Origin of the sequence: Spirochaeta thermophila DSM 6192, from assembly GCF_000147075.1 — a bacterium.
Classification (GTDB): Bacteria; Spirochaetota; Spirochaetia; order Winmispirales; family Winmispiraceae; genus Winmispira; species Winmispira thermophila_A.
This window is the reverse complement of the sequence record NC_014484.1, coordinates 1493852-1609194: the sequence shown is the minus strand read 5'-3', so window position 1 is coordinate 1609194 and position 115343 is coordinate 1493852. Positions and strand designations below refer to the sequence as shown.

General features: G+C 61.4%; 95 protein-coding genes and 1 pseudogene (2 of these 96 running past the window's edge). 56 read left to right on the top strand and 40 right to left on the bottom strand.

Features of this window, described 5'->3' with window-relative positions; translation table 11 throughout:
• Positions 1-250, top strand: partial view of a sn-glycerol-1-phosphate dehydrogenase gene (locus STHERM_RS07340; RefSeq protein WP_237223210.1) — the end only. It extends 815 nt beyond the left edge of the window; only the last 250 of its 1065 coding nucleotides appear in the window; its start codon lies off the left edge, out of view; its stop codon occupies positions 248-250.
• 119 nt (positions 251-369) lie between these two features.
• Here the strand turns inward: STHERM_RS07340 and STHERM_RS07335 are convergent, their stop codons facing one another.
• The 5 genes from STHERM_RS07335 to STHERM_RS07315 form a co-directional block, all read right to left on the bottom strand.
• The gene (locus tag STHERM_RS07335; RefSeq protein ID WP_237223208.1) at positions 370-1338 is read right to left on the bottom strand and encodes a glycoside hydrolase family 43 protein; all 969 of its coding nucleotides are present in this window, start codon (positions 1336-1338) and stop codon (positions 370-372) included.
• 40 nt (positions 1339-1378) lie between these two features.
• Positions 1379-2932 carry an arabinan endo-1,5-alpha-L-arabinosidase gene (locus tag STHERM_RS07330; protein ID WP_237223206.1) on the bottom strand — a complete coding sequence of 518 codons (1554 nt, stop codon included), beginning with the start codon at positions 2930-2932 and terminating at the stop codon, positions 1379-1381.
• A gap of 165 nt (positions 2933-3097) precedes the next feature.
• On the bottom strand, positions 3098-3835 hold the full coding sequence (locus STHERM_RS07325) for a LamG domain-containing protein (RefSeq protein WP_013314252.1): 738 nt from the start codon (positions 3833-3835) through the stop codon (positions 3098-3100).
• 80 nt (positions 3836-3915) lie between these two features.
• Positions 3916-5202 (bottom strand): hypothetical protein, encoded by a 1287-nt coding sequence (locus tag STHERM_RS07320; RefSeq protein ID WP_148223888.1) that lies wholly within the window; start codon positions 5200-5202, stop codon positions 3916-3918.
• A 30-nt stretch (positions 5203-5232) separates the two neighbouring features.
• The gene (locus STHERM_RS07315; protein WP_013314250.1) at positions 5233-6021 is read right to left on the bottom strand and encodes a LamG domain-containing protein; all 789 of its coding nucleotides are present in this window, start codon (positions 6019-6021) and stop codon (positions 5233-5235) included.
• A 313-nt stretch (positions 6022-6334) separates the two neighbouring features.
• Between STHERM_RS07315 and STHERM_RS07310 the strand changes: the two genes are divergently transcribed.
• A complete protein-coding gene (locus tag STHERM_RS07310) occupies positions 6335-7870 on the top strand; it encodes a glycoside hydrolase family 43 protein (protein WP_013314249.1) in 1536 nt (511 codons plus the stop codon).
• An 86-nt stretch (positions 7871-7956) separates the two neighbouring features.
• Here the strand turns inward: STHERM_RS07310 and STHERM_RS07305 are convergent, their stop codons facing one another.
• Together STHERM_RS07305 and STHERM_RS07300 are read right to left on the bottom strand one after the other, a co-directional pair.
• On the bottom strand, positions 7957-9879 hold the full coding sequence (locus STHERM_RS07305; protein WP_081439514.1) for a glycoside hydrolase family 127 protein: 1923 nt from the start codon (positions 9877-9879) through the stop codon (positions 7957-7959).
• Between the two features lie 57 nt (positions 9880-9936).
• Positions 9937-10878, bottom strand: coding sequence for an ArsR/SmtB family transcription factor (locus STHERM_RS07300; RefSeq protein WP_013314247.1), 942 nt, complete (start codon positions 10876-10878; stop codon positions 9937-9939).
• Positions 10879-11073: 195 nt separating this feature from the next.
• Here STHERM_RS07300 and STHERM_RS07295 point away from each other — a divergent pair, with 195 nt between their 5' ends.
• Both STHERM_RS07295 and STHERM_RS07290 read left to right on the top strand, forming a co-directional pair.
• Complete coding sequence (locus STHERM_RS07295) at positions 11074-11547, top strand: oligopeptide/dipeptide ABC transporter ATP-binding protein (protein ID WP_013314246.1); 474 nt, start codon at positions 11074-11076, stop codon at positions 11545-11547.
• Positions 11537-12334, top strand: a complete 798-nt coding sequence (locus STHERM_RS07290) for an ABC transporter ATP-binding protein (protein ID WP_041623765.1) — start codon at positions 11537-11539, stop codon at positions 12332-12334. Before STHERM_RS07295 ends, STHERM_RS07290 begins: the two co-directional genes overlap by 11 nt.
• 3 nt (positions 12335-12337) lie before the next feature.
• On the opposite strand, the gene STHERM_RS07285 is transcribed toward STHERM_RS07290, so the two are convergent.
• Complete coding sequence (locus STHERM_RS07285; protein ID WP_013314244.1) at positions 12338-13531, bottom strand: MFS transporter; 1194 nt, start codon at positions 13529-13531, stop codon at positions 12338-12340.
• A 305-nt stretch (positions 13532-13836) separates the two neighbouring features.
• Between STHERM_RS07285 and STHERM_RS07280 the strand changes: the two genes are divergently transcribed.
• From STHERM_RS07280 to STHERM_RS07245, 8 genes and pseudogenes are all read left to right on the top strand, one after another.
• Positions 13837-14799 (top strand): AraC family transcriptional regulator, encoded by a 963-nt coding sequence (locus STHERM_RS07280; RefSeq protein WP_013314243.1) that lies wholly within the window; start codon positions 13837-13839, stop codon positions 14797-14799.
• 22 nt (positions 14800-14821) lie between these two features.
• Positions 14822-16501 (top strand): glycoside hydrolase family 3 protein, encoded by a 1680-nt coding sequence (locus STHERM_RS07275; RefSeq protein WP_237223204.1) that lies wholly within the window; start codon positions 14822-14824, stop codon positions 16499-16501.
• Between the two features lie 93 nt (positions 16502-16594).
• Complete coding sequence (locus STHERM_RS07270) at positions 16595-17536, top strand: alpha/beta hydrolase-fold protein (RefSeq protein ID WP_013314241.1); 942 nt, start codon at positions 16595-16597, stop codon at positions 17534-17536.
• 63 nt (positions 17537-17599) lie between these two features.
• Positions 17600-19870, top strand: a complete 2271-nt coding sequence (locus STHERM_RS07265) for a glycoside hydrolase family 3 C-terminal domain-containing protein (RefSeq protein WP_041623764.1) — start codon at positions 17600-17602, stop codon at positions 19868-19870.
• A gap of 105 nt (positions 19871-19975) precedes the next feature.
• Positions 19976-20185, top strand: a complete 210-nt coding sequence (locus STHERM_RS07260) for a hypothetical protein (protein WP_041623422.1) — start codon at positions 19976-19978, stop codon at positions 20183-20185.
• 196 nt (positions 20186-20381) lie between these two features.
• A pseudogene (locus STHERM_RS12745) lies at positions 20382-20974 on the top strand (DUF1576 domain-containing protein); the annotation flags it as partial.
• Between the two features lie 117 nt (positions 20975-21091).
• On the top strand, positions 21092-21337 hold the full coding sequence (locus STHERM_RS12740) for a DUF1576 domain-containing protein (protein WP_420480340.1): 246 nt from the start codon (positions 21092-21094) through the stop codon (positions 21335-21337).
• A 141-nt stretch (positions 21338-21478) separates the two neighbouring features.
• Positions 21479-21862, top strand: a complete 384-nt coding sequence (locus STHERM_RS07245) for a cytidine deaminase family protein (RefSeq protein ID WP_013314237.1) — start codon at positions 21479-21481, stop codon at positions 21860-21862.
• Positions 21863-21942: 80 nt separating this feature from the next.
• Here the strand turns inward: STHERM_RS07245 and ilvD are convergent, their stop codons facing one another.
• From ilvD to trkA, 3 genes are all read right to left on the bottom strand, one after another.
• Positions 21943-23793 carry a dihydroxy-acid dehydratase gene (ilvD, locus tag STHERM_RS07240; protein WP_013314236.1) on the bottom strand — a complete coding sequence of 617 codons (1851 nt, stop codon included), beginning with the start codon at positions 23791-23793 and terminating at the stop codon, positions 21943-21945.
• A gap of 65 nt (positions 23794-23858) precedes the next feature.
• Positions 23859-25304, bottom strand: coding sequence for a TrkH family potassium uptake protein (locus tag STHERM_RS07235; RefSeq protein ID WP_013314235.1), 1446 nt, complete (start codon positions 25302-25304; stop codon positions 23859-23861).
• Positions 25301-26695, bottom strand: a complete 1395-nt coding sequence (trkA, locus tag STHERM_RS07230) for a Trk system potassium transporter TrkA (protein WP_013314234.1) — start codon at positions 26693-26695, stop codon at positions 25301-25303. The genes STHERM_RS07235 and trkA overlap by 4 nt, the downstream gene beginning before the upstream one ends.
• Before the next feature lie 155 nt (positions 26696-26850).
• Between trkA and STHERM_RS07225 the strand changes: the two genes are divergently transcribed.
• The 4 genes from STHERM_RS07225 (at position 26851) to STHERM_RS07210 (ending at position 31856) form a co-directional block, all read left to right on the top strand.
• Positions 26851-28389 carry a sialate O-acetylesterase gene (locus STHERM_RS07225; protein WP_013314233.1) on the top strand — a complete coding sequence of 513 codons (1539 nt, stop codon included), beginning with the start codon at positions 26851-26853 and terminating at the stop codon, positions 28387-28389.
• A gap of 60 nt (positions 28390-28449) precedes the next feature.
• A complete protein-coding gene (locus tag STHERM_RS07220; protein WP_013314232.1) occupies positions 28450-29445 on the top strand; it encodes a glycoside hydrolase family 5 protein in 996 nt (331 codons plus the stop codon).
• Between the two features lie 109 nt (positions 29446-29554).
• Entirely contained in the window at positions 29555-29857 is a 303-nt protein-coding gene (locus tag STHERM_RS07215; protein WP_013314231.1) for an ArsR/SmtB family transcription factor, read from the top strand.
• A 10-nt stretch (positions 29858-29867) separates the two neighbouring features.
• A complete protein-coding gene (locus STHERM_RS07210; protein ID WP_013314230.1) occupies positions 29868-31856 on the top strand; it encodes a heavy metal translocating P-type ATPase in 1989 nt (662 codons plus the stop codon).
• Here STHERM_RS07210 and STHERM_RS07205 read toward each other — a convergent pair.
• The 4 genes from STHERM_RS07205 to STHERM_RS07190 form a co-directional block, all read right to left on the bottom strand.
• Complete coding sequence (locus STHERM_RS07205; RefSeq protein ID WP_237223198.1) at positions 31825-32589, bottom strand: energy-coupling factor transporter transmembrane component T family protein; 765 nt, start codon at positions 32587-32589, stop codon at positions 31825-31827. The two genes, STHERM_RS07210 and STHERM_RS07205, sit on opposite strands and share 32 nt — an antisense overlap.
• Positions 32586-33299, bottom strand: a complete 714-nt coding sequence (locus STHERM_RS07200) for an energy-coupling factor ABC transporter ATP-binding protein (protein ID WP_013314228.1) — start codon at positions 33297-33299, stop codon at positions 32586-32588. Before STHERM_RS07200 ends, STHERM_RS07205 begins: the two co-directional genes overlap by 4 nt.
• Positions 33296-33841 (bottom strand): biotin transporter BioY, encoded by a 546-nt coding sequence (locus tag STHERM_RS07195; RefSeq protein WP_013314227.1) that lies wholly within the window; start codon positions 33839-33841, stop codon positions 33296-33298. The genes STHERM_RS07200 and STHERM_RS07195 overlap by 4 nt, the downstream gene beginning before the upstream one ends.
• A gap of 72 nt (positions 33842-33913) precedes the next feature.
• On the bottom strand, positions 33914-34828 hold the full coding sequence (locus STHERM_RS07190) for a biotin--[acetyl-CoA-carboxylase] ligase (RefSeq protein ID WP_041623415.1): 915 nt from the start codon (positions 34826-34828) through the stop codon (positions 33914-33916).
• A 491-nt stretch (positions 34829-35319) separates the two neighbouring features.
• On the opposite strand from STHERM_RS07190, the gene STHERM_RS11865 reads away from it, so the two are divergent.
• Positions 35320-35580, top strand: a complete 261-nt coding sequence (locus STHERM_RS11865; RefSeq protein WP_158304547.1) for a hypothetical protein — start codon at positions 35320-35322, stop codon at positions 35578-35580.
• The gene (locus STHERM_RS07180; RefSeq protein WP_041623411.1) at positions 35577-35885 is read left to right on the top strand and encodes a hypothetical protein; all 309 of its coding nucleotides are present in this window, start codon (positions 35577-35579) and stop codon (positions 35883-35885) included. The genes STHERM_RS11865 and STHERM_RS07180 overlap by 4 nt, the downstream gene beginning before the upstream one ends.
• A gap of 184 nt (positions 35886-36069) precedes the next feature.
• Here STHERM_RS07180 and glgP read toward each other — a convergent pair whose 3' ends face one another.
• From glgP to STHERM_RS07165, 3 genes are all read right to left on the bottom strand, one after another.
• Complete coding sequence (gene glgP / locus STHERM_RS07175; protein ID WP_013314224.1) at positions 36070-37686, bottom strand: alpha-glucan family phosphorylase; 1617 nt, start codon at positions 37684-37686, stop codon at positions 36070-36072.
• A gap of 213 nt (positions 37687-37899) precedes the next feature.
• The gene (locus tag STHERM_RS07170) at positions 37900-38643 is read right to left on the bottom strand and encodes a transporter (RefSeq protein WP_013314223.1); all 744 of its coding nucleotides are present in this window, start codon (positions 38641-38643) and stop codon (positions 37900-37902) included.
• A 77-nt stretch (positions 38644-38720) separates the two neighbouring features.
• Entirely contained in the window at positions 38721-39932 is a 1212-nt protein-coding gene (locus tag STHERM_RS07165) for an HD-GYP domain-containing protein (RefSeq protein ID WP_013314222.1), read from the bottom strand.
• Between the two features lie 16 nt (positions 39933-39948).
• Here STHERM_RS07165 and STHERM_RS07160 point away from each other — a divergent pair, with 16 nt between their 5' ends.
• The 7 genes from STHERM_RS07160 to STHERM_RS07130 all read left to right on the top strand — a co-directional run bounded on the left by STHERM_RS07160 (position 39949) and on the right by STHERM_RS07130 (position 47649).
• Positions 39949-40749 carry a hypothetical protein gene (locus STHERM_RS07160; protein ID WP_013314221.1) on the top strand — a complete coding sequence of 267 codons (801 nt, stop codon included), beginning with the start codon at positions 39949-39951 and terminating at the stop codon, positions 40747-40749.
• Complete coding sequence (locus tag STHERM_RS07155) at positions 40746-41993, top strand: pyridoxal phosphate-dependent aminotransferase (RefSeq protein ID WP_013314220.1); 1248 nt, start codon at positions 40746-40748, stop codon at positions 41991-41993. Before STHERM_RS07160 ends, STHERM_RS07155 begins: the two co-directional genes overlap by 4 nt.
• Before the next feature lie 119 nt (positions 41994-42112).
• Complete coding sequence (gene gltX, locus STHERM_RS07150) at positions 42113-43591, top strand: glutamate--tRNA ligase (RefSeq protein ID WP_013314219.1); 1479 nt, start codon at positions 42113-42115, stop codon at positions 43589-43591.
• Between the two features lie 2 nt (positions 43592-43593).
• Entirely contained in the window at positions 43594-44925 is a 1332-nt protein-coding gene (locus tag STHERM_RS07145; protein WP_013314218.1) for a glycine--tRNA ligase, read from the top strand.
• Positions 44922-46154 carry a tyrosine--tRNA ligase gene (tyrS, locus tag STHERM_RS07140; RefSeq protein ID WP_013314217.1) on the top strand — a complete coding sequence of 411 codons (1233 nt, stop codon included), beginning with the start codon at positions 44922-44924 and terminating at the stop codon, positions 46152-46154. Before STHERM_RS07145 ends, tyrS begins: the two co-directional genes overlap by 4 nt.
• A 32-nt stretch (positions 46155-46186) precedes the next feature.
• On the top strand, positions 46187-46909 hold the full coding sequence (locus STHERM_RS07135; RefSeq protein ID WP_237223196.1) for an ABC transporter permease: 723 nt from the start codon (positions 46187-46189) through the stop codon (positions 46907-46909).
• Entirely contained in the window at positions 46906-47649 is a 744-nt protein-coding gene (locus STHERM_RS07130) for an ABC transporter ATP-binding protein (RefSeq protein ID WP_041623407.1), read from the top strand. The genes STHERM_RS07135 and STHERM_RS07130 overlap by 4 nt, the downstream gene beginning before the upstream one ends.
• On the opposite strand, the gene STHERM_RS07125 is transcribed toward STHERM_RS07130, so the two are convergent.
• Positions 47624-48259 (bottom strand): redox-sensing transcriptional repressor Rex, encoded by a 636-nt coding sequence (locus STHERM_RS07125; RefSeq protein ID WP_013314214.1) that lies wholly within the window; start codon positions 48257-48259, stop codon positions 47624-47626. The genes STHERM_RS07130 and STHERM_RS07125 overlap by 26 nt on opposite strands.
• 145 nt (positions 48260-48404) lie before the next feature.
• Positions 48405-49025 (bottom strand): superoxide dismutase, encoded by a 621-nt coding sequence (locus tag STHERM_RS07120; RefSeq protein WP_013314213.1) that lies wholly within the window; start codon positions 49023-49025, stop codon positions 48405-48407.
• A 144-nt stretch (positions 49026-49169) separates the two neighbouring features.
• On the opposite strand from STHERM_RS07120, the gene STHERM_RS07115 reads away from it, so the two are divergent.
• Positions 49170-49985, top strand: coding sequence for a hypothetical protein (locus STHERM_RS07115; RefSeq protein ID WP_013314212.1), 816 nt, complete (start codon positions 49170-49172; stop codon positions 49983-49985).
• Positions 49986-50010: 25 nt separating this feature from the next.
• Entirely contained in the window at positions 50011-51057 is a 1047-nt protein-coding gene (locus STHERM_RS07110) for an AI-2E family transporter (RefSeq protein WP_013314211.1), read from the top strand.
• Here STHERM_RS07110 and STHERM_RS07105 read toward each other — a convergent pair.
• The 3 genes from STHERM_RS07105 to STHERM_RS07095 form a co-directional block, all read right to left on the bottom strand.
• The gene (locus STHERM_RS07105) at positions 51008-51703 is read right to left on the bottom strand and encodes an aminotransferase class IV (RefSeq protein WP_013314210.1); all 696 of its coding nucleotides are present in this window, start codon (positions 51701-51703) and stop codon (positions 51008-51010) included. The two genes, STHERM_RS07110 and STHERM_RS07105, sit on opposite strands and share 50 nt — an antisense overlap.
• Before the next feature lie 161 nt (positions 51704-51864).
• Positions 51865-52998, bottom strand: coding sequence for a chorismate-binding protein (locus STHERM_RS07100; protein ID WP_013314209.1), 1134 nt, complete (start codon positions 52996-52998; stop codon positions 51865-51867).
• 1 nt (position 52999) lies between these two features.
• A complete protein-coding gene (locus tag STHERM_RS07095; protein WP_052295668.1) occupies positions 53000-53689 on the bottom strand; it encodes a hypothetical protein in 690 nt (229 codons plus the stop codon).
• A gap of 103 nt (positions 53690-53792) precedes the next feature.
• Between STHERM_RS07095 and trpS the strand changes: the two genes are divergently transcribed.
• From trpS to STHERM_RS07075, 4 genes are all read left to right on the top strand, one after another.
• Positions 53793-54860, top strand: coding sequence for a tryptophan--tRNA ligase (trpS, locus tag STHERM_RS07090; RefSeq protein WP_013314207.1), 1068 nt, complete (start codon positions 53793-53795; stop codon positions 54858-54860).
• On the top strand, positions 54853-55566 hold the full coding sequence (locus tag STHERM_RS07085) for an HAD family hydrolase (protein ID WP_013314206.1): 714 nt from the start codon (positions 54853-54855) through the stop codon (positions 55564-55566). The genes trpS and STHERM_RS07085 overlap by 8 nt, the downstream gene beginning before the upstream one ends.
• Position 55567: 1 nt before the next feature.
• Positions 55568-56386, top strand: coding sequence for a DNA repair protein (locus STHERM_RS12555; RefSeq protein WP_013314205.1), 819 nt, complete (start codon positions 55568-55570; stop codon positions 56384-56386).
• 62 nt (positions 56387-56448) lie between these two features.
• Positions 56449-56931, top strand: coding sequence for a TspO/MBR family protein (locus STHERM_RS07075; protein WP_013314204.1), 483 nt, complete (start codon positions 56449-56451; stop codon positions 56929-56931).
• On the opposite strand, the gene STHERM_RS07070 is transcribed toward STHERM_RS07075, so the two are convergent.
• The 5 genes from STHERM_RS07070 to STHERM_RS07050 form a co-directional block, all read right to left on the bottom strand.
• On the bottom strand, positions 56897-58738 hold the full coding sequence (locus STHERM_RS07070) for a phosphoglucomutase (RefSeq protein ID WP_013314203.1): 1842 nt from the start codon (positions 58736-58738) through the stop codon (positions 56897-56899). The genes STHERM_RS07075 and STHERM_RS07070 overlap by 35 nt on opposite strands.
• A gap of 149 nt (positions 58739-58887) precedes the next feature.
• Positions 58888-60321 (bottom strand): DUF1302 family protein, encoded by a 1434-nt coding sequence (locus STHERM_RS07065; protein ID WP_013314202.1) that lies wholly within the window; start codon positions 60319-60321, stop codon positions 58888-58890.
• Between the two features lie 12 nt (positions 60322-60333).
• A complete protein-coding gene (locus STHERM_RS07060; RefSeq protein ID WP_013314201.1) occupies positions 60334-61104 on the bottom strand; it encodes an outer membrane lipoprotein-sorting protein in 771 nt (256 codons plus the stop codon).
• Complete coding sequence (locus STHERM_RS07055; RefSeq protein ID WP_013314200.1) at positions 61101-63803, bottom strand: efflux RND transporter permease subunit; 2703 nt, start codon at positions 63801-63803, stop codon at positions 61101-61103. The genes STHERM_RS07060 and STHERM_RS07055 overlap by 4 nt, the downstream gene beginning before the upstream one ends.
• Positions 63800-64450 carry a TetR/AcrR family transcriptional regulator gene (locus tag STHERM_RS07050; protein WP_013314199.1) on the bottom strand — a complete coding sequence of 217 codons (651 nt, stop codon included), beginning with the start codon at positions 64448-64450 and terminating at the stop codon, positions 63800-63802. Before STHERM_RS07050 ends, STHERM_RS07055 begins: the two co-directional genes overlap by 4 nt.
• A gap of 226 nt (positions 64451-64676) precedes the next feature.
• Here STHERM_RS07050 and STHERM_RS07045 point away from each other — a divergent pair, with 226 nt between their 5' ends.
• The 5 genes from STHERM_RS07045 to STHERM_RS07025 all read left to right on the top strand — a co-directional run bounded on the left by STHERM_RS07045 (position 64677) and on the right by STHERM_RS07025 (position 72364).
• A complete protein-coding gene (locus STHERM_RS07045) occupies positions 64677-65945 on the top strand; it encodes a response regulator (RefSeq protein WP_013314198.1) in 1269 nt (422 codons plus the stop codon).
• 10 nt (positions 65946-65955) lie between these two features.
• Positions 65956-68316, top strand: coding sequence for a response regulator (locus STHERM_RS07040; RefSeq protein WP_148223887.1), 2361 nt, complete (start codon positions 65956-65958; stop codon positions 68314-68316).
• A gap of 107 nt (positions 68317-68423) precedes the next feature.
• Positions 68424-69743 (top strand): DEAD/DEAH box helicase, encoded by a 1320-nt coding sequence (locus tag STHERM_RS07035; protein ID WP_013314196.1) that lies wholly within the window; start codon positions 68424-68426, stop codon positions 69741-69743.
• A 69-nt stretch (positions 69744-69812) separates the two neighbouring features.
• Positions 69813-70250, top strand: a complete 438-nt coding sequence (locus STHERM_RS07030; protein ID WP_013314195.1) for a response regulator — start codon at positions 69813-69815, stop codon at positions 70248-70250.
• 95 nt (positions 70251-70345) lie between these two features.
• Positions 70346-72364 carry a putative bifunctional diguanylate cyclase/phosphodiesterase gene (locus tag STHERM_RS07025; protein WP_237223193.1) on the top strand — a complete coding sequence of 673 codons (2019 nt, stop codon included), beginning with the start codon at positions 70346-70348 and terminating at the stop codon, positions 72362-72364.
• On the opposite strand, the gene STHERM_RS07020 is transcribed toward STHERM_RS07025, so the two are convergent.
• The 3 genes from STHERM_RS07020 to STHERM_RS07010 form a co-directional block, all read right to left on the bottom strand.
• Positions 72321-73382 (bottom strand): hypothetical protein, encoded by a 1062-nt coding sequence (locus STHERM_RS07020; RefSeq protein ID WP_013314193.1) that lies wholly within the window; start codon positions 73380-73382, stop codon positions 72321-72323. The two genes, STHERM_RS07025 and STHERM_RS07020, sit on opposite strands and share 44 nt — an antisense overlap.
• Before the next feature lie 42 nt (positions 73383-73424).
• Positions 73425-75317, bottom strand: coding sequence for an AMP-dependent synthetase/ligase (locus STHERM_RS07015; RefSeq protein ID WP_013314192.1), 1893 nt, complete (start codon positions 75315-75317; stop codon positions 73425-73427).
• 64 nt (positions 75318-75381) lie between these two features.
• Positions 75382-76968 (bottom strand): sensor domain-containing diguanylate cyclase, encoded by a 1587-nt coding sequence (locus tag STHERM_RS07010; RefSeq protein WP_013314191.1) that lies wholly within the window; start codon positions 76966-76968, stop codon positions 75382-75384.
• Positions 76969-77163: 195 nt separating this feature from the next.
• On the opposite strand from STHERM_RS07010, the gene STHERM_RS07005 reads away from it, so the two are divergent.
• Both STHERM_RS07005 and STHERM_RS12675 read left to right on the top strand, forming a co-directional pair.
• The gene (locus tag STHERM_RS07005; RefSeq protein WP_013314190.1) at positions 77164-78309 is read left to right on the top strand and encodes a deoxyguanosinetriphosphate triphosphohydrolase family protein; all 1146 of its coding nucleotides are present in this window, start codon (positions 77164-77166) and stop codon (positions 78307-78309) included.
• The gene (locus STHERM_RS12675) at positions 78306-81332 is read left to right on the top strand and encodes a UvrD-helicase domain-containing protein (RefSeq protein WP_013314189.1); all 3027 of its coding nucleotides are present in this window, start codon (positions 78306-78308) and stop codon (positions 81330-81332) included. The genes STHERM_RS07005 and STHERM_RS12675 overlap by 4 nt, the downstream gene beginning before the upstream one ends.
• Here STHERM_RS12675 and STHERM_RS06995 read toward each other — a convergent pair.
• Positions 81329-82924 (bottom strand): aldehyde dehydrogenase family protein, encoded by a 1596-nt coding sequence (locus tag STHERM_RS06995; RefSeq protein ID WP_013314188.1) that lies wholly within the window; start codon positions 82922-82924, stop codon positions 81329-81331. The two genes, STHERM_RS12675 and STHERM_RS06995, sit on opposite strands and share 4 nt — an antisense overlap.
• Positions 82921-83736, bottom strand: a complete 816-nt coding sequence (locus STHERM_RS06990) for an SDR family oxidoreductase (protein WP_013314187.1) — start codon at positions 83734-83736, stop codon at positions 82921-82923. Before STHERM_RS06990 ends, STHERM_RS06995 begins: the two co-directional genes overlap by 4 nt.
• Before the next feature lie 156 nt (positions 83737-83892).
• Here STHERM_RS06990 and STHERM_RS06985 point away from each other — a divergent pair, with 156 nt between their 5' ends.
• Positions 83893-85602 (top strand): glutamine--tRNA ligase/YqeY domain fusion protein, encoded by a 1710-nt coding sequence (locus tag STHERM_RS06985; RefSeq protein WP_013314186.1) that lies wholly within the window; start codon positions 83893-83895, stop codon positions 85600-85602.
• 33 nt (positions 85603-85635) lie between these two features.
• Here the strand turns inward: STHERM_RS06985 and STHERM_RS06980 are convergent, their stop codons facing one another.
• Complete coding sequence (locus STHERM_RS06980; RefSeq protein WP_013314185.1) at positions 85636-85905, bottom strand: cupin domain-containing protein; 270 nt, start codon at positions 85903-85905, stop codon at positions 85636-85638.
• 110 nt (positions 85906-86015) lie between these two features.
• Between STHERM_RS06980 and STHERM_RS06975 the strand changes: the two genes are divergently transcribed.
• Positions 86016-86873 carry a zinc metalloprotease HtpX gene (locus tag STHERM_RS06975; protein ID WP_041623404.1) on the top strand — a complete coding sequence of 286 codons (858 nt, stop codon included), beginning with the start codon at positions 86016-86018 and terminating at the stop codon, positions 86871-86873.
• Here STHERM_RS06975 and STHERM_RS06970 read toward each other — a convergent pair whose 3' ends face one another.
• Positions 86874-87203 (bottom strand): DUF1820 family protein, encoded by a 330-nt coding sequence (locus tag STHERM_RS06970; RefSeq protein WP_041623403.1) that lies wholly within the window; start codon positions 87201-87203, stop codon positions 86874-86876.
• A gap of 130 nt (positions 87204-87333) precedes the next feature.
• Here STHERM_RS06970 and STHERM_RS06965 point away from each other — a divergent pair, with 130 nt between their 5' ends.
• The gene (locus STHERM_RS06965) at positions 87334-89574 is read left to right on the top strand and encodes an MFS transporter (RefSeq protein ID WP_013314182.1); all 2241 of its coding nucleotides are present in this window, start codon (positions 87334-87336) and stop codon (positions 89572-89574) included.
• Here the strand turns inward: STHERM_RS06965 and STHERM_RS06960 are convergent.
• Both STHERM_RS06960 and STHERM_RS06955 read right to left on the bottom strand, forming a co-directional pair.
• Positions 89505-90254 carry a TrmH family RNA methyltransferase gene (locus tag STHERM_RS06960; RefSeq protein WP_013314181.1) on the bottom strand — a complete coding sequence of 250 codons (750 nt, stop codon included), beginning with the start codon at positions 90252-90254 and terminating at the stop codon, positions 89505-89507. The genes STHERM_RS06965 and STHERM_RS06960 overlap by 70 nt on opposite strands.
• A 50-nt stretch (positions 90255-90304) precedes the next feature.
• Complete coding sequence (locus STHERM_RS06955; RefSeq protein ID WP_013314180.1) at positions 90305-90928, bottom strand: protein-L-isoaspartate(D-aspartate) O-methyltransferase; 624 nt, start codon at positions 90926-90928, stop codon at positions 90305-90307.
• A gap of 210 nt (positions 90929-91138) precedes the next feature.
• Between STHERM_RS06955 and aglA the strand changes: the two genes are divergently transcribed.
• Together aglA and STHERM_RS11335 are read left to right on the top strand one after the other, a co-directional pair.
• A complete protein-coding gene (aglA, locus tag STHERM_RS06950; protein WP_013314179.1) occupies positions 91139-92560 on the top strand; it encodes an alpha-glucosidase AglA in 1422 nt (473 codons plus the stop codon).
• Complete coding sequence (locus STHERM_RS11335; RefSeq protein WP_013314178.1) at positions 92557-93138, top strand: carbohydrate binding domain-containing protein; 582 nt, start codon at positions 92557-92559, stop codon at positions 93136-93138. The genes aglA and STHERM_RS11335 overlap by 4 nt, the downstream gene beginning before the upstream one ends.
• 86 nt (positions 93139-93224) lie before the next feature.
• On the opposite strand, the gene STHERM_RS06940 is transcribed toward STHERM_RS11335, so the two are convergent.
• On the bottom strand, positions 93225-94415 hold the full coding sequence (locus tag STHERM_RS06940; protein ID WP_013314177.1) for a hypothetical protein: 1191 nt from the start codon (positions 94413-94415) through the stop codon (positions 93225-93227).
• A 256-nt stretch (positions 94416-94671) separates the two neighbouring features.
• On the opposite strand from STHERM_RS06940, the gene STHERM_RS06935 reads away from it, so the two are divergent.
• The 13 genes from STHERM_RS06935 to STHERM_RS06875 all read left to right on the top strand — a co-directional run bounded on the left by STHERM_RS06935 (position 94672) and on the right by STHERM_RS06875 (position 114428).
• On the top strand, positions 94672-95226 hold the full coding sequence (locus STHERM_RS06935; RefSeq protein ID WP_013314176.1) for a carbohydrate binding domain-containing protein: 555 nt from the start codon (positions 94672-94674) through the stop codon (positions 95224-95226).
• Between the two features lie 313 nt (positions 95227-95539).
• Positions 95540-97579 (top strand): alpha-glucuronidase family glycosyl hydrolase, encoded by a 2040-nt coding sequence (locus tag STHERM_RS06930; RefSeq protein ID WP_013314175.1) that lies wholly within the window; start codon positions 95540-95542, stop codon positions 97577-97579.
• A 59-nt stretch (positions 97580-97638) separates the two neighbouring features.
• Positions 97639-99720: a glycoside hydrolase family 3 N-terminal domain-containing protein gene (locus tag STHERM_RS06925; RefSeq protein WP_013314174.1), complete on the top strand. Its 2082-nt coding sequence runs from the start codon at positions 97639-97641 to the stop codon at positions 99718-99720.
• Positions 99721-100068: 348 nt separating this feature from the next.
• On the top strand, positions 100069-101433 hold the full coding sequence (locus STHERM_RS06920) for an ABC transporter substrate-binding protein (RefSeq protein ID WP_013314173.1): 1365 nt from the start codon (positions 100069-100071) through the stop codon (positions 101431-101433).
• Positions 101434-101524: 91 nt separating this feature from the next.
• Positions 101525-102445 carry a carbohydrate ABC transporter permease gene (locus tag STHERM_RS06915; protein ID WP_237223192.1) on the top strand — a complete coding sequence of 307 codons (921 nt, stop codon included), beginning with the start codon at positions 101525-101527 and terminating at the stop codon, positions 102443-102445.
• A complete protein-coding gene (locus STHERM_RS06910) occupies positions 102442-103467 on the top strand; it encodes a carbohydrate ABC transporter permease (RefSeq protein ID WP_013314171.1) in 1026 nt (341 codons plus the stop codon). Before STHERM_RS06915 ends, STHERM_RS06910 begins: the two co-directional genes overlap by 4 nt.
• 40 nt (positions 103468-103507) lie before the next feature.
• Positions 103508-104911 carry a glycoside hydrolase family 30 protein gene (locus tag STHERM_RS06905; protein ID WP_013314170.1) on the top strand — a complete coding sequence of 468 codons (1404 nt, stop codon included), beginning with the start codon at positions 103508-103510 and terminating at the stop codon, positions 104909-104911.
• Positions 104912-104921: 10 nt separating this feature from the next.
• Entirely contained in the window at positions 104922-105956 is a 1035-nt protein-coding gene (locus STHERM_RS06900; RefSeq protein ID WP_013314169.1) for a LacI family DNA-binding transcriptional regulator, read from the top strand.
• Between the two features lie 205 nt (positions 105957-106161).
• Positions 106162-106632 carry a hypothetical protein gene (locus STHERM_RS12295; RefSeq protein WP_013314168.1) on the top strand — a complete coding sequence of 157 codons (471 nt, stop codon included), beginning with the start codon at positions 106162-106164 and terminating at the stop codon, positions 106630-106632.
• Positions 106574-107686 carry a carbohydrate-binding protein gene (locus tag STHERM_RS12290; RefSeq protein ID WP_237223189.1) on the top strand — a complete coding sequence of 371 codons (1113 nt, stop codon included), beginning with the start codon at positions 106574-106576 and terminating at the stop codon, positions 107684-107686. The genes STHERM_RS12295 and STHERM_RS12290 overlap by 59 nt, the downstream gene beginning before the upstream one ends.
• A 124-nt stretch (positions 107687-107810) precedes the next feature.
• Positions 107811-108833: a LacI family DNA-binding transcriptional regulator gene (locus STHERM_RS06885; protein WP_041623398.1), complete on the top strand. Its 1023-nt coding sequence runs from the start codon at positions 107811-107813 to the stop codon at positions 108831-108833.
• Positions 108834-108909: 76 nt separating this feature from the next.
• Positions 108910-112323 carry a hypothetical protein gene (locus STHERM_RS06880; protein WP_013314165.1) on the top strand — a complete coding sequence of 1138 codons (3414 nt, stop codon included), beginning with the start codon at positions 108910-108912 and terminating at the stop codon, positions 112321-112323.
• A gap of 92 nt (positions 112324-112415) precedes the next feature.
• Complete coding sequence (locus tag STHERM_RS06875) at positions 112416-114428, top strand: family 16 glycosylhydrolase (RefSeq protein ID WP_013314164.1); 2013 nt, start codon at positions 112416-112418, stop codon at positions 114426-114428.
• A gap of 62 nt (positions 114429-114490) precedes the next feature.
• Here STHERM_RS06875 and STHERM_RS06870 read toward each other — a convergent pair whose 3' ends face one another.
• Together STHERM_RS06870 and STHERM_RS06865 are read right to left on the bottom strand one after the other, a co-directional pair.
• The gene (locus tag STHERM_RS06870; RefSeq protein WP_041623396.1) at positions 114491-115204 is read right to left on the bottom strand and encodes a PHP domain-containing protein; all 714 of its coding nucleotides are present in this window, start codon (positions 115202-115204) and stop codon (positions 114491-114493) included.
• Positions 115201-115343: the final stretch of a hypothetical protein gene (locus STHERM_RS06865; RefSeq protein ID WP_013314162.1), read on the bottom strand. The gene runs 199 nt beyond the window's last position; the window shows 143 of its 342 coding nt (coding positions 200-342); its start codon lies beyond the right edge, outside the window — the gene reads right to left on this strand; its stop codon occupies positions 115201-115203. Before STHERM_RS06865 ends, STHERM_RS06870 begins: the two co-directional genes overlap by 4 nt.

The following is a 115343-nucleotide window of genomic DNA, read 5'->3' as shown; positions in this document are numbered from 1 at the left end:
CCTTCCAGATCTGGTCTCGGATCTGGGCCTTGTTCCGCCTTCCCCTTCGGAGGTGCATACCTTGCTCGTCTCCTCGGGATTGAAGATAAGGCCGGGCCGATTGGGCATCGATGGAAACCTCCTCCATGACAGTATCCGTCATGCGAGTGAGTTGCGGCCTCATAGGTACACCATATTGCAGATGGCACGAGAGATGGACCTCATCGATGACATGGCCGACTATGTGGTATCCCACCTGGGGGAAAAGTAGGAAAGAGCACTTGTGATGCATAGGACGACCTCACGCGAAAATCAGAAGGACGTCCCCCCTGGGACGTCCTTCTTTAAGGTTATGAGACTACTCTTTCCTTAAATTTATGAGAGACTTCTTCAAGGTGAGGGGGAGATAAGAGGTATGTTCCCCTCCTCGTCGTAGGTGAGATATTCGGCGCACACTGATCTCCGATAGGATCCTCCGCCTGGAAGCGTACCGTTGTGATAGAAGATGTATCCCTTCCCCTTGAACTCGACGATCGCATGATGACTCGTATTGCAATTTTCCGCATGGGTCATCAGTTTTCCTCCGGGTTTCCATGGGCCGGTCGGATAGTCACTCGTGGCGTACACCAGCTGTTCCTCCCATCCGGCAGCCCACGAGAGGTAGTACGTTCCTTTGTATTTGTGAATCCACAGGGCTTCTGTAAAGGGAAGTCCCGCTACGAAGGGAAGGAGGAGAGGCTGGATACCGGTCTCTTCGTCGAAGCTGATCATGTCTTCATTGAGTTTTACATACTTGGGGTAGGTGTTGCCGAAGTACAGATACGCCTGACCGTCGTCATCGATGAGCACAGTGGGGTCGATATCGTCCCAGCTCCATCTCGGTTGCCCGGAAAACTTCGTCATGTTGGAGGTAATGAGTGCCCTTCCCAGGGCGTCCTTGAAGGGACCGGTCGGACTGTCCGAAACCGCTACCCCTATCGCCATACCCCCTGTGGAACTCTGGGACACACTCACATAGTAGTAGAACGTGCCGTTCCGATATACCACCTGTCCCGCCCAGACGTTACCATCTGCCCACGAGAAATCCCTAACGGAGAGCACCGGCCCGTGGTTGGTCCAGTGGATCATGTCTTTCGTGGAGTAACAGTACCAGTCGTTCATCGCATACGTGGTTGCATCTTCTGGGGCCTCATCATGTCCTACATAAAGATAAAGCGTATCTCCATGGACAAGTGCTGCAGGATCCGCTGAATAGATGTCTCGTATGATGGGGTTGTCCCAGGGGGTAGGGTCCACCTCGCCTTCCGGGAGGAGGCGACACCCTGTGGAATAGGAGAAAAGAAGAATCGAGAGGATCACCAGGACAGCAGGCAGGTGATGCTGAGCGTTTCTCATAGGCTTACTCCTTGTTGCCGAAGAAATATTCTCCCGTTTCCGGGCAGAATGTAGTGAAGGTGAGAGTGTGCCTCTCCACATCACCTGTTCGTGACCAGTCCAGGGCATCGCTCACGATACCCTTGTAGGTCCCAATGGGAGTCCCTTGGTTGTCCTCGAGCTGGATGGTGATGTGGTAGTGGTTCGAGATCGACCAGGTGCCTTGGTAGGCTCCTGAAATCGTCCCCTCCGAATGAAAGGTCACATTCTCGGATACCGTCTCGATCGCATCTTCCAGATTCACTTCGTCGGAGCTCTGGGTACCTTCATAGGTTGAAACGAATCCCCAACTGGTTCCTCTTTTCGTGTGGATGACTTTGTAGGTCCCCGCGAATTCCGTAGGGCTCACCTCTCTCAAGGTTTCCCCGGCGTATTCGTTGGGATTGGCCACCGGCCATCCGTCTTCAGTGAAGTAGATTTGCCTCACCTGGAGATAGAAGTACCAGCTCTCTCTGAATGTGGTCCTCGTATGGTGGGCCATGAGAATCTTGCCATCCTGGGTGATGAGGAGCGATTGTCCCCCTGGATTCCTCCACCCGTAGTGACCTTCAAACTGATGAGCACCAAGGATCTTGTTGCCGTACCTATGGGATTCCTCCCACGTGAGTGTAGTGAGGTCTCTTCCTTCGGAATCGTAATATGGTCCTGCGATGCCTTCGGAGATCGGACGACGGCCCACCCGTATACTGTAGTCATAGAGGAGGTCTCCCAGGGAGTAGAAGAGATAGTAGTAGTCTCCATATGGAAAGATGCACGCTCCTTCGATTGCTATTCCATTCCCACCCGCGATCAGGGTCCCGTATCCGTTTTCTATGGTATCCGCAGGATAACCGTTGATCGGCATGCCGGTAGTGGGATCGAGTTGGAGTATAGCGATCCCCCCTTTCCATGAGCCATAGGTGAGCCACATGTTCCCTTCCACATCGAAGACCACCTCGGGGTCAATGGCTCCGAACCCTTTCGACCAGTCTCCTCCGCTCTCGTTGAGGCAATCCTCGTCGATCGTTCCGGGGGTCCTCGTGAAGGTGTAGCGGACTACTGTGGAACAGGAATAGGTAGAGGGATCATACTCGTCGGCCGGGAGATACGGGCCGGTAGGCGTGTCGGCTATGGCAAGACCGATCCAGGCGCGGGGGCGGTTGTCATTGTCGGGGACCTCCACGATGACGCCGTGATACATGTAGTACCGGCCGTTGAGTTTCACCACCGAGGGAGCCCAGGTATAGGCCTCTGCATCAGAGGGAAATCCGAGCCACTCCTTCATCTCCTCGTCCCACATGCCGAGGGCCGGCTCAGGCAGACATTCCCAGTGTACGAGGTCCTTCGATCGACGGACCTGGACGCCTCCTTGCCAGGTGTTTCCAATGCTTGCATCGGTGGAGAACACATAGAAGGTGCCGTCATCGTCCTGGAATAGTTCGGGATCGTGGACGTTCAAAGGTCCCCACGTCGTGGGATCGTAGATGTCGATCGAACGTGTGTACTTTTCTGTGATTGCAGGATCTTCTCCGACATCCACAGGGGTGTCCGTGGGTGCGTATTCACTTCCCACTCGGCATGAGAGGAGAAGGATGAGAGACCATGACGTCAGAAAAAAGGTGTGCTTTCCCATAAAGTACGCCCCATTGCAGTTCGTTGAGGAAAAACCCCTGCCCCGGGGTGGGGCAGGGTGTGAGGAGGGAACTTATCGTACAGGGATACCCGACTGCATGATGGCCTTGATCTGTTGGTCCGTGTATGCCGCGTCGGCGATGAGGATCTCATCCATCTTTCCCACGAAGAGCGGATCGGGCCAGTTGCTCGCCCCTATGTAGAGTCTCTTCTTTTCTACATGAGAAGGAAGGAGTCCCGTGTAACCGGATGCCATGCGCTTACCGTCGACGTACATGACCATCTCTCTCCCGTTCACTGTGATGGCCAGATGTACCCATTCGCCCGTGGGAAAGGCAGGTCCGAGCAGTTTCACGCTACCAGATGGATGAAAGATGTCACACCTCATCACACCTTCCACGCCGCTGAATCCGAACCACATGTCGGCGGTGGCGCCGTCACCGAAATCGAATATCCTGGCCCATGGGGGCCATGCCTCGGCATTCACCCAGGCGAGGAATGACCACTCTTTACCCTCCAGGACCTCGGGTTTGAGTTCGATATACGTCTGGGTCCCATCGAATACGAGTGCTTTCCCGAACTTCCCTTCGGTGGTCGCCGGGTTACCCCTGATGATCGCATCCAGTCCGTTCCCTGAATCGTCTTTCAGGGTGTTTCCCTCTATATGCTCCATGGTGTAGACAGCCCTCGCATGGAGGTCGAAGTCCACCGTAAGGGGTGCTCCTTTCTCTTCCATCGAGGCGCATCCCACAAGCGCGAGGATGAGGACGAGCAGCGTCCCCATCGGTTTGATGACGCTCGTACTGTTCATGTTTCCTCCCCAGATATTCCAATGTTCCATTTCTTATGGTGTGTCCCCTGTTCAGGAGAACAGGGGACACCTTTGTCTGTTCAGAACCAAAAGGCGATATTGAGTGGTACGTAGTGGGAGATGGCCTTCACCGAGGTCTTGGATTCGTAATAATTGATGTGCATCTGATACCCCAGTTGTACGTACCCGTTGGAGAAATTCTTCTTTAAGAACGGGAAGACCCCACCGCCCATGGCCATTCCGGAGGTTCCATCCGCGGGATTGGCGGGCACGTATGCGGCATCGATGTTGGTGGAGAATCCGAGGTCGTCGCTGTCGCCGCTCATCACGTTGCCCACCTGACCGGAAGAGTCCGACATGTAGGTGAAGTTCCCTCTGAGTCCTACCTGGACCCCAGGCAGTGGCAGGTCGTAGAGCGCGTCGAGTACGACTCTGTCGAGGAAGATCTCTTTTGCATTGTCGTGGAACTCGGTCGCGTAGGCGAATCTGTTGCCGAGGGCAATGCGGAGAGAGGAAACCGGTCGGTATGCTCCGGAGACATTGATATTGTGCTTCGTTCCTTCTGTAGCCGTTCGGTACTGGAAGTCGTAGCCTGCGGCGAGATCGAAACCCGATCCGAGGAAGTTGAATCCCTCAGCGCTCAGATAGGCCTCTCTCACCACGTCGTCGTCTCCCTTGTAATCGGAAGCGGAGTACCACAGTCCGTGGTAATACCCGGCTTTTAGCGTGATACCCATGGGGAGGCTGTACCTCATGTTGATCTTGAACTGATCTACCAGGTTCTGCCAGTAGTTGTTGGCCGGCATGGATCCCCAGCCGTCGTTGGTGCTCCAGGCTCGTATCGGTATGCCAACGAGAAGCGAAAACCCGTCGAGCATGTAGGGCTTGATCTCCAGCCCGGTGAAGTAGGGGCCTACGTCCCGATCGGCCACGTTGTGCGCGTAGATGAATCCCCATGCGAGGTCATTGGTGACGTAGCCGAAGTTCTGTTCCTCGAACTTACCGGTGAGGATGTCGAGCTGATTGTTGAGAAGATTTATCCGGACGTTGGCCTGATAGAAGGGAACGTCATCGCCATAGAGATCGTACCAGGTGTCGAGATCGTTGCCGAGACGTATCCCGAGGACGAAATGGATGTTCTGAGAGTCCATGAACATGTTCACTTCGGTACGGCCCCCGTACCACGAACCGAACCCGGCTCCGTACTCGAACTGTTCCCAGTCTTTACTACCGGTCTGTGTGGCATAGGTGGTGAGGAGGTAGTTGGAATAGTCTGCATACCCGTGAAACGTCACCTGCTGAGCTGCCAGGATGCCTCCTACACATGCCACGATGAGTCCCAGTGCACATACACGTAATCTCTTCATCATGGTGTCCTCCTGTTGGTTTGTTTTTTGTCAGGGAAGGATTCCTGCACAGAGGTCGCTCACCTCCGAGGCGCTGAGGGCCCTGTCGTAGATCACTACGTCATCGAGGATCACCCCCTGAGCCTGCCAGGTATCCTGTCCGAACATGATGGATACAGTGGCGGCGGTGAAATCCTCATATGCGGTATCGTAGGTGCCTTGCTCTTCACCGTTGATGTAGAGTGTTGCTACACCAGAAGAATCCATGGTCTCCGTGACATGGAACCATTCCCCGGCCGATGGGAGGGTCGTGAAAATGTCACCCCAGTCGTTAGCCAGATCGCTGCGGTTTCGGGCGTAGAAACTCGTATCAGAGTTGCTGCCATGACTCACAAAGCCTTCCCACGTGCCCCCGCTATCTTTGAATATCATGTGAGCGATGGCTCCCCAGCTCGTATTCCAGGTGATCACCTTGGCCCAGTAGGAAATGGTGAAGGTATTGCCTACCAGGTTGTCGGGGAGAGTGAGATACACATAGCCCAGGGTGTTGTCGGGGTTCTCCAGATAGAGGGATGTGTTTCTATAGCCTGTGATGAAGGAGTATGAGGAAGGAGATGTTCCACCTATGGTGGCATCGTTACTGTTTCCAGAATCATCCTCGAGAGTGTTCTCGAATTGTAGTACCACCAGTGCTGTGGAATTGGTGAGATTGAGAGGCGTGGTTGTGACTGGATTGTCTTGAGAGGCTTCCACCTCTTCCCTCCCGATGGTTGGCTCACCGCAGGCCAGTATCATGGTCGCGATGACAGGAATGAACGCGCTTTTCATCACTCCTTTCATGTCCGACCTCCTAACCGTAATATTTGATTTATATTGATATTTATGATTGTAACTCGAGATTTCGGACTTGTCAAATTTTTCCGTCGTGTGATCTATTATTTTGTTTTGTATGGATTATTATTTTAGTTTTTTATAAAATAATAAAATAAGTCTTTATTTATAGTTTGCTATTCTTCGATGTGCGAAATTCGTACGTGCTGGTGTTTCGAGATTGACAGATTATGGACATGTGTTTTAACATGGATGATGGTTATGGGGTTTTTGTTTTGATTTTATGATATAAAAGGCATAACAATCTGGAGGAGGCGTCCTGATGAAATGGAGGCATACAGGTGTTGGATTTGTTTCCCTCGTCGTTATCACCGTTGGGGTGTTGGGTATGACGGCATCCTGTAGCAGTGTACCCGATCGACCGAACCTTTCCTCCCTCCGAAGATCCGCGTTACGGGTGGGGGTGTCGGTCCATGATCCTTCTATCGTCAAGGCGGAGGGTAAGTACTATGTCTTTGGCTCTCACATGGTCTCCGCGGTTTCCTCCGATCTCATCCGGTGGGAACTTTTGACACAAGGTGTGTCGAAATACAATCGCCTTTTCTCGAATCTTTTCGACAGTGAAATGCGTGCCTTCACGTATGTGGGGCGTAACAGTCAGGGTGGGTATTCCGTATGGGCTCCGGATGTGATCTACAATCCTGTCATGGGTAAGTGGATGATGTATTTCTGTACCACTTCCACCTACATCAAGTCGAATATCTGTTTCGCCACAGCGGACGAGGTGGAAGGGCCTTATACATATCAGGATACCATCATCTATTCCGGATTCACTCCGGATACCATTGCGGAAACCAACGTGCGAGACTTCGTGGATGAAAAAGGTGTGGCGCGATACTTTCATCTCAACAAGTACAACAATCACCTCTGGCCCAATGCGATAGATCCCTCGCTCTTCTACGACGCGGAAGGACGCCTCTGGATGGTCTATGGCTCATGGTCGGGCGGTATCTTCATTCTGGAACTGGACAAGAGGACGGGGTATCCCATACATCCCGGGGAAGATCCCGCAAAGGGAATCGATCCTTATTTCGGGAGGCACCTTGCGGGAGGCTACCACAACTCCGTGGAGGGGTCGTATGTACTCTTTGACGAGGAAACGGGATACTACTACCTCTTCGTCTCCTATGGGAGTCTTCAGAGCAACGGTGGGTACCAGATCCGTCTCTTTCGCTCGAAGTACCCGGACGGCCCCTATACCGACAAGCGGGGCGACACGCTGGACAGGAGCAAGAGCTTCCACTATCCATACGGAGTCAAGCTGATGGGGAACTACTCTTTCCCTTCCTTCGAGATAGCCTATATGGCTCCCGGACACAACTCCGCCATGATCGACGAAGATGGAAAGATCTTCCTCGTACATCACACACGCTTCGATGATGGTACGGAGTATCACGAACTGAGGGTCCGTCGCATGTTCAGAACCGGAGATGGGTGGCTCGTGGCCTCTCCTTTTGCCTATAACGGTTCAGAGGAGATCGCCAGGGGGCTGAGCAGAGAAGAGGTGGCGGGGTACTACTGGCTCATCAATCATGGAACCGATATAAGCTCGGTGATAAAGAGAGCGGAGGAGCACCTCTTTACTCCTTCGGGGCGCGTGAGAGACGGGAGGGGAAGGGATGTGGGAAGCTGGTCATACGAGCCGGACACGGGTTTTGTTCATCTACAATTGGGTGGCGTACGCTGTGGAGGGCTCCTCATTCATACCCGGGACGAGGCGGGGAACGACACCCTCTCCATCTCGGCGCTCTCCGACGGAAACGAGTCCGTCTGGGCGGTGAAGTACCTCTTGCCCTGACACACAGGATACCTTTCCTTGATGTTTGAAAAAGAGGCCGCCCCAGTGGGCGGCCTCATCTCATGGCTGCACGTCCTGCTGAATGCCTATTCTTCTCGTATCCACACACGCATTTCACCCTCTCCTCTGTTGTTCCAGGCATAGTAGGGGATGAAGACGAGGTATGCGGGAGACCGCGTGGGAGGAGTCGTGTGATACGGGGCGGCTGAGTCGTCCGCCGTGAGCCGGACTCCCTCGGCCGTGATGGTGGTGAGCCCACCCAGGAGCGAGGATTCGTAGCGGGCGACAGGGGAGGAGTCCCTCTTGATTGCAAGGGCCTGGAGATCCTTCCCATTGTCCACTTCCTCGAGGCAATAGATCACAGGCCCCCGTTTCAACGCGATCTTTCCCACGTTCTCACGAACGGCCGGAGAAGCGTAGATCTTCATCACCGGCATGGAGAGGCGGAGCCTCACCGTATCGCGGCCGTTCCATGTGCGCCGGATCGCTACATAACCTCTTTCGGGTGTCGACGTATAGGCTTCTCCGTTCATCTCCAACGAGAAGTCATTGCACCATCCGGGTATGCGGAGGGAAAGCGTGAACTCCCTCGGCTCCCGAGCGATCACGGAAAGCTTCACCTCCCCGTCCCAGGGATACTCCGTCTCCTGCTCCACTGTGACTCCCCAGTCCTCGATGGTGAGATTGCTGGATCCGTAGAAGTGCACGAAGAGCGAGGAGCCGGATCTTGAGTAGTAATACCCCCCGATGGAGGCGAGAAGACGTGCGAGGTTCGGTGGGCAGCAGGCACAGCCGAACCATTTCTGACGTGTGGTCATGACGTGTCTCAGATCCTCCCGGTGTCTGCATGCTTCTGGCCACACTTCGAGGGGGTTCACATAGAAGAATCTCGATCCGTCGAGTGACATCCCGGAGAGGATTCCATTGTAGAGCGCGAGCTCCATCACATCCGAATACTCGGCATCGATTTCCTTCCGCAACATCCTCGAGGCCCAGAAGAAGAGCCCGATGGATGCACACGTCTCGTTGTACGCGCGATCGTTGGGGAGGTCATAGGCGATGCTGAAGGATTCCCCGAAAGCCGAGGCGCCTATCCCTCCGGTGAGGTACATCTTCCTGCGGGTGACATCCTTCCAGAGTGCCTGCGCTGTTTCCCATAGCAGGGTATCTCCTGTGATGCGTGCGAGATCCGCGAGGGCTGTGTACATGTACATCGCTCTCACCGCATGCCCGACCGCCTCCCTTTGTTCTCTCACGGGGATATGGGATTGCGAGTATTCATGACCGAGCTCTCTGAATCTGGGCCAGAAGGACGTCCTCCCACGCTTTTCCCATTCCCACTCGAAGTAATGCGGTTGCCTACCCCGCTCCTCGATGAAGAACGAAGCGAGGTCGAGATGCCGCTTTTCTCCTGTGAGTTCGTACAGCTTGAGGAGGGCGAGCTCTATCTCCTGATGTCCTGGGTATCCCTTCAGTTTTCCTTCTTCTGGACCGAACCGGGAGTCGATGTGATCCACGAACCGGAGCATGATGTCGAGGAGCTCCCTCTTTCCCGTGGCCTGAAAGTAGGCGATGGCCGCCTCGAGCATGTGGCCTGCACAGTAGAGCTCGTGGCACTCCGCGAGGTTGGTCCACCGTTTTTCGATGTCCGTGAGGATGAAATAGGTGTTGAGGTACCCGTCAGGCAGTTGGGCCTTTCCTATGAGGGAGATCACCTCGTCGGCCCGCCTCTCAAGATCGGGATCCGGCCGGACCATGAGAGAATAGGCGGTCGCCTCCAGCCACTTCGCCACGTCGCTGTCCTGGAAGACCATCCCCTGGAATTCCCCCGACGATTCTCCTGCGGCGATCCTGAAGTTCTCTATCGCGTGGCTCGGGGCATCGGGCACCTCGTCTCTGAGTACCTTCTCCTGGTAGGGAATCACCTTCTCTATCACGGTCCTGTGGGGTCGTGCCATACATCCTGAGGTGAGGTGCACGTACCTGGGAAGGAAAAAGGTGTGCGGCATGGTACTCATGGTGAGTGCTCTTTTCGAGTAGAGAGAAAACCATCTGCGGTGGTTTCCCTATCCTCTGGAATTCTTGAAATAGAGCCTCAAGACGACTCCCTGGTCGTAGTTACCGAAGCCCCGTCCGAAGATGTTCACCCCTCCGGGATGGGAGGCTTCTTCCTTGACTCCCACCTTCACCCTGATGGAGTGGTGTTTCGAAATATCGAGATCGCTGAGGGTTATGTCGGAGACCTTCACCCCGTCGATATAGGCTCCCGATTCGGTGATGCTCCAGTTCTTGAGCAGGCCGTACTGGGATCCCTCCAGCTTCCACCATTCGGGGGTATATTTCCCCCGCTTGTCGCCGAAGTCCCCCGGACATTCCCAGGTTCCTATCTCTTCGTTGTTGATCCATACCGTGATGTCTGAGGGCCACTGTTTGTTCGTGCCGGGTATCTCGGAGGAGAGTTCCATACTCACTTCGAGGCTCTGGAGCGGCTCTTTCCGGTAGAGGCTGTTGTTCGGAAATTGATATTCCACCCATCCGGTCTCGAACCACAGGAGGGCGGCTTTCGCTCTCTCGGGAAGGAGGAACGAGTCCGGCACATCGAGATAGCCGATGATGCTTTCCGAGGAGCACAGGCCGCACGGTGGCGTCACGTGGAAATTGGTATAGAGGCCTATGGGCATTTCCACTTCTATGGTGTTGTCCTCTTCAGGCTTCTTTTCCGTGATGAACTGGACCATGATTTCCTCATAGCGGGTGCGGCAGAGCTTCTGATTCCCCTTCTTGCCGTTCACTATCTCGGTTTCGATGAGCCCCGCCTTTTCCAGGATGGCGATATTGGTCGCCACGGTGGATTGTGGGAGCTTGAGACGCTCGGCGATCTGATTCACATTCAGGGTTTCGGTGGTCAGCAGGTTGAGGATGTTGATCCGTATCTCCGAAGAAAGCGCCTTGAGGATGCGGGCATCTTCGTAACTGTTGATGAGTAAGAATTTTTCACTTCTCTCCATGATCTTTTATTATACTCTTTATTTTGCTCCGTGACAACCTGCTACAGTTTAGACCGGATATTTATCATATTTTCGGAAATGTACCTGCTCACGACGAGATCCTCATGTCGAGGTAAAAAACCATCCAACATATTTGTTAACAAAAGGGAAGACGGCTGAGGAAGGAGGCAGGAGAATGGCTGTGTTTCCAGGAACATGTGGTGTTCCTCTGCACTCGACGTCTCTTCCCAGAAGGCGGTCATCCGGATGCTCAGGCTGCTCATGAGAGAGCGCGTGATCAAGGCCATGATCTTCATCACCCATGAGCTTCCACTCCTCTACCATGTGGCGGACGACATCGCCGTGATGTACGCCGGGCAGCTGGTGGAGAAGGGGACGGCCCGGGAGGTGATATTCGATCCCCTTCATCCCTATTCCCACGCCCTCATGGGTTCCATCCTGGTGCCGGACGAGGAGTTCATGAGTTCCTCCCGCACGATTCGAACGATTCCGGGTGCTCCGCCGAACCTCAAGGAGGAGATAAGGGGATGCCGGTTCGCCGACAGGTGCCCATACGCCTTTGACGCGTGCAGGGAACATGCGGTGGCGGAGCGGCCCGTAGGAAAGAGGATGTACAGATGTCTCATCGATGTAGAAGATCTCAAGGAGAGGTATGCACATGGGGAATGAATACGTGCTCGAAGGGGTGGATCTCACCCGCTATTTCGGTATAGGGCGGCGAAGGTTCGCCGCCGTGGACCACGTGAACATAGGGTTCCGTGAAGGGGAGATCGTCTCCATAGTGGGGGAGAGCGGGAGCGGTAAGACCACCCTGGCCAAGATATTCCTGGGGCTCCTCAGGCCGAGCTCCGGTGAGGTGCGCTACAGGGGAGAGGTGTTGCGGTTGCGAGGCCAGCGGGAGAGGAGGGCCTACTGGAGCGAGGTCCAGGCCATCTTCCAGGACCCTTTCGCGTCCTTCAATCAGTTCTTCAGGGTCGACAGGTTCCTCCAGGACTGTCTCAAGGTGGCGGGTATTCAGGCCTCGGAACAAGAGGCGCGCAGGATCAAGGAGGAGGCGTGCTCCTTCGTAAACCTCCCCTATCACGAGATCTACAACAAGTATCCATTCGAGCTCTCGGGCGGGCAGATGCAGCGTCTCATGATCGCCCGGGTGTTCATCATCAAACCGAGGGTACTCATCGCCGATGAGCCCACGTCCATGATAGACGCCTGTTCCCGCTCGACGATACTCGACATGTTGCTTTCCCTCAGGAAGGAACGGGGTACGACGATCGTGTTCATCACGCATGACCTGGGGCTTGCCTACTATGTGAGCGATCGGATCGCCATCATGCACAGGGGAAAGATATGCGAGGAAGGTGATGCGAAACGGGTGATAGAGGCCCCCCGACACGAGTACACGAAGAGCCTTCTCGCTGATGTTCCCAGGCTCATGGCCGAGTGGAGTCTCGAGTAACAGCTAGTCGAGGGTGCGGAGAAATCTCGCCCCCCGTACCTCCGGGAGGAGGAGTGCAGCGCCTCCTCCCAGGAGCCCTATCCCCAGGGTGAGGTACACGGCGGGGAATCCGCACATCTGTGCGATTCCGCCTGCGGCGAGTGACCCTGTGGCTACGCCCGCGTCCATGGCGGTGAAGAAGGTGGAGGCGGCGGCACCCCTCCGATGGTGTGCTGCGCTCATGAGCGCCCCTGTGTTGAGGATGGGAAAGGCCACGCCATACCCTGCACCGTAGAGGAACCCCGAGACGAGAAGGTGCAGGTAACCGGAAAGTGGGATGAGGAGGAGAAACGAGATGCCGCTCACGATGAAGGATCCCGACGTGAGGAGAGAGAGGTCGCCCTGTACCTTTCCGAAGAAGAGTCGGGTGAGTACGACGGCCAGGGTGAAGCTGGTGAAGAAGAGGCCGCCGTTGGGTATGCCCCTGGTGAGTGCATAGCCGGGAATGAAGGTGAGGGCCGCGCCGTAGCTCAGGCCCAGGAGCAGGGCGAAGGCGGAAGGGGCGAGAGCCTCCTTGTGGAATAGGCGGGACCAGAGTCTGTGGGGAAGATCCTGGGAGGATGCGCTTCCTTCTCCATCGCGTGAGGATGGTGTGCGGGGGAAGGTGGGGACGGCCAGAGCCATTCCCGCGATGCCGATGAGCGTGGAGGTCACGACCACCAGCTCGAATCCGGCGGGCAGGAGTTGTACGGCGAGCGGTCCTCCGAGGGCAGGGCCCAGGGACGCGACGAGGCCCTGAATGGCTATGGCCTGGAGCACGCGGCCCTGGGGCACGAAGTCGGGGAGGAGGACTCCCATCCCGGTGGTGAACAGGGAAAATCCCACTCCCTGCAAGAGCCGGCAGGTGAGGAGGTAGGGGATCCCGGCGGGCAGGGCCATGAGGGATGTGGCGCCTATCAGGGTTCCCACTCCGAGATGGAATACGAGCGTCCGATCGTACCGATCGAAGAGTACGCCTCCCAGGGGACGGGCGAGGAGCGCGGCGATCGCGAAGAGCGTGGTGGAGAGCCCGGCCACTGTCTTGGGTGCCCCTTGGGTCTGGAAGTAGAGCGGGAGCGCGGTGAACAGCATGAAGGTGCTGGTGGATATGAGGAACTGGACCGCCATGGCGCTCAGAAAAAGTGGACCTCCGAGGGACGATCGGATCTGGTGCTTCACTCGTGCTACCTCCGCATTGGGTATGCTTACAGGGTTATAAAGGAGAAAGAGCATATAGCCTAGTCGTTTTTTGTTGTCAATGATGGAGCGTTGATGAACGGCCGACGCATTTCGTCTCGTCGCCGGTCACGGCTCCGGTAAAGGAACGCCTTGATAGCATGTAAAAAAGAGGAGAGACAGGGGCGGGGAAGGACTTGTATACTTTCTTTCCCTGAGTACCCGGTGAGTTATGATATGTGCTGTGGGGTGCTCTGTGTGGTAGAACTCATATGGGTTCTCCCATATGGTTATATAATGGGAGCGCTATGGAAGGTCTTTTCTACATAGAGAACGTGGAGTACAAGGAGCACCTTCCGTTCAAGGTGTTCCTCCACAACGTGAGGGAGTGCGGGTTCCATCTCCACAAGGAGTTGGAGATGCTTTTCGTGCTGGACGGGAGTATCCTGGTGCAGGTGGAGGGAAACCAGTACGTATGCGGGATCGACGACGTGGTACTGGTGCATGGCGAGGAGCTCCACTTCACCCATTCCATGGGTGATCAGAATATCGTCCTCGTGTTCCAGATGGATGTGCTCTACGCCGATCAGTGGGAACCCGGGTTCTCGCAGATGCGATTCCTCTGTAACTCCACGCTCTCGAGAGAGGGGAAGGACCAAGAGAAGTATCGAAGGTTGAGGACGGAACTCGCCTCCCTCATGGCCATGTCCCGGAAGACAGAGGAGGGTGCACGCCTCAGGATGATGGAAAGGGTGTTTCGCATCCTCTCGCTCCTCGTCTCGGAGTTCAGGGTGGGGGAGAGGGAGATGCGGGTGGACAGGTCGCAGATCGAGGAGAGCATGAGATACTTCTCGAGAGTGGCGCGCATACTCAAATACTTGGACACCCACTACATGGATCGTATCTCCCTTTCCGAACTCGCCGAGCGGGAAGGGGTGCATCCCAGCTACCTTTCCAGGTTTTTCCACGAGAAGGTAGGGCTTGCCTTCAAAGATTACCTGCAGATGGTACGTCTGCAGAAATCGTTGCGGGATCTCATCACGAGTTCCCGCACCATCACGGAGATCGCGATGGACTATGGGTTTCCCAGTGTGAAGGCGTATGAGACGTCGTTCAGGAAGTTCTATGGATCGACCCCCTCTGCGTGGCGTTCCAGTACCATGGAGCGACTGGCCCCCCCGCCTCACTCTGTGTACAACCCCCTGTCCAGGAAGAAGGCGTTTCGTCTTCTCGAGCGGTATGTGTCCTCCGAAGAGGACCGATTAAGATAATTTTTCAAGGAGAGATACCATGATGGAGTGGATGAGCCGAGCACCGTTTTCTCTTTCTCCTCAGGACCGGCGTTGGGTGGAGGAGACGTTCCGATCCCTCTCTCTCGAAGAGAAGGTCGGTCAGGTCTTCGTCCTGCTGTGCGACGAGCTCTCCGAGGAGAAGATGCAGTACGTCCTGGGACTCAAGCCCGGAGGGATCCATAGATTCCCGAACGGAGTCTCGTGGGAGACGCTCGCTTCCTCGGCCGTGTTCCTCCAGGAACACTCACGCGTCCCCCTCCTCCTCACCGGCGACCTCGAGTTTTCCTTCTTTGCGGTCAAGATCGGTGATGAGGGGAGCGAATTCCAGACACAGATGGGGGTGGCCGCATCGTCCGATCCCCTCAGGGATGTGGAGAGGATGGCCCGTATCGCTGCCAGGGAGGGGCGGGCCCTGGGCTACAATGTGACCTTCTCCCCCGTGGTGGATATAAACTACAACTTCAGGAGTACCATCACCGGAACGAGGACCTTCGGGAGCGATGCCGACATGGTGAGGCGTCTCTCCGAGGTCTACGTCAGGGTGCTCCAGGAAGAGGGGATGGGGGCCTGTGCGAAGCACTGGCCGGGAGACGGGGTGGACGATCGCGATCAGCACCTGGTGACGTCGTGCAACAGCCTTTCCCGCGATGTGTGGGAGGCGAGCTACGGTGAGGTCTACCGAGGGGTGATACAGGCCGGAGTGCAGAGCATCATGAGCGCCCACATCTGCGCCCCTGCGCTCGTGGACGGTCCCGATCGTTTCGTGCCGGCCTCTCTCTCGGGGGATCTCACGATCACATTCCTTCGGGAGCGCCTGGGTTTCAATGGCGTGGTGATTTCGGATGCCACCCCCATGGCGGGTTTCGCCTCACAGGGGAAGAGGGAGGATCTCCTGCCCCGGGCCCTCGATGCGGGATGCGATATCATACTCTTTTCCGAGGATCCTGAGGAAGATGTCCAGATCGTCCTCGATGCAGTGAAGTCGGGGCGGGTGGCTCCCGAGCGGTTGGACGAGGCGGTGTTGCGTATCCTCGCCTGGAAGGCGGCGCTCGGCCTTCACCGCGTTGAGGACTGGTCCTCGCACGTGAGAGGGCTCATGGAAGAGGCGAGGGCGTCGAGGGAGGAACACGCCCGGTGGGCCGAGGAGTGTTTCGCCTCGTCCATCACGCTGGTGAAGCACGAGAACGATATCCTGCCCATCTCGCCGCAGCGGTACCGTCGGGTGCTCCTGCTGGAGAGCCGGCCTCCCGAGGTCTTCGGGCCTTCGGGGTTCACCCCCTTCAAGGACTATCTCGAGCAGGAGGGGTTCTGGGTGACCAGGATGGAGGCGGATGTGCTCCCCGATCCTGATCTCTACGATCTGGCCATCTACCTGCTCGATCACTACACCTTCATGAGTGAAGGGCGGGCTTCGATCCCCTGGGCGGAGTTGCATGGGGGAGCATTCCGATCGATGTGGCGCTTCTGGGACGACATCCCCACGGTGATGATTTCCCTGAGCAGTCCGTATTTCCTCTTCGAGGCGCCCACGGTGGGGACGTATGTGAACGTGTATTCCCCGGCTGAGGTGGGCCTCAAGGTGCTGGTCGATCTCCTCATGGGGAGGAGGGAGTTCCGGGGGAGAAACCCCGTGGATCCGTTCTGTGGAATGGAGGACGTGAGGGGCTCCTGTGGCGGGTAAAGAAGGGGCGCGCATTGTGTACAAGAAAAGGGTAGCGGGAGAGGATGGTATGTGGAATAGTGAAACTAGCTTTTTTCCCCAGGAGGTCTTAGAATGAAGGTGCGGTTGATGCTCGGCTGTGCACTCGTGGGAGTGCTGGTCTCATGTGCAAGTCTCAAGGAGGGTCGATCGATGAAAGACAGCGAAGCGCGACTTGAGCGCGTCTCCTATGTGAGTGTGGACGACGGGAAGGAGCGGGACGCCTTCGTCTACGTGCCCGCAGGCTACGAGGACACGGAAGACCCGTGGCCTCTCCTGCTCTTCCTTCACGGCCACGGCGACGGTGAGCGGGGCGACGGCAAGGAGGACCTCCACTACGTGCTCTCCTACGGTCCGCTCTACGAGGCGTGGATTCAGAAGCGGGATCTCCCGTTCATCATCGTGGCGCCTCAGATGCCGATGTGGGGGAGGGATGAGGGGCCGGATGCCCCTCCCTACATCACCGGACGGTCCCGTGACCAGATTCCCCGCAGGCTCGAGGAGGGCGTGCCTCCCCGGATCAGGCCGATGGAGTGGGATGTGCCGTACACCGGGGCGGTGCCTGCCGAGGTGCTTCCTCCGATCGAGGCCCTTCCACCGGGATGGGACCGCGTAGCGGAGGACATGCCTGTGCTCCTCGATCTGGTGGCCGGCCGGTATCGGGTGGACGAGTCGAGGGTCTACCTGTCCGGCGTCTCCATGGGGGGGATCGGAACCTGGATCATCGCCTCACGGTATCCCGAGCGTTTCGCGGCCATCGCCCCGGTGGTGGGATTCGGTTACCCGGAGATGATGGAGCCGCTCGCAGAGGCGAGGATGCCCATCTGGTGCTTTTCCGGCGGAAGGGATCCGGTGGTGCCTACGAGTCTGTTCTTCCCCGCCTTCATCCGTCTGGAGGAGCTGGGGCACAGGGATTACCGGTTCACCACGGAACAGGATATGGGACACGATGTGTGGGTGCGGGTGTATGCAGGTGAGGACATCTACCAGTGGCTTCTCTCACACCGGAAGCGATAGAAGCGGGGGCGTGGGCCTCCAGGTGTGATCGATACGGGAGATCAAATGTATGGAGGATACGGTATGCAGGTGAAGGATATTGTTGCACGACTTTCGCTCGAACAGAAGGCTGCCTTGTGTAGCGGGAAGGACTTCTGGTTCACGGTGGATATTCCGGAGCTGGGGGTGCGGTCCATGCTCCTCTCCGATGGGCCGCATGGGCTCAGGAAGATGAAGGAGGGGACGGAGGTGGATGCCGAGGAGATGACGGTGCCGGCCGTGTGTTTCCCCTCGGGGGTGGCGCTCGCGAGTTCCTGGGACAGGGAGTTGCTCCATCGGCTGGGTCGGGTGCTCGGCGAGGAGGCGAGGGCCGAGGGGATCGACGTGCTCCTGGGTCCTGCGATCAATATAAAGCGCTCGCCCCTCTGCGGGAGGAACTTCGAGTACTATTCCGAGGATCCGTACCTCGCGGGCGAGCTCGCGGCGGCCTACATCCGGGGGGTGCAGGAGCAGGGGGTGGGGACCTCGGTCAAGCACTATGTGGCGAACAACCAGGAACACCGCAGGATGAGTGCGGATGCGGTGATCGACGAGCGCGCCCTGCGCGAGATCTACCTGGCGGCGTTCGAGAGGGCGGTGAAGGGGGGCCGTCCGTGGACCGTGATGGCCGCCTACAACCGGGTGAACGGGGCGTACTGCACGGAGAGCTCGTTTCTCCTCACCCGGGTGCTCAGGGAGGAGTGGGGGTTCGACGGGTTCGTGATGTCCGACTGGGGGGCGGTGGACGAGATTGTGGAGGCGCTCAAGGCCGGGATGGATCTGGAGATGCCGAGCAGCTTCGGGGTGGGGCCGGGCAAGCTGGTGAAGGCGGTGAAGGAGGGGCGGCTCTCCGAGGAGGTGCTCGACAGGGCCGTGGAGCGGATACTGGGTGTGCTCGCGCGGGCCGGGGAGGCCCATTCGGGTACCTACGACAAGGAGGCGCACCACCGTCTCGCGAGGGAGACGGCGCGGGAGTGCATGGTGCTCCTCAAGAACGAGGAGGGGATCCTCCCTCTCGAAGGGGTGAGGAGGGTGGCGCTGGTGGGCGCCTTTGCCCGGCATCCCCGCTTCCAGGGGGGCGGGAGCTCCCACATCAACGCCTTCAAGGTGGAGAGCCTCTACGCGGAGCTGCCGAAGGTCCTCGAGGGAGCGGAGATCTCCTATGTGCCGGGCTATGTGCCGGGGGAGGAGGGGAAGGTGGACGAGCGGCTCATCCAGGAGGCGTGCGAGGCGGCGAAGGCTGCGGAGGTGGCGGTGGTGTGTGTGGGGCTTCCGGAGGAGTGGGAGTCGGAGGGATACGACAGGGAGCACCTGGAGCTGCCCGAGAGCCACAACCGGCTGGTGGAGGCCGTGGCAGCGGTGCAGCCCCACACGGTGGTGGTGCTCCACAACGGCGCGCCGGTGCGCATGCCGTGGCTGGGAAGGGTGAAGGCGGTGCTGGAGGCCTACCTGGGCGGCCAGGGAGTGGGCGGCGCGGTGGCGGACATCCTGGCGGGGGTGGTCTCTCCCAGCGGGAAGCTCGCGGAGACATTCCCGCAGCGCCTGGAGGATACTCCCTGCTACCTCTGGTTCCCGGGCGAACGGGACAGGGTCGAGTACCGGGAGGGTATCTTCGTGGGCTACCGCTACTACGACACGGTGGGGAAGGAGGTGCTCTTCCCCTTTGGGTTCGGGCTCAGCTACACCGAGTTCGCCTATACCGGGATGAAGGTGAGCGCCGGGGAAGTATCGGCCGACGATCAGCTGGTGGTGGAGGTCTCGGTGAAGAATGTGGGGAAGCGGGCCGGGAAAGAGGTGGTGCAGCTCTACGTGCGGGACGTGGAGAGCTCGGTGGTGCGGCCTGAGAAGGAGCTCAAGGGCTTCGAGAAGGTCTTTCTCGAACCGGGAGAGGAGAAGACCGTGCGCTTCACCCTCGATAGGCGGGCCTTTGCCTACTACGAGCCCGAGGTGCAGGACTGGGTGGTGGAGGAAGGTGAGTTCGAGATCCTGGTGGGTGCCTCCTCGCGGGATATCCGGCTCTCGGAGCGGGTGACCCTGCGGTCGAACGATCGTGTGCCCTTCGAGGTGGGTCGGAACACCCTCCTGGGGGATCTCCTTGCCCATCCTGCCACCAGGTCCATCGGCGAAGAGGTGGTGGCAGGGCTCACCCGGCCTGGCGGCCCGATGGAGGGGATCATGAAGCGGAGCCCGAACATGGCACAGGCGATCATCAGGTACCTCCCCTTGAGGGATCTGGTGAACTTCAGCGGAGGTGCCTTCACCGAAGAGATGCTCACAGACATCATCAAGAGGTGCAGCGAGTCGCTTTCATCTTGAGAGATCGTGAGTCACACGTGCGGGAGGGACGGGATGAAACCCCGTCCCTCTGTTTGGAGTCATAATGGGTTGTCTCTTCTCCCCCCGCATGATAGTGTCGTACCAATGAAAGAACAACAGAAACAGAAGAAGCACGAGGACAAGAGTGAGCTCGCGATAGCTGGCGGGCTGATGATCGGGTTGGGGGTGGGATTCTTCTTCCTCCAGGCATCGGTGTTTGCCTTTGTGGGGTGCATCCTCGCCGGGCTGGGACTGGGACTCATCATCTCGCCCATCATCGCCCTGTGTGGTGGAGCACAGAAAAGCGAAGACTGAAGGCACGGAGGAGGTCCTGCCTCCGTGTGGCCTTGCGTCCTTTTCCCTCTGTCTCGAAATGCCTCAACGGTGAATGACTATGTGTGGAGACATGTCTCTCTCTTCCACTGGGTGCCTCTCTTGGGAGGGGCGCCCTCCTGGCAGGTCTTCACCGGTCCTTTCTGAGATCTGATATATTTCATTTGACAAATCCTAGATGTGTGTTAGAATATCGCGGATCTTCCGGTGGGAGCCAGCCGTGGAACGGAATGAACGATTTCTCTATGTGGTGATGGGGATCGTGCTCCTGGAATTCCTTGGTCTCGGCCTTGCTGAGGATGGACTGATCCAGGCCTTGAGAGGATTCGTGAGATTGCAGACCTCTCCTGCGAGGTTGTTGAACGACTTCGCCTCATGGGGTGGGGTGGGGGGAGCGTTCCTGAACGCTGTCCTCGTGGGAATCTTCGGCCTGCTCCTCATTCGATGGAGCGGCGTGCTTCTCGCAGGTCCCACCATGGCCGCGGTTTTCACGCTGATGGGATTCGCGCTCTTCGGAAAGACCATACTGAACATCGCTCCGATCATACTCGGAGTGTACTTCTCTTCCCTCCTCATGAGAAAGCCGTTCAAATCCTACATCCTCTTCGCCCTCTTCGGTACGGCCCTCGGTCCCCTCACGACGTATCTCATCTTCGAGCTTGGACTCCCGTTGCCTCTTTCAGCCGTCCTCGGGGTGGGGGCCTCCATTCTGGTGGGTATGCTCATCCCCCCGTGGGGGTGGCACTCCTCCACCTGCATCAGGGATACAACCTCTACAACATCGGGTTCACCGCCGGTTTCCTGGGGCTCTTCATCGCCTCGATCCTCGATTCGGCCGACAGTCTCCTCCCGTTGGGGGTCCGTCTCCTCGAAGATCCTCCCCTTGCGATGGTTCTGCTCGTCCCTCTCCTCTCTCTCACCCTGGTCCTCGCAGGACTCATCTTCTCCCGCGGCGGGGGGTTCAGGGAGCTTCGGTCGATCCAAAGCATCCCGGGCAGACTTCCCTCCGACTTCGTGACGATGGTGGCGCCTGGGGGAAGCCTTATGAACATGGGGCTCTTGGGCTTTGCCTCGGCGGCATATGTGTGGGTGGTGGGCGGGGCTTTCAACGCGGTACCTCGCGCCTCGAGATGATAGGGTGGCAGGTGAAGCACGCCACTGTATCCCGGACGGAGGAGGGCACGAAGATAGACCTCTGGCTGGGGAGCGAGCGCTTCGATCCTCGCCCGTTCAGTATCCCGACCGATGATGCCGCGGGAGGGAGGGATCGGGAAGATGGATGAGGTGGCATCGCTCATAGAGGAAGCGAGAAAGTACCTCGGGGCATTCAGATTGTCCAGGGAGTGGATGTCGGCGGGGGGTGTGGCTGCGGCGATACGTACTGCATCAGGAAGGATCTACACCGGGATCAGTATCGATGTTTCCTGCGGTATCGGTTTCTGTGCCGAGCATGCTGCTATCGCTGAGATGCTGAAGCATCGGGAGACACGTATCGAGATGGTGGCAGCGATCACGGAAGGGGGACACATCATTCCCCCCTGTGGGAGATGCAGGGAGTTCATGCTGCAGATCGACGACGAGAACGAACGGACCGCCGTAGTGGTGGCCCGGGATCGGGTGGTGGCCCTGAAGGAGCTCCTGCCCTTCCGGTGGTGTTGAGAGATTCCCTCTCAGCGGGGGATCGGCCCCCTTCCCCTTCCTTCCGGTGGAGCCCCTTCCAAGGAGGACGGGTCTCTTCCCTATTCCTCGTCAGGCAGCTTCCGTGCCGCACCGGTATCCGCCGAGGTGGCGAGCAGGGCGTAGGCCCTGAGGGCCTTGGAGACGGGCCGGTTTCTCGTCCTGGGGGTGTAGGGCCGTTCTCGGGCCTCTTCTTCCTTCCTTCGCTGGGCGAGCTCCTCGTCGGAGAGCAGCACGTTGATCCGCCGGTTGGGGATATCGATCTCTATGACGTCGCCGTCCCGTAGGAGGGCGATCTCACCCCCTTCGGCCGCCTCGGGGGAGACGTGCCCGATGGAGAGTCCCGAGGTGCCGCCGCTGAACCGGCCGTCGGTGATGAGGGCGCACTCCTTGCCCAGGTGGCGGGCCTTGAGGTAGGAGGTGGGGTAGAGCATCTCCTGCATCCCCGGTCCCCCCTTCGGCCCCTCGTAGCGGATGACCACCACGTCTCCCGCCTTCACACGTTCGGGGTCGAGGATGCCCTCGCAGGCCTCCTCCTGCGACTCGAAGACCTTCGCAGGTCCTTTGAAGTGGAAGATGCTCGGATCCACGCCTGCGGTTTTCACCACGCACCCGCGTCTGGCGATGTTCCCGTAGAGGACCGCAAGCCCGCCGTCGGGATAGTAGGCGTGTTCCACGTCGCGGATGCAGCCCTTCTCCCTGTCGAGGTCGAGCTCCTTGAAGTAGCTCTCCTGCGAGCCCATGGTGAGGCTCGGCCTCCCCGCGGGGGCGCTCGCATAGAGGCGGCGCGCCTCCTCGGTGGCCGTGGGACGCCTTATGTCGTAGCGCGCGATGGCCTCCCCGAGGGTGAGGCCGTCGACCCGGTACACCTCGGTGTGGAGGAGTCCCGCCCGTTCGAGCTCGCCCATGATCCCGAGTATGCCCCCGGCGCGGTTCACGTCCTCCACGTGGTACTCCGAGCTGGGTGCCACCTTGCAGATACAGGGGATCCGCCTGGAGAGCCCGTCGATGTCCTCGAGGGTGAACGCCACCCCCGCCTCACGGGCGATCGCGAGGATGTGGAGCACCGTGTTGGTGGATCCTCCCATGGCGATGTCGAGGGCCATGGCGTTCATGAAGGCCTCGCGGGTGGCGATCGACCGGGGAAGGTGCCTGTCGTCGCCCTCGTAGTAGTATTCCTCCACCAGATCGCAGATGCGATGGGCGGCCTGCTCGAAGAGCCTGATCCTGTTCTTGTGGGTGGCCACCACCGTGCCGTTACCCGGGAGGGCGAGACCCAGCGCCTCGTTGAGACAGTTCATGGAATTGGCGGTGAACATACCCGAGCACGAGCCGCACGTGGGACAGGCGATCCGCTCTATGGTGGAGATCTCCTCGTCGGAGACCTCCTCGTCGGCCGCCAGCACCATGGCGTCCACGAGGTCGTACTTCTTCCCGTCGAGGGTGCCCGCCTCCATGGGACCGCCGCTCACGAAGATGGTGGGTATGTTGAGACGCATGGCCGCGATGAGCATGCCGGGCGTGATTTTGTCGCAGTTGCTGATGCAGACCAGGGCGTCCGCCTTGTGGGCGTTCACCATGTACTCCACACTGTCGGCGATGAGATCGCGCGAGGGGAGGGAATAGAGCATCCCATCGTGCCCCATGGCGATCCCGTCGTCGATGGCGATGGTGTTGAACTCGGCCGCGAAGAAACCGCGGCTCTCGATGATTTTTTTGACGTACTGGCCTATCTCGTGAAGGTGGGTGTGTCCCGGCACGAACTGGGTGAACGAGTTGGCGATGGCGATCACCGGCTTGCCGATCATCTCCTCCTTCATGCCGGCCGCCCGCCAGAGACTCCGGGCGCCCGCCATGAGCCTTCCGCTCGTGGTGATGCTGCTCCTCAAGGGGATCTTCGGTGTCTGCGCCATGGCTCGGCCTCCTCTCGGGTATGTCGTTACTCTAAAGAGTATTCGCCACTCACGTCAATAACGTCCTACCGCCAGAACCTGGGATGGAACACCACCAGTACCGTGTAGAGCTCGAGCCTTCCCAGGAGCATGGCGACGGAGAGCACCCACTTGATGTAGGCGGGGAGAAAGGCGTAGTTCTGAGTCGGTCCTATCTTTGCAAATCCCGGTCCTATGTTCCCCAGGGTGACGAGCGCCGAGGAGAACGAGGTGGTGAGGTCGTATCCTCCCGAGGTCACCACCAGCGTCACGGCGAGAAGAATCGCTATATAAAGGAAGAAGAACCCCGAGATGCTCATGAGGAAATCCTTCCTCACCGGCTCTCCGTTGACGCGGGGCCTGAAGACACCGTAGGGAAAGAGGAGGTATTTCAACTCCACCACCGCCTGCTTGGCCAGGGTGACGAGCCTTATCACCTTGATCCCGCCTCCCGTGGATCCCGAGCATCCCCCCACGAACATGAGGAAGAAGAGCACGCCCTTTGCAAAGGCAGGCCAGGCATCGAAATCGGTCGTGGCGAACCCGGTCGTGGTGAGGAGGGAAGCCACCTGGAAGCCGGCGTATCGCAGGGCGTTGAGGAGGGATCCATAGAGAGGCCGCACCGCGAAGGCCACGGCGAGAGTCGACACTGCGAATATGCCGGCGTATGCCCTGGCCTCGGTGTTCCTCAGGATATCCCGGCCCTTTCCCGACCACACCCTGTGATAGAGACCGAAGTTGAATCCCGCCATGAGCATGAAGACCGTGATCACCACGTCGACATAGGCCGAGCGGTAGGCCCCCACGCTCTGATTCCGGGGGGAGAACCCGCCGGTGGCCAGGGTGCCGAAGGTGTGGGTGAGTGCGTCGAAGAGGTCCATCCCGCCCAGCATGAGGAGCACGGTCTCGGCCGCCGTGAACCCCACGTAGATCTTCCAGAGCACCTTCGCGGTCTGGGCGATGGTGGGAGTCACCTTCTCGAGGGTGGGGCCGGGTGACTCGGCCTTGAAGAGCTGGGCCCCCGCGACCCCGAGGAGCGGGAGGAGTGCCACGGTGAGCACCACGATTCCCATACCGCCGAGCCAGTGGGTGAGCGAGCGCCAGAAGAGGATCGAACGGGGCAGCCCCTCGATCTCGGTGAGTATGGAGGCCCCTGTGGTGGTGAACCCCGACATGGTCTCGAAAAAGGCGTCGGTGTAAGAGGGGATGCTCCCCGAGAGGGTGAAGGGAAGGGCCCCGAATCCGGCTGCCGAGATCCAGCTCAAGGTGACGAAGAGGAAGGCGTGGCGGACCTGAAGCTTGATGAAGCGCTCCCCCGTGGACACGAGGAGCAGGACGAGGCCCGAGACTGCCATGATGATCATGGTGAAGAGAAAGGCCTGCCACGTGCGTGGCCCCTCGAAGAGGGCGATGCCCAGGGGAATGAGGAGGAACCCTGCGAGCAGGAAGAGGAGGAACCCCAGGAGGCGGGCGATTCCCTTCAGGTGGATCACGCGAAGAACTCCTCCACCTTCTGCCGGTGTGTCTGGTTGAAGATGAGTACCAGCTTGTCGCCCTCCCTCAGCTCCGTGTCCCCTGTGGGGATGATCTGCTCCTCCTTACGGGTGATGAGGAGGATGAGCGTCTCCCCCGGGAGCCCGAGCTCCTTTATCTTCTTCCCGATGAACGGGGAGGTGGGGAGGATCACGGTCTCCACCAGCTCGTACGGACTCCCCGAGATGGGGTAGATGGTGTGCACCTTCTCCTGGTAGATGGCCTTGAGGATGGTGGTGAGCACGGCGTGGTTGAGGCTCACGGTCACGTCCAGGCCGAGCTGTTCCCCCAGGTGCATGAAGGGGATGCGGTGGACCACGGCGATGGACTTGCGCACCCCCACCTTCTTGGCGTAGAGGGCGGTGAGCAGGTTGAGCTCCTGACTCTGGGTGGCGGTGATCACGACGTCGTACCCCTCGAGGTTCCCCTCCTCCATGAAGCCTTCCTGGGAGATGTCCACGTTGCTCACCGTGGCGTCGGGGTACCGGTGGGCGAGGTATTTGCAGCGGTCGTAGTCCTGGTCGATGATGTGGAACTGGTAGCGGTGGGGGGTGAAGATACGCCTGAAGAGGTGGCGGAAGAAGCCGCCCTCCTCCCTTCGTGCATTGAGCATGTCGAGGATGTAGCAGCCCAACTCGCCGCCGCCCACCAGGACGATCTTCTTTATCTCCTCGGGGGTGATGCCTATGGCCTTGTAGAGCGTGGGGAAGTCTTCGGGGCGGGCGAGGATGTAGAGGTGGTCGCCTTCCTCGATGGGACTGTGGCCCGAGGGGACCTGGTAGGCCTCCCTCCGCTGGATGAGGGGGACGAGGAAAAGGAGACCTACGACGGCGCGGAGGTGCTGTATGGGTTTCTTGATGAAAGGCGAGGAGGGAGGCACCTTTATCACCTGGAGCTGGAAGTGCGAGGTCTCGAACAGGCTGATGGGGCTCATGGCCCCGCTCTGGATGGCGCGCACCACCATCCGGGCGGTCTCTATCTCCGGGTTGATGATGATGTCGATGCCGAAGAGGGGGGTCTCGAGCACCTCGCTCGCGCTGTAGTCGAACTTCCTCACCCTGGCGATGGTCTTGGGGGTGTGGAACACGCTCTTGGCGAGCCCGCACGATATGATGTTGATCTCGTCGGAGTCGGTGACGCTCACGAAGTAGTCGGCCTTGTCCACCTCCGCCTTTCGGAGGGTCTCGATCTGGTTTCCCGGCTCGTTGAGCACGAAGCAGTCGAGGAGGTTGGCCGCGTGTCGTGCCAGGGCGGGATCCTGTTCGATGATGGTGATCGCGTGTCCTTCCTGGATGAGGGTCCGGGCGAGCTGGAACCCCACCCTCCCCGCACCGTGGATGATGATCTTCATAGCTCCACGATACGGCAGGAGGCAGGCCCTGTCAATCTCGATGCAGGGTGGAGGGGGATGTTCCCGGACGGGGGGATCCGTGCATCCCGGTGAGAAACCGTTTTCTCTTGTCAGACTCCTCCGATCCTGCTAGGATGGGTGCAAGGAGGTGTACGATGAGAGGAGGCCGTGGATATCGCCTGCTTGCACTGATGAGCAGTATCCTCTTGCTCGTGGGGTGTATGACCATGGAGAAGACAGCGGAACCCCTGGTCCCTTTGAAGACCTCGAGACTCTTCCTCAACAACATGGTCCTTCAGCGTGAGGTGCCGGTTCCCGTGTGGGGAACCGGACATCCGGGCCTCACGGTGGAGGTGCGATTCAGAGATCAGGTGAAGCGGAGCGTGGTGGACGAGGAGGGCAGGTGGATGGTCTGGCTCGATCCCATGGAGGCGTCCACCCGGGACGAGGAGATGACCATCTCCTATGTGCTCTCGGAGCGTGACCGGAGGAGGATCGCAGGGGAGCCCGAGGTCCGGGTGCTCCGGGGCGTGCTGGTCGGTGACGTGTGGCTCTGTGCCGGGCAGTCCAACATGGAGATGGGCATGGCCGCCATCGCCGATCGCGACCGGGAGCTCGAGGACATCGACTACCCGCACATCCGCCTCTACCTCATCCCCAAGTCGACCGGTCCCTTCCCGGAAAGGGATGTTCCGGGCGCGTGGTTCCCCTCCGAGCGCGAGTACCTCGTGACCGGAGGGTGGTTCGGGTTTTCCGCGGTGGCCTACACGTTCGGGAGGAAGCTCCACAAGGAGCTGGGCGTGCCCATAGGCCTCATCCAGGCCGCCTATGGAGGAAGCCCCATCCACGCCTGGATCCCCGAGGAAGAGCTTCGGGCCTTCCCGGAGCTGGCACGCTATGCCGAGATGATAGAGGAGGCCCGCGCGGAGTACGAGGAGGCCCTGAGGCGTGATCCCGCTGCACGTCACCCCTGGGAGGGGATCACCGACTACGACAAGCTCAAGCCTGCTACGATTTACAACGCGATGGTCGCTCCGCTCGTGCCCCTCGCCCTCAAGGGTGTGATCTGGTATCAGGGGGAGAGCGACGTGGGCGATGGACCGCTCTATACGGTGAAGATGCGGGCCCTCATCCAGGGACTGAGGCGCCTCTTCGGTGACCCGGCGCTTCCGTTTTTCTTCGCCCAGATCGCTCCGTGGGACTATGGAACCGAGGGGCTCCTCCCGAGGTTCTGGGAGGCCCAGGTAGCGGTGCTCGAGGTGCCGCACACGGGTATGGCGCCCACGGTGGATGTGGGCGATCCGGACGACATCCATCCCCGCCGCAAGCGTGAGGTGGGAGACCGCCTCGCCCTCCTCGCACTCCGCGATGTCTACGGGCGGGATGATATCGACCCCTTCCCCCCCACTGCGGTGCGGGTGGTGCGGGAACCCTCGGGGATACGGGTGGTCTTCGCCCATGCGGAGAGGCTCGTGACACACGACGGGAATCCACCCCGCGAGTTCTCCGTGGTGCGCTCCTCGGGAGAGGTGGTGTCGGCCCCGGCCCTCATCGAGGGGCAGTCCGTGCTGCTGCAGGTGGAGCACCCCGAGGAGGTGCGGGAGGTACGGTACGCGTGGCGCAACACCCCCCAGGTGAACCTCTTCGACGAGTCGGGACTTCCCGCCATGCCGTTCTCGCTGAGGGTGGAGTAGGGCGGACATCTCGACCAACTGGAGGGCGTGCTCTATACTTAGGGCAGAGGAGGTGGTCTCATGAAGCGGAAGTGGATCATCGTGCTCGCGGCGGGGGTGGTGCTCGCGGCGGGCGTGGGGGTGGGGCTCCGCCTCGCCACCGGCGGGTCGGTGGTGGATCGGCACGGGATGCTCCAGGTGAGGGGGAGTGCGATCTGCGACGCCCATGGGCGGCAGATTCAGCTTCGCGGGATGAGCCTCTTCTGGAGCCAGTGGTCGGCGCCGTTCTGGAATCCGGAGCTGGTGAGAAACCTCGCCCGTACCTGGAAGGTCTCCCTCATCAGGGCGGCCATGGGAGTGGAGAACGCCTACCTCACGAGCAACAAGTACCACAAAAACCTCCTCATGAAGGTGGTGGATGCCGCCATAGAGGAGGGCATCTACGTGATCATCGACTGGCACTCACACAACATCTACCTCCCGCAGGCCGAGGCCTTCTTTGCCGAGATGGCCGAGCGCTACGGCAATGTGCCCAACGTGATCTTCGAGATCTACAACGAGCCCGACACCGAGACGTGGGACGAGATCAAGGCCTATGCGGTGCGCATCATCGAGACCATACGCTCGAAGGGGGCGAAGAACCTCATCATTGTGGGCACGCCGCACTGGTCGCAGGACGTGGATGTGGCGGCCGACGATCCGATTACAGGGTACGAGAACATCGCCTATACCCTCCACTTCTACGCAGGGACGCACCGGGAGGATCTGAGGGAAAAGGCCCGGTATGCCCTCTCCAAGGGGCTCCCCTTGTTCGTGACCGAGTGGGGAACCTGCGAGGCCTCGGGCGACGGGCCGATCGATATCGAGGAATCGGAACGCTGGCTCGCCTTTCTCGACGAGCACATGATAAGCTGGGCCAACTGGGCCATGAACGACAAGCGTGAGAGCGCCTCGGCCCTGGTCTTCGGGGCAAGCACCACAGGGCCCTGGCCCGATGAGCAGCTCACCGAGTCGGGACGGTTTGTGAAGGCAAAGATCATGGAGGCTCCGGTGCGCGTGGGGAGGCGAGTGGAGTAGGGGAGCTGAGGTGTGGATGGGGCGGTAGTGGGGCGAGGGGTTGAACAAAGGAACAGTCCGTGCTAATATATGAATAGTTGTTCATATTTTCATTTTTAAGAAGGTGTCTATGTCGGGGTTTTCCGAAACACAGGAGGTCCTCATCGAGGAGATGGCCTCGTTCTTCCGCATGATGGGGGATCCCACCCGTATCCGGATCCTCTCCCTCCTCTTCGACGAGGAGCTCTGCGTGCATACCCTTGCCGAACGGCTGGAGATGACGCACTCGGCGGTCTCACACCAGCTCGCGCTCCTCAAGCACGCGAGGCTCGTCCGGTCGAGGCGCGAGGGGAGACACGTGTACTACCGGCTTGCGGACGAGCACGTCCAGAAGGTGTACGAGCTCGCACGCGAGCACCTCGAGGAGATGTGAGGAGCACAGGATGGAAAAGCGATACATACCATCGGTAGACGAACGCGCTCCGGCCCAGGGGTGCGGCACCGGGGATGCGTGCTGCACCTCCTGTCGCACGATACAGGCCTCCCCTCCGGAGAAAGAGGCCCCGCTCTGGCCTCATCTTGCAGCCGCAGGAGGGCTCCTTATCCTCATCGTGCTCGGCGAGGTCCTTCCCGGAATGCCTTCCCTGCTCCGGGATGCGGGTTTTCTCGGTCTCTATCTCTGGGCCGGTCTCCCCCTCTGGCGGAGTGCGGTGCGGAGTCTGGTGCGCGGTGGGGTGCTGGACGAGTTCGTCCTCATGAGTGTGGCGACCCTGGGGGCTCTGCTCCTGGGGGCCTTTGCAGAGGCCGCGGCGGTGGCGGTCTTCTATCAGCTCGGCGAGGCCCTTCAGGACAGGGCGGTCCGCCGGGCGAGGGACTCGATCACCGCCCTGCTCTCGGTGATGCCGGATCGGGCCCATCTTGTGGAGGGAGGATCGGTGCGGGAGGTGCGGCCCGAGGAGGTGAGGCCGGGCCAGGTGGTGCTCGTCCGCCCCGGAGAGAGGATACCCGTGGACGGGGTGGTGAGAAAGGGGAGGACCGACCTCTCCCTCGCGGTGCTCACCGGTGAGTCGCTTCCCGTGGCCGTGGAGGAGGGCGATGAGGTGCAGGCGGGGGCCCTCAACCTCACGGGAGTCGTCGAGGTGGAGGCGGTGCATCCGTATGCGGAGTCGTCGATCGTGCGGATCCGGCGACTGGTGGAGGAGGCGAGGGAGCGGAAGGGGAGGGTGGAGCGGTTCTTCACCCGGTTCGCGAGGGTGTACACGCCTCTGGTGGTCTCGATCGCGGCCGTGGTGGCCTTGGTGCCGCCGCTTCTCGGCCTGGGGTCGCTCGCACGGTGGGGCTACCGCGCCCTGGTGCTCCTGGTGATCTCGTGTCCGTGCGCCTTGGTGGTGGGGATTCCCCTGGTCTACATGAACGCCATGGGGGTGGCGGCTGCGCGGGGGGTGCTCTTCAAGGGTGGAGCGGTCATGGATGCGCTCGCGCGAGTGTCCACCGTGGTGTTCGACAAGACGGGAACGCTCACCCGGGGGGTGTTCGCCCTGAAGGAGGTGGAGCCCGCCGAGGGGGTGAGGGGGGATGAGGTGTTGGAATGGGCGGCGAGGGCCGAGGCTCACGCGGCCCACCCCGTGGCCGAGGCGGTACGAAGTGCCTACAGGGAGCGTGGGGGGCGGCTCGAGGGGCTGGATGGCCGGTGGCGGGAGGTGCCGGGCCGGGGGGTGGTGGCGGAGGTGCTGGGCCGGCGTGTGGTGGCGGGGAGCGACAGGCTCCTGCACGATGAGGGGATTCCCCACGAGCGGTGCGTGCGGGATGGGGGGGTGGTGGAGGTGGCGGTGGACGGTCGGTATGTGGGGCGGGTGCGCGTGGAGGATGCGGTGAGGGAGGATGCGAAGGGGGTGCTCGCGGCGCTTGGCAGGTTGGGGGTGCGGCGCGTGGTGGTGCTCACGGGCGACACGGAGGAGGCGGTGCAGGAGGTGGCGGGGGATCTGTGTATACGGGAGTGGAAGGCGGGGCTCTTCCCCGAGGACAAGGTGAGGGAGGTGGCGCGTCTGGTGGAGCAGGCTGAGGGGGTGGTCTTCGTGGGCGACGGGGTCAACGATGCGGCGGTGCTCGCGCGGGCCGATGTGGGGATCGCCATGGGGGCGGGGGGGACGCAGGCGGCGAGCGAGAGCGCGGATGTGGTGCTCATGGAGGATTCGCTCCACGGGGTGGTGGAGGCGGTGCGGCTCGCTCGGAAGGCGAGGGTGGTGTTGTGGGAGAATGTGGTCCTCATCCTGGGGCTCAAGCTGGGGCTCATGGTGGCCGGTGTGGCGGGGCTCGCGGGGATGTGGGAGGCGGTGATCGGCGATGTGGGGACCACGCTCCTTGCGGTGCTCAATGCGGTGAGGGCGTTCGGATGGGGGCTCAGGCGGGAAGGAGTGCGAGGAGGACGGTGAGGGGGGTGAGGACGGCGAGGAAGGGGAGGGGTGGGAGGAGTGAGGGGCCCGGGGGGAGGGGAGGAGGGGTGAAGGTGTAGGAGCGGGCGGTGAGGGCGTCGGCGGTCTCCTGGGCGAGGAGGAAGAGGTTCTGGATGAGGGTGGAGGAGAGGAGGGTGAGGGAGTGGATGGGGCGGCGTGAGGGTGAGAGGAGGCGGGCGCTGAGGGCGTCCCGGATGAGGGCGGCCTGGTGGGCGATGAGGGGGAGGAAGGAGAGCATGAGGGAGAGGGTGCCGGCGATGAGGCCGCGGAGGCGGCGCAGGCCGGGGATGGGTGAGAGGAGCCAGGCGAGGGCGGCCTCGAAGGAGGAGAGGGGGGTGGAGGCGAGGAAGAGGTGGGCCCACACCACCAGCAGGCCCAGCTTCCCCGCCCCCACCGCCCCCCGCACGAGCCCTTCCGCCGTCGCCCTCAGCCCCCACCCCTCCCACACCACCACCCCCTCCGTGCTCAGCGCCCTCCCCACCAGCACCAGCGCCCCCAGCACCAGCACCCCCCTCACGCTCCGCCACACCCCCCGCACCCCGCCCCCCACACACAACCCCACCCCCAGCACCCCCAACAACCCCAGCCCCCACCTCCCCGACGCCATGGTAGCCACACACGCCCACACGAACCCCAGCGCCTTGCTCCTCACATCCACCCTGTGGAGCACCCCCGCACCGGGCTGGTAGAAGAAGAGGAGCGTATCCCTCACACCCTCCCCCCTTCCCAGATCCCCAGGGTCTCCAGCCTCCCCCCCACCTCCTCCGGCCTTCCTTCCAGCACCACCCGCCCCCCCTCCATCGCCACCACCCTGTCCACCCTGTCCTTGAGCCACCACACCTCGTGCGAGATCACCACCCATCCACGTCCCTCACGCTCCAGCACCTCGAGCGCCTCCAGGACGCTCCTTATCCCCGGCAGATCCAGGTTTGCGAACGGCTCGTCGAGCACCAGGTAGGCGGGCTCCATCACCAGCACCCCTGCGATTGCCACCCTCCGCTTCTCCCCTCCCGAGAGCGTCCGCGGATGACGGGCCGCCAGGTGGGAGATCCCCAGCCTCCCCATCACCCCCTCCACGCGACGCGCCACCTCGTCTCCCGGCAGCCCCAGGTTCTCCGGCCCCAGCGCCACCTCGTCCCGCACCGTGTGCCGCACCAGCTGTGCCTCGGCACTCTGGAAGACCAGGCCCACCCGCCGCCGCGCGAAGAACGGGTCCCGGCGGACATCACGACCATCCACCAGGACCCTTCCCTCCGTGGGCTGCGCGAGCCCCACCAGGTGTCTCATGAGCAACGTCTTGCCCGACCCATTCCTTCCCACCAGCAGCACCCGTTCCCCCTCGTGGATCGTGAGCCACACATCCTTGAGCCCCCACGACCCATCGGGGAAGCGGTGGGAAAGCCCCTCCACCACGATACTCATGAAGCCTGCATGAACCCCTGCGAGATGAGGAGCGGCCGCAGCCCACGGGCGATCGCCACGGCCGCCGCCGCCTTGAGCGCATCCCCTATGAGGAACGGCAGCATCCCTGCGGCCAGGGCCTTGCCCCAGTCCATACCGAGCGACACCTTGAGCCAGGGCACCCCTATCGCGTAGATCACCAGCGAGCCTGCCACCACTGCGATGATCATCCGTACCACCTCACCCCGACGTCCTGCCACGAGACCCGCGAGCACCACCGCCACGAGGTAGCCGAAGAGGTAGCCCCCTGTGGGACCCACGAGGTGGGCGAGCCCTCCCGTTCCCCCGGCGAACACGGGAAGACCCACCGCCCCTGCGAGAAGGAACAGCCCCACGCTCGCCGCCCCGAGCCACGGACCCAGGAGAAGCCCGGCGAGGAGCACGAACAGGTTCTGGAGCACGATGGGCACCGGCCCTATGGGGATGGAAAGATACGAACCCACCACGATGAGCGCCGCAAAGAGGGCGCACACCACCGCATACCGTACCACCTTCTGATCCATCGTATACATCCTTTCGTATAGTAGGATGAACCGCCGGCCACGCCGGCGGACCGCACACACCTCGAGACATCCTCACCCCTCCAGCGTGCACACCCCGCTCACCACCCTCACCCGCCCCCCCTCCGGGGTCCGGACCACCAGCTCGCCCTGCCTCCCCAGATCCTCGGCCACCCCCCTCACCACCCTCCCCTGTTCCTCAACCACCACACGCCTCCCCCACAGCCCGCACACCCTCCGCCACCTCGCCCGTATCGCCTCGGGCCCCTCGGCCAGGAGCCCCCGCATCCTGGTGAGCACCCCTTCCAGGAGCGCCGCGCGCCGTATCCTTCCGGCGGTCCACTCGTCCAGCGCCCCTGCCCCCTCCACCCCCGGCCGCGCGTGCACATTCACCCCCATCCCCAGGCTCGCCCACACCAGGCGCGTGTGCTCGGCGAGCACCTCGAGGAGGAGTCCCGCCACCTTCTTCCCCTCCACGTACACATCGTTCGGCCAGTGGAGCACGGCCGGCACCCCCTGCTCCCGCAGCACCTCCGCGAGCGCCACCCCCGCCGCGAAGAGCACCTCCCACGCCCGGTCGAGCCCCCCCTCGGGACGCCACACCACCGTGGCCGCGATCGCCCCGGGCGGGGTCTCCCACACCCTCCCGTACCGGCCTCGCCCCGCCCGTTGCCGCTCCGCCACCACCACCGTACCCTCGGGCGCCCCCGAGGCCGCACACCCCCGCGCGAGATCCATGGTGCTCCCCGTCTCCTCCTCCCAGAGGACCAGTTCCGGACGGGAGAACTCCCACGGGTAGAGGAAATCCCCGTCCTCCTCCAGCACGTACCCACTCCCCGTACTCACGATCCCGTACCCGCGCTCCACCAGGGCCTGGACGTGCTTCCACACCGCCACCCGCGAGATCCCGAGCTCCCGGGCGAGCTCCTGTCCGGAGACCACCCCGCCTTCTCTGAGCCTGGAGAGGATGAACCGTTTTGGGTTAACCATAACAAGTATTCGGTTAACACGCGTGCACGTAAATGTCAATCGGGTGGAGAAGCCATGGTATGGGAGAGAAGCGAGCCCTTCGCCCCTCTCCATATCGGTATCACTACTGCAGGAGAAGAGGGAATGGCCGCCATGCCTATTTAATATGATTTTTCACAAAGTTGCTTTCCATTATTTACATTTTTAATGTCGTAACTATTAGATATGCTTAAACTTATGCGATCGTAAAGGAATGTGCCATGAAACACGTACCCGTTTTTCTGGCCATCACCTTCCTCTCCCTCGCAGGATGTAGCTCTCCGGTGGGAGATGCGGATCCGGTCCCCCCGGCTTTTCAGTGGTGGAGGGATCTTGGCGTCGGGAACGGGGTGGACGTTCCTGTTGAGGGCACTATGCCTCCCTCACCACGTAGATTACTCCCCCTTCGAATCGTGGATGTGGCTGATCTACCCAACCCTGTACGGATCTCGAATAAATCCTTTCCTGGTGACATGCTGCACGCGAGTGACAAGGATGAGCCTGTCGTGGAAGGATGCATCACGCTTCTCAAAGAGTGGCCACAAGATGTGATGGTCGAAGGGGTCTATGCCTACGTCGCCTGGGGTCTTGCCGGCCTTGGGATAGTAGACGTGAGCAGCCCCTCAACCCTCACCATGACAGGGACCCTCGACAGCGTCGGCAATGCCCGCACCGTGGTGAAAGAGGGAGACTACGTCTCCCTCGCAGACGGGACGACGAGCTTCTCGTCGTGAATGAGAGTACTCCCTCCCAACCAGTAGGTGCGGCCCAGGTCTCTGGCATCACCGCCACTGAGCTCACCCTCATGGGTGGGGTGGGTAGGGATGGAAATGCCCTCGTGGTCGTGAACGACACCGATCCCTCCTCTCACTATCAGGTTACGAAAGTGGATGTGAACGACGGTACCAACACGGTCTCATCCGTGGTCGATTCGGCCTCCTCCCTTTCCCTCTCGGACAGAGAGCGCATCGCCATGCTGGATCTCTCAAATCCCGCTTCCCTGGGGAGGTTGCCTCCCTTTCCCTTCCTTAGGTGTTGACGGCCTCGAGGTTCACGGCGGTGACCTCTATGCATCAGAAGACCTGGGTTCCTCCTTTCTCATAGCCGAGCTCCTGACCCGCCTGCATCTTTCCTCATGTACTTCACGGCGGATTCCCTCCCTCACTCCCCATTGCAGGGTGCCCCGCACCAGAGGGTGCGGGGCGTTTGTATTACTTTTTGTGTTACTTTTGTCGATACATCCGCTCGTAGTACTCCTCGAGCATCCGCTTCACGTTGAAGCGGTCCTTGGTGGTGAGGATGCTCTGCCGCATCATCTCCACCCACTTCCCCCTCTGTTCGTAGTAGGTGGGGATCACCTCTCCGGTGAGTACCCGGTAGAGGGCCTCGGTGTCGTGCCTGTCGTGTGCCTCCACATCGGGGCTCGTGAAACCGTCACCGAACTGCCACCCGTTCACCCCGTGCTGGCAGGCCTCGGGCCACCAACCGTCGAGCGTGCTCAGGTTGAGCACACCGTTCATGGCCGCCTTCATCCCCGAGGTGCCGCTCGCCTCGAGCGGCCTGCGTGGATTGTTGAGCCACACATCCGCACCACGGGTGAGCATCCGACCTATGGTCATGTCGTAGTTTTCCAGGAACACCACCGCGTGGGGATAGGTCCTCGCCATCTTCACCAGATTGGCGACGATCCCCTTGCCCGTGTCGTCGAGCGGGTGGGCCTTGCCCGAGAAGACGATCTGGATCTTCCGTGCCTTGAGGAGCGGATCGATTACCTTGGGGTCGCTGAAGATGAGGTCGCTCCGCTTGTAGGGGGCTGCGCGCCGTGAGAAACCGATGAGCAGTGCATCGGGATCGAGCTCCACGCCGGTCCGTTCCTTCACGAAGGCGATGAGGGCCCGCTTGTTGTCCATGTGCGTCTCCCACAGGTCACCCGCACCCTCGGCCGCCCTTAGTATCCGCTCGTCCACCCAGGTGGGCAGGTGTATGGCATTGGTGATCCCGATGATCTGCGACCTCCCCTCCACACCTTCCCACATCCTGTTCGCGGTCTCGGCGTGGAGCTGGGCCACCGCATTGGAGATCCGAGAGAGCCGCAGGGCGGCAACCGTCATGTTGAAGGGAGCTCCACCCAGTCGCACGAGCTGCTCCAGGGTGAGGCCGTGGTTGGCACCCATGTACAGGAGCCGGTCGAGGTAGTGGGTCTCGTTCCCCTCCTTCACCGGGGTGTGGGTGGTGAAGACCACCTCCTCGCGCGTCGCCTGCACCGCCTCCTCGAAGCCCATGCCCTTTTCCATCTTCTCGCGGATAAGCTCGAACGCCGCGAAGACCGCATGTCCTTCGTTGAAGTGGTACACGTCCACCTCCATCCCGAGGGCGCGCAGGGCCCTCACGCCCCCTATACCCAGCACCATCTCCTGGGCGATCCGTTCCTCGCCGAACCACCCGTAGAGCTGGCCCGTGATCCACCTGTCCTCGTTCTCGGGGAGATCCGTGTCGAGCAGGTAGAGGGGCGCGTTCCCGAAGCAGTCCACGAGCCAGACCTTGCACCACACATCCCTCCGGCGGATCCTCACCTTCACCTTCACGCCCGTATCCTTGAGGAAGTCGTAGCGATAGTTCTTGTAGGCATCGTAGGGTCTGCCGTCCTCGTCGATGAGCTGATCGGTGTAGCCCTGCTTCCAGAGGATCCCGATCCCCACGATGGGGTAGCCGTGATCCTTCGCGCCCTTCAGGTAGTCACCGGCCAGGATGCCGAGCCCGCCGGCGTAGATCTTGAACTCCGATGAGAGGCCGTACTCCATGGAGAAGTACGCCACACGCGGTAGTGATCGGTCGCTCATTACATCCTCCTCGATGGTATAGGGCCAGTATACCCCGACCTCCACATTAATGCAAGCGTTTGCATGAATGCATGTGTGTATGGAGGAGCCCCTTCCCACTACCGGCTCTCCGGATACTGGACCGGGATTCGTATCGGAAGGGCGTGCCCGCCCCCGTCTCCACCTCACCCGATGAAGACGTAGCGCATCCCGGTTCCGGCCGGCCGGGCCGTCTCATGTTTCGATCGTGGGGAAGAGTCCGAAGTACACCAGGAATGCGCCAAGGGACACCAGCGTATACAATGTGAGGGTGGTGTTGATCCTGCCCTGCTCTTCTTCGTGTCCCTCTCCCATGAAGATGGGGAACATAGGGGGGAGGGAGGAGGACGAAGAGGGCCGTGCTGTAACCGGATGGTAGATCCAGCCATCTTTTGAAGACGAACCGGCTGAGTGCAAAGAACAGGATGAGGACTGTCGGGAAGCGGACCGCGAGGGTTCTGAATGCCAGATGGAACCCGAGTGGAGAGAATTCGAGTCCTGCCCCAATACCAGCAGGATGAGAGGTCCGGTCATGCCCGAGATCATCTCCAGCATGCGGATGATGCCGGCCGAGACGGGTGCTCCTTCCAGTGGAATCCGAAGCCCCAGGAGGTTCGCCGTGAGGCCAAGCACTATCCCGATGATCACAGGGGATGTCATGAACGAGACGGTGGTCCTGCCGAGTCCTCTTCTTCCACCCGCTGTGCCGATGAGTGCAGGGACGAAGATGAACCAGATGAAGAGCTCGTGGCCCAGATTCGTCACTGCGATGAGAGGGATGTGCTCCTCCCCGTAGGCCACGCTGAAGACCCCGAAGGCGAACATGCCGTATTCGAAACCGCTCATGAGAAACGGCGCGAAGGTTCCCTTCCCTCCTATGGGCTCCATCTTCCGCAGGAAAAAGAGCAGGAGATTCAGGGCGAAGATCAGGACCACCACCAGGGTCAGCCGAGGGTCCAGCTCGATTCGGAGAAACGAAACGAGCGCGGATCGTTATTCCTGATCCCTCCGGCTCCTCATCCCAGCAGTTCCTCTACCTCTTTCTGCGTGAGGGCGCGACGGATGGTGTTGATGCCTTCGTCGGTGCGCACCAGGATGGGATCCTTGAGCCGGTGGCCCCGGTCGTCGAAGAGTATCTTCACCACAGGACATCGGGGGTTCTCAGGGTTCGACTCCACCACCAGGCCCTTGGCGCCGGACTGGAGCATCACGTACGAGCCGATGGGGTAGAGCGAGAGCATGAAGATGAGCGACCTGAGGAGCATTTCGTCGTACCACTTGCCGGCGCGTTTCATCATATCGAGGAGACTCGTGTGTCCTTCGGCCGGTGGACGATAAGGACGCTCCGCGGTGAGCGCGGCGTAAGTGGAGCATATCCCTATGATCCGGGCGGCCACGGAGATCTGATCGCCCTTGAGGCCGCGGGGATAGCCCGAGCCATCCATGTGCTCGTGATGCTCGAGCACGGCAAGGCAGACGGGAATCGGGAACCCGAACGAACGCAATGTCTTGTAGGCGATCACCGGATGGGCGGTGATCGCGCGTTTCTCCTCCGGGGTGAGCACCCTGTTCGAGAGGTAGAGCTGGGGCGGAAGCCGGATCATCCCTATCTCGTGGAGCAGGGCGGCGGTCACGAGGTCGACCAGTTTGAACTGGGGGATCTGGAGGCGCAGCCCGAGTCCCGCCGCGAGGATGGCTGTCTTGGCGGAGTGGACGATGAGGTAGTTGCGCCGGGGATCGTCCATCTCTTGGATCCTGAAGATGAACGGCTGGTGGACGCGGACGGCGGTGATCACCTCCTTAGCCTTGTCGGCAACCGTGCCGGGGTTGAGTCGCTGGTTGTTGAGAAACGCGGAATAGGTCTTCTCGCAGAAGGTCACGAGATCCGAGAAAAACTCCCGCACCGCCTGCAGCGTCTTCTGCTCGGTGGCGTCGACCACGAGGGATGGTGCCTCCTGTCTGGTTCCCCCTTCTCCTTCCTCTGCAGGGTGTATCCCCCCTGGTGGACTGTCCGAGAGACTGCCGTTGCTCCACACGGTGAGAAATCCCCATCGCAGGAGACGGTTGATGAGCTCCGATGAGATAGGCACCTCAGGAGGGAGGAGGATGTATTCCTCGTCCAGGTACAGGTCGTCCGAACAGTAGCTATCGGGTTTGAGATCTTTCACCGGGATCTGTTTCATCTTCTGTTGACCGCCCCATGGGGTATACGTTACACTCTCTTTCATTATAGGAGAAAACACGGTGAAATTTAAGGTCCTTTTTCTTGCCTTCGTCGGCGTGGTGGTCCTCGCATCCCTCCTCCTCGTGTTGCTCCCCTTCTGGATGCTCGGCTGGGAGTATGCCGTGTCCTTCTGGTCCTCGTACTGGTACCTGCTCGCGGGGTTTCTCCTCCTCCTCGTGCTCCTTGTGGTGTTCTATACGAGGAACCGTCTGTTCTTTTCCTATCTAGAGGAAGAACAGTGGGATGCCCTCTACGAGCTCCTCTCGAACCGGATCTTCAAGCTGAGGCGGGTCTCCCGGGGGGACGTGCAACTCTATCTCACGCTCGCTGCCATGAGGGGGGACTGGGAGGCCATTCGGAGGCTCGATGTCTTTCTCGAAGAGGTGAATCCCGCGGTACACCGGACGTTTCTCCTCGAACTCGGACTTCCCCTGATACTCTCGAACGAAGGCGAGGCGATACGGGATCACTATGCGAACGCTGTCGGGCGACTCAAAGGCGCCGACAGGGAGTGGTCACAGTGGTTCCACGGCTACGGACTCATCCTCTGCAACGAGTACGAAGAGGCGGAACGGGTGTTCCTCTCTCTCCTCGACGGGGGAAGGAACCCCGCCGTCCGTCTGCTCTCGTTCCATGCCCTCAGCGAGTTCTTCCCCAAGGACGAGGAGCGACGGACGCTCCTCGAAGAGAAGAGGGAAGCCTTTCTCCGTGCCGTACCCAGGTCCGCCCTGAGACGTTACCTCGATGGACACAGGGAGGAGCTTGTGGTACTTATCATGAACAAACTCATAGCCGATGCGGTAGAACGGGTGTACGTATGAAACAACTGTTCCAGAAGTCGCACAAGCTCGACGACGTGTGTTACGAGATCCGCGGGCCTGTCATGGACGAGGCGAGACGGATGGAGGAGGAGGGATTCCAGATCCTCAAGCTCAACATCGGGAACCCTGCGCCGTTCGGATTCAACACCCCGGACGAGATCCTCCACGACATCATCATCAATCTGCCGAACGCGCAGGGGTACGGAGACAGCAAGGGTATCTTTCCCGCCCGGAAGGCGGTGATGCAGTACTACCAGGCCAAGGGGGTGTTCGACGCCGACACCGACTATATCTTCATAGGCAACGGCGTGAGCGAGCTCATCTCCATAAGCCTCCAGGCCCTCCTCAATCCCGAGGACGAGGTGCTCATCCCCGCTCCGGACTATCCCTTGTGGACTGCGGTCACCCGTCTGGCGGGTGGCAGACCGGTACACTACATCTGCGACGAGGAGAGTGACTGGATACCCGACATAGAGGACATACGGCGGAAGATCACTTCGCGCACGAAGGGCATCGTGGTCATCAACCCCAACAACCCCACGGGTGCGGTCTATCCTCGGGAGGTGCTGGAGAAGATCTACGAGATCGCCTGTGAACACAACCTGGTGATCTTCTCGGACGAGATCTACGAGAAGATCATCTATGACGAGGATGCGAGGGCCGCATATTCCCCCATGTCGCTCATCGCCGAGGATGCCCTGTGTCTCACCTTCAACGGCCTCTCGAAGGCCTACCGGGCCGCCGGACTCCGTGCGGGGTGGCTCATGATCAGCGGCAAGAAGCGGCCGCTCGCCAAGGACTACATCGAGGGGATCTCGCTCCTCTCGAGTATGCGCCTGTGCAGCAACATGACCGCCCAGTTCGGGATCCAGACCGCCCTCGGCGGGTATCAGAGCATAGACGACCTCGTGAGACCGGGCGGCAGGCTCTACGAGCAGCGGAACCTCTGCTACGAGCTCCTCAACCAGATTCCGGGGGTCTCGTGTCGCAAGCCGAAGGGTGCCCTCTACTGCTTCCCGAAGCTCGATGCCGAGCGCTTCGGCATCGAGAGCGACGAGCTGTTCGTGCTCGATTTCCTGAGGGAGAAGAAGGTCCAGGTGGTGCAGGGCACGGGGTTCAACTGGCCGCACCCCGACCACTTCAGGATCGTGTTCCTTCCCGACAAGGACACGCTTCGGGACGCCATCGGGCGCCTGGCCGATTTCCTCGCGGATTACCGCCAGAACGGGGCGGGGGTGGCCTAGACGCTCACACGCCCGGAGGACGGCACCACCTGCCCGGCTTCCCGGTGCGTTCCCTCGCCTTGACCCTCGTTCGAGGCTCACTTATAATCCCTTACACATCTTCGACTTCTGGAGTGTCCATGAGCGTCCGAGTACGGTATGCGCCCTCGCCCACCGGGCTTCAGCACATAGGGGGGCTCCGCACGGCCCTGTTCAACTACTTCTTCGCCCGCTCGCAGGGGGGTACCTTCATCCTCCGGATAGAGGATACCGACAGGGAGCGCTACGACGAGCGGGCCCTCCAGGACCTGTTCGAGACCTTCGAGTGGCTCGGTATCACCTGGGACGAGGGACCGGGCAAGGGCGGACCATATGGTCCGTACTTCCAGTCGGAGCGGAAGGAACTCTATCAGGAGCACGCCCGTCTCCTCGTCGAACAGGGACATGCGTACCGCTGCTTCTGCACTCCGGAGCGCCTGGAACAGCTGAGAAAGGAACGGGGAAAGGGACGTGCCACCGGCTATGACCGGCACTGCAGGAAGCTCCCCCCCGATGAGGTGGAGCGGCTCCTCGCCGAAGGGAGGCCCCACGTCATCCGGTTCAAGGTGCCCGTCGAGGGGAGCACGGTCTTCGAGGACTACCTGCTGGGGAGGGTGGAATACCCCAACGCGGACGTCAACCCCGATCCGGTGCTCCTCAAGTCCGACGGGTTTCCCACCTACCATCTGGCCAACGTGGTGGACGACCACCTCATGCGCATCACGCACATCCTGAGGGCCCAGGAATGGATCCCCTCGACACCGCTCCATGTCCTCCTGTACCGGGCCTTCGGGTGGGAACATCCTGTCTACTGTCACCTTCCCATGGTCCTCGGTCCCGACGGCCAGAAGCTCTCGAAGCGTCATGGCGCCACGAGCGTGCAGGAGTTCCGGAGGATGGGGTACCTTCCGGAGGCCGTCGTCAACTACGTCTCCCTCCTGGGGTGGGCCTACGACGACTCCAGGGAGCTCTTCACGCGGGAGGAGCTCGAGCGGGTCTTCACCCTGGAGAAGCTCAACAAGTCCCCTGCGGTCTTCGACTACAAGAAGCTCGAGTGGTTCAACGGCGTCTACATCCGTGCGAAGACCGATGAGGAACTGTTCGCCCTCCTCCTCCCCGTCGCAGAGGAGACGGGGCTCCTCCCGAGCCCTCCCACCGATGAGGAGAAGGAGAAGCTCAGGCTCGCGGTGCCCATCGTCAAGGAGCGCCTCAAGGTGCTCCGCGACGTGAAGGACCTCCTCTGGTTCCTCTTCCACGAGGTCCCCGAGTACGAGCCGGCTCTCCTGGTGCCGAAGAAGCTCGACCCGCCTGCTACGATGAGGATCCTCACCGCCCTCAAGGAGGAGCTTTCAGGCTACTGGACGCGTACCGACGAGGAGAACGAACAGAGGATGCGGGCCCTCGCGGAACGGATGGGGATCAAGCTGGGACAGCTCCTCATGCCCCTCAGGGTGGCCGTCACCGGCTCCACGGTCTCTCCACCCCTCCTCGAGTCCATACGGCTCCTGGGAGCGGAGGAGACGTTGCAGAGGATCGACCGCGCACTTGAAAAACTTTCATCGCTCACGGAAGGAGAGTAGACATGGCACAGGTGACCCTCGATACCATCGTGTCGCTCTGTAAGCGCCGCGGATTCGTGTTTCAGTCGAGCGAGGTCTACGGTGGACTCTCGTCGGCATGGGACTATGGTCCACTTGGTGTGGAGCTCAAGAACAACATCGAACGCTTCTGGTGGAACGAGATGGTCCGGAAACGCCGGAACATCGTGGGACTCGATGCCGCCATCCTCATGCACCCCAAGGTGTGGGAGGCCTCGGGCCATGTGGAGAACTTCCATGACCCTCTCGTGGATTGCAAGGAGTGCAAGGCCAGGTTCAGGGCCGACCAGATAGATCTCTCGGCCCCCTGTCCGGAGTGCGGCGCGAAGGACTCCTTCACCGAGCCGCGCCAGTTCAACCTCATGTTCAAGACCCACCTGGGGCCGGTCGAGGACGAGAGTACGGTGGTCTACCTGCGGCCCGAGACCGCCCAGGGTATCTACGTGAACTACAAGAACTGCCTGCAGTCGAGCAGGCTCAAGGTTCCCTTCGGGATCGCCCAGGTGGGCAAGGCCTTCAGGAACGAGATCGTGACCAAGAACTTCATCTTCCGCACGTGCGAGTTCGAGCAGATGGAGATGCAGTTCTTCGTGCACCCCTCCGAGGACAAGAAGTGGTTCGACTACTGGAAAGCGGAGCGCATGGAGTACTACAGGAAGATGGGGGTTCGGCCTGAGAAGCTCAGGTTCCACCAGCATGGACCGGACGAGCTCGCCCACTATGCCAAGGAGGCGGTCGACATCCAGTACGAGTTCCCGTTCGGATGGAGGGAGCTGGAGGGGGTTCACAACCGCACGGACTACGACCTGAGCCGACACTCACAGTTCTCGGGGAAGGACCTCTCGTACTTCGACGACGAGACGAGGGAGCGATACATCCCCTACATCATCGAGACTTCGGCGGGACTCACCCGCAGCGTGCTCATGGTGCTCTCCGATGCCTACGATGAAGAGGAACTCGAGAACGGGGAGAAACGTACGGTGCTCAGGTTCCATCCTCTCATCGCCCCGATCACCGTGGCGGTGTTCCCGCTCATGAGGCGTGATGGGCTCGATACCTATGCCCAGAACCTCGAGGAGGAGCTGAGGGACCACTTCAACACCTTCTACGACGAGAGCGGGGCCATAGGCCGCAGGTACAGGAGGCAGGACGAGGTGGGGACTCCCTACTGCATCACCGTAGACTACCAGACCCTTAAGGACGACACCGTCACCCTTCGGTATCGGGATTCGATGGAGCAGGTGCGGATTCACAGGAACGAGATCGTGTCGGCTGTTCAGCAGGCCATCAGGGAGTACAGGAGGGTCGGCACATGAGCGACGCCCTCCCGCTTCTTGCCGAACGCGGCCTGGTGAAGCAGTGCACCGACCTCGAAGGGCTCGGGGCCCGTATGCAGGAGGGCCCCGTCACCTTCTACCTGGGGATCGATCCCACGGGTCCGAGCCTCCACGCGGGACACCTCGTCCCCCTCTTCGCTGCCACGCACCTGGTGAACGCGGGGCACCGTGCCATCATCCTCATAGGCGGGGGCACGGCCCGCATAGGGGATCCCTCGGGCAAGACCGAGATGCGCAGGATCCTCTCCGTGGAGGAGATAGATCGCAACGCCCGGGCCATCCAGGCCCAGATAGAGCGTTTCTTTCCCGTGGACGGGAAGCGGGCCCTCATGCTGAACAACGCCGAGTGGCTCGCCGAGCTCAACTACATCGACTTCCTCCGGGAGATCGGACGACACTTCTCGGTGAACCGGATGCTCAGTTTCGAAACCTACAAGGCGCGCCTCGAGACCGGCCTCTCGTTCATCGAGTTCAACTACCAGCTCCTCCAGGCCTACGATTTCCTGGTGCTCAACGAGCGCTACGGTTGCACCCTCCAGATAGGCGGGGACGACCAGTGGGGCAACATCGTGGCCGGGATCGACCTCATACGGAGGGTGAGGGGAGAGGAGGCCTATGGCCTGACCATGCCCCTGGTCACCCGCTCGGACGGGAAGAAGATGGGGAAGACCGAGAAGGGAGCCCTGTTCCTCGATCCCTCCATGGTGAGCCCCTACGAGTTCTTCCAGTATTGGAGGAACGTGCCGGATCAGGACGTGGCTACGTTCCTCAAGTACTATACCTTCCTTCCGATCGACGAGATAGCGAGCCTCACGGCCCACACGGACGAGCGGATCAACCTGGCCAAGGAGCGGCTCGCCTACGAGCTCACCGCGCTCATCCACGGCAGGGAAGAGGCCGACAAGGCACTCGAGGCCTCCCGGGCGGCATTCGGGAAGGGGGGGCAGGATCGTTCCTCCATCCCCTTCGTGGAGATCCCACGGGAAGAGCTCGAGCACGGTATCGGTGTGGTGGAGCTTTTCGTGAAGACCGATCTCTGCGCTTCCAAGAGCGAGGCCCGCCGTCTCATCTCCCAGGGCGGCGCCTACATCGAGGGCGAACAAGTGAAGGATCTGGAGCAGGTGGTGAGGTTGCAGGATGTGCCCGAGGCGGGGGAGCTCCTCCTCCGGGCGGGCAAGAAGCGATATTTCAGGGTCGTGGTGAGATGAATGGAGGAAGATGGGGGAGGGGACGAGGCTTCGTGTTCGTCGTGGCCGGGGCGTTCCTTCTCTGGAAGGTGGTGTCCCTCGTCGCGGGAAGCCCGTTGATCGTCCCTTCTCCCGAAGAGGTGGCGCTGAAGGTGGTGGGGATCCTCCGGGATCCCCACTTTCTTTCCCACGTGGCCGTGACCACTCTCAGGGCCCTGGGAGGGTTCGCGTGTGCCCTGGCCGTAGGTGTGGGGCTCGGAGTGCTCGGGGGGATCTCCGGCGGTCTCGGTCTGCCCCTCAGGGCTGCTGCGGTGGTGCTCCAGTCGGTGCCCGTGGTCTCGGTGATCCTCATCCTCCTCATCTGGGTGGGGAGCGCCCTCACACCTTTCTGGGTGGGACTCGCCATGGCATTCCCCATCATCCTGATCACCACGCTGGAGGGAATGGAGGCGGCCCCGGTGGATCTGCTGGAGATGGCGAGGGCCTTCGGGCTTTCCCGCAGGGTTCAGATCACCAGGATCTATATTCCCTCGCTGATACCTTTCGTCCTGGCCGGGGCGCGCTCGGCGCTGAGCCTCGTCTGGAAGGCGGTCATCGCTGCAGAGGTGATCGCCTTCCCCTCCTCGGGGGTGGGGACGGCCCTCTACACCGCCAAGCTCTTCATCGATACCCCCGGGGTCTTCGCCTGGACCTCGATCGGGGTGGTCTTGAGCGGGCTCTCCCACCTGCTGCTCGGCCTCGTCTCCAGGAGGGTCTTCTGGGGAGGGATGCGGTGAGTGGGATCAGGCTCGAAGGCATACGCGTGGCCTTTCCAGGAAGGCTCGTGTTCGACGACTTCAGCCTCACGATTCCCGAGGGGAAGATCACCTGTCTCATGGGACCCTCAGCCTGCGGCAAGACCACCCTCCTCAGGGTCCTCGCAGGACTCCTCGCGCCCCAGGCGGGTCGGTGCACCGGACTCCCCGCCGGCCCTGTGAGTATGGTCTTCCAGGAGCCGAGGCTCCTTCCCTGGGCCACGGTGAGGGAGAACATCGCTCTCGTGCTTCCACCACACGAGGGGGAGGGAACGATGGTCGAGCATCTCATGGAGGAACTGGGCCTTGCCCCCTATGCGGGCGCCTATCCCCACCAGCTCAGCGGAGGACTCAAACAACGCGTGGGCCTCGCCCGCGCCCTCGCCTTTCCCTCGCCGCTCCTCCTCATGGACGAGCCCTTCCTCTCGCTGGACCTCGTGCTCCTCTCGAAGACGCTGCGGGTCTTCCACCGACTGTGGAAGGAACAGCCCCGTACCACCGTGCTGGTGAGCCACAGGCTCGAGGAGCCCCTCCTTCTTGCAGACCACGTGCTCATACTGGGGGGAAATCCGACCCGTGTCTTGGCCATCCTCGATCATCCGGCCCCTCACGGAGTGGAGGAGATGACGGATCCGCGCCTCCTCCCCCTCGAGCGCGGGATACGGCGTGCCCTCGCCTCGATTGAGGAGTCCCGTACTAGCGGGCGAACTTCGCCATCTTGAGCGAGAGCACCGCGTACCCCGAGGAGAGGTCCTCCTGCTGAACCACCACGTGGGAGGGCAGTTTGAGCTTCACGTTGGTGAAGTTCCAGATCCCCTTGATGCCGTGGTCCACGATGATTTCGGCCACTTCCTGTGCAACCTCGGGCGGCACGGTGAGGATGGCCATCTCGAAGTCCTCCTTTTCCTTTACCGCTGCGAACTCCGAGAGGGGGTGGATCCTCGTGCCGTGCACCACCTTGCCGATCTTCGAAGGATCCACATCGAAGGCCGCGGCGATGTGCAACTTGTGCCTCTTGAGCTCCTGGTATCCCAGGAGGGCCTGTCCCAGATTACCCGCTCCCACGAGACAGGCGAACTGGTCGATGTCCCATCGGAGGAATCGCTCTATGGCGTGGATGAGTTCCTGGACAGGGTACCCGAGCCTGGGTTTCCCCATGATACCTGTGAGGGCCAGGTCCTTTCGCACCTGTATGGCCTCGAGCTCGAGTTCCTGTGCGATGTAGGTTCCGGAGATGTATTCCCTGCCTTCCTCCGCCGCTCCTTTCACCACTTGAAGGTACGATGGAAGCCTCCGGATACTCGGTACATTGAGCAGCTTGTGTCGCTTCACGCTTTCCTCCACACGGGTCGAGTGAAATTTATGACGTTTATTATATGCTGAACAGGGGAAAAAGAAAAGACTGAATAATTTTCTATACAAAAAAAAAAAAACAGGGGAACGTGAGGCGTTCCCCTGTGTGATACCGAGAGGTCGCTCACAGGGCCTCGAGAGTCTCGTTGTAGCGTCGTTCGACTTCCTCCCAGTTCACCACGTTCCAGAAGGCGGCGATGTAGTCGGGCCTCCTGTTCTGATACGAAAGATAGTAGGCGTGTTCCCAGACGTCCAGGCCCAGGATGGGGATGAAGCCGTCCAGGTAGGGGCTGTCCTGGTTGGGGGTGGAGTACACCTGGAGCGTACCATACGCGTTCACCACGAGCCAGGCCCAGCCGCTCCCGAATCTGGTGGCGGCCGCCTTGGTGAAGGCTTCCTTGAAGGCGTCGAACGAACCGAAGGTTGAGACGATGGCCTTGCCGACCGCACCCTGGGGCGTGCCTCCGCCTTCGGGCGAGAGGACGGTCCAGAAGAGGCTGTGGTTCGCATGCCCGCCGCCGTTGTTGCGGACCGCGGTCTGCACCTCCTCGGGAAGGCTCTTGAGATTCCTGAGAAGAAAGACCAGGTCTTTGTCCTTTGCAAAGGGCGCCTTTTCGAGCGCGGCATTGAGGTTGTTCACGTACCCGGCATGGTGCTTGGTGTGGTGTATCTCCATGGTCCGGGCGTCTATGTGAGGCTCGAGTGCATCGTAGGGATAGGGAAGTGAGGGGAGTGTGAAGCTCATAGGATTCCTCCTGATTCCGTATTTATTACTAAAATAATCATGTTTTGTTCGAACAGCAAGGCCCCGTTCGGACTTTCGGTGTTGACATGCGTTCCGGCTTCCATGTTTAATGTAGAGAGTGATATGGTACGAGGAGGTGACGAGATGAGACGTTCCATGCTGGCAGGAGGGCTGCTCCTGCTTCTTCTTTTCTCGGGATGCGAGAGGCTCGAACGGAGGAGCGAGGAGCCTGCGGCCACCGGTGGAGAGCCCGTGGCGAGCGCCCAGGCGGAAGGCGTGCCCTCGAGGGACATCCCGCGGGAGGAGGCGCCCGCCGTGGTCTTGGAGGCCGTGAGTATCTGGGACAGTCTCGACAAGGGCAAGAAATCCCTCGCTACGGCCACCGTGGGTGAGCGGCTCACCTTCCTGGGGGAGATCAAGGAGGGAGTTTCCTCCAGCGGCAACAAGCTGGAGTACGCCCTCGTACGCCTCTCCGACGGTACCCAGGGCTGGGCGTACACCGGATACCTCGCACTCAGGGCGACATTGGGGGTGATCACCAAGAAGGTGGACTACTACCAGAGACCCACCACCCTTCTACCCTCGGGGCAGCTCGAGCCCTTCACCCTCATCGGAATCGGTGAAAAGAAGGAGGAGGGAAGACAGCAGATCTACTTCTTCGAGACTTCCCGCAATGTGGTGAGGGAGGCGTGGGTCATGGAGGGGTTCTCGGACAGGGACGTGGACCTCAGGCTCACGGCACGCTACTTCCTCATCCTGCGGGATGAGGACCTCCCGCCCGAAGAACGGTATCAGAAGATCCTGGAGCTCGCTCAGGAATCCCAGGCCGAGCCGGTCTCGGCGGATCTCGTGGATTCGCTCCAGGTGAAACTCGACGAACTCTCGCAGGAGCTCGCCGAAGAGGCAGAAGAGACGCCTACTCCCGAGCCTTCTCCGGAGACGACGGCCTCTTCTATGTGAGGGGCCTTTCTGGTACCCTGGCGTCGTGGAACGCCTGGTACGCCTGCAGGTCATCTTCCTGGCCCTCCTCTCTCTCGTTGCGATAGGGGGGGTGCTCCACATCACCCAACAGGTGGTGCTCCCCCTCGTGATCGCGGCTCTGCTCTCGTTCATCCTTGCACCGCTCGTCGTACGCATGCATCGTGCGCGTATCCCCTATTTCCTCGGGATCACCGTGGTGATGCTCCTTCTCGTGCTCATCATCGCAGGGCTCGGCACGCTGCTGTCGTCCAGCCTCTACTCGCTCATACGTGAGTATCCCCGCTACCAGACGAGGTTCATCGGTCTCTACAACACCCTGGTGGATCGTTTCCACCTGAGGGAGTGGCTCTTCAACGACCTCTCGTGGGTGCGGACCATAGGGAGTTACCTCGTAGGCCTTTCCGGCCGCCTGGTGGAATTGGTGACCTACACCGTCCTGGTGCTCCTCTTCCTCCTCTTCCTCCTTCTGGAGTGGCGGCACCTCCCCCGGAAGATGCTGAGGGCCCTCAGGAGGGGGCTCACCGCCCGGATCGCCCGTATCCTTGAGCACATCTCGGAGCAGATCTCCCGTTACCTCGCGGTGAAATTCTTGATCAGTCTCGCCACCGGATTGCTGGTCTGGGCGGCCTATTCGCTCATCGGTCTCGACTTCGCCTTCATATGGGGGCTTCTCGCCTTTCTCTTCAACTTCATCCCCAATATCGGGTCGGCGGTCGTGTGGGGCCTCTCCTCCCTCTTCGCCGTGATCCAGTTCTATCCGGACTGGCAGCACCCTCTCCTCGTGTCCGGGAGCATGATGTTCATCCAGATGGTGATGGGGAACCTCCTCGAACCGAAGCTCGCGGGTGAGCAGCTCAACTTGAGTCCGGTGGTGGTCCTCTTCTCGCTCCTCTTCTGGGGCTGGCTCTGGGGGGTGGCGGGGATGTTCATCGCCGTACCCCTCACCGTGATCGTGAAGATCGTGTGTGAGAACATCCCCCAGCTGAAGGCCGTGAGCATCCTCATGGGGACGGCCTCGAGACGGGACCGTTCACGAGACGGGCGGGCATGAATCCGCGGACGCTGTTGATCAGATGGATCCTCCCTTGCGCAAGGTCTTCCACTCTGAGCGGGCGCACCCTGATCTTTCCCCTTGCGAGGAGGTGCGCACGGTAGACACCGGGGAGGAGACCGTCCTCCTCGGGAGGGGTGAAGAGTACGCCTCCCACCTCCAGAAGGATGTTCGCGAAGCCGGTCTCGGTGACGAAGCCTCGGGTGTTCCAGTAGAGGAGATAGCGACTCCCCGCGTGTTCCTCCATACGGGTATAGAAGGGGCGGAAGGTGGTCTTGTGCCGGAGCCACCACCAGGAGGGATCCACGGGCTCGGGCGAGAGGACGAGGGGGACGGGGAGTGGGGGAGCGCCGGCGGAAAGCGGCTCATGACCGGTCTCGAGCCTGCCGTCGGGGTGGAGGAGGAGGCGCACCTTTGCAGGGTGCGCGAGCGTGGAGGTGTAGTCCTCGAGGGCCTTTCGTGTCAGGGAGAGGCAGAAGGGGTATCGGAGGATCCGGGCGCTCCGTTCGAGCCGTGCGAGGTGCTCTTCGAGAAGCCACAGCCCTCCCCCGGGCGTCCACCTCAGGCTCTCGAGGAGGGGAGGATGCTCCTGGAGAGACGAGCATTCCTCCGACGGGGGCGTGTGTCCCTCTGGATGAGTCGGCATGGGCTACTCCGGTACGGGATATCGTAGCACCGGCGGGCGTCTTGCACCAGGGGTGAAGGACGCAGGCAGCGGTGTGGTACGCATGGTGCCGTGAGGATCGCCGGGGAATTGATATTGGGTTTAGTGCACGTGGAATTTGCGGAATTCCGGAAACAGTGGTATCACCTTTGGGGGCACGAAGGGGGCCTACAGGGGGAGGCGAGAGGCCTCCCCAGGGCTCCCACCTTCAGGAGGGCCTCGAGGTATTCTTCGCCCGGATCCGAGTCCCACACGATGCCTCCGCCTGTACCGTAGTACCAGCGCGGCCCGTCCTTCACGAGGGTACGGATCGCCACGTTGAAGAGGGCCGTCTCCCTGCTCCAGAATCCCACGGTACCGGTGTACACCCCACGGGGGGAATGTTCCTCGCGTGCGATGATACTCATGGTGCTCGCCTTGGGGGCTCCGGTGATGGATGCGCAGGGGAAGAGTGCCTCGAGGATCCGGGGGATCGAGGCAGATGTCCGCGCCCTCACGGTGCTCACCATCTGGTGGGCATAGGGAATGGTCCTGATGGAGAAGAGGTGCGGAACCTCCACCGTGCCGATGGCGGCGATCTTCCCGAGATCGTTGCGGATCATGTCCACGATCATGAGATTTTCGGCCCGGTTCTTCTCGCTCGTGTGGAGTCGGTGGACGAGGTGGGCGTCTTCGTCCGGGTTCGTCCCTCGACGGGAGGTGCCTTTCATGGGTTCGCACTCGACGAGGTCTCTGTGTTTCCGGAAGAAGAGCTCGGGCGAGAACGAGAGTACCGCGTGATCCCCGGCTTCCACATAGGCGCTGTAGGAAGGCGCGCTTCTGTTCACCAGGGAAAGAAAGAGGGAGAGGGGATCCGAAAGAGACCGGCCTTCGAGTCTGAAGGTGTAGTTCACCTGGTACGTGATGCCTGCCTCGAGGGCTTCTTTTATCCTCGAAAGGTGGAAGAGATAGGTCTTCTCGTCGAGTTCCGGGGTGAGGGAGGGGGGCTCGATCCGTCGCGGAGGGGGAAGCGGGACATGCTCCGGAGGGTCGAATATTCCCACGCAGAGGAGCGGTCCACGAGGAGGGTGGATCCTGAAGGCTGGGTCGAAGGCCGGGGCGGCCTCGTACGCGAGCCAGCCCGCAGCGTACCGATGTGAGCGTTGTATCTCGTAATCGGCCTCTTCGAGCACCTGCGGGATCGAGGCGAGGGCTTCGGGGCCTACCACCAGGACGCCGAGGGGACGACGGAAGAGGAGCCAGGTATCGGACACGGGGTCGTGGAAGAGTGCACGCATCCTATCCTTCCGGAGTGAGGGACACGGGCGCCATTCCGGTGAGGTGCCGTGTGAGGAAGGGTCCGCCTGCGCTCAAGGTTCCTTCGAATCGTAGCATCACCCCGGTTGCAGGGTCGAACCAGTAGGTGCTCTTCCAGAAGGCGGAGAGCAGCCCGGCGAGCCGGATGGTGACCTTCAAGGCGCGGACCTCTTTTCCCATCACGGTGAGCGTCTCCTCCCCTTGTTTCCGGGCCTCCATCTCGTAGACCTCACCGGTGGCGGGACGCAGGGCATAGAAGGTGAACCTCTCCTGTGAGGATGCAGTGATGAAGGGGATGAGGCCGAACTCGAAGACCTGGATGAAGGGGAGGTCTTTCTTCAGGGTATGGGTCTTCTCTTCCCTCTCGGTATCCTGCTCCCTGAGGTAGTGGAGGACGCGCCTCTTTGGGTCCCATTGGGTGGTGATGCGGAGATCCCCGGCCTCGTACCTCCACAGGAGGGTGGAGGTCCCCGCATGCACGGCTTCCCACCGGGATTCGGTGCTTTCCACCTCGATGTCGAGGCGGCCGCCGTCCTCCACGACGCGGTAACGGACTTCCCACGAGCGGTCTCCTGCCGTGGTGTGGTAGGTGTAGAGGCCCGAGAGGGGATGGGCCGGCAGGAGCGCGCAGGTGAGGAGGAGAAATGCCGCATGCATGAGACGGTTCCGCATCGCCTCCCAGTATATCACGTTTCCTGGATCGTGCCAGCGCCCTTGCAAGGAGAGGGGTTCCTGTCTATAGTATGGCCGTATCTCAGGGTAAGGAGAGGGGCTCATGGAACGAAAGCGCATTCTCACGGGTGACAGACCGACGGGGAAGCTGCACCTGGGACACTATGTGGGTTCGCTCGCAAACAGGGTGAAGCTCCAAGACGAGTACGAGTGTTTCTTTATCATCGCCGACCTGCACATGCTCACCACGAAGCCGGAGAAAAAGGACGTCGAGGCGATCGCGGACAATGCGAGGGAGATGGTGCTCGACTACCTGGCGTGCGGGATCGATCCTGCGAAGTCGGTGATCTACCTGCAGTCCGCCGTTCCCGAGGTGTATGAGCTCAACCTCTTCTTCGAGATGCTTGTGACGGTCCCTCGTCTCCAGCGTATCCCGACGCTCAAGGAGATGGCGCAGGCGGCGCACCTGGAGGAGATGCCTCTGGGGCTCCTCGGGTATCCGGTGCTCCAGGCCGCCGACATCCTCCTCCCCCGGGCCCACGTGGTGCCGGTGGGGAAGGACAATGTGCCGCACGTGGAGCTCACCCGGGAGATCGCGCGCAGATTCAATTTCCTCTACGGAGAGGTCTTTCCCGTGCCCGACCCGCTGGTGGGCGAAGTTCCCACCCTGGTGGGGATCGATGGTGCGGCGAAGATGTCCAAGTCGCTCGGGAACGCCATCCTCCTCTCCGACGATCCTAAGACCGTAGAGAAGAAGGTATTCAAGATGTATACGGATCCGAACCGGGTGCGCGCGGATATACCGGGGAGGGTCGAGGGGAACCCAGTGTTCATCTATCACGATATCTTCAATTCCAACAAGGAGGAGGTGGAGGATCTCAAGCGTCGGTACCGGGAGGGGAAGGTGGGGGACGTGGAGGTGAAGGAGAAGCTCGCGAGGGCGCTCAATGCCTTCCTGGATCCCATCCGAGAGCGGCGTGAGTACTTCCGCCAGCAGACGGGTCTGGTGGACGAGATCCTCTACGAGGGGACCATGCGGATGCGGGAGGAGGGGAGGAAGACCCTCATCGAGGTGAGGAAGGCGATGGGGCTCGCCGGGGTGTGGAACAGGATAAGCCGGGGTGCGGAGCGGCGGAGAAAGAGGCAGGAGAAGGGGGGTACGGATGCGTAAGAGGCGTGAGTGCGCGCCGCCTGGGATCCGGGCGGCGATCTTCGATATGGATGGGACGCTCGTCAATTCCGAGGATGTGTATTGGGATGCGGACTGCGCCTTTCTCGATCGGTACGGGATCCCCCACGATGATGCCCTGCGCGAGTACATGATCGGGAGGGGGACGAAGGGGTTCATCGAGTGGATGCGTACGCAGAAGGAGATCCCCAGGTCCGATGAGGAGCTGGCAAGGGAGAAGATGGAGGTGTTTCTCGCACATGCGCGGGGCAGGGTGCAGGTGTTCCCCGAGATGCGGAGGTTGTTGGGGCTCCTTGAGGAGGCGGGGATGCCGTGTGCCCTGGCGTCGGGGTCGCCCCGTGGGATTATCGAGGTGCTGCTCGAAGAGACGGGGCTCGCGGGGTTCTTCCGGGTGGTGGTGTCGGCGGACGAGGTGGCGCGTCCCAAGCCGGCGCCGGATGTGTTCCTCGAGGCGGCGGGGAGGCTTGGGGTGGAGCCGGGTGGGTGTGTGGTCTTCGAGGACTCGGAGCCGGGGGTGCGGGCGGGGTTGGATGCGGGGATGGTGTGCGTGGCGATCCCCACGCTGGTGAAGGATCGCTACCCGGAGGTGTTCTACCAGGCGGATGTGTTGTTCGAAGGGGGGATGGGGGAGTTTTCCGCGGAGCGGGTGTGGGAGTGGCTGGGGTGTGGGGTGGGGGTGGGGAGGTAGGATGAGGCTGGGGTCGGCGGTGGTGAGGGGGTTCCAGGAGGAGGTGCTGGGGTTCCACCGGCGCGAGGGGCGTGATTTCCCGTGGCGGCGGACGCGTGATCCGTACGCGATCTTCGTCTCGGAGATGATGCTCCAGCAGACACAGACCTCCCGGGTGGTGGGCAAGTACGGTGAGTTCCTGGCGCGGTTTCCCTCGTGGGAGGTGCTCGCCGGGGCGAGGCTGGGGGAGGTGCTGGAGGTGTGGCAGGGGTTGGGGTACAACAGGCGGGCGAGGGGGGTGTGGGAGAGCGCCCGGATTGTGGTGGAGCGGTGGGGCGGGAGGCTGCCGGATGAGCCAGGGGTGCTGGAGGGGCTTCCCATGGTGGGGCCGTACACGGCGCGGGCCGTGGCGACGTTCGCCTACGGGCGGCCCTGTGTGTTTGTGGAGACGAATATCCGTACGGTGTTCCTCGATCGGTTCTTCCCGGGGAGGGAGGGGGTGAGGGATGCGGAGATCCTCCCGCTGGTTGAGGAGACCCTCTACCGGGATGATGTCCGCACGTGGTACTACGCCTTGATGGATCTGGGGGCGGCGATCAAGGCGCGGAGGGGGAATGCGGGGCGCAGGAGCGCGCACTACCGGCGCCAGGGGCGGTTCGAGGGGTCGGTGCGGCAGGTGCGGGGGGCGGTGTTGCGGGTGCTGGTGGGGAAGGGGGGCTGCGGGGTGGGGGATCTGGCGCGGGAGGTGGGGAGGGAGAGGGAGGTGGTGGAAGGGGTGGTGGAGGCGCTGGAGCGGGAGGGGCTGGTGGTGAGGGAGGGGGAGAGGGTGTACGTGCCGTGAGGGTTGAAGGGGAGGGGGCGAGGTACTATAGTTGAAGGAGAAGTGTTCAAGGAGGTGAGGTAATGAGTCTGCTCAAGGAGATCATCCTGCTGGTACTCGCCGTGGGGGTATGTCTGGGAGCGGGCTTCTTGGGTTCTTCCTTTACCATGCCCGCCATCGAGGGCTGGTACAGCACCATCCAGAAGCCCTCGTTCACCCCTCCCAACTGGTTGTTCGCCCCTGTCTGGACGGTCCTCTTCATCCTCATGGGAATCTCCGCCTATCTCGTGATCCGCACGGGCCTCTCGTACCAGGTCCGCCTCGTGGTACTCCTCTTTGTGGTGCAGCTCGTCCTCAATGTCCTCTGGTCGTTCTTCTTCTTTGCGCGGCAGAGCCCCGGTCTTGCGCTGGTCGACATCGTGCTCCTCTGGGTGGCCATCCTCGCCCTCATCGTGATGAGTGTGCGGATCGAGCGGTGGGCAGGCTATCTCCTCATCCCGTACCTGGTGTGGGTGAGCTATGCCACCGTGCTCAATGCGAGCATCTTCGTGTTGAACCGGGGCTAAGGCCGGCGGCGGCCTCCTCGTCCGCGCGTCGGATGAGGCCGTGCTGCCACTCCAGGAGGTAGTCGTAGAGTCCGGGGATATCGGCTCTCGCGTCGATCAGCACGCGGAAGAGCGGCTCGGTGCCCGATTTGCGCATCCACATGAAGGCGCACGGCTCTCCTTTTTCGTTTTTGAAGAGGATCCTCAGGCCCCCTTTCTGCGCGCCGGTGCGGAACGCGGGGCCGAAGCCCACCCTCGTCACGGTACCCTCGTGGTTGTGTTCCTCGAAGCCGGTGATGCCGAAGCGGCGCCGGAGCTCCTGAGCACGGCCCTCCCAGTCCGAGAGGAAGAGGCGCTCATAGGAGGCCTTGAAGGCCGCCTGATCGCTTGACCGGATGGTGAGCCGGGCCGCCTCCTCCCCCGTTCCGGTGGTGCGATAGGAGGGAAGCGAGGCGAGCACGTCGGCGAGGGTGAAGGAGGGCTCGTAGGGGATGCCACGGAGCGTGCACCATCGTCTGAAGAGGGCATAGGGCTCATCGCGCAAGGCGAGCAGCTTGAGCACCGAGCCGAGCGTGGCGAGGGGATCGCGTACCCGTGCCGGCCAGACGATGCTCCCCCCGTTCGACCCTTCCCCCATCACCCGCACCACCCACCCCTCGCGCCGCAGCTCCTCCGCCTTCCCCACCACGTGCGCCTCCCCCACCTCCGTCCGCACCACCTGCGCCCCGAACGCCCCCGCCACCTCCTCCACCCGCAGCGACGTCGGCCCGTTCGCCACCACCGCCACCCTGTGCCCCCGCACCCCGCCCGGCAGCACCGCATCCAGCCAGGCCAGCTCCCCCAGCACCGCCAGCGCGAACACCTCCTGCGCCCCCGGCACCCTCACCCCCACCCCCGGCGCCCCGTACACCAGGTTCCCCCTGTCGCCGTCGCAGTCCGGCACGTAGCCCAGCGCCTCGCACCCCCGCTCCTCCACCACCCCCCTCACCAGGTCCGCGCACATCTCCAGCGACTCCCCCTCGGGCAGGATCTCGTGGACGAACCCTCCGGGCGCTGCGTTGAAGAGACGCACCTCGCACCCTAGGTCCTCGAGCACATCCCTGTCCACGCTTGCCCCCCGGGCGCTCCCGTTCAGCTCCCCCACTATCACCGCCCCTCTCCTGCGCACCCCCTCCCCGAGCTCCGCCCACCTCCGGACCACCTCCTCCGCCTCCCCTCCCGTGATCACCCGGCGCACGAACCCCCCGTACGCCCTGAGCGCCCCTTCCTTCCACCTCGCCTCCTCCTCCCACACCCCCGGAGGCGCCTCTGCCCCGAGGAGCCCCGCTGCCTCCGTCTCGCCGAGCCCTCGTACCTCCTCCCTGAACCGCCGGATGAGCTCCCCCGCCTCCCTTGCTCCCAGCACCCCTCCCCTCGAGCCCACCTTAATCCCATTGTGCCCCACCGGGTTGTGGCTCGCAGACACGTACACGAACCCGGCCGGCTCCGGGTCTGCCGCAGAGAAGGCCATCACCTCCGGCGCCGCCGCGATCCCCGCATACCGCACCCCCACCCCCTCCATGCACAGCCCCGCCGCGATCGCCCTGCAGATCGCCTCCCCGGTGGGCCGGGAATCACGCGCGAGCAACACCCCGGCCCCCTCTCCCCGCTCCCTGAAGAACCGACCGATCACCCTGCCTGCGCACACCGCCAGCACCCTGTCCGCCTCGGTGATCCGGGGGGAGGCATCCTGCTCATCCCCCGAGGCCGCGAACACCTTTCGCCATCCGGAAACCGAGAGGATGTACCCCTCGAGCGCGCTCATCAGGTGGAGCCGATCTACCGCCATCACCCTTCCTCTTTGTGGCATTCTCTCGTTCACGAAGGGGGACCCCCTTCACAGCAGCTCATCTAAAACGAAAAACCGAAAAGAGACAAGACCGCCTCATGGAAAAAAGGCGCCGCACGTGCGGCGCCTCCTCCCGTAGCATCCCGGCCTCAGAACGCCATCCTCGCCCCCAGCTGGAAGAAGCTGTTCCCGTTGAACTGACCGAAGTACCCCTCCTCATCCCCGCCGAACCAGGTAGAGGAGGCGGTGAGGAAGAGGTCGTCGGCCACGTTGTACTCGAGCCTCGGGCGGATCATGTAGTCACCGTCCTCCACCACGTAGGCCCCCGCGAGCTCGATCGTGAGCGTATCGTGCAGGAGCCGCTCGGTGATCCCCGCGTTCACGATCGTGGTGGTGTAGGTCTCATCCTCATCGTACTCGATGTCGCCCGCCTTGAGCCCCGAGGTCCCGAGGATCACCGTACCCACCACCTGGAGGTTCACGTTGAGGGTACCGAACGGCAGATCCTTGTCCACCCCCGCCAGGTAGGCGATCCGGTTGTTGCGGACGAGCGGGTCGTCGCCCGCGGTATCCTCGGTGAGGAAGTAGGCGAGCTCACCCTTGAGGTTGAACCCTCCCGGCGCAGCCCCTGCCTCGAGACCGAAGAGGTGGACCCTGTCGTAGGAGATCGTCACCCGGTAGTCGGTGGCGAGCCGCGAGGTATCGATCACCGGGAGCCGGTCGAAGGTGTACTGGTAGGAGAGCCCCAGGTCCACCCCGCCGGCAGAGTAGGTGAACCTCGTGGCGGCCACGAAGTCCTCGAGCGAATCGGGAAGCTCGTACCGGACGGCCGACGAGGCCGCCTCCTCCGCCCAGGCGGCCGCCATGAGTGAGGCCAGATCTTGGGCTGCCGTGGCGTTCATGCTTCCCGTGATGTACTGTGTGGCGAGGGCCTGTGCCATCTGTGTCGCCGCCTGGTCGATCACCTCCTCCACCGCGTTCTCAAGCTCCGCAAGCTCCCGCTGCACCCACATCCCCTCCGTGGGGAAGACATCGGGCGTGAAGACCGGCACGTACACCAGCTCCCAACTCCCCATCGTGCCCACCGGCACGCCGAGCCTCACCATCTTCTCGGCCTTCTTGCGCTCCAGGTAGTCGGGGTTGATGAAGTCCGAGTAGTCCATCGGGTTGATGGTGTCGAAGACGTGCACCTTGTCGCCCTTGCCCCACACGAGCTTGAGGTAGCCCACATCGAGCGTGGCCCAGGGGAGGAAGACCTGCACGTACGCCTCGTCGATGAGGTCCTCGAGCGACCGGTACACCCCCTCCTGGGTGGTGTAGTCGTACCACTGGCTGTAGTGCAGCCGGGCCACTGCCCGCGACCGCTCGCCCTCGTAGGCGAGGCCGAGCTCCACCGTGGCGAAGGGAGAGACCGTCTGGTCACCTGGTTCCCTGTCGGGATCGGTGAAGAGGCGCACCTGGCTCTCCACCTTCCCCGAGACCTCCACAGGGCCGGCCGCCCCCTCCTCGAAGAACGAGAGCTCCTGGGCACCCGCCCACAGGAGACACACACTGAACATCGCTATGATCCCTATCCGCTTCATGGCGTACCTCCCTCACAGTCTTCCTGTTTCGAGGAACCTCTGGCTGAAGAGCGCGTCCGGAAGCTCCTCGTTGTACTTGATCTTCTGGATCTCGAGCCTCGTGGCGTGGCCGGTCTTCACGTTCTTCATCACGGTCATCATGGGCGTCCAGACCCCCTCCACCTTCTCGAGCTTCTCGATGGTGAGCACCTTGAGGAGGGTCTCCTCGTCCTCGTACATCTCCACCCTCATGGGGATGAAGTTGTCCTTCCTCACCCAGCTTATCCTGTGGTGGTACTGGCTCTGCGAGGGGTCCTTCGGCACCGACTTCACCACGTAGCAGGCCACGCCGTCGAGCTGCTCCTCCCGGAGAAGGGTGTGGACATCCTCGTCCACCTCCCTGCTCGACATGTCGTCGTAGGTGAAGTCCGAGCCCATGAACGACTGCCTCCCCTCTTCGGCCGCGATCCTCCGCACCCGCCGAAGTGCCGGAAGGTAGATGAACTTGTCGTCGGGTCTGCCCTTCTGTTCGAGGACGAGGAACCTGGTGTCCTTCACCGAGGCAGGTCGGTGGAACACGATGAGCGATCGGGTAAGCCCATCGCTCCCCTTTTTCCCGAACATCTCGAGGATACGCTCCGAGGTGCTCCCATCCTTCTCTATGAGGAGCATACGCACCAGGGCGTGGCTCGCGTCCACCTTCACGGCGTCGCGAGCCTTTTCCATGATCTCCCTTCCGTCCAGGGCAAAGGCCCCGGTGACGAGGAGGGGCAGAAAGAGCAATGCGGTGAACACTCGTCTCATGTGGTTCCTCCCGTCTCGTGTGTGGTGTCGGCCTTTCTCAGGAAGGCCGCTTCCTTTATGGCGAAGATCGCAGGCAGCAGGGTGATGGAGGCCGCGCTCGAGGTGGCCATGGTGAGGGCGATGAGCAGTCCCATGTAGGCGATGGGCACGAACTGCGAGAGCAGGAGCACCAGAAACCCAGCAGCCACCGAGACCGCATTGAAGAGGATGGCCTTGCCCACGCCCTTCATGCTGTTGCGCGTGGCCTTCTCCCTGTCACCCGTGCTGATCCGCTCGCGGTGGTAGTAGTTCATGAAGTGGATGGCGTAGTCGATCCCGATACCGATGGCGAGCGAGGCCACCATGGAGGTGGGGATGTCGAGCCTGATACCTGCGAGCCCCATCACCCCGAAGTTGATGAGCACCGTGATCCCCAGCGGGATGAGCCCGTAGATCCCGGCGGCGATGGACCTGAAGGTGACCACCAGTATGAGGAACACGAGCCCGAGCGAGACCGCGATGCTTATGGTCTGCGACTTGACGATGAGGTCGGTGAGGGCGTACTCCACCTTGGCCTGTCCGCTCGTCCGTATGGTGTACCCCTCCGGGAAGTGGGCACGGGCATACTCCTCGGCCTCCCGCGCGATCTCGTAGGCCCGTATGGAGCTCGAGGTGGCGAGCTGCACGGTCATCTTGGCCTTGGAGGGCTCGATGGCATCGTCTATCCAGGCCGAGAGGCTCCCCGAGTAGAGGAGAAGGTACTGGGAGATGAGGTTGGAAAGCTCCTCCCTGGTCTCCACCGGGTACTTCGCAGGATCGTACGGGATCTCGTAGTAGGCGGCGCCTCTCCAGTTGAGGGCCCGGTTGATGAGCCGCACGAGCTCGGCCGCCGAGATGTCGGCCCTGGGGGCGAGGGCGTAGGCCTGATTGAGGATGGTGAGGAACTCCTCCCGCGAGAGGGTGGTCACCCCCTGGGGCGCAGGGGCCCTCTCGGCAGGGGGTGGGGAGGCTTGCTCTGACGCAGCCCCTTCGGCGGTCCCCTCTTCCTCGAAGAAGAAGAGACCCTCCTCGGCTTTCTCCTCCTCGAAGAAGCTGAAGGGGAGGCCGGAAGACTCCTCCGGAGCGCTCGAGACGGTGGACACAGGCCCGACGGCCACGGGGGTCTCCATTTCAGGCGGTGCGTTGAGCACCTGGTTGATCCGCTTGAGGAAGTCGGTGAAGGAGACCACCTTCTTCACCTCGGGGAACTTGTCCTTGAGGTACAGGGTGAGATCCTCCATGGCCTTGAGCACCTCCGGATTGGTGAGCGCCCCCTTCTCCGTGCCCTCGACCACGATCTCGAAGGTCTTGGTCCCTACGAACCGCTCTCTGAAGAACCTGTCCGCCTCGCGTATCTCGGTGCCCGGACGGAAGTAGTCGATGAGTACGTTGTCCTTGTCGAGCAGCGTGGTGCCGTAGATACCGACGATCACCACCACCAGGGCGAAGAGGAGGATGCTCCCCTTCTTCTGCGAGAAGAGGGTGTAGAGGAAGAGCATGAACCTGTCGGCGAGGTCTTCCTTCTCCACCTTCCTGTTGTTGAGCCGGACCTGGAGGGCACGGTGACGGGCTATGAGGAGCGCGGGTATGAAGGTCACGGCCACCACGAGGGCCACCAGGACGCCGAAGGCGCTGAAGATCCCGAACTCCTGGATGGGCCGCACCTGACTCGAGGCGAGTGAGCCGAATCCCACCATGGTGGTGAGCGCGGCGAGGAACACCGACTTCCCTATGTGTCGCACGATGGAGGCCACGATCTCCTCGTGCTCCTCCTCACTCACCTGGCCGCCCCGCTCCCTGATGAGGTCGTAGTAGTGGCTTATGATGTGGATCCCGTAGGCGCTCCCCACCGCCATCATCACCACGGGGAGGACCGTTCCTATGAGTGAGAGCTTGATCCCGAGCAGGGCCATGAGCCCCACGGTCCAGATGGTGCTGATGATCACCGTGGTGAGGGGGAGGATCACCCCACCCGGCTTGCGGAAGGAGAGGGCGAGGACCAACACCAGGACACCGATCACCAATGGGATGAGGAGCACCAGGTCCTTCTGCATGTTGCTCGAGATGAGCACCGTCACCGCCGGGGTACCGGCGATGTAGGTACGCATGTGGGGGTGCGGGGTCCGCTCGATGAACTCCTTTATGGCGAAGTAGACGTGCTGACGCTCGTCCTCGGTGGTGGAGCTCCTGATGGGGACGATGATCTGCGTGGCCCTGAAGTCGGGGGAGTAGAGCACCCCCTCGTACATCTCCCATGAGAGGAGCCGCTCCTTCAGACGGGCGATCTGGGACGGATCGGTGGGATCCTCGATGATCGGCACCACCTCCATGCCCTCAGGGGTGGGGGCGATGTAGTCGGTGTTGGTGAGGGAGGTCACGTCCTCCACCTCTTCGAGTGCCTCTATCTCGCGGGTGAGGGCGTCCACGAAGGAGAGGACCTCGGGCGAGAAGATGGTGCCCACCTCGGTCTCTATCCCCACCACGATCCCCAGGGCCTCGCCGAACTGGTCCTCGGTCTCCTGGAAGGCGATCCGTTCCGGATGGTCCTCGGGGATGAAGTGGAAGGGATCGTTGTCGAGTTCTATACGGGGGATCTGAAAGGCGAAGAACAGGGTGATGCCCAGGATGATCCCTATGGTGAGCCAGGGATGCCGGTAGAGAAGGGAGACGCGTACCTTCATGTGCTGCTCCTTTCCGGTGAGAGTGCGTCGAGGAAGAGCGAGAGGGTGTAGTCGATGATCTCCTGCTCGGAGAAGTTCGTCCCCAGCAGGAGGAGGTTCGCGCCGACGGCCATGCGCTGGAGGAAACTCTTGATCACGTTCGCCACGGCGAAGGCGGCCTTCTCCGGCTCTATGTCCTTGCGGATGGACCCGTCCTGTATCCCCTTTTTGAGGATATCGATGATGAGGGCGAGGATGGCGTCCACCCTTGTATAGGAGGCCTTGATGCTCTCCTTCTTCACACCGATCTTCTGGGCGAGGAACTCGAGCGAGGCGGCGAAGGAGAACTCCTTCACGTGCTCCTCGTAGAACCGCCGGTAGGCCTCCACCACCTTCTTGAGGGCCTCCAGGCCGGTGCGGGCCTTCTCAGTGGCCTCCTTGATCCGTGCGAGAAGCTCGTCGAATGTCTGGTTGACGATGGCGAGGGCGAGCTCCTCCTTGTTCTTGAAGTAGAGGTAGAGGGTGCCCTTGCTGAGTTCGCACTCTTCGGCGATCTGGTCCATACTCGTCTCGAGAAACCCCCGGTAGAGGAAGAGTTTCCGGGCGGCCTTCAGGATGGCCTTCCGACGGGCCTCTTTTTCCCGTGCCCTGCGTTCCGCCGTACCCATGAAACCTCCGACCGATCGTTTGTATATGACTGATATATATTACCTGACTATCAGTCAGATACGAATATACTCTCATTCTTCCTCGGCGGCAATGGGTCTGCTCCTCCTCCGTGAAACATGAGAATCACTCGCAGGTTTTTCGGGCATCCGGAGAGGAGTATTTTGACAATCCGCCTCTCTATCCACTATATTAGAGGATGTAAGATCCGCTCGTGGAAGGGGACACATGAAGAAGATACTCGTCATCGATGAGTCCTCGCATCTGAGGGACTACCTCACCCAGAAGCTTCCCGAATACGGATTCGAAGTGATCTCGAGTCCCAGTGCCCTCGACGGGCTGGTGAAGATGCGTAACGAGGTCCCCGATCTCGTGATCCTCGACTCCTTCCTCTCGAGAGGAAGCGTGGAGGAGGTGCTCGACGAGAAGTCGAAGCACCCCAACACGAAGGGTATTCCCCTCATCCTCACCGCCGGGGCGATGGACAAACAGACCCTCCTCAGGCTCGCCCAGAAGGGGATCCGGAAGATCCTCACCAAGCCCCTCAAGATCGACGTACTCCTCAAAGGGATCTCGGAACTGCTGGGTGTCCCTGTCACGCTCGATGATACGCCGTGTATCATCGAGGCCCATGTGAACGAGGAGATCGTCTTCATAGAGGTGGCGCAGGGGCTCAACAAGGAGAAGATCGAGCTACTCCGCTACAAGCTCGCGGAACTCATGGAGCTCTACAAGCTCAAGGTCCCTCGGGTGCTGGTGATCATGAGCAGCCTCGAGATCACCAAGGAGGATTCCCTCAAGCTTGCCGCCCTCTTCCACATCGTGCTCGAGGAGACGAAGACGAGACCGCGCCTCGTCAAGGTGCTCACCACCAGCGAGTTCGTGAGGGACTATCTCGCCCACCACGAGGAGTTCCAGAAGATAGAGGTGGCCGACTCCCTCGAGAAGGTGATGGACGCCCTCCTGGGAGAGAAGGCCGAAGGGTCAGGACAGCCTGCGGAACACATCCTCTCCTCCCAGAGGCCCGACGCCGCGCGGGAGGAAAAGTTCCATCTGCGGTTCGGTGCGGAGAAGGTGGAGGAGCGAGGGGCACGACCCGCCCCCGGCACCCTCCTCGGGGCCCTTCCCCGCGATGCACTCTTCTGCGTGGTCGACGACGACCTCGTGATCCAGGAGCTCGTGAAGAAGGCCTTCTCCGATGTGGGGATCACGGTGAAGGCCTACAACAACGGACGCGAATTCGTCATGGACAACGAAGGCGTCTCCCGGTGCACGCTCCTTTTCCTCGACCTCCTCATGCCCCAGATGGACGGATTCGCCACCATGCAGGCCCTCAAGTCCATGGGTGCCTCGTTTCCCATCATCGTCCTCTCCGCCCTCTCGAGGCGGGAGACCGTGCTCAAAGCGGTAGAATACGGGGTGAAGAGCTATGTCGTGAAACCCCTCAAGCCGGAGCTCCTCCGCAGGAAGGCGGTGGAGGTCCTCATCTCACTCTAGGAGGCTCCCGTTGCAGCGGATATCCAGCTTTTCTTCGCCCATGCTCCTCGAGGTTCTGGAACACGTCCCGGTGGGGATGATCCTGCTCTCCCCCGAGGGGGACATCCTGGCTGCGAACGGCCGGTTCTTCGACATGGTGGACTGGACCGAGGAGGAGCTGGACGGGGTGAGGTTTCCCCAGATCATCTATTCATCGGACGAACCTGTGGTGAGCTCGTTCATCGAGCGCCTCGCCCGCGGAGAGGTGGATCAGGCGAGTATCCTGGTCCGGGCGGCCCGTAAGGATGGGAGCATCGCCTGGTGGCGACTCTGGGGATTCTCGAGGGGAGGGGAGGTCCTCCTCGGGGCCTTCGACATCACGGATCAGAAGGTCACCGAGGAACACCTTCGGAAGGAGCGGGAGGAGGCGATAAGGTCGGTGCAGTCCAAGTCCCGGTTCCTCGCCAACATGAGTCACGAGATACGCACTCCGCTCCACACGATCCTCGGTATGACGGAACTGCTCGAAGACACACGCCTCGACGAGGAGCAGCGGGACTACGTGCAGCAGATCAGGTTCTCGGGGGAGGCCCTTCTCGCCCTCATCAACGATATCCTGGATTACTCGAAGATAGAGGCCGGAAAGCTCCCCATGGAGATCATCGAGTTCGACCTCTACGAGGTGGTGGAGCAGGCCGTGGGTATGGTCTCGCTCCAGGCCCACAAGAAACACCTCGAAGTGGTGGTGGATATCGGTGAGGAGGTGCCCCGCAAGGTGAAAGGCGATCCCCTCCGCATACGCCAGATCCTGGTCAATCTGGCCAACAATGCGGTGAAGTTCACGGAGAAGGGGCATGTCTTCTGCCGGGTACAGCTCGTGCAGGAGAGGAAGGGAGTGGCGTGGGTGGCGTTCACGGTGGAGGATACCGGTATAGGCATACCCGAGAACAAGAAGCATAGACTCTTCCGGGTCTTCAGCCAGATCGACGAGTCCACCACCAGGCGTTTCGGCGGTACGGGGCTCGGACTCGCGATTTCGAAGAGTCTCGTGGAGATGATGAAGGGTGAGATAGGGGTGAGAAGCAAGGAAGGGGAGGGGAGCTCTTTCTGGTTCCTGCTCCCCCTGCCGATCGTGGAATCCTACGAACCTCCCGTCTCGCTCGGAGAGGTGGGAAGCCTCCTCCTCGTGGAGGACTATCCCCTCACCAGGAAGGTGCTCCACCGATACCTGCAGCGGTATTTCCCCCGTATCGACGAAGCGTCGACAGGGGCGGAGGCACTCAGGAAGATGAGGGAACGGGCCGAACGGGGGGAGATATACGACCTCGTGCTGGTCGATCTCACCCTTCCCGGCATGGACGGATGGCAGTTCGCGAGCGAGGTGAACGCCGACAGGAGCATCAACGACACGAGGATGGTCCTCATGAGCCCCATGGGGGAGGGTGCAGAGGCGAAGATGAAGCTCCTCAAGTGGTTCGACGCCTACCTTGCCAAGCCGGTGAGGAAAGACGATCTCTATCGAACTGTCGCCAAGGTGGTGAACGAGGAGATGGAACTCGAAGCGGTGGAGGAAGCGGAAGGGACCGAAGGGGGAGAGGAAACGCCCGCGGATGCAGGAAACTATCTCATCCTCGTGGCGGAGGACCACATCGTGAACCAGGAGCTCTTTCTCACCATCCTCTCCCGACTCGGTTACAGGGTCGAGCTTGCGGGCAACGGGAAGGAGGCAGTGGAGAAGGGGCTCGCGCTCAAACCCGACCTCATCTTCATGGACGTGCAGATGCCCGAGATGAACGGGTATGATGCCGCCCGGGTCCTGAGGGAGAAAGGATATGAGGGACCGGTGATCGCGGTGACGGCGAGCGCCTTCAGGGAGGACAGGGAACGTGCCCTCGCGGCCGGTATGAGCGATTTCCTTCCCAAACCGTTCAAGAAGAAGGATCTGCTCCCTGTGCTCCAGAAGTGGCTGTCGGATACCGGGAAGGATCGGCCCGCCCCTGAGTCGGCTTCTACCAGGACTGCCCCTGCCGCGGAAGTGGGAGGAGATGATCTCTTCGACCTCAGCGGGGCGAGAGAGGCCTTCATGGATGACCTGGACGTGCTCTCGAACGTGATAGATCGGTTTTTCGAGCGACTTCCCCAGCAGTTCGGCCGGATAGAGGAGGCCCTCTCGAGCCAGGATATCGAGACGGTGCGCACCGAGGCCCACGGGATCAAAGGGGGGAGCTGGAATCTCTCCATGAAGTTGTTGGGCGACCTCGCGGCCGAGATGGAGGCGGCGGCGAAGGAGGGTGATCTCTCCCGGTGCAAGCAGCTCTTCCCCCGTCTCAAACAGGGCTTCGTGCGGACGAAGGAATACGTGGAACGCAGCCTCTCCCCCCAGCACTCCTAGAGTGGAGGTGCATTCTTCTTTCCCCTTTTGCCTTTTTGCGATACTATATCTACCGTGATAGGACGTTCTGAGTGCTCGCTGTACACCTTTAGAGAGAAGGAGCAGGTATGCAGTACGAGGAACTGGGACTACATCAGTACATCGCACGACCGCTCTCTCAATCCGGGTATCTCGAGCCTTGGCCGGCCCTCATCCATCTCATGGAACGGTATCGTGAGAGGCGGGATGCCCTCTTCGACGCCCAGTATCTCCACGCCCGTGTGGCAGCCTATGTGAGCATGGCCTATCAGAGCCTCCTAGAGCATACGGACAAAAAGGCGCTCATCCTGGTACCCATCCACGAACTCGAGAACCTGGTCCATCATGAGGCGGGGGTGATCGGTCGTTACCTGGAGTACAGGTGCGGGATCGCCGGACGGAGCGAGGTGACACGGGCTCCGGAGCGGTATCAGCTCCTGGTGGGTGTTCCCCGGACCGTGCGCTCCATGATGGAGCGGGGGCAGATCGATCCCGCTTCCCTCACCTGCCTCGTGGTCGATGAGACGCACAGGATGCTCCTCGACGACAACCTCTACGAGGTCCTCGATCTCCTTCGGCCTCATCGATCGGAGCGTCTCACCTATTTCTTCTCTTCCGCCCTTTCCCTGGAGATGCGGAATCTCGTGTGGAAGTACGCCGATCATCCCGAGGAGGTGAGGCCCAGGCCCTCCAGCTCCATCCTCTCGGGTGTGGAGGAGAGGGTCTACCATCTCGCAGGGCACAGGAAACTGAAGGCCCTCGAAGCCCTCCTCAGGCGCTTCCCCGCCCACGACACCATCGTCTTCACCGGCGGCGACGAGGTGAGTCAGCAGGTCGCCGGGGCCCTCCTCATCGGCGGCATCAAGAACTACTGCGTCACCGGCGATATGCCCCGACACAGGGGATTCCTCCTCGGTGAACCTCTCGGGGCGTCCGGTCGGGTGGTGGTCGTGACCTCCGAGTCCACTTCCCGGAACCTTCACGTGCCCGCCTTCTCGATGGTCGTGAACTATCAGATGCCCGTCTCCGGCGACTCCTATCTCTACCGGATTCGATTTCTCGAGGAGGGGGCCGGCCCCCTCTGCGTTTCCCTGGTCTCGGAGGCGGACGCCTACGACTACCTGGAGACGGAACTCGACATGGAAAGGCACTTCCCCTCTTTCCCGTTGGACGAACTCCTGGACGGCTCCCTGCGTGCCCGGGAGAGACGCCAGAGAGGCGGATCCGGCAGGAAGAGGGAAAGGAGGCGCCGTCCTCCCAGGGGAAGACGTGCGGAAGGGGCGCAGGGCAAGGGAGGGGAGAGACGGGTGAAGAGGGAGGAGATCGTCTCCTCCCGGCCCCCTCTCAGGGGGAAGTCTCTCGAGGAGAGGGTTGCGTACTACCAGCGAAAGTACGGTGAGAGATTCTGACACGCTTGTCTGTCGTGGTGTTTTTCGATAGGATCGTGGGAACAGACGAGTGTACATGAGGAGTGAGGCATGAAACTGAAAGGTGATCTCCCCGTCGGGGATCAAGCCGGCAAGTTCGAGGGGCGTAAACCGGATGGTACCCCCTATAAGATACTGATCGCAGATGATTCCATATTCGTGACGAAACAGCTGAGGCAGATCCTCTCCTCGGCGGGGTTCGAGGTGATCGGCGAGGCCAACACCGGGGATGAGGCGGTGGAGCTCTACAAAAGCCTCCACCCCGGTGTGGACCTGGTGACGCTCGACATCACCATGCCGAGGATGGATGGTATCACTGCTCTGAAGAAGATCATGGAATTCGACGCCGATGCCCGTGTGGTGATCATAAGCGCCCTCGGACGGGACGACCTCGTGAAGACGGCCCTCCTCGAGGGGGCGAAGAACTTCATCGTGAAACCCCTCAACAGGGAGAAGGTCCTCGAGCGGATTCTCATCGCCTTGAGGTAGCCCGGCTTTCCCAAAAATCTACAAAATATCAAAAATCTCTAAAAAAATAAAAAATCGAGTTGCGGGCCGAAATTTCTCATGCTATGGTACATCTCGTGAAGACGGGACCCTGGACTCGCTTTTCGATACTCGGCGTGTGTCTCGGTATTTCCTTCCTGGGATATGTGATCTTCATACTGATGGGATCGTCCCTCACAGGGGTCTATGCGGTCCTCGCGGGACTCCTTCCTCTCTCTTTGGCATACTTCCTGGGTGTCCGCAGGGTCACCGTGGTCACGGCCCTGCTGTTGGTGGGCGTGACTGAGTTCGCGGCTTCGGGGGCTCGGGGCCTCTATCTCCAGGATGTGCCGGCCCGATACATGGGAGACCTCTTCCTCCTTATGGGAGGTGCGCTCCTGGAGGTGATACGGTACCTCAGGAAGGAGGTACGGGAGCGGTCCAAGGAATTTCTTTTCGCCCTCGATACTGCTGAGGAAGGCTTCTTCCGCTACACCCCGTGGCGGGGGGAGTTCGTTTTCAGCAAGAGGTACTGCGAACACTTCGCCCCCGAGCTTTCTCCCTTCGTCCCCTATCCTGCGAGGGTGTTCTTCGAGAACATCCATCCCATGGACAGGGAACGGGTTGAGGAGATCTTCGTGAGCAGACACTGGGCAGAAGGACAGCGGTTTTCCTTCGAGTGCAGGGTGAGGAGGGCCTCGGGCGGGTTTCTCACGGTAAAGGTATACGGGCTCGTCTACATCGCGGAGAACGGGCGGCGCCACCCGGTGTTCATCGGTTTCATGGAGGATGTCACACAGACCCGTGAGCTGGAGGAGAGGCTCGATGAGCTCACCCATCGGCATCGGATCTCGGGACTCGAGACCGCTCCGCGGTTCTATGAGAGAGTGGGGGCGAGGGTCGGGAGAGGGACGGAAGGGAAGCTCGCCCTTCTCGTGGCGAGCCCCGAGGATCTCTCCGAGGTGACGGACCTCTACGGCCACGAGGCGAGGGACCTGATCATAAAGGAGATCGCCGACAGGTTCCTCCTGGTGAAGCGGAGGGGGGATCTCCTCTTCCACATCGAGGACCAGACCTTCGTCTTCACGCTCGAGGGGGCCTCCTCTTCAGGGGACGTGGCCCTCTTCGCGCAACGGATACTGGACACCTTCGCCCGGCCGTTCTTCGTCCGAGGCACCCCGGTGTATCTCTCGGGCGTGGTGGGTATCGCCCTCTATCCCGAGAACGGGGGGTCGGCCGAGGTCCTCCTGCAGCACGCCGAGGCTGCACTCCACCATGCACGGAGGGAGAGGAGCGGGTTCAGGTTCTATTCCCAGAGCATGCTCCAGGGGGCCGCCACGAGGCTGAGGCGCATGCGCGACCTTCAACGGGCCCTTCGGGAAGAGGAGCTCGAACTCTACTACCAGCCTCTGGTGAGCAGCGAGGGGGTGGTGGTAGGGGCCGAAGCCCTCCTCCGGTGGCGTCATCCGAGAGAGGGGCTGATCCTCCCCTCCGAGTTCGTTCCTATCGCAGAGGATACCGGTCTCATCCTTCCGCTCGGACGCTGGGTGATAAGCAGGGCTGCGGAGGCATGGGGAAGGTGGAGGAGGGAGGGGCTTTCCTCGCTCACCATCTCGGTGAATCTCTCCCCCCAGCAGATAAGGGACAGGCAGCTGGTGGATCACCTGAGAGAGACGCTCTCTCAGCACGGAATACCTCCCGGATACCTCACGCTCGAGATCACGGAGCGCACGTTCCTCGAGCACATGGGGAGCAGGGAGTTCTTTTCCCGCCTCGAGGAGATGGGGATAGGAATCGCCCTGGATGATTTCGGGACGGGCTATTCCACGTTCCAGTACATCAAGCAGTACCCGGTGAAGGCCATAAAGATCGACAAGTCGTTCGTCCAGGGTCTGCCTGCGAGGGGGGAGGACGTGGCCATCATACAGGCCATCCTCACGCTCGCCGACGGGCTCGGCCTTGCGGTGATCGCCGAGGGAGTGGAGAACGAGCAGCAGGCCCTCCTCCTCCGGACCTTCAACTGCCAGGTCTTCCAGGGATTCTTCTACAAGGAGCCTCTCAGGGAGGAGGAGTTCATCCAGTACGTGAAGGCCCTGCACCGGCCGCCGGGGCAGTGAGGGGAAACCGCGCTTCGTAGTGGAGGAGGAGATCCTCGAGGTATGAGGGGAGGGGCAGGGGGTTGCTGTAGCGTACGTGCGACCTCCCTTCGTGCCTCCCGTCGGAGAGGTTGGTGCGGTCTCTCAGGAAGGCCTCGAGGGGGGCTTTCGATACGCGGGGGGAGTAGAGGGGGGCGATGGTGTCGGCGGAGAGGTCCACGGCCTTCTGGAAGAGTTCGGCGATGCCTTCCCGCCTGGGGGTGGGGGGTGGAGTCGGTTCGTACCAGAGACTCCGTCGGGTGTTGGCGATGTCGAAGGACGGGGGGAGGAGCGGGTGGAGGAGGGTGAGGCCTTTGAGCCTCGCCTCCCGTGAGGGCCTTTCCTCCATGCGCCGGAGGACGAGGGTGTGGGTCACAGGATGTATGGCGGCATAGAAGTCCCGCGCATCCGCATAGGCGTTCCTGATCCTGAGGACGAGTTTCTTGTCCTTGCGCGCCTCCTGGTAGGTGGAGCGGAAGCCCGTCTTCAGCATCCGTACGAACCAGGCGGGGGCCTCTTCCCCCAGATCCACGTAGTGTCTGAAGTCCAGCTCCTCTATCTCGAGCGCGGTCTCCCCGGCGAGCAGGTGGAGGTCGATGAGTCGCTCCAGGAGGGTGTGGCATCGGATGTATCGTTTGGTATGAGGCAGCTCGGGGCTGAACCAGCCGCTCCGGTAGATCACGTAGGGATGGAGGATGCGGTCGGTTATCGCATGGGTGATCCACCCTGCGAGGTAGGCGAGGCCGAGGGCGTCGTCCTCGGCGAGGGTTTCCTGCATGGCGGAGGTGAGGGGACCGTAGGCGCGCCGGTGAGCGAGGGCGCCGAGGGACAGACCGGAAGGTTTCCGCCGCCTGTTGTGAAAGAAGATGTCCGGCCCCTGGGCCCCGAAGGTGAGGGCACGCAGCTCAGAGGGGAGCGGCCCTTCTCGGGGGACCGATCGGCCCGTGGCGAGGGCCCAGGCTTTCCATGCGACGAGGGCGTGGGTGATGTGCGACGGCATGGAGTCAGGCTACCAGAGTGGGGAGGTCATGCCAAGGAGTACTCATCGATACAGGGCCCTGATCTCGTCTGCGTACTTCCTGTAGACCACGTGGCGCTTGATCTCCTGCTTTGCGGAGAGCTCTTCCCCCACGGTAAGTGTGTTGGGAAGGAGTGTGAACCGGTAGATCCTCTCGAAGGGCTTGAAGCCGTGACGTGGGTGGATCCTGTGCGAGATGAAGTCGGAGAATTCCTCCATCAGCCTGGGGTGTCGGTGGATGTCCTCCGTGATCTCCAGTCCATGGTCCGTGCACCACTCCTTGAGGCCCTCCTGATCCACGAATATGAGAGCCCCCAGGTACTTCTCGTCCTGTCCTACGACCATGGCGTGGGCCACCAGGGGGTGTTCCTTGAGGGCCTGTTCGAGGGGTGCCGGTTCCACGTTCTCCCCTCCCCTCAGGACGATGGTGTCCTTGGCCCGTCCGGTGATGGCGAGCTCGTTGTCCCAGGTGAGCATCCCGAGATCCCCGGTGTTGAGCCAGCCCTCTTCGTCGAGCACCTTCCGGGTCTCCTCCGGTGCCTTGAGGTAGCCGAGCATCACCTGGCCCCCTCGTGCGAAGACCGTGCCCTGCCTTCCCGGCGGGAGGACGTTCCCCTCTTCGTCCCGTATCTGGATCTCTGTGTCGGGAAAGACTGGACCCACGGTATGGGGGACGGGGTGATAGTAGGAGCGTACTGCGAGCACAGGTGCTGCCTCGGTGAGGCCGTACCCTTCGAGGACCGTGATGCCTATGGCGTCGAAGAACCCATCGACCTCGGGCGGAAGGGCCCCTCCCCCCGAGATGCCTGCCACGAAGCGTCCTCCCAGTTTCCGGTGGAGCTTCCTGAATACCAGGAGATGGGCGAGCTGTTTGAACGGCCAGAGGAGGAGAAAGGGGATCAGGCCGGCCATCCTGTCGAGGATACGGGGGCGCCATCTGAAGCGGGGAAGTTCTCCCTTGACCATATGTGCGAAGAACGCATACGCCCTCCCCACGACGAGGGATGCCTGAAAGATCGCCTGGACCAGGGGGGGCTCCTTCTTGATCGTCTGGAGGATGCCCTTCCGTATCCCCTCCCAGATGCGGGGGACCGAGGCCATCCAGGTGGGTTTGAGGGTCGCCATGTCCTGGAGCATGATCCTTCCGATCGGTTTGGAGTAGGCTATGGCCGAGGCGCTGCTCAACGCCACGTACTGCATCATGCGCTCGAAGGAGTGCCACACGGGGAGCACCGAGAGCCAGATGTCGCCGGGTCCCACCTTGAGGAGGATGGGCACCCCCTTCACCTGGTGCAGGAAGTTGCCGTGTGAGAGCATGACCCCTTTGGGAAGCCCCGTGGTGCCGCTCGTGAAGATCACGGTGGCGAGGGTACTGGCCGGGAGCTCCTCGGCGGCGGCGAGTATGTGATCCCTCATCCCGGGGAGGGCCTGCGCTCCCCTTTCCATGAGTTGGTGGAAGGAGAGGACGGTGAGGCCCTCTCTCTCCCCTTCGATCCGGGGTGGCATGTCGAAGAGTACGGCTGTCTTCAACCGGTGGCGGATCCTCTCTGAAGCGAGGGCCTTCTTGAGTTGGACGAGGTTTTCGAACACCCCGATCGAGCACTCGGCGGTGAGGAGGATGTGTTCGAGTTCCTTCTCGGTGACGTCGCATCCCCGTGGCACGTCGGCGGCGCCGAGGAAGAGGAGCCCCATGTCCACAAGGAGCCACTCCCTCCTGTTCTCCGAGATGAGGGCCACGAGATCTCCCTTCCCGATGCCGAGCGCCGCGAATCCTGCAGCGCAGGTGAGGACGTCCTCGAGGAGCTGGCGGTAGGTGATGGGGGTGAACCCGCCTTCGGGCTGCCTCACGTACTGAGCGATGCTCTCAGGATGGGTTTCTGCCTGGACTTTCAAGAGGTGCGGAAGGTTCCTGTACATCGAGTCGCTCCTGCAGGATGTGATGGTACCATTATAGGGAAATGGAAGATGCGTAACAAGGGAACTAGGTGATGATGGTGTTCCTCCCGCTTTCCTTTGCACGGTAGAGCTTTTTGTCGGCCTCTTTCAGCAGGTCCTCGAGGGATTTCCCGGTGGAGAAGGAGGCCACGCCGGCGCTGATGGTGACGCGATACGAGGGGAGGGGAGAGGTACGGGCGATCTCATTCCCCAGCTTTGTGGCGATGAGTCCCGCTTCGGAGAGACGGGTCTCCGGACAGAGCACGAGAAACTCTTCGCCGCCCCAGCGACCGACGATGTCGGTGCTCCTCAGCTGGGTTCGGAGGGCCTCTGCGATCCATTTGAGTACTTCGTCCCCTTTGCCGTGGCCGAAGGTGTCGTTGATGGCCTTGAAATGATCCAGATCGATGAGGATGAGCGAAAAGGGGGAACCGTACCTGAGGGCCCGCTGATATTCCCTCGTGAGTTCCTCCTGGAGTTTCCTCCGGTTGAAGAGCGAGGTGAGGGGATCGGTGATGGAGAGGATCTCGAGGCGCGTGTTGAGGGCCTTGAGCGTCTGGTTCTTCCTGTAGAGTTCGGTTCGGGTGATCTGTTCGATTCCCTTCGCGATCTCCCCCACTTCGTTGTCCGGATAGTCCGCGAGGGGTACTCCCGGATCGCCGGAGATCACCCGCTCGAGGTCTGCCCGGAGGGTGGTGAGTGGTGTGATGATGTGCCCGGTGAGGAACCGGCTGGCGGCCCACCCGGAACCGGCGGCCAAGAGGGCCACGAGGAGGAATCCCGCGGCGATCTGACGGATGAGCGGGACGAGGATCTCCGACTTGTCGAGTACGGATATGACGACCCAACCCAGATCGGGGAGCACGGTGTAGTGGGCGAACTTCTCCACCCCCTCGAAGCGGTACTCGAATGGGGAGGAGGCCTCCGTGAAGGCCACCGGCGGCCGGATGACCTGCGAGAGATGCTTGCCGAGGAGTTCCTCCCGGTGATGGATGAGTATGATCCCTCCGGGGGTCACCACGTAGCTGTAGCCCGTGGTGTAGGGGGTGATGGTCTCTCTCAGGAATTCGGCCGCCCGCTCCATGGAGGCGTCGATGGATACCACTCCCACCCTGTTCCCTTCGTCGTCGATCAGTACCTTGCTGATGGAGACGAGCCATTCTCTGGTTTTTATCTCCCGGTAGGGGATGCCGGGAGAGAGGTCGGGGGCCGAATCGAGGGCGGCTGTGTACCAGGGGCGGACCCTCGGGTCGAATCCCGGGGGAGGATCGTAGTTGTTGATAACGAGGCTGCCGTCCTCATAGCCCGAGTAGACGTAGTGGATGTCAGGATTTGCGGCCTCGAGGGCGAGATAGAGCCCGAGGACTTCCTCTCTCTCCTTCGGATCGAGGTGGGGGAGGTTCCTCACCATGTCCTGGGAACTCAGAAACTCGGCGGTGCTCCTCACGGGGGTGAAGTAGGCCTTGAGGTAGTAGGCCGCGGCGAGGTTGCGCTGGGCCACCAGCTGACGGGCGAGCGTGATCCCTCTGGAGAAGAGGATCGAGGCGGTGAGGGATCCGTAGATGGTCACCCATCCTATGACGACGAGGAGTACAGTTCTGAATATGGTCCTCTGGAGGGAAGTGGAAGACATCGCTTTTGTTCCTTTCCATGTCAGCTACGTTGTATCGGTGCGCTCCCATCCGTGATCCCCTTCCATCCTCCTCAAAGTATAGTGCAGATGGAAGAAAAGTTCCGTACCTTGGAGGCGCAATCTCTGGAAGGGGAGTCCCGTGATCGGTGAGAGGCCCCCTTGCCTTTCGCCGGGCCTGGCCGTACAGTAGGGACGATGGGCAACCTCTTCTTCGTCAATCCTCTCGACGATGGGGTCTACCGGCGGAGGAGACGGCCCCGACCCGAGGAGGGGACCGATCCCCGCGGGGCCTACTTCAGGGACGCCACGGCGATCATCCACTCCTATCCCTTCCGGAGGCTCAAGCACAAGACCCAGGTCTTCTTCATCCCCGAGAACGACCACATCTGCACCAGGATCGAGCATGTGATGCACGTGGCGACCATCGCCGCCACTATCTGCAGGGCACTGGGGCTCGACAGCGACCTCGCTTGGGCTATAGGGGTGGGGCACGACCTCGGTCATGCGCCCTTCGGACACCTGGGTGAGGAGATCCTCGCCTCCTACATGCCGCGGGGTCGGACCTTCCACCACGAGCTCTACAGCCTCCGGGTGGTGGATCTGCTGGCCGGGTACGGGCAGGGGCTCAACCTCACCTATGCGGTGCGGGACGGCATCGTCCTCCACTGCGGGGAACGGTTCGAGCGAGAGATCCGGCCTGAGCAGAGAGAGCGCGTCCTCGAGTCGCTCGAAGATGTGGAGGGGTACCCTTCGACCTGGGAGGGGTGTGTGGTGCGGATGTCCGACAGGATCGCCTATGTGGGGAGGGATCTGGAGGATGCTCTCCAGCTCAGACTTATACGGCGGGATGAGGTACCGGCTGAGGCGCGGAGGGTGCTGGGGAGCACCAACAGCGAGATCATCAACACCCTGGTGAGGGATCTCATCGCCTACTCCATGGACCACGGGGTGGTCGGGTTCTCCGAGCCGGTCTACGAGGCATTCATGGTCCTCCTGGAGTTCAACTACCGCTCCATCTACCGGAGCCCACGGCTCACTTCTTTTCACGAGTACTTCGAGCGTATCCTCAGGACCCTCCACGACTACCTGGGCGAACTCTTCTCCCGGTACGGATGGGAGCTCGACCATTACGCACGGGAACACAATCGGCTCGCACGACAGTTCGGCGACTACGTGGGCAAGATGCGTGCTGTCTATGTGGAGCGGGGGGAGGAGGACTGGGTGGTCTTCGACTATATCGCGGGGATGACCGACGAGTTTGCCCTCAGGAGTGCCATGGAGGTGATGATGCCGCGGAGGTTTTCCCTCCTGTTCGAGGATGTGATAGAGGAGGAGGAATGAGGTTCATCGCCGATCTTCACACCCACTCGCGCTTCTCTCGGGGGACGAGCAAGTTCCTCACGGCCCAGCTCCTCGATGTGTGGGCGCGGGTGAAGGGGATCGCGGTGGTGGGGACGGGGGACTGCACCCACCCGGCATGGCGGAAGGAGCTTGCCGAGGTGCTCGAGCCTGCGGAAGAGGGGCTCTTCGTGCTGAGGCGTGAGGTGCTCCCCTCGCCGGCCGAGGCGGGGGAGCTCGCCTTTGCCCTGGAACGTCCTCCTACGCGTTTCGTGCTCTCGGGTGAGATCAGCACCATCTACAGTGCCGAGGGCTCGGACGGACGGCGGGTGCGGAAGGTGCACCACGTGGTGCTCTTTCCTTCGTTGGAGGCGGTGGAGCGGTTCGCACGGGCCCTGGAGCGGAGGGGGAACCTGGCCTCCGATGGGAGGCCCATCCTCGGGGTGGACAGTCGGGACCTCCTGGAGATGGCCCTCGAGGCCTGTCCCGAGGTGATCTTTGTGCCGGCGCACATCTGGACCCCGTGGTTTTCGGTGCTCGGTTCCAAGTCGGGGTTCGATTCGATCGAGGAGTGCTATCGCGATCTTGTGTCGGAGATCTTCGCGGTGGAGACCGGGCTCTCGTCCGATCCTCCCATGAACTGGCTCTGCTCGTTCCTCGACAGGTTCACCCTGGTTTCCAACTCGGATGCCCATTCGGCGGGGAATTTGGGGAGGGAGGCGAATCTCTTTGACACCGAGCTCTCGTTCACGGGTATCCGTGAGGCTCTCGAGACGCGAAGGGGGTTCCTGGGGACGGTGGAGTTCTTCCCCGAGGAGGGGAAGTACCACCTGGACGGACACCGCAAGTGCGGGGTGTGCCTCACTCCGGTGGAAACGCTGGAGAGGGGGGGACGGTGTCCTGTGTGCGGGAGGCCGCTCACAGTGGGGGTGATGAATCGGGTGGTGCAGCTGGCGGACCGGGACAGGATCGAGCCGGAGCGGTTTCCGCCGTTCTACTCGCTCGTGCCGCTCGATGAGATCGTGGCGGAGATCGAGGGGAAGGGGGTGCAGTCCAAGGCGGTGAGGGGTCGGTATCTGGAGGTGGTGCGGAGGTTGGGGGGTGAGCTGCAGGTGTTGCTCGAGGTGCCGGTGGAGGAGATCGCCCGGGTGGACGGCTGGGTGGCCGAGGGGGTGGCGGGGATGCGGGAGCGGCGGGTGTGGGTGAGGGAGGGGTTCGATGGGCAGTACGGGGTGGTGCGGGTGTTCCCCGAGGGGTGGAGGCCTGAAGGAGGGCTCTTCGGCGGGGATGAGGTGCCGGAGGTGCCGGTGCGGCCGTTCCTCGGGTTCGATCCCGGGATGCTCTCGCGGGTGAAGGGTGAGTCGGGGGGTGCGGAGGTGAGGGGGGGAGGGTTGACCGGGGCGCAGAGGGAGGTGGTGGAGGCGGGGAGGGAGCAGTTGTGTGTGGTGGCGGGGCCGGGGGCGGGGAAGACGAGGGTGCTGGTGGGGCGTGTGGCCCGGTTGGTGGAGCAGGGGGAGGGGGGGATCACGGTGCTCGCCTTCACGCGGAAGGCGGCCGAGGAGATACGGGAGCGGCTTCGCGGGGTGGCGGGGGGTGAGGGGGTGTGGGTGGGGACGTTCCACGCATGGGCCTACGAGTGTCTCGTGCGGTTCCACCGGGAGGCGGGGTACGGGGCGCCGCCTGTGGTGCTGGAGGGGGATGAGCGGAGGGTGGTGTGGGAGGAGGCGTGCAGGCGGGTGGGTGCGGGGAGGGTGGGGCTGGGGAGGGTGGAGCGGCTCAAGCGGGAGGGGAGGCGGCCGGAGGAGGTGGAGGGAGTGGTGGGGGAGGTGTGGCGGGTGTACGAGGGGTTGCTGGCGGAGCGGGGGGCCTGCGATGTGGATGATCTTCTCCTGCAGGCGGCCCGGCTCATCGAGGGGGTGGAGGGGGTACGGGAGTGGGTGAGGGGGCAGTGCCGGTGGGTCCTGGTGGATGAGGCGCAGGATCTCAATGCGGCGCAGTACGGGCTCCTCGTGCGGATGGCGCCCACGGGGGAGGGGGTGGTGTGTATGATAGGGGATCCTGCGCAGGCGATCTACGGGTTCCGCGGGGCCTCGGCCGGGTGGATGGGGCGGTTCGTGGAGGAGTATGGGGCGCGGGTGGTGCGGCTGGAAGAGAGTTTCCGCTGCCCGGCGGAGGTGTTGGAGGTGGCGGAGGGGGTGCTGGGTGAGGGGGTGGGGCGGAGGATGCGGGCGAGGGGAGGGGGGGGGAGGGTGAGTGCGTGGGAGTGTGCGAGCCCGGAGAGCGAGGCGGAGTTCATCGCGAGGCAGATCGAGCAGCGGTTGGGGGGGACGACGTTCTTCTCGTTCGACAGCGAGGTGGTGGAGGATGAGGGTGGGGTGGCGCCGGAGGAGATAGGGGTGCTGTGCCGCACCCACCTGGTGATGGATGTCCTGGAGGAGGCGTTCAGGAACCATGGGATCCCATACCGGCGGGTGGGGGAGGGGGTGCGGTTGTCGAGGGGGGCGCGGGAGCGCCTGGCGCGGGTGATGGGTGAGGGGGGTGTGTGGGAGCAGGCTGCAGGGGAGGTGGGGGGAGGAGTGGCGCGGGAGTGGGGGCTGGAGGGCGAGGATCTGCGGGTGTGGGAGGAGCTGGTGGGGAGGTTCCCGCACCTTCCGGTGCGGGAACTGGTGGCGGACTGCCTGGCGGGGGGGATGGAGGGGGTGGAGGGGAGGAAGGGGGAGGTCTCCCTCCTCTCCATGCACGCCGCCAAGGGCCTGGAGTTCGACGTGGTCTTCATCCCCGCCTGTGAGGCGGGCCTGGTCCCCTTCTCCCTGTTTCCCACCGAGGGCTCGGACGAGGAAGAGGAGCGTCGGCTCCTCTACGTGGCCCTCACCCGCGCGAAACGCGAGGTGGTCCTCACCATGGCGAGGCGGCGCACCCTGAAGGGGCGGTCCCTCTCCGGCGTCCCCTCCCCCTTCCTCGCCCACCTCCCCTGGCGCCCCGCACCCCTCCCCGACCGCGGCCCCCGCCAGTACACCCTCTTCTAGCCCTCTCCCCGGCCCCCTCTCCCCTCCCGCACCTTCCCCACCACCCCCCGCACCAGCCGCACCCACCCCTTCACCCGCTCCCACACCCCCCTCCCGTACAGCGCCCGCAGCCCGGCCCCCAGCGTCCCGAAGCTCCCCTCGCCGTACGGATGCCACCACACCTGCTTCGGCAGGCGGGAGAGCACATCGTCCACCAGCACCTTGAGGCGCACCATCTCCTCGAACCCCCGCCTCCCATGCGTCCACCCCAGCCCCGAATCCTTCCACCCACCCCACGGCGCCTGCGGCAGGCCGTGACTCATCAGGTGATCGTTCACCGTCACCACACCCGCCTCCAGCATCCGGGCGATGCGCAGCGCCTTCCGCCTGTCCCTGCTCCACACCGACGCCGTGAGCCCCATACCCCCCTCGTTCGCCAGCCGCACCCCCTCCTCCACGCTCCCCACCCGCATCACCCCCACCACCGGCCCGAACGTCTCCTCGCGCATCACCCGCATCGAGTGATCCACCTCCACCAGCACCGTAGGCGGCACGGAAAGAGGATGCCCGGCCCAGGGCTCGGGGATCCCCTTCCGGTAGTACACCCGCGCCCCCCTCGCGAGCGCATCCTCCACGTGCTCCCTCACCACCCGCGCCTGCTCCTCCGTGCTCAGCCCCGCGAGATCGTTCTCCACCCTCCCGTCCAGCCCGTAGCGCAGCCCCTCCAGCACCCCCGCGAGCCGCTCCAGGAAGGCCTCGTACACCCCCTCCTGCACGTACACACGCTCCACCCCGCCGCACGACTGCCCCGCGTTCTGGAACCCCGCCCACGCGATCCCCCACGCCGCACGATCCAGGTCCGCATCCTCGAGCACCAGGGCCGGATCGTTCCCCCCCAGCTCGAGCACCACCGGCACGAGCCTCGCCCCTGCCCGCTCGGCCAGCCGCCTCCCCACCGCCACCGACCCCGTGAAGCACAACTTGTCCACACCCCCCTGCCCCAGGAAGCACTCCTCCGCCACCCTCCCCGGCACATTCACCAGCGAGAAGAGCCCTTCCGGCAGATCCGCACGCTCGAAGCACCCGGCGAGCCTGTGCGCCACGAGCTGGCTTATCGAAGCCGTCTTGAGCACCACCCCGTTACCCGCAAGGAGGGCGCACACCACCTCGGAGAACGGGATCGCGAACGGGTAGTTCCACGGAGAGATCACCCCCACCACACCCCACGGCTCCCTGGTGATCCGCACCCGCTTGTGCGCCAGGATCACCGACGCGCCCCCCGGCCGCTCGTCCTTGAGCCAACGCGGGGCCATCCTGCAGTAGTAGGTGAGGGCCACCGCCGCCGGAAACACCTCCGTCGCCATCGCATCGGTCGGCACCTTCCCGTTCTCGCGGCTTATCGCCAGGGCGATCGCCTCCCCCTCCTCCACCAGCACCTCCCGCACCCTGAGGAGCCTCCGCGCCCGCTCCCGGGGCGGCACCGACCTCCACACCCGCGAGGCCTCCCGCGCCCGCGCGATCGCCTCGCGCACCTCCTCGCTCGTGTGCACCGGAAACCTCCCCAACTCCTCCCCGGTATACGGATCACGGGACACCGTGTACGTCCTGTTCACGAGGTCCTCCTTCCCACGAACGTATCCATGCTGGTATGCACCCCGAGCACATCGGCCATCGCATCGAGCACCCGCACCCCGAGGAGCCTGAAGAACCACACACTCCGCACCACCGGAGGCAGTACCACGAGGGGCCTGTTCTTCTTGATGGCCTTGAAGATCCGTGCCACCACGTACTCGGGCTCGAGGAGGGGAAGCATCCACGGGACACGGGTCTTCACGCCCTCGAACATCCCGGTCTTCGCATAGTAGGGCGCCACGATCGTGGTCTTGATGCGAAGCCCCTCCTTCTTGAACTCCATACGGAGGGCCTCGGTGAATCCGAACACCGCGAACTTCGAGGCGCAGTAGTCGGCGAGCCTCCGCACCCCGATGATACCCGCAGCAGAGGAGATCGTCACGATGTGCCCCCGGTTCCGGGCGATCATCTCCTCCAGAAAGGCCTTCACCAGCCAGAAGTGCGCCAGGGTGTTCACCGCGAACGTGGCCTCGATCTTCTCCACCGGCGCCTCCCGGAACGAGGTGCCCGTCACGACCCCTGCGTTGTTCACCAGGATGTCCACCGCCCCGGCCTCGGCCTTGATACGCTCGGCCGTACGGAAGATCTCATCCCGAGAGGAGAGATCCACCACGTAGGGAAAGACCCTCACCCCGTACCCCCTGCACGAAGCCGCAGCCTCCTCGAGCCCCGCCGCGTCCCTGTCCAGGAGCACCAGGTGTCCGCCTTCTCTCGCCACCCTCACTGCGAAGAGACGTCCGAACCCGGAGGCCGCCCCCGTGATGAGCGTACGCGCTCCCCCTATCTCTGACATGAGCCCCTCCTCAGTAAAGAAGAACGGCACAGTATACCATACCGTACGCTCGAGTGGTATCTCTTTCGTTTACCACCAACGCCGCTCTTCCCCTTGCCATATCTTCACCTTCGGGCTAGTCTTGCGTGCGTAGACCACACACCCAAAGGAGCCGGTATGTCGCGAGAACCCGGACGAGAGACCATCCCCGACAACTTCATAGACGACATCATCCGAAAGGACCTGGAGACCGGGTGGTGTGCCACGGTCCGTACTCGCTTCCCCCCCGAGCCGAACGGCTATCTCCACATAGGCCATGCGAAGTCCATCGTCCTCAACTTCTCCCTCGCCGAGAAGTACGGGGGCACCTGCAACCTCAGGTTCGACGACACCAATCCCGAGAAGGAGACCGAGGAGTACGTGCGGGCCATCATGGAGGACGTCCGTTGGCTCGGCTTCGACTGGGGGGACAGGCTCTACTTCGCCTCCGACTACTTCGACCGCATGTACGAGCTCGCGGTCCGGCTCATCAAAGTGGGCAAGGCCTACGTGGATCATTCGACCCCTGAGGAGATAAGCAGGATGCGAGGGGTGCCCACCGAACCTGGTATCCCGAGCCCGTATCGCGACCGGAGCGTGGAGGAGAACCTCGAGCTCTTCGAGAAGATGCGCAGGGGCGAGTTCGAGGAGGGGGAATGCGTCCTGCGGGCCAAGATCGACATGTCCTCTCCCAACATGCACCTTCGTGACCCTGTGATGTACCGTATCAAGAAGGTCTCCCACTACCGTCAGGGCGACAGATGGTGCATCTATCCCACCTACGACTGGGCGCACGGGCTCGAGGACGCCTTCGAGGGCATCACTCACTCCATCTGTACCCTCGAGTTCGAGGTGCACAGGCCGCTCTACGACTGGTTCCTCGACCAGCTCCCGGACATCCCGCATCCCAAACAGATAGAGTTCGCCCGTCTCAACCTCACCCACACCGTGATGAGCAAACGCCTCCTCACCCAGCTCGTGCAGGAAGGCTACGTCGACGGGTGGGACGATCCCCGCCTCCCCACCATCGCGGGCTTGAGGCGTCGAGGGTTCACCCCTTCGAGCATCCGCACCTTCTGCTACCGCATAGGGGTGTCGAAGGTCGAAAGCGTGGTGGACATGGCCTTCCTCGAGGCCGTGATCCGAGAGGAGCTCAACAAGACCGCGCCCCGACGCATGGCCGTGCTCGAGCCGGTGAAGCTGGTGATCACCAACTATCCGGAAGACGAGGTGGAATGGCTCGAGGCCGAGAACAACCCCGAGGATCCTTCCGCCGGTACCAGACTCGTTCCCTTCTGTCGTGAGCTCTACATCGAGCGCGAGGACTTCATGGAGGATCCGCCACCGAAATACTACCGCCTCGCCCCCGGGAGGGAGGTGCGGCTCAAGCACGCCTACATCGTGAAGTGCGAGGAGGTGGTGAAGGACGAGCAGGGCAACATCGTAGAGATACGCTGTACGTATGATCCCGAGACCAGGAGCGGAGGACGGAGAAGCGACCGGAAGGTGAAAGCCACCCTCCACTGGGTCTCGGCTCGCCATGGGTTCAGGGCCCAGGTCCGCCTCTACGACAGGCTCTTCACCAAAGAGGACCCCACCGATGTGGAGGAGGGGAAGACCTTCCTGGACTACATCAACCCCGATTCCCTCGTGATACTGGAAGATGCGGTGCTCGAGCCCTCACTCGAAGACGCGAAGGCGGGAGAACACTACCAGTTTCTCAGGAAGGGGTACTTCTGTCTCGACTCCAGGTACTCCGCTCCCGGGCATCTCGTCTTCAACCGCACCGTCACCCTCAAGGACGAGTGGGAGCGCATCAAGCGACGCATGGAGCAGGAGAAGCGCTGACCTCGTACGGCCGGGCCCGGAGCCCGGCCTTGATCATCCAAGGGAGTAGTGCTTCCTGATGGGATGCGTTACGTCCCACACGCATGAGAGCCCTCTGGGAAACTTCACGAAGTCGCCCGCCTTGATCTCCACCTTCTTCCCATCGGACGTCTCCACAATGACCCGGCCTTCGAGGATGAGGCACTCCTCGTCCTTCTCGTACGTCCAGGGGAACCGCTCCACCCCGCAGGTCCACACAGGCCACGAGCGGATCCCCCGCCGTTCTATCTCCTCTTCTGTGAGCCTCTTCACCTCTATCTCCATGTCCTCCTCCGTACAGGGATCTGTTCGATATGGTGCCGACCGTTCCTTTTCTCTGCAAGGGGTGTTCGATGGGACGGTCCATGGGTATCTTCTCTAGTGGAGGACGTACGATGCCCAGGGACATGGTCGCAAGAGAAAAGATGCTCCTCTTTTTCAAGAGTGCAGGTCTCCTCGCCCTCCTCGCCGTCCTCCTCTACCTCTCGGCCCGCACCATCTTGGGGCTCTCCGGACTCGGACTCTTCCTCATCGGAGGGCTCATCTACCTCATGGTACGCCTGTCGGGAGACGCCTACTTCATCCCGGCGAATGCGCGGCCGCTCTCCCGCTGGGAGGCCCCCGAGGTCTATCGCCTCCTCGACCTCCTCTCCGAACGGGCGGGCATCCCCCAGGTCCCTCAGCTCTACCTCGTCCCTTCGCCTCTCATGAACGCCCTCACCACAGGCCCTGCGGAGCGGCCCGTCATCGTAGTCACCGACACCCTGCTCTCTTCACTTCCCCCACGCGAACTCGCCGGCGTACTCGCGCACGAGATCGCGCACATCCGCAACGGAGACCTCACCCTCTTCAGGATGGTCGAGATCGTTCGACAGTTCACCGAGATGGTCTCCCAGGCCGGATGGGTCCTCCTCGTCTTCTTCTTCTTCCCCTTCCTCCTCTTCGCCCGTCAGGTGCAACCCTTGAGTTTCTTCCTCTTCATGGTGGCCTCGCCCATCCTGAGCCTGCTCCTCGCCCTCGCGCTCCAGCGCACCCGCGAGTTCCAGGCCGACCTCACCGCCGCGGAGCTCACCGGAGACCCCCAGGGGCTTGCGATGGCCCTCTACCGCATCACGAGCCCTCGCTACGACATCCTTGGGGCCCTCTTCCCCTTCGGCCGCAGTCTCAGACGACTCGAGCGGGAGCACTCGCTCTTCCTCTCACACCCGCCCACCGAGGAGCGGATCAGGAGGCTCCTCTCGTTGCGTGCGTGATCAGCCGTCCTTGGGACCTTCACCCGGTCCTCCGTCCTCCTCGTCCACACCCTCGCCCGTGACCGGGAAGGCCTTGATCTTAGGCCCGCGGGTCTTCTTCTCGTCGAGTTCCTCGATGAGGGTCACCTTCTGGAAAGGGAACATGAGGTGGTGGGCGTCACCGATGAGTTTACGCACCTCGTCGGCCTGAGGGTTGATGATGAGGGAACTCTCTTCGGGAAGGAGGATGTCCTTGATCGAGACGAAGTAGGGGTGGGTGAGGTCGAGACTCCTGGCCTCTATCACCAGCTCCTTGTCCTTCCACTGGATGTGCACCCTGTAGATCGACACGCTCACGCTCCTTCACCTGTCGGTCTTCGCATGGCTGGGAGTACAGCATACGTATAAATCGGTCTCTTGTACAAGACCAGATCACACCTGCAATTGTATACGTGATTCGAATGATGTATAGTGCTGAGCTATGAGGACGCAGTATCTCACCCCCCAGGAACGAAGGAAGGGGAGATGGGCCTACCTGCAGGGCTCCCTCTTCAACGGTCTCGGTTTCTCCTTCCTGGGGTCCACCGTCATCTCGTTGCTCGCCATCTCCTATGGCGCCACCAACCTGGAGCTCGGGTACCTCTCCTCCGTGATCAACGTGGCGGGGCTCGCGCTCCTCTTCGTCCCCCGTCTTCTCGAGGGACTTCCCATGGGGAAGGTGTGGGCGGTGGCGTGGTGGATTCGGGGGGCCACCGGTCTCGGGTACTGGTTCCTCCTCCTCACTTCCGGAAGGGGGGCGGTCCTCCTCATCCTCGTGCTCTATACCCTCTTCTGCGTCGCCCGGATAGTCGGGATCGCGATGCAGGAGACGGTCCAGAAGAGGGTGGCTCCGAGTCACGAGCTGGGTGAGTTCATCTCCTCCCTCAATATCCGTTTCCAGATCACCGGGGCCCTCTCACAGGTCATCAGTTTCGTGGCCGTCACCTACCTCCCGTTCCCGCACCCGTATGAGCTCCTCTTCCTCCTCAGCCTCGGGGTGGTGATGAACTCCCTCGCAGCGTACTACTACTGGCAGGTCCCCTCCCGGGATCGGATCCAGCGTCCTCCCGGTACCTCCGGGTTGTGGGAGGCCGCTCGCTACGCATTCAGCAGGGAGGTACGGAGGAGGACGAGTATCAGATGGGTGGCCTCCATCGTCTTCACCCTGCAGGGAATGATCGTTCCTTTCCTGAGGAAGGTCCTCCTCTTCTCGCAGGGTACGGTCTTCCTCTATTCCCTTGCCTCCTTCGTGGTTTCGGCCCTCGCGGGGATGCTGATGATCCCGTTCGTCGACAGGATGGGGGCTCGTCCCCTCCTCATCCTCGGTACGTCCGGGGCGGCGGTGTGTGTACTCCTCTTCGTGTTCATGCCGCTCTCGGCACCGGTGTGGGCGTTTTTCCTCGTCGGCATGGCGTTTCAGTTTTTCGTGGGCGTGGTGGGGCTTTTCGTGAGCAAGATCAGCATCCAGATGATCCCCGACGGGAACACCGCAGGATTCTCCTCGTTCATGACGGCCTCCACCGCGCTCACCGCCCTGGGCAGCGGCTTCCTCGCGGGAGTGCTTTCCGACCTCTCCGGGACCGTGCCCGGGACCGACGGGTTCGACCTCGTGTTCCTCGCCATGGGTGCGGGGCTTTTCACCCTCGTCTTCCTCGCGGCCGGACTCGAGGAGGGAGGAGGGATGAGCGTGCGGGACGTCCTTTCCATCCTCTTCTCCACCCGCAACCTCAGGGTATTCCTCGCGAGCCATGCCCTCGTGGAGGAGAAGGACCCCCAGCAGAAGCAGGTGCTCCTCTTCAGGATCACCCAGGATCCCGGCCCGCTTGCGGACAGGACCCTCAGGGACCTCCTCCTCTCTCCCTTCTCTCCCGAGAAGAAGCAGATCCTCCTCGCCCTCTTCGAGCATCCCCGGCCCTCGCTCTTGCCGTACATCCTCAAGGAAGCCGCCGACCCCGATTCCTACGTGAGGGAGGAGGCCCTCTTCGCCCTGGGGGCCTATCCGGGAGAGGAGACCCGAAAGCTCCTCGAGGAGGTCTGCAGGAACGATCACCTGCGGCCCGCCTCGGTCGCGGCCAAGTCGCTCGCCCGGATCGGGGAGAAGGGGCTCCTCCCCCTGGTGGAGTACCGTTTGAGGGAACAGCGTGAGTTCATGGACCCGGTGAGCCTCCTCAACTATGTCATCGCCTGGATCCTCATGGGGCCCCGAGAGTTCGATCTCTTCTTCCAGATCCCGTCGGGGCGGTCGCAGGGGTTTCTCCAGACGTACCACTCCCTCCTGGCCGACTTGTTGGACGGTGAACCCCCTCTGTCCCTTGTCTATCAGAGGGAGAACCGGAGGAAAGGGGCGGGACTTTCCCTGCTTCTGGACGAGGCGCGTCACCTCGATGTCTTCTTGAAGGCACGCAAGGATCTGCGCACCTTGTGGGAGGAGGGGAGGTTCGCCGATCTCGGTGCGTGGACGTCGCAGGTGCTCGCGGGGGTGCCTACCTCCCGGCTTACCCCGGTGCTCGGGAGACTCGCAGACCTCGTGAAGGAGGCACCCGTCCCCGAAGGACGGGCCGAGGCCCTCGCCCTGCTCTACTGGTGCTACACGATCCTCTCCCGGGTCGCGTTTCAGGAGGACGAGGCTTCCTCCGGCGTCGAGTCCCCGAGGACGTCGGAAGAGGCGAGTGCCTCCAGATAGGGGGAGGGGTCTTTCCAGAAGACTTCCTCGAGCTCCTTGTGGTGAGGGATCCGTCTCCTCAACCACGAGAGGAGGAGGGCCTCCTGCTCGGAGGACGTGAGCTTCCACGGGATATCGGTCTTCCTGAGCCGCTGGACCACGTTATGGAGCACGATTCCTGCCGTCACCGAGATGTTGAGGCTCTCCACGAACCCGTACATGGGGATGGTGAGGTATTCGTCTGCCGCTTCGAGCACGGCGTCACTGAGACCCGGAAGCTCGCCTCCGAAGAAGAACGCGCACTTTCCCCGTGTGACATCGAACTCGTCTACGGGAGTGGGGGTGCGGTGCGGGGTGGTGGCGATGATGCGGTAGCCTTCCTCCCTGAGGCGGCTGACCGCCATTCGAGGATCCCGGTATCGATGGAGCGAGAGCCACCGGGCGGTGCCCATGGACACCCCTTTCGACGGAGTGAAGGGGACGGCATCCTCCACGATGTGCACATCCTGTAGACCCATGGCCTCTGCGCTCCTTAAGACCGCATTGGCATTGTGCGGATGGTAGATGTTTTCGAGGGCGACGGTTACGTATCGGGTCCGCTCTTTCACCACCTCCTGCATCCTGCGGAACCTCCTCGGCGTCACCCACCGCGAGAGGTAGAGGATGAGTGCCCTCCTGTAACGGTCATCGACGTGCACCATGGGGCTCAAGTATAGCCGATGTGCGCGGAATGTAAACCCGGTCGGCCGCCTCACCGCGTCACGAGCGGCACGAACCTGAAGTAGCCGTGGGTGGATGTGTGGAACGCGCCGCCCTCGCGGAGGATGCGGGTCATGACCGACGTGCCCCCGCCCACGTGTACAGGGATGACGAGGATTCCCCCCTCTCCGAGCTGCGAGAGCAGGGTGGAAGGCGTCTCCTCGGCTGCGGCTGTCACGACGATGCGGTCGAAGGGCGCCTCTTCCGGGAGCCCCTTCGAGCCGTCACCGAGCATGAAGTTGATCTCGGTGTACCCCGTCCGTTCGAGGTTGGCCTTTCCCATCCGGTACACCTCGGGGTGGATCTCCATCGAGTACAGGTCTCCCGTGCGGTCCATCACCTCCCACATGACAGCGGCGTTGTAGCCCGAGCCTCCCCCTACCTCCAGGACTTTGAGTCCGGGTCGAAGCTCGAGGAGCTGGATCATGAAGGCAACGGTGTAGGGCTGACTTATCGTCTGTCCCCAGCCTATCTCGAGGGGGATGTTCTCGTAGGCGTACTGTCGTTGCGCAGGGGGCACGAACTCCTCTCGTGGGACCTTGTCGATGGCGTCGAGGATCCTCCGGTCGTGTATTCCTTCACGCTCGAGGAGACGGATGAGGACATCTTTTTCCATACTATAGTTATAGTTCAAATATGGCGGGAAGGGAACGGGACCCGCCGTGTGGGCGAATAGCCAATGATATTTTTAAAGAGGGTTTATTTTTCTTGACAGCGTAGAAGGGCATGGTATAATCGAATGAGAAGGACGATCTGTTGACAAGTCGTCCCCTCGATAGGATGACCTATCGTATCACGCATATGGTTTTCGGGGAAAGGAGATGGTGTGAAGCTTACGATCGTCGGTGCAGGAAGCGTTCGGTATGCGCTCCAGCTTGTAGGAGATCTGGCGAAGACCGAGGAGCTTTCGAAAAAGGGTCCTGTGGTGAGCCTCATGGACATAAACGAGGAACGGCTCAAGGCCACCGAGATCCTCGCCCGCAGGTACATGGAAGAGCTTGAGGTCCCGGTGAAGATCGAGGCCACCACTTCGCTCGAAGCGGCGGTGGAAGGCGCGGACTATGTGATCAACACGGCCCTCGCCTATCCCCGTCCCGAGGGGGCCGATGGGTTCGCCGCCTACGAGAAGGTGGTGGAGATCTCCGAGCGACACGGCTACTACCGGGGGATCGACGCACAGGAGTTCAACTTCGTCTCCACGTATACGTACGTCTTCTGCAGTTACTACGATCTCACATTGGCCCTCAACGTGGCCCGGACCATGGAGAAGTACGCCCCCGAGGGCTGGATCCTCCAGACCGGAAACCCGGTCTTCGAGATCACCCAGCTCCTCACGCGCGAGACGCCGGTGAAGACCGTAGGGTTCTGCCACGGCCACGGCGGGGTCCACGAGGTGTGCGAGCAGCTGGGGCTGCCGTACGAGGAGGTGGACTGGCAGGTGGCGGGGGTGAACCACGGGATATGGCTCAACAGGCTGCGCCACCGGGGGGAGGATGCCTATCCTCTGTTGGATCGATGGATAGAGGAGAAGGGCCCCTCGTGGGAGTCGCGGAGCCCCTGGGACGTGCAGATGAGCCCTGCGGTGATGGACATGTACCGGTTCTACGGCATGCTCCCCATAGGGGACACCTGCCGGAACGGCTCCTGGAAGTACAACTACGACCTCGCCACCAAGAAACGCTGGTACGGGAGGTTCGGGGGCATAGACAACGAGGTGGAGCGGCCCAAGTTCCACGAGCAGCTGAGGGAGGGGAAGCGCAAGATGCTTGAGCTTGCGGCCGAGGTGGCCGCCGACCCCTCCATCCGGCTCACCGAGCGGTGGCCCCGCCTTTTCTCCAGGGAGAGGAGGAGCGGCGAACAGCAGATACCCTTCGTCCAGGCCCTCGAGTGCGGCACGCCCCAGCGGCTCGTGCTCAACATGCCCAACAGGGGTGTCATAGAGGGTATTCCGGACGATGTGGTGGTGGAACTACCTGCACGCGTGGATGGAGAAGGACTCCACCCCGAGAGGATCGAGCCCGACCTCACCCCGCGCATCAAGAAGATGTACCTCTGGCCGCGCATCCTCCGCATGGAGTGGGCCCTCGAGGCCTACCTCTCCCGGGACATCCGTGTCTTCGAGGAGATCCTGGTGAGGGATCCCCGCACCAGGTCGTTCGAACAGGTGCAGGCCGTTCTTCGTGACATCTGGGCGTTGCCCTTCCACGAAGAACTGAGACAAAACTTTCCCATGGGAGGTACGACATGAAACGTGCGTTGAGCGTGCTCGGGATCATCCTGGGCGTCATGGTGGTCCTCTTCCTCGCAGGCTGTGAGGAAGCAGGTGCAGGAGGAGGGGCTGAGCCCACGCCCACGCCTACTCCACTGTCCGGTATTTCATGGGACTTTGAGGATGGCACTACTCAGGGATGGCAAGGGAATGGTGGTGCTACCGTGGAAGCATCCACTGAGCAGGCAGCTGGGGGAACCACCTATTCCCTGAAAATTACGACCGGAGATGCAGGATGGAAGACTGCGTGGTACTATGACATCGAGAACTATATCCAGGCTGATCAGTCCTACCACTACGCAGTGTGGGTCTATCAGGAGACAGGATCCGACCAACAGTTTACCCTCACGTTGAAGTCCTCTGATGGTTCGAATGAGTTTTATAACTCGGTCTTCTATCAGCAGACGGTGCCTTCCGGAGCCTGGACACTCCTCGAAGCGGATTTCTCGCTCGAGAGTGCCACGAAGGGACAACCCACCGATTTGTATATTGAATCCGTTACTCCTTCCATCACCTTCTACGTGGACGAAATCGACATCTCTCCCGTGACTCAGTAAGTCCCTGATGATGGGTATGAAAGAATGGGTATGAAAGAAGAGGGGAGGCTCCCGCCTCCCCTCTCTTATTGGTGTGTTCCTTTTTCTCACCAGTAGAACTTTATCCTCATGTACAGGTTGCCCACCTTGTCGCCCTCGTCGTTGGTGAACACACCCACCGTGCCCTGGGCCGCGTACATGTCCTGTCCGTTCTGGGTGTAGTTGTAGCCCAGGTACATGGCAACCGCACCGAACTCCTGCTTCACGCCATACTCATAGGACATCTGTCTCTCGTACTGGCCGCCGTTGTCCTCGGTGTCGAGGAGGTCGTCGTAGCGCACACCGCCGTAGATGGTGGTCTTGGTGGCGCTGATGCTCAGCCCCCCATCGACCGCGAGCTTGTGCACGTTGGTGGTATCCCCCTCGGCGGGCATGGTGGTGGCAAGCCCGTACCAGGCGCCCAGATACGCGGTGCCGAGACCTGAGAGGTAGAGGGAGGGCTTGATGCCCACGAAGAGTGCGTTGTCCGCCTCTTTGGTGTCGGTGTTGGTCTTGTAGTCCTCACCCAGGAATCCCGCGAGCGTCACCGGACCCAGCATCATCTTGAGGTTGAGCCTTCCTCCTCCGGCCATGAGGTATCCCTCACCCCGGAAGTTCACATCGCCCTTGAGGGAGACGAGCCCCAGGGCGAACTCCCCGAAGGTGATCTCGGCGAGCATGGGGATGCGTTTCTCCTCACCGTCGGGCCCCACCCGGTTGATCATGGGCGACAGCCCGTAGCGGAGAGTGAGTTTACCACCCATGAGTCCCACCCTCAGGTCGAGTACGCCGAAGCGGTCCCAGCGGCTGTAGAGGTGACCGACCCCGTAGCCGCTCCAGCGGCCGGTGCTCCATCCGGTGAGGTTGCTGTAGCGATCGCTCACCGCCAGAGGACCGTACCCGCTCACGAGTGTGAGCGTGAAGGGGAGATCGGAAAGCCCGAAAGGCCCCAGGATATCGGTGGTGAGGAAGAACTCCGAGATGCCCAGGTCGAATGGAAACGAAGTGGCGGTGATCTCGGTGTCGTACCAGTCGTCGTACTCCAGCGTGAGGGAATACGAATTGTACTCGTCGATAGTACCGTCGAGCTTCACGATCGACCAGTCGAGCTTTGCGGTGGAGGAGCCATCCTTTGCGATGCCGGGAATCCCCACTCCGAATCCCAGGTCCATGGTGGCGGTGATCTTGTAGTCGCCAGCGGTCAGCGGGGTGGCCAGCGCTACGAGGAGCAGCACTAACCATAGTCTTTTACTGTTCATAGAAACCTCCTCATGGTATGGGGTATGCTGCAGATCGACTCTGCAGAGAAATTATAAATTGACTTTCGAAACATGTAAAGAAAAATTTTTAGTCAGGATGCTATTTCCCTTGACACATGAACATGGTGTGGTATAATCGAGAGGATGGGTTGTGGGGACAGGCTTTTGAAGGATCTTTGTATATCGGTTTTTGCTATGCAACCCCCCGCCCGAAGCCGGGGCTGTCCCCGGAAGATGCTCTGTGAGGAGGTACCACATGAAACGTTTCATGGGATTCCGCTGGCTCCTTATCGTGCTCCTTCTCGGAGGGTGCGCTTCTCAGCAGGTGACGATGGCTGAGACACCGGCCTCCCCCCAACAGATGGTGATCGTCTCGAACGATTTCGAGGACCAGAAACCCGGAGACTGGATGGCGCGAGGAGATGGGACCAGGATAGCGATCTCGGACGCTGCGGCCCACTCCGGGAAGTACAGCCTCTATGTCTCCAACCGGAGCGCCAACTGGCACGGCACGCAGATCGACCTTCTCAAGAAGCTCCAGCCCGGTAAGAAGTACAGCTTCTCCGTGTGGGTGTACCACACCTCCGCGTCTGCCAAGAAGCTCATCATCACCATGGAGCGCATCTACAACGGGGAGAAGGGATGGGACCGTATCGCCGAGGTCTCGGTGGCGCCGAATACCTGGGTGGAGCTCAAGGGAGAGTACCAGGTTCAGTCGGCAAAGGTGGAAGAACTCGTCTTCTATGTGGAGGCGGAGAGCAGTTCCCTCTCCTACTATGTCGATGATGTCACCATATCTCAGGTGAAGTAGCAAAAAGTTCTTTACGGTACAGGGGTTCCGGATGTTGCCGGGACCCCTCCCGTTTTTGTCGGGAGTGAAGCCTGGAATCCCATGGAGGGCGTTCTGAGAGTGACGACGGGACTTTTCTTTTTACCATCTCGGCTTCCGGATTCCGAGGCCTCTCGAGGAATGATCATTCCTCCCTGCGGGTGTCTCCTGCCGGGCCACTTCCGGCCGGATAGAGAGAAGAACGCCGGTTGTGGGAAACTGCATCTCGGTGTGGGGTCTTGCTGGAATTCGAGGCTCCCACTTGATATACATTTCTGGGATGGAAGGAGTTGCTATGCCTCGATACGCTCTCTGCTGGCTGGAGTACCGGCCGTGTGACGACCGTGCGTACAAGGACGCTGTCGTCGACCGTATCCGCACCCTGTGGATCCAACCGGGCGAGGATGTAGTCGGATTCGAGATCCGTGATGCACTCTCCCGGCTCTTTCATCATGTCCCAGGGGAGGGATCGACGGGAGACGCTGGAACCCTCTACGTCGGAACCTCTGACCAGGCGCCTGTGGCGGACCGGATTCCTGCTGGGGAGCTGGAGAAGCTCGGTGATGAGGGATTCCTCCTGAAGGAGGTGAGAGAAAGAAAGGGAGGCTCCTCCCTCGTGCTCACCTCGAAGACACGGCGGGGTCTCGTGTACGGGGTTTTCTATCTCGTTTCCATGTTGCAGAGAGGCATCCCCCTGGAGGGGATCTCTCTCCACGAGGAACCGGCGTTCCCCTTGAGGATCATCAATCACTGGGACAACCTCGACGGCACGATAGAGCGAGGATACGCAGGCAAGTCGATTTTCTTTCACAGGAACAAGGTGGTGAAGGGGCTCCATCGCATAAGGGATTATGCCCGCCTCCTTGCTTCTGTGGGCATAAACGGGGTGGTGCTCAACAACGTGAACGTACGGAACAAGGCCCTCAGACTCATCACCGAGGAGTACCTGCCCTCCGTGAGGAGGATAGCCGATGTCTTCCGCGACTACGGGATACGGGTATACTTGAGCGTGAACTTCATGAGCCCCGTATACGTCGGGGGGCTTCCCTCCGCCGACCCCTTTGACCCTTCTGTGAAGAAGTGGTGGGCCGAGGTCGTCGCACGCATCTACGAGTACGTTCCCGACTTCGGCGGTTTTCTGGTGAAGGCGGATTCCGAGTTCAATCCCGGGCCGCACAGCTATGGGAGGTCCCAGGCCGATGGCGCCAACCTGCTGGCCGAGGCCCTCGCGCCTCACGGCGGTCTCCTCATTTGGCGGGCCTTTGTCTACAACATCCAGGACTGGCGGGACAGGAAGACCGATCGGGCGAGGGCGGCCTACGACATCTTCTCTCCCCTCGATGGCCGGTTTGCCGACAATGTGCTCCTTCAGATAAAAAACGGGCCCATGGATTTCCAGGTGAGAGAACCGGTCTCGCCCCTTTTCGGCGGCATGGAACGTACGAACCAGATGGTGGAGTTCCAGATCACCCAGGAGTACACCGGTCAGCAGATCGATCTGTGCTACCTCGTGCCCATGTGGAAGGAGGTGCTCGAGTTCGATACGCATGCGAGAGGTGAGGGGTCCACGGTGAGACGCGTGGTGGACGGTTCCCTCTTCGGACGTCCTCACGGCGGATGTGCAGGTGTCGCGAATGTGGGCTCTGATTACAACTGGACGGGGCACTGGCTCGCCCAGGCCAACCTTTATGGGTACGGGCGTCTCACATGGAACCCCGACCTTTCGCCGGAGGAGATCGCGAGGGAGTGGTGCCTGAGAACCCTCACCCGGGATGGAGAAGCCGTAGAGCGGTTGGTGGATATCCTCCTCGCCTCGTGGCCTGTCTATGAGAAGTATACCACTCCGCTCGGGCTCGGATGGATGGTGAATCCGGGACATCACTACGGCCCCAGCCCTGAAGGGTATGAGTACTCATTCTGGGGAACCTATCACAGGGCCGACAACCGCGCCATAGGGGTGGACAGATCATCCCGTGGAACGGGGTTCACCACCCAGTATCGTTCTCCGTGGCGTGAACTCTACGATGATCCTGCGACCTGCCCGGAGGAGCTCATCCTCTTCTTCCACAGGTTGCCGTACACCTATACACTGAAGGACGGGAGAACCCTCATCCAGTACTACTATGACAGTCACTTCGAGGGAGCCGAGGAGGTGAAACGTCTCAGAGAGGAATGGCTCAAACTGAGAAAGCACGTATCTCCTCGTGTGTTCCGCGAGGTACTCGAACGATTCGACAGACAAGTGAAGAACGCTGTGGAATGGCGTGACGTGATCAACACCTATTTCTATAGAAAAACCGGCATACCGGACGAAGAGGGGAGAACCCTCTACTGACTGTCGATAGACGGGAGGTTCTCTTCCATGATTTTACTTTTTCTTGAGGAGGAAAATCCATGAATGGAAATGAGCGTATGACCTCTCTGCTCTCCAGGATGTCGATCGAGGAGAAGGCGGGTCTCATGGTGCATCGGGCGAAAGGGGTTCCCCGTCTGGGAATCCCCAACTACAACTGGTGGAACGAGGCCCTTCACGGAGTGGCCAACTCGGGAGAGGCCACCGTCTTCCCCCAGGCCATAGGGCTTGCGGCCACCTTCGATCCCGATCTCGTACGGCGGGTGGCGGATGCCATCTCCAGGGAGGCCCGTGCGAAGTTCAACGCAGTGGGCAAGGAACGGGCCGCGGAATACGAGAGAGGGCTCACCTTCTGGTCTCCCAACATCAATATCTACAGGGATCCGCGCTGGGGGAGGGGGCAGGAGACCTACGGCGAGGATCCCTTCCTCACCTCCAAGATAGGTGTAGCCTTCGTGAAGGGACTGCAGGGAGATCATCCCTACTACCTGCGGGTGGCGGCATGTGCAAAGCACTACGCGGTCCACTCCGGTCCGGAGGGACTGCGGCACGTCTTCGACGCGCGGGTCTCCGAGAAGGACCTCTGGGAGACGTATCTTCCCGCCTTCGAGGCCCTTGTGAAGGCGGGGGTGGAGGCGGTGATGGGGGCCTATAACCGCGTGAACGGGGAGCCTGCCTGTGGGAGTAAACGGCTCCTCGAGGAGATCCTCAGAAAGAAGTGGGGTTTCAAAGGGCATGTGGTCTCCGACTGTTGGGCCATCGCCGACTTCCATCTCCACCACAAGGTGACGAAGGATCCCATAGAGTCGATCGCCATGGCCCTGGAGGCAGGGTGTGACCTCAACTGCGGGAACACCTACGAGCACCTCCTCGATGCGGTGAAGGCCGGAGCGGTCTCTGAGGAGCTTGTGGACCGATCGGTGGCCCGACTTCTCTCCACCCTCGACCGCCTTGGCCTTTTCACCGATGACCACCCCTACGTACGGCTCTCCCTCGCGGACATAGACTGGGAGGCGCACCGAGCGCTTGCCCGAGAGGCGGCGGAGAAGTCGGTTGTGCTCCTCAAGAACAATGGGATCCTCCCTCTTGATAGGCGGAAGCTGCGGTACATCTATGTGACAGGCCCGAACGCTGCGAATCCCGTCGCCCTCCTGGGCAACTATGCGGGCGTCTCATCCCGGCTCGTGACGGTGCTCGAAGGGATCACCGGTTATGCGGGCCCTGGAATCACGGTGACGTACAAGATCGGGTGTCCACTCCAAGGAAACAAGATAAATCCCATCGATTGGGCGAGCGGGGTGGCCCGGTATGCGGACGTGACCGTCGCCGTGATGGGACGTGACTCCGCGGTGGAAGGAGAAGAGGGGGATGCGATCTTTTCCGATAATTACGGCGATCTATCCGATCTCAACCTTTCCCGTGAGCAGATCGATTACCTGAGACGAATAAAGGAGATAGGGAAACCCCTCGTGGTGGTCCTCCTCTCGGGAGCCCCTGTGTGTTCTCCCGAACTCGAGGAACTGGCGGACGCCATTGTGTACGCGTGGTATCCCGGCGAAGAGGGAGGAAACGCCATTGCGCGGGTGCTCTTCGGTGAGGTCTCGCCCTCGGGGAGGCTCCCCATCACCTTCCCAAAAGGCGTGGACCAGCTGCCTCCCTTCACCGACTACAGTATGGAGGGGCGCACCTACCGCTACATGAAGGAAGAACCTCTCTACCCATTTGGGTTCGGGCTCTCTTACGCAACCTTCTCGTACAGAGATCCCAAGTCCTCGGCCTCGAGATGGGACAAGAGGGAGACACTCGAGGTCGTGTGTGAGGTCGAAAACACCTCGTCGATCCCTGCCGACGAGGTGGTCCAGCTCTACGTGAGGTGGGAGGACGCCCCGTTCCGTGTGCCGTTGTGGTCGCTCAAGGGGTTCACGAGGGTGTCCCTTGGCACCGGGGAACGGATACAGGTGCGCTTCGTGCTCTCTCCCGAGGATCTTTCCTTCATAGACGAGAAGGGGAGGAAGGTGCTCCCCGAGGGCAGACTCCGCTTCCATGTGGGACCGGCTTCCCCGGGAGGGCGGGCCCAGGAGCTGGGGTCACCGGAGGGTGTGGAGATTGTAGTGGAGTGTTGACCTGCTGTGTCGGAGAGGAGAGAAGATCCCCGGAAGGGGATCTTTTTTTGTTGACAGATCCCGAAACCGGGGGTAGAATGTTGTCGAAAACATGATAAGGCTAACATTGTATGAGAAAGAATATTTTATCTTTGTTTTATAAGGACTTTTATTTATCGGCATCAATGTTTTCGAAAACATCGGCCTCTCTTGCCATCTTTCTGCTCCAAGGAGTGCTCGTTATGGGGCTTGCTTCCTGTGCCTTCCGGGGCTGCAGCCACGGTCGTGGTGCGGTGAGGTGTGTGTGAAGAGGTGATGACCACATTTCCCGTAGGGGAAATGAGACATATCTTCCCTAAGGAGGGAGTCATGAGACGGTATCTGCTCCTCATCGTAGCCCTCGTACTGGTCCTTGCCGGGTGTGGGGGACCAGCACAGAAGGCTGAGAAGACCCAGGTCCGGTGGTTCGTCGGTCTGGGTGCGGGCACCGATGAACCCACTATCGCTGCCCAGGAAGAGATCGTAAAGCGGTACAACGAGTCGCAGGATGAGATCGAGCTCGTCCTCGAGATCGTTCCCAACAACCAGGCGTATCAGACCCTGGCCACCGAGCTCTCGGGTGGTAATGCCCCTGATGTGGTGGGCCCTGTGGGCATCAGAGGACGGGACAGTTTCAAGGGGGCCTGGATCGACCTCCAGCCGCTCGTGGAGAAGTACCAGTTCGATCTTTCCATCTTTGACGCGCCGATGGTGGATTTCTACCGGAATCCCGGCGAGGGACTCCTCGGACTTCCGTTTGCCATCTATCCCTCGTTCCTCTACGTGAACGAGGAGCTCTTCGAAGAGGCGGGGATCCCGCTGCCACCAACTGAGTACGGACAGCCGTATGTGGACGAGAACGGCAAGAGCTGGCCGTGGGATATGGACACGGTGAAGCGGATCGCCATGAAGCTCACCGTCGATCAGAACGGAAACGACGCTTCGAGCCCCGACTTCGATCCCCAGAACATCGTGCAGTGGGGGTTCGGCATCCAGTGGACCGACGCGAGAGGCATCGGTACGCTCTTCGGCCCTGGCACCTTCGTGGCTCCCGATGGAGGTGCGCAGATTCCTCCTCACTGGGCTGAGGCGTGGAAGTGGGTATACGACGGCATGTGGAAGAGCCACTTCTATCCCAACGGTCCCTACGGGTCGAGCGACCTCCTGAAGAACGGAGACTGGTTCTCCTCCGGCAGGGTGGCCATGGTCCACTGTCATCTCTGGTACGCGGGATTCGCCGAGATCAACTTCAAGTGGAACGTCTATCCCGTGCCTGCCTACAAGGGGAAGACGACTGCAAAGATGCACGCCGATACCTTCCTCATCACGAAGCAGTCGAAGAATCCCGACGCAGCCTTCAAGGTGCTCTCCTATCTGGTGGACGACGTGGCGGGCGAGCTCTGTGCGGTCTACGGCGGCATGCCTGCGAAGAAAGAGCTTCAGGGTGACTTCCTCGAGACCTTTTTCGCCAAACGATGGCCTGGTCAAGAGTTCAATCTGAAGGTGATCCAGGACAGCATCCAGTTCGCCGACAATCCCAACCACGAGAGCTGGATGCCCAGCTTCCAGGAGGCGAATACCCGGTACAACCAGTTCACGGATCTCATCTTCAACAACCCCGATGTGGACGTCGATGCGGAGATCCAGAGGCTGAAAGAGGATCTGGACAAGATCTTCAGGGCTGCCCAGCAGTGACTCGATCCGGTGGTGGAGGACCTCGCGTCCTCCACCATTACTCGCTTTTATATAAGGAGTTGAGACTATGAGCCATAAGGAGAGACATCCTTTGAGACTGTGGGAATACAGGTGGGGGCTCGCCTTCATCGCGCCCTGGCTCCTGGGTTTCCTGATCTTCTACCTCTTTCCCATGGTCGCGTCGTTCGTGTTCTCGCTGCTCGACTTTTCCCTCGCCGATCCTGGGGCCACCACGTTCGTCGGGTTCGTCAACTGGCGCAGGGCCTTCGTGGAGGATCCGGAGGTCCTGGCTTCGGTGGGACGCATACTCCTCTTCGCGCTCATCTCCCTTCCCATCGGCATGCTCTTCGCACTCGCCGTGGCCCTGCTCCTCCACAGCAGGTATCTGCTGGGGACGCGGGCTTTCAGGACGCTCTTCTACCTCCCTTCCATCGTGCCCTTCGTGGCGGCCGTGATCATATGGCAGGGGGTGCTCAATGAGCACACAGGGTGGATCAACCTCGCGATCGAAGGGATCACCGGTCTCGACGTGACCGGTACCGACGGGATCAGGTGGCTCGCCGATCCGAGACTGATCTACTTCACCTACACCCTCATCGGATTGTGGGGGCTGGGGAACACCATCATCATCTTCCTCGCCGGCCTCCAGGGGATTCCCATAGAGCTCTACGAGGCGGCGCAGATCGACGGAGCAGGACCGGCGCAGCGGTTCTTCAGCGTCACCCTTCCGCTCATCACACCGGTGGTGTTCTACAATGTGGTGATAGGGGTGATAGGTCTCATGCAGTACTTCCTGCCGCCCTATGTGATCAACATGGGCAGTGGATTCCCGAATGGAATGACCAACTTCCCCATGATCTACTTCTACCGGCAGGCCTTCACCTATCTCAATATGGGCTATGGCGCAGTGATCGCATGGATCATCTTTTTCCTGGGTCTTTTCTTCACTTTGATATTGTTCAGGACATCGCGATACTGGGTCTTCTATGCAGGAGGAGGAGAGGAATCATGAGAGAACAACGCCTTTTGCTCAGACGAGTCGTCTTCACCCTCGGTGTTGCCGTGTTGGCGGCGGTGTATCTCCTTCCCCTGATGTACGGGTTGTCCATGTCGCTCAAGACGAGGGATCAGATCGCATCCGCGAAACTTTCCATCCTTCCTCTTTCGCCCAGGACCTGGGAATACGAAGGGAGGCAGTACGACCTCTATGAGGTTCCCGTGGATGGAGAGGTCCGCATACTCGCCATGATGAAGAGGGGACGGACATCTTCCGTGTTCATGGATCCGCAACAACCGGGTGAGCAGATCGTATGGGAGGGGAACTGGAGGACCCTCGATCGTGTGTGGAAGGTCGATCCCCAGTGGAGCAACTTCGCTGAGGCGTGGAAGGCGACGAAGTTCCCCGTGCTCCTCAAGAATACCGTGCTCTATGCAGTGATCACCACCTTCGGTACCGTGCTCTCCTCGCTCCTCGTGGCCTACGGCTTCGCCCGGTTCAGCTTCCCGGGAAAGAACGTGCTGTTCGTGGTCCTCATGTCCACCATCATCCTCCCCTCGGCGGTGACGTCCATACCCACGTATGCGATGTTCTACTTTCTCGGTTGGGTGGGGACATGGCTCCCCCTCATGGTGCCGGCCTTCTTCTCGAATGCGTACAACGTCTTCCTGCTCAGACAGTTCCTCATGGGTATACCGAGGGAACTCGATGAGGCCGCACGTATCGATGGTGCGGGGCCTCTGAGGACCCTGTTCCAGATCATCGCTCCTCAGGCCACGCCCGCGATCATCGCGGTGGCGCTCTTCCACTTTTTCTTCGCCTGGAATGATTTCTTCGGTCCGCTCATCTATCTCTCCGGGAAGGGGGACCTCTATCCGATCTCCATAGGACTCACGGTGTTCAACAACATGTACACCTCTCAGAACCACCTCATCCAGGCCGCGGCCCTCATCGCGAGTGTGATACCGTTGGTGGTCTTCGCCTTCGCCCAGAGGGTGTTCATGCAGCGTCTCATCGATACGGGGGTGTTCAAGTAATCACCTTTGGTCGAATATATCTACTACTCACGTGAGGAGGATGGACTTGAACGAGGCAGTGCTCTACGAGTCTTCGTATGTCACGGGAACGCGTCTTACCCCTCTGCGTCCAGAAGAACGCAGTCCTGCGTCCGTGTCAGGATCACCGTATATCGAGCGGGAGGTGGTGGTCGATCCCTCTCGGGAGTATCAGCGCATACTCGGCTTCGGTGGGGCGCTCACCGAGGCATCAGGATACGTGCTTTCTCTGTTACCGGACAAGGAGAGGGAACGGGTGATCCGGATGTACTTCGATCGAAGGGAGGGGCACGGGTATACCTTTGCGAGGACGCACATGAACAGCTGTGACTTCTCGTTCGGGAACTGGGCCTTGGTGGAGAAGGAGGACCCCTCACTCTCTTCGTTCGACCTGGGTCCTTCCCGACGGTACCAGCTTCCGCTCGTGAAGGATGCGTGGAGGGTCTCGGGTGGTCTTCGTCTTCTCGTCTCCCCCTGGAGCCCGCCGGCCTGGATGAAGGACAACCGTGAGATGTGCCACGGGGGGAAGCTCCTTCCGGAATATTACCCCGTGTGGGCGCGGTACTTTGTCTCCTTCATCAGGGCTCTTCAAGGGGAAGGGCTCGAGGTGTGGGGTGTGACGGTCCAGAACGAGCCCGAGGCGGTGCAGACATGGGAGTCGTGTATCTACACCGGTGAGGAGGAAGGACGGTTCGTCAGGGATCACCTGGTGCCCACGTTCAGGGGGGCCGGCCTGGAAGGGAAAAAGGTGCTCATCTGGGACCACAACAGGGACAGGCTTCCGGAACGGGTGGAGGAGAGCTTCGGACTCGAAGGGGTGAGGGAGGTGGTGGACGGAGTGGCTTATCACTGGTACTCCGGTCCGCAGTATGATAACGTGGAGGAGACCTCTTCTCGCATCGATGGCAAGCTCCTCGTGTTCACCGAGGGATGCATCGAGGGAGGGGCGAGGCCGGGTGAGTGGTGGGTGGGGGAGCGGTACGGCTACGAGATGATCCAAGACCTCCTCCACGGGGCCAAGGCGTGGATCGACTGGAATGTGGTGCTCGACACGGAAGGGGGTCCGAATCACGCAGGAAACTTCTGCGACGCACCGGTGCTCGTGGATATCGAGGGGAAGGAGGTCTTCCCCCAATCCTCGTACTACTACATAGGCCACCTCTCACGGTGGTGTCGTCCCGGGAGCAGGAGGATTGAGGTCACCGTTCCCGAGGCAGGGGATGAGGATTCATCCGCCGGTGGTCGCTTCTGGGAACAACGGGATCTCGCATTGGGGGTGCGGGATCCCGAGGGGAGGATCGTGTTGGTCTTGTACAATTCGCGTGATGTCTCCATCATGTACTCGGTTCGAAGGAAGGGGGACCGTGGAGAATTCCGGCATGTCTGTCCTCCTCATTCGATCCAGACCGTGATCCTGGAGGCCTGAAGAGGAGGGTATGGTCACACAGAAAGATGTCGCCCGGCTTGCAGGGGTCTCCTTCATGACCGTCTCGCGCGTCATCAACAACAAGGGAAATGTGCGACCCGAGACACGCAGGCGGGTGGAGGAGGCGATCCGGGTGCTGGGGTATTCCCCCAGTTTCGTGGGGAAGGCCCTCAACCAGGGACGCACGGACACCGTGGCCATCATGACTCCTGCTCGTTTCGACGACACGATGGGGAGCCTCTATCTCATGAGGGTGATACGGGGGATATCCCTCGCCTGCAGACAGTACCAGCAGGATATCCTCCTCTCGCCTCTCACCCTCGAGGACCCCTCGTTTGATTACTTAAGGCCCTACAGGCAACGGAAGGTGGATGGGCTCATCTATGTGGGGTTACAGAAGATGCCTCAAGAAGTGCGTGAGGAGATCAACAGACGGAGGATTCCCTGTGTGGTGATAGGAGATCGACCGGAGGATGAGGAGTTTTCCTGGGTGGATACCGATAACGAGCGCGCGGGATACGATACGGTGATGCGGATCTGGAAGCGGGGACATAGGCGGATCTGTTTCGTAGGGCTCAGGGAGGAGTTCTACAATGCGAACATTCGCGATCGGGAGAAGGGGTACAGACGGGCGATGAAGGAACTCACAGGAGAAGAGGTGCCTGACGAGTGGGTGTGGAGGGCTGGATACCACCAGGAAGAGGTAGCCCAGGTGGTAGAGTGCGCCTTTTCATCGATGGGGGAGCGACCCACGGCCCTCTTCTGTGCGACCGACGAGATGGCCTTGGGTGCGCTTGTCGCGCTTCGGCGGCTGGGACTCCGTGTACCGGAGGATGTCTCGGTGGTGGGGTTCGACGGGTTCCTGAAGGACTTGGGCATCTCTCCCACGCTCGCCTCGAACGAACAACCGCTCGTGGACGTGGGGAGGAAGGCCGCCGAGATCCTCTACAAGCACATCTGTAATCCAGCCGCACCCAGGGAGACGCACATCTTCCCGGTGTATCCCCTGGAGGGAGAGACTCTGCAGTCCCTGGAGGAACGGTAGTAGGGGGAGCCATAGAAGCCGACCTCGATCGTAAGCTTTCATCGGAAGTTTTCGTTGACGGGAGGGAAAAGGGATGGTAGAATCATCTTTATGGTAGCGTTAACAATCGTGGCGAAAGGAGAGGATCTAGGCCGCCACCCGGATTCTCTTGCACATGGCCTCCCGTGGGGAGGTCCACAACCTTAAATATGGGAGGAGGAAGGAGATGAGACGTTATCTTCCGTACCTTGCCCCCCTCATGCTCGTACTTATGCTGCTTATAGCATGTGAAGGGGGGATCGTCAACCTGAGTGGAGACCTGGTCTCCCGTGCCACCTTTGAGAGTGGGTGTGACTATGTGGACGCCGACACTGCTCGGATCTGGCTCAATGCTGCGGATGCAGGATGGGCCGACGTCCATTACAAGGTGAACGGTGGAGGACAGCTCAACGTCCGCATGAACCGGGATGGCACCTCCTTCTGGTACGAGGTGAATGGGCTCTCCGAGGGTGATGTGATCGACTACTGGTTCACCATCGGGTTCAACGCGGGTGCGCAGGATACGGGGTGGTACTCCTACACGCACACCGCGGGTGGGAGCACTCCCACAGCCCACGCCTGCGGGGAGCACCACGTTTGTGATCGAGGCCGAGGACTATGCGGCGATGAGCGGGGTGCAGACGGAGTCGTGTGTTGAGGGCGGGCTCAACGTGGGCTGGATCGATGCGGGTGATTGGATGGCGTATGCGAGCCGGTACTTCGAGGGAGGGGAGTACCTCGTCGAGTACCGCGTGGCGAGCCTCAACGGGGGAGGCCAGCTGAGCGCCGATCTGGATGCGGGGTCGATCGTGCTTGGGTCGGTGAGCATCCCCTCGACGGGTGGGTGGCAGAACTGGACCACGGTGTCCCACACAGTGACGATTCCTGCGGGGAACCATGCCTTTGGGATCTATGCGGTCTCCGGAGGGTGGAACATCAACTGGATCCGGTTCACCCACCTGGGCAGTGGCGGAAGTACGCCTACACCCACGCCCACACCACCTCCTTCTGGTGACTGGGTGCTCATATGGAGCGACGAATTCGAGGGCTCGTCCTTGGATACCTCCAACTGGACACCGGAGATAGGGGGAAGTGGTTGGGGGAACAACGAGCTCGAATACTATACCGACAGGCCCGAGAACATACAGGTGAGCGGCGGGTATCTTCAGATCATCGCCCGGAGGGAGTCGTACGGCGGGATGAATTACACCTCCGCCAGGCTCAAGACCGAAAACAAGGTGTATCACACCTACGGGAGGATCGAGGCCCGTATCCGCCTCTCTCGCACTGGAATGGGGTTGTGGCCCGCATTCTGGATGCTGGGAAACAACTTTTCACAGGTGGGCTGGCCCGCCTGCGGCGAGATCGATATCATGGAGCACATCAACACCGAGGATGTCGTGTACGGAACCATCCACTGGGACGCCGGCGGGTATGCCTCCTACGGCGGTAACATTTCCCCCGTCGATGTGACCCAGTGGCACGTGTACTCCATCGAATGGGATGCCTCGTCCATCAAGTGGTTCGTCGATGGAGTGCAGTACCACGAGGCGAACATAGAGAACAGTATCAACAGCACCGAGGAGTTCCACCGTCCGTTCTTCATCCTCCTCAATGTCGCGATCGGGGGCAATTGGCCGGGCTTCACCATAGACGACAGCATGTTCCCGGTGACCATGTATGTGGACTGGGTGAGGTGGTACCAGAGGTGAGAAGCTTCTTCATACGGTACCCTTGGGTATCGTGGTGGCGGCAGGCAGGGCATCCCTGCCTGCCTTTTTCGTTAAAAAAGGAATGTGTATTGTGGGAATCGCACCTCTTGATTACAATGTCGCCATGATCACCCAGAAGGATGTGGCACGGCGTGCGGGAGTCTCCATCATGACGGTCTCCCGTGTACTCAACGGGTCCCCCAACGTGAGGCCCGAGACCAGGGAACGTGTGCTCCGGGCCATGGAGGACCTGGGGTACCACCCCCACAGCGGGGCGCGGAGCCTCGCTCGACGATACATAGGAAGCCTTGGTGTAGTGGCTCCCCTCCCTGAGAACATCGGTCTCGAATCCAACCCCTACTTTGTGAGACTGCTCCAGGGTATAGAATGGGCGTGTATCCATCAGGGCTACGATCTCCTCATCTCCTCCCAGCGCCGTCACGATCAGGAGGAATTCCCCTACTTCAGGCTCTACTTCGAGCGGAAAGTCGACGGTCTCATCTTCCTGAACGCGGGTTTCGGAGATTCCCACCTCGAGCAGATAGAGAGGTATCACATCCCCTCCTGTGTGGTGGGGGAGCGGCCGGAAAGTCCTCATGTGGACGTGGTGGATACCAAGAATCGGGAAGGGGTGGCACGCCTCGTGGAGTATGTGGTGGCGCACGGGCATTCGAAGATAGGCTTCCTTCACTCTACCGTGGCCACATACCACATTGTCGAACGATTCGAAGGTTTCAAGGAAGCACTCTCCCGGTATGGCCTTCGCTTTCGCGAGGACTGGGTCTTCTGGGGAGATTTTTCCGAAGGGAGCGGGGCGGAGGCCCTGGACAGGCTCCTTTCACTGGATGACCGCCCCACCGCGCTCGTCTGCGGTACGGACTCGATGGCCATCGGTGTGATACGGCGGGCTCGGGAGAGGGGGGTGGAGATCCCGGGAGAACTTTCTCTCACAGGCTTTGATAACATCCCGGAGGCGAGAGTGGTGCATCCACCGCTCACCACCATGGAACAGCCTCTCGTGAAGATGGGGGAATGCGCCGCTGAACTCCTAATCGAGAGGATCACCCACCCAGAACTTCCTGCAAGGCGGGAGTTGTTTGAGACCTCTCTCGTAGAAGGTGGAACGGTAGCTCCACCTCGACGGTAAGCGTATGTACTCTTGCACAAAGGGGGGAAATACAGTATCCTTATGTTAGCGATAACAAGAAGGGAGTATATGCGAGATGGAACAGCGTGTAGTCCCTCAGGGTGAGGTCATCTCATGGGGAGGAGGCAAGTACTACCGAATCCGGCACTTCGACAGGCTCCCCTGGTTCTTCACCACGGTAGCGAGCGGCTCGGATCTGTGGCTCTATCTCACGTCCAATGGGGGTATTACCGCAGGGAGGAAGAACCCCGACCATGCGCTCTTTCCCTACTACACCGAGGACAAGCTCGCCGACATGGCGGAAGTCACCGGGGCCTCGTTCATCGTGCGGATCCTCACGCCCGAGGGCGTGGTGGTATGGGAGCCCTTTTCCTGTCGCTCCGAGGGCAGGTGGGAGGTGGTGCGCTCCCTCTACAAGCGGTTGAACGGTGCCGCGGTCTACTTCGAAGAGGAGAACCTCGATCTCGGCCTCTCTCTCGTCTACGGCTGGACCACCAGTCCTCGGTTCGGCCTGGTCCAGTACGTACGCCTCGAGCGAAAAAGGGGGGGCCACCCTGTAGAGGTGCTCACCGGTGTGCGGAACATCCTCCCCTCGGGGGTAGAATCGCGGGTGCAGAATGAGTTTAGCTGCCTCGTCGATGCTTACAAGCTGAACGAGCTCCTTCCCGGACCGATCGCACTCTTCAGGCTCAGCTCCATACTCACCGACAGGGCAGAGCCGAGCGAGGCCCTGCGGACCACGGTGGCGTGGACCACCCTGGAAGGGCCCGAGGCCGTCCTGCTCTCGGATGCCCAGGTGGAGGCCTTCAGAAGGGGAGAGGAGGTGCAGACCGAGTCTCTCACCAGGGGGCGGAGGGGGGCCTTCTGGCTCAAGACGCGACTGGGCTCCCACGAAGCCTCCAGGGACTGGTACGTGGTACTCGACGTGGACTACGACCAGACCGAGGTCCTCAGGTTGAGGGCGCTGCTCGAAAAGGACAGGGGTGAGGTGCGTTCGACCCTGGAACGCGATATCGAGGCGGGCATGGAGGAGCTCGAGCGTATCGTGGGATCGGCCGATGGGTTCCAATGTACCGCCTCGGAGGCCTACGATGCCCACCACTATGCGAACGTGCTCTTCAATGTGATGCGGGGGGGCACCTTCCCCTCCGGTTATACCATATCCCGGGAGGATCTCTCGGATTTCCTTCGGAGGCGCAACCGACCTCTCTTTAAGGCCCATGCCTCCTGGCTCGCATCCCTTCCTCAGGAGATGGATCGCGAGAGCCTCCTGGCCGAGGTGGAAAAGCGGGGCGATCCTCACCTCGTGCGTCTCGCCTACGAGTACCTGCCGCTCTACTTCAGTAGGCGGCACGGGGATCCCTCGAGGCCGTGGAACCGGTTCTCCATAGAGCTCAAGGACGAGAAGGGCCGGCCCCGGCTCTACTACCAAGGCAACTGGCGCGATATCTTCCAGAACTGGGAGGCGCTCGCGGTCTCCTTCCCTGAGTTCCTGGAACACATGGTGGTGGTGTTCCTCAACGCGAGTTCCCAGGACGGCCACAACCCCTATCGGATCTCGCGTGATGGGGTGGAGTGGGAGGTCCCCGAGCCCGAGAATCCCTGGGCCAACATCGGCTATTGGGGCGACCACCAGATCGTCTACCTCCTGAGGTTGCTCGAGAAGCTCGCACAGATGTACCCCGAACGACTGGAGACCCTCTCCAGAAAGAGGATCTTCACCTATGTGGAGATCCCCTACAGGATGAGGCCGTACCACAGGATGCTGGAGAATCCACGGGCTACCATCGAGTTCGATCACGACTGGCACCGCAGGATCATGGCCCGGGTGGAGAGAGAAGGCTCCGATGGACGGCTCGTCCATGAGGGGGACGGTGTGTACCTCGGTACGCTCCTCGAGAAGCTCCTCCTCCCCGTGCTGGTGAAGCTCACCTCCCTCGTACCGGAAGGCGGTATCTGGATGAACACCCAGCGGCCCGAGTGGAACGATGCCAACAATGCCCTCGCCGGCCCCGGTCTCTCTGTGGTCACGCTCGCCTACCTCCGCAGGCACCTCGCCTTCCTCAGGGGCCTCTTCTCGGCGTGGGAGGGGGAGAGGGATGTCCCGGAGGCCATAGGCCGCCTCTTCCACGATGTGGACGTTGTGTTGGTGGAGTTCGCCTCGGTGGAGGCGTGGACCCCACGCGACCGCCGCGCCTTCCTGGATCGTATGGGGAGGGCAGGGGAGACCTACAGGGAGCACCTCTACGGTACCGGTCTTCCCGGCAGGCGCGTCCTCCTCTCGAAAGAGGAGCTCCTCTCCTTCTGTGAGCGTGCCCTGCAGGTGGTGGATGCCTCGCTCAGGGCGAACCGGAGGGACGATGGGCTCTACCATTCCTACAACCTCATGCTCCTCGATGAGGACGGCGGCATACGCATCCGTCACCTCTACCCCATGCTCGAGGGACAGGTGGCCGTGCTCTCTTCCGGCCTCCTTTCGGGCGAGGAGGCGCGCTCGCTCCTCGATGCGCTCTGGAGGAGTCCCCTCTATAGAGAAGACCAGGACTCGTTCCTCCTCTATCCGGACAGGGACCTCCCGGGGTTCCTCGATCGGAACGTGATCCCGGGCGAACGCCTTGCCCCTTTCCGGCTCGTGACAAGGATGAAGGAGCGGGGTGACGAACGGCTCTTCAGGATCGACGACGAGGGATACTACCACTTCCATCCCGATTTCCGAAACGTGGAGGTCCTCAAGGCGCGCCTTGCAGAGCTAAAGGAGGGTCCTGAGTATGCAGCGCTCGTGGATGCAGAGGCGGAGGCGATCTGCGACCTCTATGAAGAGGTCTTCGATCACGCCTCGTTTACCGGACGCTCGGGCACCTTCTTCGGGTACGAGGGGCTCGGGAGCATCTACTGGCACATGGTGGCCAAGCTCCTCCTCGCCGTGGGGGAGCTCTTCTGGGAGGCCTGGGACCGTGGCGACCTTAAGGGAGCGCGGGCACTTGCCCGGCACTACTACCGGATTCGGGGAGGGCTCGGGTTCAATAAGACACCTGCCGAGCAGGGCGCTTTCCCCCTCGATCCCTACTCCCACACGCCGAGGCACACAGGGGCGAGGCAACCCGGTATGACCGGCCAGGTGAAAGAGGAGATCCTCGCCCGGTGGCTGGAGCTGGGGGTGCGGGTGAAGGAGGGGAGGCTCTGCTTCGAACCGGCTCTCTTGAGGCGAGCGGAATTCCTCTCAGCCCCCCGGACCTTCGAGTACTATGAGGTGTCGGGTAAGAGAGGCAAGGTGAAGCTCTCTGCCCACCAGCTGGGGTTTACCCTGTGTCAGATCCCCGTGTGCTACACCTTGGGCGATCACCTGCAGGTGAGGGTTGTCTTTGCGGACGGCATGGTGAAGTCCCTGGAGAACGGCGAGCTCGATCCCTCCCTCACACAGGCGGTCTTCTCCCGGAGGGGAGCGATTCGTGCATTGGAGGTGACGATCCCCGGGGACATGCTCCTTTAGGGGTGTCGAGATGAGGTTTTTCTTGACAGGTGGAGAGAGCGTGGTATAATGATAACGATAACATGTTAACGCTACCATAACGGAGGCGAACTATGAGAGCCGCAACGACAGTATGGACCCTTGTGTGTGGGCTGATAGTGGTTGGCGCGATCGCGTGTACCAGTCCTACGGGACCGGGTGGCGGCGCTGAGCCGACCCCCACACCAGAGCCTGTCTCCGGTAACGGGGACTTCTCCGAGCCCCTCTCCACGGCCGAACCGGATGGGAACGGCAATCTGGACACGGGCGGAAGCTGGGCCTTCTATCTCAACTCTGGTGGTAATGGCTCGGCCCAGATCGAGAGCGGTGAGCTTCACGTGGTCGTTACCGACTCCGGCACGACGGATTGGGCTGTGCAGCTCCTCCAGGCCCCTGTGTTGGTGGAGCGGGGTGGCACCTACCACATCAGCTTTGCGGGAAGGTCCTCAACGGACGGCATGAGGGTGGTGATCAAGGTGGGAGGTACCGCGGAGAGGAGCTGGACCGCCTATTACCAGAACACCTTCACCCTCACCACGACCATGGAGACCTACGAGGTCGACTTCACGATGGAGCTCGATACCGATGAGAACGCCCGCTTCGAGGTGTGGTTCCTCGATACCGGCGACTACTGGCTCGATGATATCTACCTGGTGAAGACCGGTCAGGAGGAGCTCCCCACGGAGGGAACCCTCACCGAGGCCGACGAGGATCAGGTGGAATCGTGGCAGCTCGTCTGGCAGGAGGAATTCGACGGCCCCTCCATCGACACCTCGATCTGGAACTTCGAGATAGGGAACGGTCATGCGCAAGGCATCCCCGGATGGGGAAACAACGAGCTCCAGTACTATAAGCAGGAGAACGCCTTCATAGAGAACGGCGTGCTCGTGATAGAGGCGCGGGAAGAACAGGTGAGCGACGAGTACGGCACCTATGACTACACCTCGGCCCGCATGACGACCAAAGGTAAGTACGAGTTCCAGTACGGAAGGGTAGAGATTAGGGCAAAGCTTCCCTACGGACAGGGGATCTGGCCGGCCCTGTGGATGCTCGGTTCGGACATCGATACCACCGGATGGCCTTCCTGTGGCGAGATCGACATCATGGAGCTTATAGGGAGCGTGCCCAACGTGGTGCACGGCACGGTCCATGGTCCGGTGAGTCAGGGGCCGGGGGTGGGGTCTGGCTACACCCTCGAGAGTGGGACATTCGCCGACGACTTCCACGTCTTCGCCATAGAGTGGGATCCCGACGAGGTGGAGTTCTACGTGGACGATCAGCTCTACCACGTGGTGAACAAGGACGAGATCGGTTCGGACTGGGTCTTCGATCACCCCTTCTTCTTCATCCTCAACGTGGCGGTAGGTGGGAACTGGCCAGGCGCGCCTGATGACACCACGGTCTTCCCGCAGAGGATGGAGGTGGACTACATCCGTGTGTACGAGGATACCAACCCCGATTCCATCGACGGCCAGGAGAAGTGGGACTGCGACTATGAGATCGCCTGGCAGGAACCCGTTCAGATAGATCAGGTGACCGCAACCGAAGATCCCGAGTTCTACCTCATCGCTGAAGATCCCGGCCTGGTGGACGTGGTGATGGACTGGGATCCCAACACCCTCACCCAGGGGGCGGTGATGCCCGACGTGTGGGGCTCCGGTTCCACCTATGATGCCCAGGCGACCTACAACGGGAAGAACTGCTGGAGTGTCACCCCGGGCACCGGATGGGGCATCTCTGGGGGGGTGCTCGCCTTCATGGGCGACATCTACGATGGTACCAAGGTGGCAGACTTCCCGGCGGACATTGCCACCTACACCTCGATAAAGCTCACCCTCGCCTTGCCTGCCGACTTCGATCCGGCCTCGGGCCATGACATTCACATGAAGCTCGCAGGCTCCGAAAAGGAGATCTCCATCCTCCCGTACCTCGATACCGCCACCACCGACTGGCAGCAGGTGACGGTTCCGCTCTCGGCCTTCGGTACCCCCTCTGAGATTGCGGGAAGCACGCAGATCGCCATTTTTACCCTAGGATCCACGCAGCCCTACTACATCGCCGAGTGGCGCCTGAGCGCGAATAGCTGATATCCTTGAACTCCCGGGAGAGGGCCCCAGAGGCCCTCTCCTCATTATCACGGCTTAGTCCGCTATGTACTGCAGATCTTCACTCTTCCCCGAGCGATGGCCTCGGTCAAACAGGGAAACGTAGGTTTTTCCGCCTCGAAGAAGAAGTAGCGGGCCCCGATGCGCTCGGGGAAGTGGGCGTCCGAGTTGGTGAGGGAAGGGTAGCCGCGGGTATCGAGCCGGGGGGGTATGTGCCACAGCTCCACGGCGTCGAACGGCTCGTCCGGCAGAAAGCCGAGCTGGCTGTAGCAGGAGAAGGCGCCCCTGTCGATGTGGGAGGGAAAGGCGAGCCCCCCTCGTGCATGGACGGCCTCCACCGTCTCGTGGAGGCTCACCCTGCTGGCCGAGGCGAGCGAGAAGGGCAGCTCGTCGATGATCTCCTCCTCCTCGTTCACCACCGGCTGATCGCCGTATCGTTCGGGATTGTGGGGCAGCTTGATGAGGGAGTCTTCCCACCACGAGGAGAAGTCCAGGGCCTCTTCGAGGGTGGGGAAGAGGGCGACGAGGTGGAGCTCCTCGGCGGTGGTGAGTTCCAGTCCAGGGAGCACGGTGATCCCTGCTGTGTTCCCGAGGGCGGTGAGCGCAGGGGTGTTGCGGGCGGTGTTGTGATCGGTGAGGGCGATGAGCTCAAGTCCCTCCTCTCTCGCCCTCCGGATGATGGTGCGAGGCCCCATGGAGAGATCTCCACACGGCGAGAGACACGAATGGATGTGAATGTCGGCCTTCCACCACTTCATGAGGAGGCATCGAGGGCCTGGTAGAGGATACCGGAACACTCGAACTGGTTGCGGCTGGTTCGAAGGATGGCGATCCCCTCCTGGGCGGCGGCCTCTACCATGTCCTCAGGGATGGGCCTGTTGTTGCACACGAGCACCA

Excerpts from the sequence above, each read along its gene's own strand:
- STHERM_RS07325 (WP_013314252.1), bottom strand. The coding sequence starts at position 3,835 with ATGAACAGTACGAGCGTCATCAAACCGATGGGGACGCTGCTCGTCCTC.
- STHERM_RS07320 (WP_148223888.1), bottom strand. The coding sequence starts at position 5,202 with ATGAAGAGATTACGTGTATGTGCACTGGGACTCATCGTGGCATGTGTA.
- STHERM_RS07315 (WP_013314250.1), bottom strand. The coding sequence starts at position 6,021 with ATGAAAGGAGTGATGAAAAGCGCGTTCATTCCTGTCATCGCGACCATG.
- STHERM_RS07310 (WP_013314249.1), top strand. The coding sequence starts at position 6,335 with ATGAAATGGAGGCATACAGGTGTTGGATTTGTTTCCCTCGTCGTTATC.
- STHERM_RS07305 (WP_081439514.1), bottom strand. The coding sequence starts at position 9,879 with ATGCCGCACACCTTTTTCCTTCCCAGGTACGTGCACCTCACCTCAGGA.
- STHERM_RS07300 (WP_013314247.1), bottom strand. The coding sequence starts at position 10,878 with ATGGAGAGAAGTGAAAAATTCTTACTCATCAACAGTTACGAAGATGCC.
- STHERM_RS07295 (WP_013314246.1), top strand. The coding sequence starts at position 11,074 with ATGTGGTGTTCCTCTGCACTCGACGTCTCTTCCCAGAAGGCGGTCATC.
- STHERM_RS07290 (WP_041623765.1), top strand. The coding sequence starts at position 11,537 with ATGGGGAATGAATACGTGCTCGAAGGGGTGGATCTCACCCGCTATTTC.
- STHERM_RS07280 (WP_013314243.1), top strand. The coding sequence starts at position 13,837 with ATGGAAGGTCTTTTCTACATAGAGAACGTGGAGTACAAGGAGCACCTT.
- STHERM_RS07275 (WP_237223204.1), top strand. The coding sequence starts at position 14,822 with ATGGAGTGGATGAGCCGAGCACCGTTTTCTCTTTCTCCTCAGGACCGG.
- STHERM_RS07270 (WP_013314241.1), top strand. The coding sequence starts at position 16,595 with ATGAAGGTGCGGTTGATGCTCGGCTGTGCACTCGTGGGAGTGCTGGTC.
- STHERM_RS07265 (WP_041623764.1), top strand. The coding sequence starts at position 17,600 with ATGCAGGTGAAGGATATTGTTGCACGACTTTCGCTCGAACAGAAGGCT.
- STHERM_RS07260 (WP_041623422.1), top strand. The coding sequence starts at position 19,976 with ATGAAAGAACAACAGAAACAGAAGAAGCACGAGGACAAGAGTGAGCTC.
- STHERM_RS12740 (WP_420480340.1), top strand. The coding sequence starts at position 21,092 with ATGGTTCTGCTCGTCCCTCTCCTCTCTCTCACCCTGGTCCTCGCAGGA.
- STHERM_RS07245 (WP_013314237.1), top strand. The coding sequence starts at position 21,479 with ATGGATGAGGTGGCATCGCTCATAGAGGAAGCGAGAAAGTACCTCGGG.
- ilvD (WP_013314236.1), bottom strand. The coding sequence starts at position 23,793 with ATGGCGCAGACACCGAAGATCCCCTTGAGGAGCAGCATCACCACGAGC.
- trkA (WP_013314234.1), bottom strand. The coding sequence starts at position 26,695 with ATGAAGATCATCATCCACGGTGCGGGGAGGGTGGGGTTCCAGCTCGCC.
- STHERM_RS07225 (WP_013314233.1), top strand. The coding sequence starts at position 26,851 with ATGAGAGGAGGCCGTGGATATCGCCTGCTTGCACTGATGAGCAGTATC.
- STHERM_RS07220 (WP_013314232.1), top strand. The coding sequence starts at position 28,450 with ATGAAGCGGAAGTGGATCATCGTGCTCGCGGCGGGGGTGGTGCTCGCG.
- STHERM_RS07215 (WP_013314231.1), top strand. The coding sequence starts at position 29,555 with ATGTCGGGGTTTTCCGAAACACAGGAGGTCCTCATCGAGGAGATGGCC.
- STHERM_RS07210 (WP_013314230.1), top strand. The coding sequence starts at position 29,868 with ATGGAAAAGCGATACATACCATCGGTAGACGAACGCGCTCCGGCCCAG.
- STHERM_RS07200 (WP_013314228.1), bottom strand. The coding sequence starts at position 33,299 with ATGAGTATCGTGGTGGAGGGGCTTTCCCACCGCTTCCCCGATGGGTCG.
- STHERM_RS07195 (WP_013314227.1), bottom strand. The coding sequence starts at position 33,841 with ATGGATCAGAAGGTGGTACGGTATGCGGTGGTGTGCGCCCTCTTTGCG.
- STHERM_RS07190 (WP_041623415.1), bottom strand. The coding sequence starts at position 34,828 with ATGGTTAACCCAAAACGGTTCATCCTCTCCAGGCTCAGAGAAGGCGGG.
- STHERM_RS11865 (WP_158304547.1), top strand. The coding sequence starts at position 35,320 with ATGCTGCACGCGAGTGACAAGGATGAGCCTGTCGTGGAAGGATGCATC.
- glgP (WP_013314224.1), bottom strand. The coding sequence starts at position 37,686 with ATGAGCGACCGATCACTACCGCGTGTGGCGTACTTCTCCATGGAGTAC.
- STHERM_RS07165 (WP_013314222.1), bottom strand. The coding sequence starts at position 39,932 with ATGAAAGAGAGTGTAACGTATACCCCATGGGGCGGTCAACAGAAGATG.
- STHERM_RS07155 (WP_013314220.1), top strand. The coding sequence starts at position 40,746 with ATGAAACAACTGTTCCAGAAGTCGCACAAGCTCGACGACGTGTGTTAC.
- gltX (WP_013314219.1), top strand. The coding sequence starts at position 42,113 with ATGAGCGTCCGAGTACGGTATGCGCCCTCGCCCACCGGGCTTCAGCAC.
- STHERM_RS07145 (WP_013314218.1), top strand. The coding sequence starts at position 43,594 with ATGGCACAGGTGACCCTCGATACCATCGTGTCGCTCTGTAAGCGCCGC.
- tyrS (WP_013314217.1), top strand. The coding sequence starts at position 44,922 with ATGAGCGACGCCCTCCCGCTTCTTGCCGAACGCGGCCTGGTGAAGCAG.
- STHERM_RS07120 (WP_013314213.1), bottom strand. The coding sequence starts at position 49,025 with ATGAGCTTCACACTCCCCTCACTTCCCTATCCCTACGATGCACTCGAG.
- STHERM_RS07115 (WP_013314212.1), top strand. The coding sequence starts at position 49,170 with ATGAGACGTTCCATGCTGGCAGGAGGGCTGCTCCTGCTTCTTCTTTTC.
- STHERM_RS07105 (WP_013314210.1), bottom strand. The coding sequence starts at position 51,703 with ATGCCGACTCATCCAGAGGGACACACGCCCCCGTCGGAGGAATGCTCG.
- STHERM_RS07100 (WP_013314209.1), bottom strand. The coding sequence starts at position 52,998 with ATGCGTGCACTCTTCCACGACCCCGTGTCCGATACCTGGCTCCTCTTC.
- STHERM_RS07095 (WP_052295668.1), bottom strand. The coding sequence starts at position 53,689 with ATGCGGAACCGTCTCATGCATGCGGCATTTCTCCTCCTCACCTGCGCG.
- trpS (WP_013314207.1), top strand. The coding sequence starts at position 53,793 with ATGGAACGAAAGCGCATTCTCACGGGTGACAGACCGACGGGGAAGCTG.
- STHERM_RS07085 (WP_013314206.1), top strand. The coding sequence starts at position 54,853 with ATGCGTAAGAGGCGTGAGTGCGCGCCGCCTGGGATCCGGGCGGCGATC.
- STHERM_RS12555 (WP_013314205.1), top strand. The coding sequence starts at position 55,568 with ATGAGGCTGGGGTCGGCGGTGGTGAGGGGGTTCCAGGAGGAGGTGCTG.
- STHERM_RS07075 (WP_013314204.1), top strand. The coding sequence starts at position 56,449 with ATGAGTCTGCTCAAGGAGATCATCCTGCTGGTACTCGCCGTGGGGGTA.
- STHERM_RS07070 (WP_013314203.1), bottom strand. The coding sequence starts at position 58,738 with ATGGCGGTAGATCGGCTCCACCTGATGAGCGCGCTCGAGGGGTACATC.
- STHERM_RS07065 (WP_013314202.1), bottom strand. The coding sequence starts at position 60,321 with ATGAAGCGGATAGGGATCATAGCGATGTTCAGTGTGTGTCTCCTGTGG.
- STHERM_RS07060 (WP_013314201.1), bottom strand. The coding sequence starts at position 61,104 with ATGAGACGAGTGTTCACCGCATTGCTCTTTCTGCCCCTCCTCGTCACC.
- STHERM_RS07055 (WP_013314200.1), bottom strand. The coding sequence starts at position 63,803 with ATGAAGGTACGCGTCTCCCTTCTCTACCGGCATCCCTGGCTCACCATA.
- STHERM_RS07050 (WP_013314199.1), bottom strand. The coding sequence starts at position 64,450 with ATGGGTACGGCGGAACGCAGGGCACGGGAAAAAGAGGCCCGTCGGAAG.
- STHERM_RS07045 (WP_013314198.1), top strand. The coding sequence starts at position 64,677 with ATGAAGAAGATACTCGTCATCGATGAGTCCTCGCATCTGAGGGACTAC.
- STHERM_RS07035 (WP_013314196.1), top strand. The coding sequence starts at position 68,424 with ATGCAGTACGAGGAACTGGGACTACATCAGTACATCGCACGACCGCTC.
- STHERM_RS07030 (WP_013314195.1), top strand. The coding sequence starts at position 69,813 with ATGAAACTGAAAGGTGATCTCCCCGTCGGGGATCAAGCCGGCAAGTTC.
- STHERM_RS07020 (WP_013314193.1), bottom strand. The coding sequence starts at position 73,382 with ATGCCGTCGCACATCACCCACGCCCTCGTCGCATGGAAAGCCTGGGCC.
- STHERM_RS07015 (WP_013314192.1), bottom strand. The coding sequence starts at position 75,317 with ATGTACAGGAACCTTCCGCACCTCTTGAAAGTCCAGGCAGAAACCCAT.
- STHERM_RS07010 (WP_013314191.1), bottom strand. The coding sequence starts at position 76,968 with ATGTCTTCCACTTCCCTCCAGAGGACCATATTCAGAACTGTACTCCTC.
- STHERM_RS07005 (WP_013314190.1), top strand. The coding sequence starts at position 77,164 with ATGGGCAACCTCTTCTTCGTCAATCCTCTCGACGATGGGGTCTACCGG.
- STHERM_RS12675 (WP_013314189.1), top strand. The coding sequence starts at position 78,306 with ATGAGGTTCATCGCCGATCTTCACACCCACTCGCGCTTCTCTCGGGGG.
- STHERM_RS06990 (WP_013314187.1), bottom strand. The coding sequence starts at position 83,736 with ATGTCAGAGATAGGGGGAGCGCGTACGCTCATCACGGGGGCGGCCTCC.
- STHERM_RS06985 (WP_013314186.1), top strand. The coding sequence starts at position 83,893 with ATGTCGCGAGAACCCGGACGAGAGACCATCCCCGACAACTTCATAGAC.
- STHERM_RS06980 (WP_013314185.1), bottom strand. The coding sequence starts at position 85,905 with ATGGAGATAGAGGTGAAGAGGCTCACAGAAGAGGAGATAGAACGGCGG.
- STHERM_RS06975 (WP_041623404.1), top strand. The coding sequence starts at position 86,016 with ATGCCCAGGGACATGGTCGCAAGAGAAAAGATGCTCCTCTTTTTCAAG.
- STHERM_RS06965 (WP_013314182.1), top strand. The coding sequence starts at position 87,334 with ATGAGGACGCAGTATCTCACCCCCCAGGAACGAAGGAAGGGGAGATGG.
- STHERM_RS06960 (WP_013314181.1), bottom strand. The coding sequence starts at position 90,254 with ATGGTGCACGTCGATGACCGTTACAGGAGGGCACTCATCCTCTACCTC.
- STHERM_RS06955 (WP_013314180.1), bottom strand. The coding sequence starts at position 90,928 with ATGGAAAAAGATGTCCTCATCCGTCTCCTCGAGCGTGAAGGAATACAC.
- STHERM_RS11335 (WP_013314178.1), top strand. The coding sequence starts at position 92,557 with ATGAAACGTGCGTTGAGCGTGCTCGGGATCATCCTGGGCGTCATGGTG.
- STHERM_RS06940 (WP_013314177.1), bottom strand. The coding sequence starts at position 94,415 with ATGAACAGTAAAAGACTATGGTTAGTGCTGCTCCTCGTAGCGCTGGCC.
- STHERM_RS06935 (WP_013314176.1), top strand. The coding sequence starts at position 94,672 with ATGAAACGTTTCATGGGATTCCGCTGGCTCCTTATCGTGCTCCTTCTC.
- STHERM_RS06930 (WP_013314175.1), top strand. The coding sequence starts at position 95,540 with ATGCCTCGATACGCTCTCTGCTGGCTGGAGTACCGGCCGTGTGACGAC.
- STHERM_RS06925 (WP_013314174.1), top strand. The coding sequence starts at position 97,639 with ATGAATGGAAATGAGCGTATGACCTCTCTGCTCTCCAGGATGTCGATC.
- STHERM_RS06920 (WP_013314173.1), top strand. The coding sequence starts at position 100,069 with ATGAGACGGTATCTGCTCCTCATCGTAGCCCTCGTACTGGTCCTTGCC.
- STHERM_RS06910 (WP_013314171.1), top strand. The coding sequence starts at position 102,442 with ATGAGAGAACAACGCCTTTTGCTCAGACGAGTCGTCTTCACCCTCGGT.
- STHERM_RS06905 (WP_013314170.1), top strand. The coding sequence starts at position 103,508 with ATGGACTTGAACGAGGCAGTGCTCTACGAGTCTTCGTATGTCACGGGA.
- STHERM_RS06900 (WP_013314169.1), top strand. The coding sequence starts at position 104,922 with ATGGTCACACAGAAAGATGTCGCCCGGCTTGCAGGGGTCTCCTTCATG.
- STHERM_RS12295 (WP_013314168.1), top strand. The coding sequence starts at position 106,162 with ATGAGACGTTATCTTCCGTACCTTGCCCCCCTCATGCTCGTACTTATG.
- STHERM_RS06885 (WP_041623398.1), top strand. The coding sequence starts at position 107,811 with ATGATCACCCAGAAGGATGTGGCACGGCGTGCGGGAGTCTCCATCATG.
- STHERM_RS06880 (WP_013314165.1), top strand. The coding sequence starts at position 108,910 with ATGGAACAGCGTGTAGTCCCTCAGGGTGAGGTCATCTCATGGGGAGGA.
- STHERM_RS06875 (WP_013314164.1), top strand. The coding sequence starts at position 112,416 with ATGAGAGCCGCAACGACAGTATGGACCCTTGTGTGTGGGCTGATAGTG.
- STHERM_RS06870 (WP_041623396.1), bottom strand. The coding sequence starts at position 115,204 with ATGAAGTGGTGGAAGGCCGACATTCACATCCATTCGTGTCTCTCGCCG.